The following is a 113,145-nucleotide window of genomic DNA, read 5'->3' on the forward strand; positions in this document are numbered from 1 at the left end:
GGTTAGTACGAAATGTCCGACCGGCCGGTGTTCGTCATCGGGTGCCCGCGCTCCGGCACCACGATGCTCCAGCTCATGCTCAGTTCCCACCCGCGACTGGCGGTGGCGCCTGAGACGAGGTTCGTCCTTCCCGCCTACTACCGCCGCCGCGTGTTCGGTGACCTGCGCGGGGCCTCCCGCCGCCGCTCCCTGGCCGAGTGGATCGCGGGCGACCGCAGCACCAAGTTCCGCGAGCTGAAGATCGACAAGGTGGACTTCGTCCGCCAGGCCGTGGAAGGGCCCGGCTCGCTCGGCTCGGTGATCGGCACCGCCTTCCGCATGTACGCCGACCGCTTCGACAAGCCCCGCTGGGGCGACAAGCGGCCCAGCTACATCAAGCACACCGATCTGCTGCTCAGGCTCTTCCCCGACGCCCAGTTCATCCACCTGATCAGGGACGGGCGCGACTGCGTGGCGTCGCTGAAGGAGATGCCCTGGTACACGTCCGACTCCTTCCACGCGGTGGCCACCTGGGCCGAGGCCATGGACGCGGGGGAGCGGCTGCGCCGCACACTGCCCCAGGACACCTACTTCGAGCTGCGGTACGAGGACCTCACCGACGATCCGGAGACCGAGCTGAAGAAGCTCTGCGTCTTCCTGGAGGAGGACTTCGCGCCCGCCATGGTGTCGCCGCGCGAGGCCGCCAGCGTGACCGTGCCGGCGCACAAGGTCTGGCACAGCAACACCCACGGCGAGGTCACCCGCAGCCGGGTGGGCAGCTGGGCGAACCGGCTGGACTCGTGGGAGATCTCGCTCTGCGAGCAGATCTTCGGCGAGCGCCTGGAGGCCAACGGCTATGAGCTGTCCGGCGCGCCGCGCGCGGCCAAGGAGCACGTGACGGCCTGCCAGAAGACGATGGCCAGGCGCCGGACCAGCCGGCTGCGCAAGGGCTTCCGCGACCGTCTCAACCGGATGCGTGAGCCGAGCCCCGTCGCGGCCCTGCTGACCAGCGGTCAGCGGGTGCTGGCGGGGGTCCCGCAGCAGCGCAACGAGTCGCCCGAGCTGGCCGAGCACGGCTGAGCACGGGTGCGGCGCGGGCGGCGCCGGCCACGGGGGCCCAGCGCTGCCCGCGCGCGAACCCGTGTGAGGCTCAGCGTTCGAGGTGCGCGAACAGGGCCTCCCAGCGGTCCAGCACGCGGTCGAGGCGGAAGGCCTCGGCCCGCTCGCGCGCGGCGGCGCCCAGCCGCCGCCGGTCGCGCTCCGACCGGATGAGCCACCCCAGCCGCTCCGCCAGCGCGTCCACGTCGCCGGGCGGGACCAGCACCGGCCGGGCCGAACGCACCCCGCCCGACACGTCGAACGCCACCGCCGGCACCCCGTGCGCGGCGGCCTCCAGCAGCACGACCGGCAGCCCCTCGTGCTCGCTGCTCAGCGCGACCAGCGAGGCGGCCCGGTACTCGGCCGGCAGGTCGCGGGCGGGCACCCGCCCCCGGAACACCACCCGGTCGGCCACCCCCTCACGCGCCGCGTGAGACCGCAGCCGCTCCAGCTCCGCGCCGTCGCCGATCAGGTGCAGCTCCCACGGCCGCGGCGCGGCCGACCGGGCGAAGGCGCTGATCAGCCGGTCGAACCGCTTGACCCCCTCCAGCCGCCCCACCGCCAGCACGCGCGGCGCGGACAGCTCCGACACCCGGTCCGGCCAGCTCGCCAGCGGGTTCGGCAGCGCCCAGGCGTGGGGCAGCAGCGCCTGCTCGGAGAAGTGCCACGCGTCGTCCTCGCTGAGGAACACCGCCTGGTCCAGCGCCGGGTAGTGCTTCCTGATCGAGCCCAGGTGCCAGCAGCCGCTCGCGTGCTCGTACGAGCCGTGATACTGGCCGATGGCCCGCAGTCGCCCCGGCACCAGCTCCGTCAGCCTGGAGACCACGGCCGGTGAGGTGAGCACCGCGTAGCCGGGAGGCATCCCGCCCAGCAGCTCCCGCAGCCTGCGCCGGGACCGGCGGCGGGCGAGCGCGCTCTCGGGGCCCACCGGCGCGCGGCTTATCAGGTGGCTGCGGTAGTGCGGGCGCTCGACGTAGCGGAAGGGCGCCTCCGCCCGGTGCAGGCCGATCACGTGCACCTCGTGTCCGCGCCGGGCCAGGCCCTGCGCGAGGGTGTGGGTGACCTGCTGGACGCCGCCGAGCGTGTCGGCGTCCAGGCAGGCGAACACGACGTTCACGACCCGCCTCCGAAGAAGGCCGTGACGGTGCGGGCGGCGGCGTCGCCGCGCTCGTCGGCGCACCACAGCTCGCGGAAGGCCCCGTACCGCGCGGCGTGCGCGGCGTGCTGGGCGGGCAGGTCGCGCAGGCGTTCGACGAGCTCCTCCGTGGTGGTCACGCACGGTCCCGGCGCGATGGACAACAGGTCGTGGTAGACGCCCCGCTCGGTGAGCCGGTACTCGTCCCAGTCGTCGACGAAGAACAGCATCGGCTTGCCGGTGATCGCGTAGTCGCACATCACGGACGAGTAGTCCGTCAGCAGCGCGTCCGAGACCAGCATCAGGTCGTTGACCTCCGGGTACGCGTCGGCCATCCGCACGAAGTGCCGCAGGTGCTCGGGCGGCCGATAGCGCTCCACCGGGTGGGTGCGCAGGATCACCACCCACTCGCCGGCCAGTTCCTCGGCCATCAGCTCCAGGTCCGCCCGGACCGAGCGGCCGCTGCTCCTGGCCCGGTCACGGTACGTGGGCGCGTACAGCAGCGCCTTCTTGCCCGCGGGCAGCTCCAGCAGCCTGCGCGGGTCGCCCGCGAGCTCGCCCTTGACCAGCGCGTCGCAGCGCGGCGTGCCGTGCCGGTAGACGGGGCCGGTGTAGCCGTTCGACGGGACGAAGCGGCGGGAGAACTCGGCGCTGGGCGAGATCAGCGCGTCCCATCGGGCGACCGCGGCGCGCCACCGGGCGCGCGGGCCGTCGAAGTCGCCCCGCAGGTCGGGGGCGTCGAAGCCGACGGACTTGATGCCCTGGCCGTGCCAGGTCTGCAGGTAGCGGGTGCCGCGCGGCTTGGGGTAGTCCAGCGGGAAGCCGTGGCTGTCCACCCAGTAGCCGGCCCTGGCCAGCGTCCAGACGTACTTCCAGCCGCCGCGCCGCACCCGGCGGGCCCCGGGCGGGGCCTGCCCGCGCCCGGCCACCGACCAGACCACCTCGACGGGCAGGCCGCGACGGCGCAGCTCCTCGTACACGGCCCGGGGGCTGCCGGTGCAGCCCTTGCCCACGTCGGACTCGAACAGGGCCAGGTCCGCCCGCGGCCGCACCACCTTGATCAGCAGTTTGTACGCGCGCAGCTTCGCCGCCGGCGTGCTCAGTCTCCTGATGAGCAGCCTCCTGACCCGGCCGAGCAGCGCGCGCCACCGGACACGGCGCCGCCGCAGCCGCAGGTAGGCGGTGTGGCCCTCGGGGCCGAGCGTGCCGCCGGGCAGCTCGATCGGCGTCGTCGCCGGGTCCACGATGAGCCGGTCGGTGGTGGTGAGCCCGTCGGAGAGCCGGGTGAAGCCGATCCGCGGCTCGCCGGAGCCCGCCGGGGTGAAGACCACGTCGGTGACGTAGCCGCCGTCGCCGGACGGGCGCGGCCGGATCGGGACGCGCCGCCCGCCGAGGTCCAGGAACGCCTTCCACTCCACCGGCAGCACGCCGAACGGGTCGAAGGTACGCACGGTCATCCGCACCCTGCCGCCTTCTGCGGTCAGCTCGCTGACCTCGTGCCGCAGCCGCGACGCCGTGAACGGCAGCTCGGCCAGGCGCAGCCGGGTGATGTCCAGGCCGGGCGAGACCGTGGTGCCCCAGTAGGTGCGCCCGCCGAGCTGCACGGCGGCGCGCGGCGCGGCCCGCGGCCCGGTCAGGCAGCCGGCCGCGACGCGCAGGTCCTCGACGCGGTCGTCCATGATGAGCCGGCAGCACACCTTGACCAGCGGGTCCACCCGTTCGTACACCTCGGCGGGGATCTCCTCCAGGTACGGGCGGACGACGGCGGCGAACTCCTTGGCCCACACCAGGTCCCTGCCGGGCAGCGGGTTCAGGTAGACGCACAGGTCCTGGCGCAGGAAGCGGTACTGGCGCGCCGGCACCAGGTCGGCGAACCCCTGCCGGCGCAGCGCGTCGTCGCTCAGCCGGGCCGCGGCCACCCGCTGGCGGACGTTGTCCATGTCCTTGATGGACAGGGAGATGGAGGAGTCGCCGCGGGTCCGGTGCCAGTGGTAGACGACCCACGGCACGACCGCGAACCGCCGCGCCCGCGTGTACAGCTCGGCGGCGAAGACGTGGTCCTCGTAGTGGATGTCCTCGGGGAAGCGCACCCCGCTCTCCCGCAGGAATCGCACGTCGTACAGCTTGTTGGTGCTGAAGGAGTCCAGGAACAGCTCCGGCTCGGCCCGGATGCCCTCGACCACGCGCCGGCGTTCGAACAGCTCCGGATAGTACGGGCGCAGCCGCCCGTTCCACTCGTACAGCCGGGAGATCTGGCCGGACACGAAGTCGGTCCCGGTCCGCTCGATCTCGGCCAGCAGGCTCTTGCAGGCGTGCCGGGGCAGCTCGTCGTCGCTGTCGAGGAACATCAGGTACGGGGACGCGGCGGCGTCCAGCCCGGTGTTCCTGGGAGCGCCGCAGCCGCCGCTGTTGCGCTCGCCGCGCAGGTAGCGCACGCGCGGGTCGGACGCCGCCAGTTCGGCCGCGACCCGGGGGGTGTCGTCCGTGCTGGCGTCGTCGGAGATGATCACCTCAAGGTCGCGCAGCGTCTGGCCCAGCACCGAATGGACCGCCCTGGGCAGGCGGCTGGCGTCGTTGTAGGTGATCACGACAACCGTGCAGTCCGGCATGCCAACCCCCGAGTGTCATGACGTGGGAGTAGGCGTTCCCCGACACTTCACGGGGTACGTCCGGATTGCTAGGTTTTTGCTCCCAAAATCACCGAATAAGGCGACGAATCACCCAGACGATGACGACCAGTGCCGCGATCCCGCCCAGAACCGGCGCCAGCCGCTTCAGCAACGGGGCGCCCGCGATGTCGAGCAGGTCGAGCGCCTCCTCGTCGGCCGTGCGGGAGGTGCGCAGGGTGCCCGCCGGCCGGACGTCCTCCTCGGGGGCCGGCACGGCGGCCAGGTGACGCTCCGAGGGCTCCTCGGCGGCGGCCTCGTCCTGCCGCGTCCCACGCGCAGACTCCTGCGCCGTCTCCTGTGTCGTCTCCTGGGCCGGCTCGGCGAGCAGCTCGGCGAGGTTCGCCGCGAACCGGTCGATGAGCTTCCCGCCGACCTCGGCCATCACACCGCGGCCGAACTGCGCGGGCCGTCCCGTCACGTTGAACGAGGTCTCGACGGCCACCGACGTCGTCCCGTCGGCGGCCGGGGTCAGCCGCGCCCTGACCGTGGCGGCGGCGGTGCCGGAGCCCCGCGCCTCCTTGCCCGACGCCTGGATGGCGAGGGTGTGCGCGTCCTTGTCGACGTCCTCGAACGCGGCCGAGCCTCGGTAGGTGACGGTGATGGGACCGACCTTGACCTTCATCCTGCCCGTGAACCGCTGACCCTCGACGGTGTCGAGAGCCGCACCCGGCAGGCAGGGGGCCACTCGCTCGACATCCAGCAGGACCGCCCAGGCCTGCTCGACGGGGACCGGGACCGTGAACTCGTGCTCGAACCGCATCGCCATCGATTCGCTCCTTCCCGCTGCTGCGAAGACTACGTGCCACGGGGACGCCCCGGAAGGGGCGCCCCCGCATCCCTGATCAGGGCGTACCGGCCGCCGTGCGCACCGCGCGGTGCGTCAGCACGCGGGCCAGGTGCCGCCGGTAGTCCGGCTGGGCGTGCAGATCCGCGGGCGGCGAGGTGTCCGCCGCCGCCTCCTCGCACGCCCGCCTGAGCCCGTCACCCAGCTCCACGCCCTGCAGCGCGGTCTCGGCGGCGCGGGCCCGCAGCGGGGTCGGCCCCATGTTGGTCAGCCCGATCCTGGCCTCCTGGATCGAGCCGTTGGAGCGCCGCACGGCCACCGCCACGCCGACCACCGCCCACGCCTGCGCGGTGCGGCGGAACTTCTCGTAGTGGAAGCCCCAGCCGTCGCCCAGCTTCGGGATCTTCGCGCCGGCCAGGATCTCGCCCTCGCGCAGCGCCGTCTCCAGGTAGTCGACGAAGAAGCCGGCCGCCGGGATCTCCCGCTCGCCCTGCGCCGAGCGGGCCACCAGCACGCCCTCCAGCGCCAGCAGCACGGCGGGCAGGTCGCCCGCCGGGTCGGCGTGCGCCAGCGACCCGCCGAACGTGCCCCGGTGCCGCACCGCCCGGTCCGCCACCAGGGCGGTGGCCAGCGCCACCAGCGGGCAGCCCGCGGCCACCACCTCGGAGCGCAGCACCTCGTCGTGCGTGGTCATCGCGCCGATGAACACGTGGTCGCCGCGGTCGTGCACGCCCGCCAGCTCCGGCAGCCGCGCCACGTCGACCAGCTTCGTCGGGTACGCCAGCCGCAGCCGCAGCAGCGGCAGCAGCGACTGCCCGCCCGCGATCACCTTGGCGTCCTCGTCCGCCGCCAGCTCCTGGCACGCCTCCGCCAGCGACCCGGGACGCACGTAGTCGAACGGTGCCGGGATCATGCCCGTCCTCCTTCCAGCGCCCGCCACACCCGCTCGGGGGTGCACGGCATCGGCACGTCCCGTACCCCGTGCGGCCGCAGCGCGTCCACGATGGCGTTGACCACCGCCGGGGTCGAGGCGATGGTGCCCGCCTCGCCGACGCCCTTGGCGCCCAGCGGGTTGCTGGTGGCCGGCGTCTCGGTCCTGTCGGTCACGAAGTCCGGCAGGTCCGCCGCCGACGGCACCAGGTAGTCGGCCAGCGTGGCGGTGAGCAAGTTGCCCTCCGCGTCGTACACGGCCTCCTCGTACAGCGCCTGGCCGATGCCCTGCGCGATGCCGCCGTGCACCTGGCCCTCGACGATCAGCGGGTTGATCACCGTGCCCACGTCGTCGACCGCCACGTACGAGCGGACCCTGACCTGGCCGGTCTCGGTGTCCACCTCCACCGCCGCCAGGTGGGTGCCGTGCGGGAAGGAGTAGTTGACCGGGTCGAACGTGGCGTCCGAGTCCAGCCGGGCCTCCGCCCCTTCGGGCAGGTTGTGCGCGGCGAAGGCGGCCAGCGCCAGCTCCTGGATCGTCGTGCGGGATTCGGTGCCCTTCACCGTGAACGCGCCGCCGGCGAACTCCAGGTCGTCGGGCGCGCACTCCAGCAGGTGCGCGGCCAGCTTGCGGGCCTTCTCGCGCACCTTCTCGCACGCCTGCAGCACCGCGACCCCGCCGACCACCAGCGAACGGGAGCCGTAGGTGTCCATGCCCTTGTGCGAGATCGCGGTGTCGCCGTGCACCACCGTGACGTCCTCGAACGGCACGCCGAGCGCGTCCGCCGCGATCTGGCTCCATGACGTCACATGGCCCTGACCGTGCGGCGACGTGCCGGTGACGACCTCCACCTTGCCGGTCGGCAGCATCCGCACCGACGCGTGCTCCCAGCCGCCCGCGCCGTAGTTGGCCTCGCCGAGCATCCGCGACGGGGCCAGCCCGCACATCTCGGTGAACGTGCTGACGCCGATGCCGAGCTGCAGCGGGTCGCCCCGGTCCCGCCGGTCGGCCTGTTCGGCGCGCAGCTTGTCGTAGCCGAACAGCTGCAGCGCCCTGTCGGTCGCCGCCTCGTAGTTGCCGGAGTCGTAGGTCAGGCCCGAGATGGTCGTGTAGGGGAACTCCTCGTGCTTGATCCAGTTGCGCCGCCGCACCTCGATCGGGTCCAGCCGCAGCTCCGCCGCCAGCTCGTCCATGATCCGCTCGATCGCGAACGTGGCCTCAGGGCGGCCCGCGCCCCGGTAGGCGTCCGTCGGCGTCTTGGTGGTGAACACGCCCTTGCAGGCGAACTCGTACGCGTCCATCTTGTAGATCGCGTTGAACATGGTCGCGCCGAGCATCGGCACGCCGGGGGTGACCAGCATCAGGTACGCGCCCATGTCGGCCAGCAGGTCGACCTGGAGCCCGCGGACGCGGCCGTCGGCCTCGGCCGCGAGCCTGACGTGCTGGAGCTGGCCGCGCCCCTGGTGCACGGCCATGTTGCCCTCGCTGCGCGACTCGGTCCACTTGACGGCCTTGCCCAGCCGTCGGGAGAGCAGTAAGCAGAGCACCTCTTCCGCGGTGACCTGCAGCTTGGTGCCGAAGCCGCCGCCGACGTCCGGCGCGATCACTCGAAGCTGGTGCTCCGGGATGCCGGTGACCATCGCCAGCATCACCCGCAGCACGTGCGGGATCTGCGTGGAGGTCCACAGGGTGTACGAGTCGCCGTCGGTGGCGGCCAGCACGGCCCTGGGCTCCATGGCCGCGCCGATCAGGCGCTGCTGCACGTACGTCCGGTCGATCACCACCGGGGCGTCCCTGAAGGCTCCCTCGATGTCACCCGAGGTGATCTTGACGGAGAACGCCTGGTTGCCCGCCTCGTGCACCTTCGGGCTGTCCGGCGCGAGCGCCGCCTCCAGGTCGAGCACCGGAGGCAGCGGCTCGTAGTCGACCTCGATGGCCTCCAGCGCGTCGGCCGCCCGGTAGCGGTCGGTGGCCACCACGCAGGCGACGATCTCACCGGCGTACCGCACCTCCGAGACCGCCATCGGCGGGTGCTCGGGGATGACGATGTCCTCCGACACGGGCCACGCGCACGGCAGGCTGCCCTGCTCGTCCGCGACGTCCTGACCGGCGAACGCCGCGAACACCCCGGGCAGCTCGCGTGCCCCGGCCACGTCCACCCTGGTGATCCGCGCGTGCGCCATCGGGCTGCGCAGGAAGGCCACGTGCAGCATCCCCGGCTGCCGCAGGTTGTCCGTCCACCGCGTGCGCCCGGTCAGCAGCCGGGCGTCCTCCTTGCGCTTCCTCGCCTTGCCCACCTCGGTCATGACGACTTCACCGCCTGACCCATCTCCTGGGCGCCCCGTTTCACCGCTCTGACGATGTTGCAGTAGCCGGTGCAGCGGCAGAGGTTGCCGTCGAGCCCTTCCCTGATCGCCTCCTCCGACGGGTCCGGTGTGTCTCTCAGCAGGTCGATGGCGGCCATGACCATGCCCGGCGTGCAGTAGCCGCACTGCAGCGCGTGTTCCTCGTGGAAGGCCCGCTGCATCGGGTGCATCGACCCGTTCGCGGCCAGGCCCTCGATGGTGACGATCTCGCAGCCGTCGGCCTGCACCGCGAGCATCGTGCAGCTCTTGACGGTCTTGCCGTCGAGCATCACGGTGCAGGCGCCGCAGTTGCTGGTGTCGCAGCCGACGGGGGTTCCGGTCTTGTCGAGCCGTTCTCGGAGTAGGTGGACGAGAAGAAGCCGCGGCTCGACATCCTCCTCGTAGGCGATTCCGTCAACTTTGACGGAGATTCGGGGCATACGTCCTCCCTCACAGGAGCAGGGAAAAGGCGGACAAGGCCCACCGTACGCCCGGGTTTCTCCCGGTCAAGGGTCACTTACCACGAAAGACCCTGGCAATGATCGCCACGAGCCCCGAGAACCCCAGCCCCGTGACCACCAGAGGCAACAGGACCAGCGGATCCTTGATCGACCGCGTCAGAATCAAGATCCCCAGCACGATGAACAAGATTCCGCTCAGCAACGCCATCCAGTCGGTCCTGTGCAGACGCCGCGGCCGGTCGAGATCACGCCGCACGCCGCACCTCCACGTCGCCGACCCCGCTCCGGATGTTCAGCACGAGCGTCGCCGGCTCGCCCTTGGGCGCCACCTCCGGCTCCAGCACCTTGTCCAGCCGGACCTTCACGCCCCCGCGCAGCACCCGGTCCACCTGGATGTCGCCGACCTGGTTCGTCGCGTGCACCTCCAGCCGCGCCTCGGGCGGCACGATCACCTCCAGGGAGCCCAACGACAACGCGGCGCGCACCTCCACCCTCGACCCCGCCTTCAGCGGCAGCTCCGACAGATCCAGCTCGCCGTCGCCCACGCCCACGTCGAACACCTGGCGCGTCTCCTCCACGCTGGTCGGAAGCCAGACGGACGCCCCCACCTTCGCCGGAAGCCCGCCGAACATCAACCCGACCCCGATCAGCACGGCCACCATCGTGCCCGCGCCCACCAGCCCCGCGCCCCTGCCCCACCAGGCGGCGACCAGCAGCCCCGCCCCGATGGTGACCAGCACCGCGCCGCCGACGATCGTGGGCTGCACGCCCGAAGGCGACGCCGCCTGCACGGCCACGAGGATCCCTCCAATGATCATTGCCAGCAGCATGGTGATGACGCCGATGAACGACCTCGGCCGCTTGCTCCGCCGCGGCCGCCCGTACAGCTCGGGGTCGTACGGCGAGTAACCGCCCGCCCTCTTGGCGGGGTCGAGCGGCTGGTACGGGCCATGCGGCGCGAACGGCTCCCCCCGCGCCCCGAACCCGGACTCCCCATACGAGCCCTGCCATGTCTCCTCGCGCGAGCCGTAACCGGTTTCCCCGTACGAGCCGAGACGTGTTTCTTCGCGTGAGCCGTGTCCGGCGAGCGGCCGGTAGGCCGGGATGCGGCGGGTTCCGTCCGGTGCGGTGCCGGGCTCCTCGTGGGTCCCGTAGGGGCGGACCCGCTCGTCCCCGGCGGTGTCTCCGGCGGTGTCCCCGGCGGTGTCCCCGGCGGTGTCCCCGGCACTGCCGCTCGCGTCCGTGCCGGTCTCAGCGTGGAAGGCCGCGGCCTCCGGCTCCTCGACGGAGTCGCCCCGAGGCGACGCCTGGACGCCAGGAAGGAGCACGGTCTCGCCCCGACCGGCCACGGTCCCTTCGCCCGTCCCCGCCGCGTCGGGAGAGGAAGGCGCGGGCCTCGCCGCGTCCCCAGCGGCCGGCACCGGCGTCTCGTCCCGGACGGCCGGGATAGCCGTGTCCTCCGGGACACCCGGGACACCTGGGGTAGCCGTGTCGTCCCGGACGGCTGGGACAGCCGGATCGTCGTGGACGGCCCGTACTGGCGTCTCGTCCTCAGCGGCCGAGGGCGGCCCGGGAAGGTTCTGGTGCGGGGCGGCGCCCAGGGGCGGCGCGGTGAGACCGTCGTCGCCGGTGCGCTCCCGGAGAGGCTCGCCGACCGGCGGACGGTGGGCGATCGTGGGAGCGGACTGCGCGTACGGGGGGACGCGGGGAGCCTGCCTGTGGGCGGGTTCGTCCAGATCCGCGGGCCGGGGACGCCGGTTGAGACGCTCGGGCATCGAACGCACCAGCCCCAGCAGGTCGACCCCGTGGGCGTGCGCCGCCAGCAGCGCGACGGCCAGGAACAGCCCCGCGACCAGCGTCCCGGTGCCCAGCCACACCGTCGACAGGTTGATGCCCAGTCCCAGCGCCAGCACGGCCGTCAGCAGCGCCATCACCGCGTCGGCGTCGAAGTCGCGCCGGGTCCACTGCTCGATGAGCCCCGGCCGTCCGCTGGGCTCCTTCATCAGCAGGAAAGCCGCGATGTACAGGAACAGCCCGATGCCGGACCCGAACAACAGGATGACGAACCCCACCCGGAACACCACGGGGTCGATGCCGGTGTGCCTGCCGAGCCCGGCGCACACGCCCATGAGGAAGCGTCCTTCGCGGCTGCGGCGCAGCACGTTCGGGGGCGAGGCCGGTTCCCTGGGTGGCGCTTCTGTCATGAGACCATCGTGACCCACCCCGCGGGGGCACGCATCCGGGAGACCCCTGACCCGACCCGGGGGTCGTTCCCTGATGTCAGGCACACGATGACATGTGACGATGACGGTGTTATGGCAGACCAGAAGACAGTCGTCGAGCCCGAGGCCGGCGTGCCGTACCGCCGTATGATGCGTCCTATGGAGGGCCGCCTCGTGGGCGGTGTCGCCCAAGGGCTGGCCGCGCAGCTCAAGCTCGATCCGGTCGTGATCAGGCTCGTGTTCGTGCTGCTCAGCGTGGTCGGCGGGGTCGGCGGCGTGGCGTACGCGGTGCTGTGGATGATCACGCCGCGTGAGCCGTACCGGGGAGAGCCGCCCGCCCGTGACTGGAGCCAGCTGGCCGCGTTCACCGCGATCGGGGTGGCGCTGTTCGCGTTCGGGTTCCTGACCGGCGCCTCGCGGGGCGGCATCGGCATGCTGCCGTTCGCGATCGGCGGCATCGGCGGGCTGATCCTGTGGCAGCAGGCCGACCCGGAGCGCCGCAAGCACTGGGTGAGCGGCGCGACCAAGAGCATCAGGAAGAACCGCGTGCGCACGCTCCTCGGCGTGATGCTCGTGGTCGCGGGCGGCATCGGCTTCCTGGTGGTCGAGGGCCAGCTCCAGGAGGCGGGCCAGGGCCTGCTGCTCACGTCGGTCGTGGTCGGCGGGCTGGCGGTCATCGCCGCACCGTGGCTGGCCGGCCTGTGGAAGGAACTGCAGCTCGAACGGCGCGAGCGCATCCGCCAGGAGGAGCGGGCCGAGGTCGCCGCGATGGTGCACGACTCGGTCCTGCACACGCTCACCCTCATCCAGCGCGTCGCGCACGACCAGCGCGAGGTCACCCGCCTGGCCCGCGCCCAGGAACGGGACCTGCGCAACTGGCTCTACCAGCCCGCCCAGGACGCCGACGCCACCCTTGCCGCCGCCGTGCGCCGGATCGCCGCCGAGGAGGAGGACGCGCACGGCGTCCCGATCGAGGTGGTCTGCGTCGGCGACGTCGGCCTGGACTCCGGCGGCAGGCTCGCGGCCATGCTCAAGGCGGCCCGGCAGGCGATGGTCAACGCGGCCAAATACTCTGAGAGTCAGTCCATCTCCGTGTACGCCGAAGTCGAGGGTGAAGAGGTCACGATTTTCGTGAAGGATCGGGGCAAGGGGTTCGACTTCGACGCGGTGCCGGTGGACAGGATGGGGATCAGGGAGTCCATCATCGGAAGGATGGAACGTCACGGCGGCGCCGCCAGAGTGCGTACCGAGCCTGGTGAGGGCACCGAAGTGATGCTGACGATGAAGGTGGAGAAGCAATGACGCGGGTGCTGATCGTCGACGACCACCGGCTGTTCCGCTCGGGAGTGCGGGCCGAGCTGGGCGACTCGATAGAGGTCGTGGGCGAGGCCGAGGACGTCGACTCGGCCGTCAAGGCCATCGCGGAGCTGCGGCCCGACGTCGTCCTGCTGGACGTGCACATGCCCGGCGGCGGCGGCCAGGAGGTGCTGCGCCGCGTGCTCGGCTCCGGCTCCCAGGTACGCTTCCTCGCCCTGTCGGTGTCGGACGCGGCCGAGGACGTGATCGGCGTCATCCGGGGCGGCGCCCGCGGCTACGTCACCAAGAACATCAGCGGCAGGGAGCTGACCGACGCCATCCGCCGGGTCGCGGACGGCGACGCGGTCTTCTCGCCGCGGCTGGCCGGGTTCGTCCTCGACGCCTTCGCCTCGTCGGAGGCGCCCTCCATCGACCCCGAGCTCGACTCGCTGACCCAGCGCGAGCGGGAGGTGCTGCGGCTGATCGCCCGCGGCTACGCGTACAAGGAGATCGCCAAGGAGCTGTTCATCTCGGTGAAGACGGTGGAGACCCACGTCTCGTCGGTGCTGCGCAAGCTCCAGCTCTCCAACCGCCACGAGCTCTCCCGCTGGGCCACCGCCCGCCGCCTCGTCTGACCCCTGGTGCGATAGACGGGCCCCTTCTTTCCGGTTTTCTCCGGAGATGCTCCTTGCCTCAGTCGAGGGGCGGATGGGGTGGTGAAACCGGGGTTGGCGTGCGACATTGCCAGTTATGGGCAGAGATGTGCCAGTCGTCGTGTTCAGCCGGGACGACCGCCGGAAGTACCGCGAGAAGGTGCACCGGTGCCTCGACGTCTTCGCGCAGTTGCTGCGCGAGTCGAAGTTCGAGGACGACCGGCCGCTCGCCGGCCTGGAGATCGAGCTCAACATCGTCGACGGCGAGGGCGGGGCGTGCATGCGCAACGCCGAGGTGCTCGCCGCCATCGCGCGGCCCGACTGGGCCACGGAGCTGGGCCAGTTCAACATCGAGATCAACGGCCGGCCGCAGGAGCTGAGCGGCGACGGGATGCGCAGGCTGGAGGAGGACGTGCGGGCGCGGCTCAACCACGCCGAGGAGCGCGCCAGGTCGCAGAGCGCCCACCTCATGCTGGTCGGCATCCTGCCCACGCTGCGCGAGGAGGACATCGGCGAGGGCACCCTCTCCGCCAACCCCCGCTACCGGCTGCTCAACGAGCAGATCTTCGCCGCCCGGGGTGAGGACCTGCACCTGGAGATCGAGGGCGTCGAGCGACTGGACACGCACGCCGACAGCATCACCCCTGAAGCCGCCTGCACCAGCGTCCAGCTGCATCTCCAGGTCAGCCCGCAGGCGTTCGCCGCACACTGGAACGCCGCCCAGGCCATCGCCGGCCCCCAGGTCGCCGTCGCCGCGAACTCGCCGTACCTGTTCGGCAAGGAGCTGCACCGCGAGACCAGGATCGCGCTCTTCGAGCAGGCCACGGACACCCGCCCGGCCGAGCTCAAGGCGCAGGGGGTGCGGCCCCGGGTGTGGTTCGGCGAGCGGTGGATCACCAGCGTCTTCGACCTGTTCGAGGAGAACGTCCGCTACTACCCGGCCCTGCTGCCGATCTGCGAGGACGAGGACCCCCGGGCGGAACTGGACCGGGGCCGCGTCCCTGAGCTGCACGAGCTGACCCTGCACAACGGCACCATCTACCGGTGGAACCGTCCCGTGTACGCGGTGGTGAACGGCAAGCCGCACCTGCGCGTGGAGAACCGGGTGCTGCCCGCCGGCCCGTCCGTGCTCGACATCGCGGCCAACGCCGCCTTCTACTACGGGCTGATGAGCGTGCTGCCGCACGCCGAACGGCCGATCTGGAGCCAGATGTCGTTCGCCGCCGCCGAGGAGAACCTCTACGCCGCCGCCCGCCACGGCCTGGAGGCCCGCCTGTACTGGCCGGGGGTCGGCGAGGTGCCGGCCGACGAGCTGATCCTGCGCCGCCTGCTGCCGACGGCGTACGAGGGGCTGGACCGGCTCGGCGTGGACCGTGAGATCTCCGGCCGGCTGCTGGGCGTCATCGAGGGCCGCTGCCTGACCGGGCGTACCGGCGCGACCTGGCAGGTCGAGAAGGTACGGGCGATCGGCGGCGACCGCCACGAGGCGTTGCGGGCGATGACGCTGGAGTACCTCACCCGGATGCACGCGAATGAGCCCGTGCACACCTGGGCAGTCTGACGCACGTGACCCCTTCCCCCTTGGCGCGTCTGCTGCTCGCCTCGCTGCTCCTGTTACCGGTCGCCGCCTGCGGACTGATCTCGTCGCCGTCCAGGGACCGGCGCGGTTCCGACACGTTCGAGGACGACGTGCGGGGGGCCAGGACGCTGTCGGAGGAGTTCTGGAAGCAGTACTTCGCGGCGTCCGGGGCGACCTACCGCCCGATCAACGACTTCGTCCCCTACTCCGGGACGGAAGGGCCGGCCTGCGGCGGGCAGCCGTCCGCGCCGAACAACGCCTTCTACTGCTCGGCGGGCCATTTCATCGCCTACGACGAGGAGTGGATGCGGACGCTGTGGAGCCGGATGGGCGACGGCTCCGTCTACCTGATCATCCCGCACGAGTTCGGCCACGCCGTGCAGGCCCAGCTGGGCGCCGCCTTCGAGCTCAACGTGCAGCTGGAGCTGCAGGCCGACTGCTACGCGGGGGGCACGCTGCGCGCTCTGATCGACTCGGGCGCGCTGACCGCCGAGCCGGGTGACGAGGACGAGCTCCTGCTCAACCTGGCCGCCGCGGGTGACCCGACCGACGACTGGCTCGACCCGGCGGCCCACGGTACGGCCGAGCAACGCCAGCGGTCGTTCGCCGCCGGCTACACGCGCGGGGTCGACGCCTGCTGAGCCGCACTTCCCGTGATGTAGCCGCATGTCAATCCCCAGGATGATGCGACTGATCTTGTGCACGGCATAGCGTTACCCCATGCCTTTGGAGGAGATCGGCTGGCTGCGCAGCGGGGCCTGCAAGTCCAGCGACCCGGAGCTCTTCTTCCCCCTCGCCCCGTCACCCGTCCAGGAGGCGCGGGCCAAGGCCGTCTGCGCGACGTGCCAGGTCCTCACCGAGTGCCGGTCGTACGCGGTGCGGGCAGGTGAGGCCGACGGCATCTGGGGCGGCCTCACCCCGGACGAGCGCCGCCGCTCCCGCCTCCCCGCGAGCCTCCCCGGCTCCGCGGCCTCCTGACCCGGCGGCCCTGATGGATCGTGAGTCCGGCTAGCCTTCAAGGGTGCTGCTTCGTTCGATCGCCGTGCTGACGGCGGCCAACGTGATCAACAACCGGGTCGCGCCCCGGCTGGGCCCGCTCACGTCCGCCGCCGCCACGGCGGCGCTGGTGGCGATGGCCCGCAGGTCCGGGGTGACCTGGGAGGAGCTGGGCTTCGAGCACGGCCGCAGGGGAGCGCTGATCGGCGGGGCGCTGGCGGCCGGCGTGGTGGCGGTCTACACGGCGGGCGTCAGCCTCCCCCGTACCCGTCCCTTCTTCCACGACGAGCGGGCGCTGTCGCTCACCCGCGCCCGCGTCCTGGAGGAGGCCCTGCTCCAGGTCCCGGTCGGCACGGTCCTGCTGGAGGAGGTCGGGTTCCGCGGGGCGCTGCACGCCCTGCTGCGCCGGGACCACGGCCAGGCCACCGCCACGGCGGTGTCGTCGGCGCTGTTCGGGCTCTGGCACATCCTGCCGGCCGCCGACATGGCGCGGGCCAACCCGGCGCTGGGGGCCGCCGTCGCGGGTGAGTCGCCGCAGCGGCTCGACACGGCGCGGGTCGTGGCGGGCAGCGTGCTGGCAACGGCCGCCGCGGGAGTGCTGTTCACCGAGCTGCGGCGCCGGGGCGGGCTGCTGGCGCCGGCGATGCTGCATCTGGCGACGAACTCGCTGGGCTACCTCTTCGCCCGCCTCGCCGCGACCAGGACCGAACCCGTCCAGCAGGAGGTCTCCCTCTGATGACGACCCACGAGCGGGAGATCACCGAGCCGGTGGACCTCTGCCTGCCCGACGGGCGGCTCAACCCCGCCGCCGTGGGCTGGACCCGGCGGCCGTTGCACCGGGCCAACCTGCGCGGCTGGGGCCGCACCAAGCGCTGGGAGTACTGGGGGATCGTCACCCCGTCCCACATCGTCGGCGTCGTGGCGTCCTCGCTCGACTACGCCGGCGTGCACGGCCTCTACGTGCTCGACCGCGCCGCGGGCAAGGAAGTGCGCAAGGACGTGGTGGTGCCGCTCGCCCGCGGCACCGTGATGCCCGACCGCAGCGGCCAGGGCGCCGCCGTCGCCGAGGGCTCCGGTCTCTCCATCCGGATCACCCAGACCGACGCCGGCGCCTCCCTGCGGGCCCGCGCCGAGGGCGTCGAGGTCGACCTGGAGCTCCCGCTCCGCGAAGGCCACGAGTCGCTCGGCGTGGTGGTGCCGTGGAGCCCCCGGCGCTTCCAGTACACGGTCAAGGACCTCGGCCGGCCGGTCCGCGGCAAGCTGGTGCTCGACTCGGTCCCGTACGAAGTGCGGGAGGAGGACTCCTTCGCCGTGCTCGACCACGGGCGGGGGCGCTGGCCGTACTCGATCACCTGGAACTGGGCGGCGGGCTGCGCGCCCGGCAGGGCGATCCAGCTCGGCGGGCGCTGGACGGCGGGCACCGGGAGCACGGAGAACGGCCTGTTCGTCGACGGGCGGCTGCACAAGATCGGCGAAGAGCTGGAGTGGAGCTACGACCGCGGCGACTGGATGCGGCCGTGGCGGATCACCGGCTCTCGGGTGGAGGTGGAGTTCACGCCGTTCTACGAGCGGGTGGCCCGTACCGAGCTGGGGGTGGTGGGCTCGGAGACCCACCAGTGCTTCGGCCACTTCGCCGGCCGGGCCCGCGCCGACGACGGCACCTGGGTGGAGCTCGACGGGCTGACCGGCTGGGCGGAGGAGGCCCGGCAGCGCTGGTGATGTTCTCCCGGTGGTGAGGCTGATCTCCGCCCGGGGATGAGGATCCTTCACCTCGCGGCTCCGGCCTGCGCATCTTCTCTTGACCTCTGCTTTAAGGTCGTCTTCGCGCCTCAACGTGTTCGTGTCGGCACGGAGAGTGCGTATATCAAGATCACAATCCGTGATATACGCTGGAGGTTCGGAGGTGGTGTTCCATGCGAACGGTCATCGACATCGACAAGGAGCTCGTGCAGGCGGTCCAGGAGAAACTGGGCACGGGCAGCATGAAGGAGACGGTCCACTCGGCCCTGCGTTCGGTGCTCGAACGGGACGAGGAGAGGGCGGAAGCGCTCGAGGCGTTCGAGTTCTGGCGGACGGAGGGCAGCCCGGATCTGCTGGATCCGGAGGTCATGAAGCATGCGTGGCGGCGACAGGAGTGATCTACCTGCTCGACACGAGCGCGCTGGCGCGCATCAGGACCAGCGAGGTCGTCGCCAAGGCGCTGCACCCGCTCTACGCGGCTCGTGTCGTGGCCACCTGCGACATCATCGACCTCGAGGTCGGCTACAGCGCGCGTAACCACGCCCACTACAAGCGCGTCATCCGCGCCCAGCACCAGGTGATCAGGCTGTCGGCGGGGCAGGACGTCTGGGCGCGCGCCCGCGAGGTCCAGCGGGAGCTGATCAAGTCCTCCCAGCATCGCGGCGTAAGCCCGCCGGACCTGCTCATCGCCGCCTGCGCCGAGGTGCACGGCGCGACGGTGCTGCACTACCACCGCGACTACGACCGGATCGCCGAGGTCACAGGGCAGCCGTCGCTGTGGGTGGCGCCGCCCGGCTCGGTGCCGTAGCGGGCGAGGTCTATGCCGTGTCGACGACCTGGAAGCCCTCGGCGTAGTGCCCGTCGGGGAGGCCCGCCTGCCGGGCCCAGGTGGCCAGCCGGCCCCTGACCGTCTCCACGAACCCCTCGACGTGACCCACCTGACTGGTGTGCGACTGCAGCGCCGCCAGTTTGCGGTCGAGGACCGGGGTGATGTCCACCCAGTGGTTCCTGGTGGGCCCGCCCATCAGCCACACCTCGCGCACGGTCCACGCCTCCAACCCCTCCTCCAGCAGGTCGGGGAAGGCGTACGGGTTGCGCGCGTCGGGGTAGACGGCGTCGAGCGTGGCGCCGCCGACCGCCCGGTGGTCGGGGTGGCTGGGGGCGATGAACTGGTAGTTGCGCTCCGGGTGATGGGTGATCACCAGCTCGGGCCGTACCTGCCGGATGGTGCGGGCGATCTCCTTGCGCAGGTCCGGCGAGGGCACCACGGTCCCGTCGGGGAGGCCGAGGAAGCGCAGGTCGCTCACGCCGACGCACTTGGCCGCCGCGGCCTGTTCGGCGCGGCGCAGCTCGGCCATGCCGGAGTGGTCCAGGGCACGGTCGTTGCCGCCGGCGTCGCCGTCGGTGACCAGCAGGTAGGTCACCTCCACGCCCCGGTCGGCGAACAGGGCCACGCTGCCCGCGGCGCCGAAGTCGGCGTCGTCGGGGTGCGCGGTCACGACGAGGACCCTGGTGATCTCACTCTCCGGCAGCATGGCTCCCCTTTCCGAGGCGTCTTCGGGCACAACGGGAGTCCGCTCCCCGGCATTCCGGGCGCCGATTGTCGGTGAGGGGTCTTAACCTAGGTACGTGCCCACCCACGTCTCTGTTGACCACCCCTTGCTCGACGGCCTCAACCCGCAGCAGCGCGAGGCCGTGCTCCACCACGGCAGCCCTCTGCTGATCGTCGCCGGGGCCGGGTCCGGCAAGACGCGGGTGCTCACCCACCGCATCGCCTACCTCCTCGCCGAGCGCGACGTCCACCCGGGCGAGATCCTGGCCATCACGTTCACCAACAAGGCCGCGCGCGAGATGAAGGAGCGCATCGACAAGCTCGTCGGCCCGCGCTCGCGGGCCATGTGGGTGATGACCTTCCACAGCGCCTGCATGCGCATCCTGCGCCGCGAGGCCAAGCGGCTCGGCTTCCCGTCCAGCTTCTCGATCTACGACCAGGCCGACTCCCAGCGCCTCATGGCCATGGTCTGCCGCGAGATGGACCTCGACCCCAAGCGCTACCCGCCCCGGTCGTTCTCCGCCCAGGTCAGCAACTTCAAGAACGAGCTGATCGACTACGAGACCGCGATCGAGCGGGCCGGCTCCCATCTGGAGAAGACGCTCGCCCAGGCCTACAAGAGCTACCAGCTCAAGCTCACCGAGGCCGGCGCGATGGACTTCGACGACATCATCATGAACACGGTGACGCTCTTCCAGCTCTTCCCCGAGGTGGCCGAGCATTATCGGATGCGGTTCCGCCACGTCCTCGTGGACGAGTACCAGGACACCAACCACGCGCAATACATCCTGATCCGGGAGCTGGTCGGCTTCCCCGAGCTGCGCACCGCCGACGGCGAGCAGGTGCGCTCCGGCACCGGCCAGTCGGAGCTGTGCGTGGTGGGCGACGCCGACCAGTCGATCTACGCCTTCCGCGGCGCGACGATCCGCAACATCCTGGAGTTCGAGCGCGACTACCCCGACGCCCGCACGATCCTGCTGGAGCAGAACTACCGCTCCACCCAGAACATTCTGGCCGCCGCCAACGCGGTCATCTCCCGCAACGAGTCGCGCAAGCCGAAGAACCTCTGGTCCGACCAGGGCGACGGGCCGAAGATCGTGGGGTACGTCGCCGACAACGAGCACGACGAGGCCGTGTTCGTGGCGCAGGAGGTCGACCGGCTGTCCGACGAGGAGGGCGTCAGGCCGGGCGACGTCGCGGTCTTCTACCGCACCAACGCGGCCTCCCGGGTGTTCGAGGAGATCTTCATCCGCACCGGCCTGCCCTACAAGGTCGTCGGCGGGGTGCGCTTCTACGAGCGCAAGGAGGTCAAGGACCTGCTGGCCTACCTCCGGGTGGTGGCCAACCCGCTCGACGTGGTGTCGCTGCGCCGCATCCTCAACGTGCCCAAGCGCGGCATCGGCGAGCGGGCCGAGGCGATGGTGGAGGCGTTCGCCGCGCGCGAGCGGATCCCGTTCTGGGAGGGGCTGCGGCGGGCCGGCGAGGCGCCGGGCATGGCCACCCGCTCGCTCAACGCGATCAGGGAGTTCGTCGCGATGCTGGAGGAGCTGATCGCCAAGAGCGAGGGGGTGCCGCCGGCCACGCTGGCCGAGGAGGTGCTGGCGGCCACCGGCTACCGCGCCGAGCTGGAGGCGTCCGAGGACCCTCAGGACGAGTCCCGCCTGGAGAACCTCCAGGAGCTGGTCTCGGTGGCGAGCGAGTTCGAGGAGGCCAACCCCGAGGGCACGCTCGTGGAGTTCCTGGAGCAGGTGTCGCTGGTCGCCGACGCCGACCAGATCCCCGAGCAGGACGGCGGCCAGGGCGTTGTGACGCTGATGACGCTCCACACCGCCAAGGGCCTGGAGTTCCCGGTGGTCTTCCTGACCGCCATGGAGGACGGCGTCTTCCCCCACATCCGCTCCATCGGCGAGTCGAAGGAGCTGGAGGAGGAGCGCCGGCTGGCCTACGTCGGCATCACCCGCGCCCAGCAGCGGCTCTACCTGACGCGGGCCGCGGTGCGCAGCTCGTGGGGGGCGCCGTCGTTCAACCCGGCCTCGCGGTTCGTCGGCGAGGTGCCGGCCAAGCTGGTCGAGTGGCGCAGCGACCCCGACAAGTCCGCGTGGAGCGCCGCCACCCGCCGCGAGCCCGCCCCGGCCGCGGCCCCGAAGAAGGCCGGTGGCCGGAGCATGCCGTCGCTGACGCCGGGCGACCGGGTCACCCACGACGCGTTCGGCCTCGGCACCGTGGTGTCGGTCGACGGCGTGGCCGAGAAGACCAAGGTCAAGATCGACTTCGGCTCGGGGGGCGAGAAGACGCTGCTGCTCGCGTACGCGCCGCTGGAGAAGCTCTGACGGTGCGCCGAGAAGCCGGCCGGGTGCTCTGAGAAGCAAACCGGCCGGTGCGGGCCGTGGGCCCGCACCGGAGGGGTCAGCTCTGGGCGGTGCGCAGGGCGCTGCCCTTCTTCCACTGGGTCCAGTTGAGCTGCCAGTAGCTCCAGCCGTTGTTCCACTGGAGCTTGCGCTTGGTGCCGACGATCTTGACGACGTCGCCGCGCTGGGTGATCTGGTAGAACCACTTGGCTCCGGCCGGGGTGGCCCGAACGCAGCCGTGGCTCTGGTTGGACCGGCCGAGATACTGGTAGTCGCCGAAGCTCTGGTGGACGTACTCGCCGCTGTCGGAGATGCGGACCGCCCAGGGGATCTCCTCCTTGTAGTAGCGCGGGTCCTTGGGGTCGGTCACCCCCAGCCACGACGACGTCATGGTCTCCACGGCCTTCTTGCCCATGGTCAGGTGGACGCCGCTGGTGGTCAGGTAGACGTCGACGCCGTTCCTGATCAGGCCGCCCCGCCCGGCGCTGATCGGGATCTTCTTGGCCAGCCTGCCGTTGCGGTAGACCTTCATGACGTGCTTGCGGGTGTCGACCAGCGAGACGTGCTTGGCCCCGACGGCGAAGCGGCGGCTGACGTTCCTGGCCTTGTGGTTGCCGGGGATCTGGCTGAGCTGGGCCTTGAACAGCACCTTCTGGTACGGCTGCCAGTAGGTCTTGGTGCGGTAGATGACCTTGCGGGGCGACACCCACCGCCAGGCGCCCTCGACGGGCTTCTCGGCCTGCACGCTGAGCACGGACTCGACGGCGGCCTTGTCGGGCACGTCGCGGTCGAAGGTGACTATGATGGGGAAGCCGACCCCCACCTTCTCCGTCTTCTCTCCCATGGGCGTGATGTCGGCGATGCCGATCTTGAACTTCTTCTGCGGCTTCGTGACGGGCTGGGTCGCCTGCACCGCCTCAGGCTGGACCGCCTGGGACTGCACCGCCTGAGGCCGCGCCGCCTGCCGCGCGGCGGCCCGCTCCGGGGCGGGGGCGCCCTCGGCCGCGCAGGCCACCGCGGTCGCCAGCGCGGCGGCGGCGAGAATCCGGGGGAAGAGATTCACGGTCGTACTCCTGAGCTATGGTTCTCCGCGTCGAACGCGTCCGTACGTGTGACAACTGGGACACGTGTTTCGACGGCAGATCGGCCGTCACGATGACGTAACGGTCCAAATGCCACAAAGCCGCACCCCCGGGGCAGGGGGTGCGGCCCGCGTGCGGAGGCCGGTCGCCTACAGGCCGACCTTCACGCCGTCCAGCATCTCGATGTGGTCGAGGGTCTCCTCCTGGCCGTCCTTCGGCTTGGCGCTGGCGTCACTCTCGCTCGGCGCCTTGATGGTGACCTTGGTGCCCCAGCCGGTGTAGCGGGTGTCGACGCTCACCGTCTCGCTCTTCTTCGGCGCTCCGTCGAGGACGCCCAGCGGGTACGTGGTCACCAGCCGCGTCGGCAGGCCCTTGGCGTCGACGCTCAGCCGCCAGGTGATCTGGGTCTTGAGCACCTTGGCCGGGAACTTGTCCATCATGAGCGTGTGGCGGAACCACGGCGAGATCTTGCGGACCTCGTTGACGGTGATCTTGCCGGAGTAGCCGTTGCCGGTGACCTTGGCGTTCTTGAGCATGGCCTTGAGCGTGGCCGGCTCGGCGACGTTCAGCGGCTGCCCGTAGACGCCGGTGACGCCGCCGGTCGTGCCCTGCGAGAGCTTGAACCACTTCTTGTCCTCGGGCAGGACATGGGCCCAGATCCCGCCGGACAGGTAGGAGGTGTTGCCCAGCCAGATGGTGCGCTCCGGCTTGACCATCGCCTTGGCCAGCTCGGGCGCCTCGTCACCCAGGTCGCTGGCCCTGACGTTGAGCTTGCCGGTGCTGTCCGACGCGGCCACGCCGTTCTTGCGGAAGGCGATCGTGCCGGTGCGGCGGACGAAGATGTCCCGGAAGATCGGGGTGATCAAGGTGGTGCGCTCGGTGAACTTCACGCCCTTGCCCGGCACGAGCTGCTTCTTCACGGCGACGAGCGGGTTCTTGGGAGCGGCCTGGGCCTGAGCGGGGACGGCCGTCACGAAGGTCGCGGCGGACGCCAGCGCGAGACCGGCGATCAAACGCTTCATTGCGAATCTCGATTCCTGGGGGGAGATGGACGTGGAGCGGCCATGGCATGAGCGATGCGCCGGATTACCTCGTCCAGGCACGCCGGGACGAGGAGATGGCCGTACTCCGCCCCGCCGACGTGAACAGGCGAGGGTCGTGCGTCCCGTGCCGGCCGGGAAGGCGACGCGCCGTTCCCGGCCTCGGGGTTGTTACGCCTCTCGCGTACGGGAGAGGAAGGGGAAAGTCAGCGGCCCTGACCCAGCGAGCTGATCGCGTTGTCCGAGATCTCGGCCGGGATGTCGCTGTCGCGGTCCTGGGAGAGCAGGTCGGAGCTGTCCATCCACTGCGACGCCGAGGGGGCGGTGATCTTCACCTTGGCGCCCCAGCCGGTGTAACGGCTCTCGGTGACGGAGCGGCTGGTGCCCAGCACGCCGAAGTCGAGCGTCCAGTCGCTCACCACGCGGGTCACGAGCCCCTTGCCGTTGGTGTCGATCAGGTAGCCGACCTTGATCTTGCTCAGCGCGCCGGTCAGCTTCTCGCCCTGGAGCGCGGCCAGCTTCTTGAGGGTGATGGTGCCCTTGTAGTCGCCCTTGACGACCTTCGCATTCGCCATCACGCCCTTGAGCACCTTCGGGTTGAAGATGTCGACGAGCTGGCCGGTCTGGTAGGCCGTCACGCCCTCGTAGCGGATCCACTTCTTGCCGTCGGGCAGTTCGTCGCTGAACAGGCCGCCCTGCATGTAGGTGTGGCCGCCCACGCTGATCGTGCGCGTGGCGCCGAGCGAGGCGGTCATCGGAACGTCCTGGCCCTTGACAGGCTTGTAGCGGAAGCTCAGGTCGGAGCCTGTGACGCCGGATTTGCCGAATGCCAGCTTTCCGGTCGTCCGGGTGACGAGTGCGGCTTTTCCGTCGACATAACTACGGGCGGTTTCGGAAACCCGCACTCCGTGTCCGGGAGAGAACTGCTTCTTGAGTGCTTTGACCGGATTGACCGTCGTGGCCTGCGCTGGCGCCACCGTGGCCAGCGTCGCCGCAGCGGCACATACCAATCCGGCAATCATTCTTCTCATCGTGATCCTAGGTCAAAGGGGAGGAGGGAACGTATCTTGCCCATCGAAGATCACAGCGATATCTCAATGCACGGATAAATAGGGATTTATCCGTGCATATTTGGTGCAGGGGCCGCAGCCGGAGTGAGATGACCGTCACATCCGGGCACATGCGCGACCCAGTGACCTGGAAGGGTCTGCGCTGGGGCTAGGCTTCACTGGCGGAAACGCCCGGCACGTACGTACGGGGTGGCCCGGGCCGTCGAACATTCAGTCGGAGAAGCAAGGACGGACCCTCGTGGACCTGTTCGAACATCAGGCGAAGGAACTCTTCGCCGACTACGGCATCCCGGTGCCACGCGGCATCGTCGCCCACACCGTGGAGGAGGCGCGCGCCGCCGCCGAGGAGCTCACCGGTCGCGTCGTCGTCAAGGCGCAGGTGAAGACCGGCGGGCGCGGCAAGGCCGGCGGCGTCAAGGTCGCCGACGACGCGGCCGACGCCGTCGAGAAGGCCCAGGCCATCCTGGGCATGGACATCAAGGGCCACACGGTGCACAAGGTGCTCGTGGAGGAGGCCAGCGCGATCGCGGAGGAGTACTACTTCTCCTTCCTGCTCGACCGCGCCAACCGCACCTTCCTCGCCATCTGCTCCGCCGCGGGCGGCATGGACATCGAAGAGGTCGCCCACTCGACCCCCGAGAAGGTCGCCAAGGTCCCGGTCTCGCCCCTGACCGGCGTCGACCGCGCCAAGGCCCGGGAGATCGCGGCCGCCGGCGGGCTGCCGGAGAAGTCCCTCGACGGCGCCGCCGAGCTCATCGAGAAGCTGTGGTGCGCGTTCGTCGACGAGGACGCCAGCCTGGTCGAGGTCAACCCGATGATCCTGTCCGCCGACGGCCAGGTGAAGGCCCTCGACGGCAAGGTCACGCTCGACGACAACGCCTCCTTCCGCCAGCCGGACCACGTCGCCTTCGTCGACAAGGCCGCCGAGGACCCGCTGGAGGCCGCGGCCAAGGCCAAGGACCTCAACTACGTCAAGCTCGACGGCTCGGTCGGCATCATCGGCAACGGCGCGGGCCTGGTCATGTCCACGCTCGACGTGGTCGCCTACGCCGGCGAGGCGTTCCCGGGCAAGCCCGCCCCGGCCAACTTCCTCGACATCGGCGGCGGCGCGTCCGCCGAGGTCATGGCGGCCGGCCTGGAGATCATCATGTCCGACCCGTCGGTCAAGTCGATCTTCGTGAACGTGTTCGGCGGCATCACCGCCTGCGACGCCGTGGCCAACGGCATCGTCTCGGCGTTCAAGCTGCTGGAGAGCCGCGGCGAGTCGGTCAACCACCCCCTGGTGGTCCGCCTCGACGGCAACAACGCCCAGCTCGGGCGACAGATCCTGGCCGACGCCGCGCTCCCGCGCGTCGAGCTGGTCGACACGATGGACGACGCGGCCAAGCGGGCCGCCGAGCTCGCTGCGGTAGGTGCGTGACACATGGCTATCTGGCTGACCGAGAACAGCAAGATCATCGTTCAGGGCATGACCGGTTCGGAGGGCACCAAGCACACCCGCCGCATGCTCGCCGCCGGCTCCCGCGTCGTGGGCGGCGTCAACGCCCGCAAGGCCGGCACCACCCACGAGGGCCTGCCCGTGTTCGGCACGGTCAAGGAGGCGATGGAGAAGACCCGGGCTGACGTGTCTGTCGTCTTCGTGCCCCCGGCGTTCACCAAGGACGCGGTCAAGGAGGCCATCGACGCCGAGATCCCGCTCTGCGTGGTGATCACCGAGGGCGTGCCGGTCCACGACACCACCGAGTTCTGGGCGTACGCGGTCGAGAAGGGCAACAAGACCCGCATCATCGGCCCCAACTGCCCCGGCATCGCCTCGCCCGGCGCCTCCAACGCCGGCATCATCCCCGCCGACATCACCACCGCGGGCCGCATCGGCCTGGTGTCCAAGTCCGGCACGCTGACCTACCAGCTCATGTACGAGCTGCGCGACTTCGGCTTCTCCACCGCCGTGGGCATCGGCGGCGACCCGGTCATCGGCACCACGCACATCGACTGCCTCCAGGCGTTCCAGGACGACCCCGGCACCGACGCGATCGTGATGATCGGCGAGATCGGCGGCGACGCCGAGGAGCGCGCGGCCGCCTACATCGAGAAGCACGTCACCAAGCCGGTCGTCGCCTACGTCGCGGGCTTCACCGCGCCCGAGGGCAAGACGATGGGCCACGCCGGCGCGATCGTGTCCGGCTCGGCCGGCACCGCGCAGGCCAAGAAGGAGGCCCTGGAGAAGGTCGGCGTCCGCGTCGGCAAGACCCCTTCCGAGACCGCCCGGCTGATGCGGGAGATCATGCAGTCCCGCTGACGGCTCCCGCGCGAAGGCCCCGCGACCATCGCGGGGCCTTCGGCACGCCCGCGACCGCTGACCGCCGTGCCGTCCCGGTGCCGTCCCGGTGCCGTCCCGGTGCCGTCCGGCGCCGGAAACGGCGCATAAACCGGGCGGACGCGGCGCGTCAACCAAGCGCCGGTCGGGAAAGATTGAGAAAATCGCTTGTTGTGACGGCGATACTCGACCAGCTGCGCACCGCCCCCCGGTCGGTGCTCGGCAAGCTCCCCGGGATCTCGAGTGACGACGACGAGTCGCGCCGGCCCCTGCCCGTGTCCGGCATGCTCGCCGCCGCCATCACGCTCGGCGCCGGGCTCGCCGTGCTCACCACGCTCACCCTCGTCGGCTGGATGGCCGCCCCGCGCGGCGCGCTCGGCCAGGGGCTGCCCGGCGTGTTCCGCACGGCCGCGCAGATCTGGCTGGCCGCCCACCACGCCGGCTTCGACATCCCCGGCGGCCGGGTCGGGCTGCTGCCCCTGGGCCTGATGGTGCTGCCCGCCATCCTGCTCTACAAGGCCGGACGGTGGATGGCCCGCGACGCCGACCTGCGGCTCAGGCTGCCCGCCCGGCTGCCGAAGAACAGCCCCAAGGACCAGGCCAACGCGCGGCGGCGGGCCCAGCTCGTGCTGGTCGTGCAGGCCGGCGTCTCGCTGGCGGCTCCGTACGCGATGCTGGCCGGCGGCATCGCGCTGGTCACCACCAACGACATCACCAAGCCGTCCATCGGCGAGGCGCTGGTCAGCCACTTCATCCTCGCGTTCCTGGCCGGCGTGCTCGCCACCGCGCGCACGATCGGGCCGTGGCGGGTGATGCCCCGGCTGCTGCCCGAGCGGGTGCGGGCGGTGACCGCCGGCACGGCCGTGGCCATCGCGATCATGCTCGTGGCCGGGCTGGCGCTGGTGCTGGTCGCCGTGGTGCTCAACTTCGACCAGGTGCGGGCGCTGTCCGACGTGCTCGCGCCGGGGTTCGTGGGCGGCGTGCTGCTCCTGCTGGTGCAGCTCCTCTACCTGTTCAACGCCGTCATCTGGGGGCTCGCCTACATCGCCGGGCCGGGGTTCTCGGTCGGCGCCGACACGCTGGTCGCGCCGACGGGCGTGCAGCTCGGCACGGTGCCGAGCCTGCCGATGCTGGGCGCGCTGCCCGACAGCGGCCCGGCGCCCGCCTGGCTGATGGCGGTGATCGCGCTGCCGTTCGCGGCGGGCGCGGTGGCGGGCGTCGTGGTGGCCAGGATCTCGCCCTCTCCCGCGTACGAGGCCGCGCCGCTCTGGGGGTTCCTCACCGGCGTCACGACCGGGCTGGCGGCGGCGGCGCTGGCCGCGCTGTCCGGCGGGCCGATCGGCGGCGGACGCCTGACGGTGGTGGGGCCGCCGGTGTGGGAGGTGGCCCTGTCGGTCGGGCTGGAGGTGGGGGTGGCCGCCGGCATCTCGGCCGGCGTCACCAACCTGCTGCTCCTCAGCCGCAGGGCCCGCGCGCCGCTCGACAAGGCGGCCGCGCCGGTGCGCAAGGCCGGGGCGGCGATCGCCAGGGCGGCCGGCAAGGTCGGACTGGCCGAGTCGGACACCCGGCCGCTGCCCGGCCACTGGATGGACGCCACCGAGGCCGACACCCAGCCGATCCCGGTCATCAGGGACGACTGGCAGGACGAGCACGCGACGGCCGCCGCCGAGACCCTGGCCCAGGCGCGCCCGCCTGCGCCGCTGGACCAGTCGCGGTCCAGCCGCAAGGACATCGTGGACGAGTCCGACGACAAGGGCGGCCACGTGATCTACGTGGACCCGTACGCCTGGGACCGCGACTAGGGCGCCGCGTCAGAGCGGCGAGGTCAAGGGCGGGCGCAGGCTCAGGGGCGGGCCGCGCCGAGCAGCTCCAGCACGTCGGGGGGCAGTTTCTTCTCCGCCGACTCCCTGAACTGCACGAAGCACTCACCCTGCGCGCGGACCGTGCCGGCGCCCTTCATGCACTCCTGGTAGGCCGAGTTCTCGTCCATCAGGTAGACCTGCATGGAGGTCGCCCCGGCCGAGAGCAGGAGCGCCGCCATCGCGACGGCGATGCCGCCCGACGCCACGCCTGTGGGTTTGCCCGCGCTCTTCAGCAGCGGGAGCGCGCGGATGCCGGCCACGAGCGCGAACACCGCCATGACCAACCCGGCCAGCGGCAGCATGAACGTCATGGCCAGCGCTGCGATGGACAACCAGATCGCTCGGCGGCCCGCGGACTCCGCGGGCTGCTGACCGGCCGGTGCTTGCACCGGTGTCGACACCTGACCTCCTCTGCGTCGCCGCGCGAGGGAACGGATACGCTTGCAGCCCCACCCCGCGATGTCCATTGGAGTGTGCGTGTCTAAGGCTGGGCGGCTCGTCGTCCTCGTCTCCGGCTCTGGAACAAACCTACAGGCCCTGCTGGACGCTTCCGCCGATCCTTCGTACGGGGCCCGCGTGGTGGCCGTCGGCGCCGACCGCGAGGGGATCGAAGGTTTGGCCAGGGCGTCACGCGCAGGCGTACCCATTTTCGTGCGAAATGTGCGTGATTATCCGTCTCGCGAAGATTGGGATGTGGCCATCGCCGCCGCCATCGCGGCCCACCAGCCCGACCTGGTGATCTCGGCGGGCTTCATGAAGATACTCGGCGCTCCGACGCTGGAGTCGTTCCCGGTGGTCAACACCCATCCCGCGCTGCTGCCGGCGTTCCCCGGCGCCCACGGCGTGCGTGACGCGCTGGCCTACGGGGTGACGGTGACGGGCTGCACCGTGATGCTGGCCGACGACGGCATCGACACCGGGCCGATCATCGCCCAGGAGCCCGTGCGCGTGCTGCCCGGCGACGACGAGGCCGGGCTGCACGAACGCATCAAGACCGTCGAGCGCCGCCTGCTCGTCGACACCGTCGGCCGGATGGTCCGCGAGGGCTGGACGGTCAGCGGACGGACCGTCCGCATCGGCAACCACATCGGAGGGGAAAACTCGTGACCCGCATCGCCATCCGGCGCGCCCTGATCGCCGTGTACGACAAGTCAGGGCTGGAAGAGCTGGCCAGGGGCCTGGACGGCGCGGGGGTGGAGATCGTGTCCACGGGCGGCACGGCCGCCGCCATCGCGTCGTACGGCATCCCGGTGACCAAGGTCGAGCAGCTCACCGGGTTCCCTGAGTGTCTCGACGGGCGGGTCAAGACGCTCCACCCGAGGGTCCACGCCGGGCTGCTGGCCGACCTCGGCAAGCCGAGCCACGTGGCGCAGCTGGAGGAGCTGGAGATCGACCCGTTCCAGCTCGTCGTGGTCAACCTCTACCCGTTCGAGCAGACGGTGGCCTCGGGGGCGTCGCCGGAGGAGTGCGTCGAGCAGATCGACATCGGCGGCCCCGCCATGATCCGCGGCGCGGCCAAGAACCACAGCACCTGCGCGGTCGTGGTCGACCCCGGCTTCTACGGCGAGGTGCTGGCGGCGCTGGAGCAGGGCGGGTTCAGCCAGGCCGAGCGCAAGCGGCTGGCGGGCATCGCCTACGCCCACACCGCCGCCTACGACGTGGCCGTGGCCTCCTGGTTCGGCAGCGCGTACGCGGCCGAGGGCGACTGGCCCGCCTTCATGGGCGCGACCTGGCGGCGCAAGGCCGAGCTGCGCTACGGCGAGAACCCGCACCAGGGTGCGGCTCTCTACACCGGCGGCGGCGACGGGCTGGCCAACGCCGAGCAGCTGCACGGCAAGGAGATGTCCTACAACAACTACCTCGACGCCGACGCCGCCTGGCGGGCCGCGTGGGACTTCGCCGAGCCGTGCGTGGCCATCATCAAGCACCAGAACCCGTGCGGCATCGCCGTCGGCGCCGACGTGGCCGAGGCCCATCGCAAGGCCCACGCCTGCGACCCGGTCTCCGCCTTCGGCGGGGTGATCGCCGTCAACGGGCCGGTCACGGCGGCCCTGGCGGGCCAGATCGCCGAGGTGTTCACCGAGGTCGTGATCGCGCCCGCGTTCGAGCCCGAGGCGCTGGAGATCCTCACCCGGAAGAAGAACCTGCGCCTGCTCGCCTGCCCGCGGGGCCCGGAGGGCGCGGCCGAGTTCCGCCGGATCGACGGCGGGCTGCTCGTCCAGCAGGTCGACCGGATCGACGCGCCCGGCGACGACCCGTCCGCCTGGGAGCTCAAGGCGGGTGAGCCGGCCTCCCCGGAGACGCTGGCCGACCTGGTGTTCGCCTGGCGAGCCGTCCGCTCGGTCAAGTCCAACGCGATCCTGCTGGCCGCCGACCGCGCCACCGTGGGCGTGGGCATGGGGCAGGTCAACCGGGTCGACTCCTGCCGTCTCGCGGTCACCCGCGCGGGCGAGCGGGCGGCGGGCTCGGTGGCGGCGTCCGACGCGTTCTTCCCGTTCCCCGACGGGCCGCAGGTGCTCATCGAGGGCGGCGTCAGGGCCATCGTCCAGCCGGGCGGCTCCGTACGCGACCAGGAGGTCATCGACGCGGTGGAGAAGGCGGGCATCACGCTTTACCTGACCGGCACGCGGCACTTCTTCCACTGATCGGCGACTCGGCGGCCCGGCCTCGGGCCGCCGAGTTTGTCGGAAAAGTGCATCAGCACGACTCTTGTCCGGTTAATCTGATGCGCGTCGCGTGTCCCATTCCCCCATGGAGTGCTCCATGACGCTGCTCGACGCATCCCTGCACGCCCTCCTGGCCGTGAATGGATTCGCCACCAGCCCCTTCCTGCTCATCGCGCTGGCCTTCATCGGCGCCTACCTCGGCGGCCGGGCCATGGAGCTCATCCCGTTCACGCGGAGGATCATCGAGCGACGCGAGGCTCAGCTCGCCGACCGCGAGTAGTCCCAGGCCAGCCTGGCCGCCCCGGCGAGACCCGCCCGCACCCCCAGCGTGGTCGGCCGCACCTCGACGGCCCTGACGAACCCCAGCCCGCCGATGTCGTCCAGCGCCGCCTCGAGCGGCCCGAACAGCACCGGCCCCGCCTGGGAGACGCCCCCGCCGATGACCGCCGTCGTCACCTCGACGGCGGCCGCCATGGAGGCGATCATCCCGGCCAGCGCCCTCGCGCCCCGCTCGAACGCGGCCACCGCCACCGGGTCACCGGCCGCGGCGTCCCGCGCCAGCGTCCGCGCATCCGCGGCCGGCCCGGCCGGGGTCACTCCATCGGGAGAGGGCGCGCCCCCGTCCGGAGAGGGCCCGTCCGGTCGCCTGCGGTTCGATGAGGCCAGGCCGGGGGTCCAGCCGTTCTCCAGGGCCCAGCGCGCCAGGTTCGGTCCGCTGGCATACCGCTCGACGCAGCCGCGACCGCCGCACTCGCAGCGCTCCCCGTACGGGTCCACGCTCATGTGGCCGACGTGCCCGGCGTTCCCGGTGGGGCCGAGCACCGGCGTGCCGTCGATCACGAGTCCGCCGCCGATCCCGGTCGACACCACGATGCCGAGCAGCGCCCGGCTGTGCTGACCCGCGCCGACCCAGTGCTCGCCCAGCGCCATGCACTGCGCGTCCCCGGCGAGCACGGTGGGCAGCCCGGTCAGCTCGCGCACCTCGTCCCGGAGCGGGAAGCCGCGCCAGCTCGGCATGTTCACCGGGCTCACGGTGCCGGCGGCCAGGTCCAGCGGCCCCGCGCACCCGATCCCGGCCGCCACCGGCTCCGGCCCGCCTCCGGTCACCTCCTCGATCAGGCCGCCCAACGCGGCCATGACCTGCTGCCGGGGTGTCGGCCGGGTGGCGGAGCGCAGGACGGACCCGCTCGCGTCCACGAGCGCGGCGGCGAGCTTGGTCCCGCCGATGTCGATGGCAAGTATGTGATTCATCAATGCTTGTGGTGGTTGTCGGGCTGGCGAGGATCGCCAGGATGCTCCAGTCCGGGCACGAGCCGCACCATCGCGGCCCGCCGCTCGTCGATCCACCGCGCGAACGCCAGCCGCCGCGCCGCCTCGGGCCGGGCGTCCCCGCGCGCGGGCGGCTCGGCCTCCGCGGGCTCGGCGATGGCGACGTGCCAGCCCAGGGCGTCCCGTACGGGGCCGACGAGCGTTCCCGGCGGCCCCTGGCGCAGGGCGTCGGCCAGGGCACGGGGGAGCGACTCCAGTGTCACCGCGCCCAGCGGTTCGAGGTCGTCAGGCCCCGCCCGCCCGGCGGTCTCCCCGTCGCCGAACAGGCGGTGCCGCACCAGGTGACGGGTCTCCCCACCCGGTCGTACGGGAGAATCTCGTACGGGAGAGGCCCGTACGGGAGAGGGACGCCAGGCCGACGGCGCCACGGCGGTCGCGGCCACGTGCCGGTACACCGCGCGCACCCACGGGCTGCCGTGGTAGGCGGCGGCGTTGATGGACCCGAGCTCCACGGCGGCGAGCCGGTCGAGCGGGGCGTCGTCCACCGGGCCCAGCCCGAGGCGGGCGGCCTCGGCCTCGCAGAGCCTTTCGGTCAGGATCACCTGGGTCAGCCAGCGGGCCAGCTGCCGGTCCTCGGCGCTGCCGGGCACGGGCAGCGCCGAGCGCAGCGGGCCCTCCCGCAGCATGGCGATCCGGCGGTCGAGTTCCGGCCGCCCCACGGGCCCGCCGCCGACGAACCCGATGACCTCCTCCGCGCGCGTCACCGGGTCACCTCCAGGCCGACGGTGGCGGCGTACTGGCAGCGGCCGAACCACATGACCTTGGGCAGCGCCCAGAAGCGCCCGTCCGGCGCGTCCGGCGGCACCTCCACAGGGAACGTCACGTCAAGCGTCCGTCCGGCGGGCACCGAGAAGCCCTGGATCACCGAGGGGAGCAGCTCCCACGTGCCCCAGGGGGCGGCCAGCTGGGCCTCGCCTCGGATCTCGCCGTTGGTGCCGTTCGCGAGCCGTACGGTGAGCGCGGCGCGGTCGCCGGGGCGCAGGGTGAGCGCGTCCGCGAGGGTGGTCACCGACAGGCCCGTGGGGCGGGCCTCGGCGGCGGTCGTGCCCCGGATGGCGTCGCCGGTGGCGGGCGCCGGGCCGGGCACGGGCAGTTCGGGGGCCTCGCCGAGCGCCACCGTGGCGACGTCCTCGATCACCTGCCCGCCGACGCCCGTCCGGACGGCGACGAAGTACAGACCCCGGCCGGGAGCGGGGGTGACGGTGACGGGGAACCGCACGTGGCCGCCCGGCTCGACGCGGAACGGCCGCCGTGACGGCAGCGCCGCCCACCCGTCGGGCGCCCGCACCTCCACGACGCCTTCGTGCGCCGTGTCGGTGAGGTGCGACGCCACGACGACCTCCACCTCGAACGGCCCGTCAGGGGTGACCAGCCCGGGGGTCACGGCGACGGACACCGGCAGGTAGCCGAGCGGGGCAGGACCCTTGTTGTGCAGCCAGTAGCGCGCGTAGACCGGCTGCGCGGCCTCTCGCACGGCTCCCAGCTCGGCCCCGCTCTCCATGGGCCGGGCCGGAACCAGGAAGGTGCCCACCTCGGCCCCGCCGAGCCGCACCCCGCCCGCGGCCGGTGCGGCGAGGGGGCGTTCGAGGAGGTCGGCGGGGGTCAGGGTGGCGGGGAGCAGAGGGGAGTGGACGGCGGCCGTGGCGCCGAGGCCGGTGGCCTCGACCAGGCGCAGGGTGACGGCCGAGTCGGCGTGGCGGGCGCGGCCGTGGGCGTGCGGGTTGCCGGCGGCCTTGAGCGTGCCCAGCAGCACCTCACGGGCCGGCTCGACGCGCAGCAGCGAGTGCGCCTGCGGTAGCGACCCGCCCGCCGGGTCCACCACGCGGGGGAGCGGCGGGGTGTTGAACTCCTGCCCGGCGGCCGGCAGCCGGTGCGCCCGCCAGTCGCCCGGCCCGCCGGTGAGCGCGTACGAGAACTCGTGCGTCCAGTGCTGGAGCTGGAACGCCGACCCGTCGGGCCCGGTGCGGCGCGGCGGGTCGAGCCAGACGCCGGAGGGCCAGCCCGTGCAGGACCGCATCAACGACAGGTGCAACGCCCCCGACGGGTCCACCGCGAAGCCCGGCAGCCCGTACGTGAGCAACGCCACCGTCCGGTCGTCCAGCCGCTCGGCCCCGGCCGGGCAGACCGCCGTGACGACAGCGTCCGCCAGATCCGCCACCAGCCCGCCGACCAACTCATCGAGCGACCCGGCGTCCGGCCCCGCGACGACGAGGGCGGGGAGTGAGCGCAGGTCGCGTAGGTCGGCGCTGGGCCGCCACACCTCGGTGAGCGGGCGCTCGGCGGGCACCCACACGCGCGGCGCCCCCGCCTCGACCGCCTCCAGGAAGGCCGGGTCACAGCGGGACAGCAGTTCGGCGGCGACCGGGTTGACGTCGGGCCCGCCGAGGACGATGCGCACGTCGGGCAGGTTCGAGTCCACGTCCAGCCACCCGTACCGGGTGCCGGAGGCGGTGGACGTGGTGGCGGTGACCCCCACGCGGGCCAGCGCCGCGACGAGCGCGCGGGCGCGCGGCGCGTCCGACGGCCCCGGCACCACGATCTCGGCCACGCCGATCGCCCGCGCCCCCGCCTCACCCAGGTCGACCCGGGCGGTGGACGACAGGCCGAACCAGGTGGCGGCCGGGTTGTCGAGCGTCCACGGGTGCTCGGCGGAGTCCGCGTCCGGCAGCGCGAACCCGCGCCCCACCACCGCCCCCGCCACGTCCGACACGGGCAGCGCGCCCTCGACGCGCGCCGGGAACCGGACCCGGAGCAGACGGTCGGCGCCGCTGTGGGAGAGCACGCGGGTGCTGAAGTCCACCCGGTCCGAACCGGTCAGGAGCGTGATGGTCTGTTCGTACGCGATCTCGCCGCAGCGCCCGGTGACGACGACGCGCTGCCCCACGGGGGAGGTCTCGGCGCGCGCGGAGGTCGCCGGGGCGTCGCCGGACCCGAGGGCGGGGCCGGTGGGCATGAGGTGCCACGGTCCTTCGCCCATGTCCGGATGCTGCGGGTACTCCTCGTACAGGCGCAGCTCGTTGCCCAGGCCGGTGAGCAGCTCGCGGCCGTCGGCCAGGTCGATGACGGAGGTCAGCGCGCCGCCCCTGGCGGGGTCGGCGACGACCCGCCACCGCTCGTTCTCGGCGGCCGTGCCGGGAAGGGGCCGCCACGGCTCGGCCGCGCCCTCGACGATCCGGTAGGCGCGCCAGCCAGTCGCGGGCACGTCGCGGGCCAGGAACGCCAGCGTGCCGTTCTCGGCCACCGCGGGGATCTCCGCGCCCGCCGGGTCCGTCACCCGCAGGCCGGGGCCGAGCCGCACGCGCACGAGGCCGTCGCGGGCGAACGGCAGCGTGTTCGTCACCACCACGCTGCGCCCGTCCACCGACACCTGGCTCATCAGCGCGTCCAGCGCCCGGTCGCGGGCGTCCGCCGCCAGGTCGTACGCCTCGCGCCAGCCGGTCAGCAGGTCGATGTAGACCTGGTCGGACTCGGAACCGGTGATCGCGTCGTGGTGGGCGCCGTAGGCGAGCTGCCGCCACACCTTGTCCAGCGCGGTGTGTGGGTAGCGGCCGAGTCCGAGCAGCGCGGCGAGCGTGGAGAGCCGCTCGGCGTCGAGCGCCGCGACCTCGGCGGCCCGCTGGGCCTGCTTGGTGTCGATGTACGAGACGTCCTTGCCGGTATAGATCGGATTCATGTCCCGTGATTGCGGGCTGAAGACCGACATCTCCGTACGGACGGCGTCGAGGAAGTCCCGCGGTGTCCCGCACACGAACCGCGGCCACACGTACCGCGCGTTCCACTCCCGGTGGATCTCGGTCACCCACTTGTTCGGCGGGGTGTAGTCGGTGCCGACGGGCAGCAGGATGTTCCGGGTGGCCGCGACGGGCTTGAGCGACCTGTACAGCTCGTACACCGCTGCCATGGCGTCCACGGCCGTCGGCGCGGAGTCCATCCACCAGCCGGCCGAGTAGTGCGCCGGCATGTAGTGCGTCAGCACCCCCAGCCCCGACGGCGCGATCCACTCGAACTCGCTGGGGAACTGCATCAGGGCGGCGTCGTCCCTGGCCACCCTGAAGTTCTTGCTGATCGGCCCCCACTGGTGGAACGGCCCGCGCGCCCAGGCGCTGCCGGTCAGCCCGGCCGCCGCCAGGTAGCCGGGGAACTGCGGGTCGTGCCCGAAGGCGTCGAGCTGCCAGGCGGTGCGCGGGTCGCCGCCGAGGATGTCGCGCTGGTAGCCGATGCCGTAGACGAGGTTCCTGATGGTGGTCTCGGCCCCGGTCAGGTTCGTGTTGGGCTCGTTGTACGTGCCGCCGACCAGTTCGGCCCGGCCCTCGGCGAGCAGGGCGCGCAGGTCGGCGCGGCGCTCGGGGTGGGTGTCGAGGAACGGCTTCAGATAGTCCACCTCGGCCAGCACGAACCGGTAGTCCGGGTCCCGCAGCGCCAGCTCGATGTGCGCCTCGACCAGGGCGAACGCGTTGCGTTCCCAGAGCGGCCTGGTGGTCGCGTCGGCCGACAGCAGCTCCCACGGGCTGGTGTACGCGGCCTGCGTGTTCCACCAGACCGGGTCGTAGTGGAAGTGGGAGACCATGAACACGGTCCACCCGGGCGACTCGGCCGTCACGGTCACGTCCAGCGTCTCGCCCTCCAGGGCGACGACGCACGGCACCACCGCGCCCGGTGGCGCCTCGGCGTCGAGCGGCACCTCCAGCGTGACCGGGCCGTCCCCCGCGGGCACGGTCGCGTGGCCGGAAAGGCCGTCGCCGCGCACCTCCAGCACCGCCTCGCGCGGGCCGCGCGTGACGGTGACCTTCAGCACCTGACGGGGACGGTAAGGGGACCCCACGAACAGGTCGGTCGGTTCGGCGGACAGCAGGCGAACAGACAAATCAACCCCTAACACCCGGAAGCGACGGCCACACTATGCCTTCGCGGGGGCGATGACAACGATGTCATGACCAGGAAAAGGCCACGGAAAGGCGCGGGGGAGCGGCATGGAAGGATTGGACGCATGAGCGCAGTGACACTCGACGGCAAGGCCACCGCGGCGAAGATCAAAGCAGACCTGACGACCCGCGTGGCCGCACTCAAGGAGCGCGGCGTCACCCCCGGGCTCGGCACGGTCCTCGTCGGCGACGACCCCGGCAGCCAGATCTACGTCGCAGGCAAGCACCGCGACTGCGCCGAGGTGGGCATCGCCTCCATCCGCGTCGACCTCCCGGCGACCGCGACCCAGGCCGACGTCGAGGCCGCCATCGACGAGCTCAACGCCTCGCCCGCGTGCACCGGCTACATCGTCCAGCTCCCGCTGCCGAAGCACCTCGACACCATGGCCCTGCTGGAGCGGATGGACCCGGCCAAGGACGCCGACGGCCTCCACCCGGTCAACCTCGGCCGCCTGGTCCACATGGTCGACGGCCCGCTGCCCTGCACCCCGCACGGCATCGTGCTGCTCCTCCAGGAGTACGGGGTCCCGATCAAGGGCGCCGAGGTGGCCGTGGTCGGGCGGGGCATCACCGTGGGCCGCTCGCTCGGCCTCCTGCTGACCCGGCGCAGCGAGAACGCCACCGTGACCCTCTGCCACACCGGCACCCAGGACCTGGCCGGCCACGTGCGCCGGGCCGACATCGTGGTGGCGGCGGCCGGCGTGCCGGGCCTGATCACCAAGGACATGGTCAAGCCGGGCGCCGCCGTGCTCGACGTCGGCGTCTCCCGCGTCGACGGCAAGATCGCCGGCGATGTGGCGGCGGACGTGGCCGAGGTGGCGGGCTTCCTCACCCCCAACCCCGGCGGCGTCGGCCCGATGACCCGCGCCCTCCTGCTGGCCAACGTGGTGGAGGCGGCCGAGCGGCTGCACGCCTAGGGGCTCGTACGAGGTCCGGGTTCGGGCAGCGGACGCTAGCTCGCCACCGCGAGGCGTGTTCGGCATACGTACACTTATGCACTGGCCGAACATTCCGGGGAGAGCCGCGCCTCTGCCCGCCGGTGTCAAGGGAACCCCATGGTCGAACACGTGCAGTCGCTGGCCCGCGGCCTGGCCGTGATCCGCGCCTTCAGCGCCACGGCCCCCGAGCTGACGCTGAGCGAGGTGGCTCGTAAGACGGGCCTCACCCGCGCCGCCGCCCGCCGTTTCCTGCTCACCCTCGCCGACCTCGGCTACGTGCGCAACGACGGGCGGCTGTTCGCCCTCACCCCGCGTGTCCTCGAACTGGGCTACGCCTACCTGTCCAGCCTGTCACTGCCCGAGGTCGCCGCCCCCCACCTGGAACGCCTGGCCGCCGAGGTGCACGAGTCCGCCTCCGTCGCGGTGCTGGACGGCGAGGACGTCGTGTACGTGGCCCGCGTCGCCACCGCCCGGATCATGCGCGTGTCGATCAGCATAGGCACCCGTTTCCCCGCCTACTGCACCTCCATGGGCCGTGTCCTGCTCGCCGGCCTCCCCCCGGCGGACCTCGACGTCTACCTGGAGCACGCAGACCTGCGCCGCCTGACCTCCCGCACCATCACCGTCCCGTCGGCGCTGCGCGACGAGCTGGACGGCATCCGCGAGCAGGGCTGGGCCATGGTCGACCAGGAGATGGAAGAGGGCCTCCGCTCGATCGCCGCCCCCGTTCGGGACCGTTCCGGGGCGGTAGTCGCGGCCGTCAACGTCTCCACCCACGCCAGCCGCACCACCCCCCAGCAGGCCAGACGCACACTCCTCCCGCCGTTGCTGGCCACGACCGCCAAGATCGAAGGCGACCTGTCCTCGCTCACCACCGCTCACCCGCCGACGAAAAGCAACGTATGAGCTGGCTCAGTCGAGGACGGCGGTCGCCTCGACCTCGACGAGCAGATCCGGTTCCCCCAGCGCCGCCACCCCCAGCAGCGTGATCGGCTTGACCGGGTCGACGCCCAGCTTCGCGGCAGCCCGGGCGACACCCTCTCCCAGCAGCGGCATCTTGTCGGGAGTCCAGTCGACGACGTAGACGGTCAGCTTCGCCACGTCGTCGAAGCTCCCGCCGATCTCGGCCAGGGCGGTGCCGATGTTGAGGTACGCCTGTTCGACCTGGGCCGCCAGGTCCCCCTCGCCGACCCTCCGCCCTTCGGCGTCGCGAGCCACCTGGCCCGCCATGAACACCAGCTTCGACCCTGTGGCGATCGACAGCTGACGGTAGACCTCGGGCTTGGGCAGCCCGTCGGGGTTGACCAGTGTTACGGCCATGTCCACTCCTCCGCGTCAAGGGCACGTGATCGGTGCCCCTCAAAACATAGCAAAGCTATGTATTGTGGTGCCATGGTCAGGACGAAGGACCCGGCGGTCCGCTCCCTGCTGATCGACCGGGCCGCGCACATGCTCGCCACCCGGCAGCCGGTGACGCTGCGCTCGCTGGTGGACGGCACCGGTGTCTCGACGATGGCCGTCTACACGTACTTCGGGAGCATGGACGGGCTGTGGCGGGCCACGCGGCAGGAGGGCTTCACCCGCCTGGCGGCCAGGCTCGCCGCGGTCACACTGTCCGAGGACCCGGTGCGTGATCTGGCCGCGCTGGGCGCCGCCTACCTGTCCAACGCGCTGGACAACCCGGATCTCTACCGGGTCATGTTCGACGCCGCGGCCGACCTGGAGGACCTCGGGGCCGCTGACCGGACGCTGCACTGCCTGGTCAGCGGCGTCGACCGGGCCAAGGCCGCCGGGCGCTTCCGTGAGGACGTCGACTCGCTGGAGCTGGCCACGCAGAGCTGGACCGTCGGCCACGGACTGGCCTCACTGGTCGCCGGGCCGCTGCCACGCCAGGCGCTCGCCCACGGTGTGCCGCTGCTCACCGCCCTGTTCACCAGCGCCGGCGACGATCCCGATCAGTGCCGCCGATCAGTCGAGGGCGGCTGGCACCCGTGACAGCGCGGTTCGCGGGACCCGGTGACGACGGTCACGTGCGTTGACGGTAGCGGTCGGTGGCCTGGCGGGTGGCGCGGATGGCCGCGTCCGCCTTGTCGTAGGTCCGCTGCGCCAGCCCCACGAAGATGCAGTCCACGATCAGCAGCTGGCTGATCCGGCTGGCCAGCGCGCCGGGGCGGAACGCCGTCTCCCGGCCTGCCGACACCAGCGTGTGGTGCGCGAGTTCGGCCAGGGACGAGCGGGGGTTGTTGGTGATGGCGATCAGCAGCGCCCCCGTGTCGGCGGCGGTCCGGGCCGGGACGAGGACGTCCGGGGTCTCGCCGCTGCAACTGATCGCCACCGCCACGTCGCCGGGCCGCAGCAGCGCGGCGCTGGTCAGCGCCAGGTGCGCGTCGCTGAACGGGTGGCTCGACAGGCCGATCCTGAGCAGCTTCTGCGACATGTCGGTGGCCACCAGGCCGGAGGCGGCGACGCCGTAGACGTCGACGCGGCGGGCGGCCACGATGGCGGTGACGACCTCGTCGAGCCGTTCGGGGTCGAGCTGGGCGGCGGTGTCGGCGAGGGCTTCCGACTCGGCGCGGGCGACCTTGGCGATCACGTCGGTGAGCGGGTCGTCCGGGGCGAGGTCGCCGGGGACGAGCCGCTCGGGCTCCTTGGCGACGGCGGCGGCCAGCGCGAAGCGCAGCTGCGAGTAGCCGGTGAAGCCGAGGGCTCTGGCGGTACGGACGACCGTCGCCTCGCTGGTGCCCGACACCGTGCTGAACTCGGTGATCGTGCTGCGCACGACGAGGCCGGGGTCGTCGAGGATGATGCGGGCGATGGCCTGGGCGGCCGGGGTGAGCGACGGCAGAACGGCGCGCACCGCGGCGACAGGGCTGGCGGGGCTGGCGGGGCTGGCGGGCTCGGGTGGGTCGCCGTTCACGAGACCAGCCATTCGGCCGCGGCCTGGGCGGAGACGCGGGAGACGCCGTGGGTGGCCAGATGCGCGGCGCCGGTGGGCTCGGCCGGGATGCCGGTGTCGATGACGATCACGTCGGGGCGCTCCCGTACGGCCTGGGCGAGGCGCTCGCGGACCCAGGAGTGGCGGGCGGCGTCGTGCACGACGAGGACGGCGGGGCCGGTGCCGAGGGGCGGCAGTGCGCCGCCGGGTTCGAGCGGCACGCGGCGGGTGCCGGGCAGCACGGCGGACAGGGCGGCGGTGACGCCGCTCGGGTTGTCCTGGTCGACGGCCTGGCTGTGGCGGGTGTTGACCTCGACCACGAGCGGCGGGCCGGTGAGCTTGCCGGCGCCGGTCACGGTGAGCGCGGCCCGCGCGGCTTCGAGGCCGGCGGGGTCGTCCGGTTCGGCGAGGGCCCGGTCGCGCAGTGCGGCCTGGCCGGCGTGCCAGGTGGAGACGGCGCGGACGCGGGCGGCGGCCTCGGCGAGGCGCTCCTCCGGGAGCCTGCCATCGCGCACGGCCCGGACGAGGGCGTCGCGCATCGCGTACAGGCCGTCCTCGGTGACGAGTCCCGCGCAGACGGCGTCGGCGCCTGCGGCGAGGGCGCGGACGGCGATCTCGCCGGGGTCGAACAGGGCGGCCACCGCCCGCATCTCGATGGCGTCGGTGACGAGCATGCCGTCGAAGCCGAGCTCGCCGCGCAGGAGGTCGGTGAGCACGGCGCGGCTGAGCGTCGCGGGCAGGTCCGGGTCGAGGGCGGGCACGAGCAGGTGTCCGCACATGACGGCTCGCACCCCGGCCTCGATCGCGGCGCGGAACGGCGGCAGGTCGCGCTCGGCGAGCAGGTCGCGGGAGGCGCGCACGGCCGGCAGCGCCAGGTGGGAGTCGGTGGTGGTGTCGCCGTGGCCGGGGAAGTGCTTGGCGCAGGCGGCGACGCCGGCGCCCTGGACGCCGGCCACGTAGCCGGCGGTGTGGCGGGCGACCAGGGCGGGGTCGGGGCCGAAGGAGCGGACGCCGATGACGGGGTTGGCCGGGTTGGCGTTGACGTCGGCGGTGGGCGCGTAGTTCAGCGTGACGCCGGCGCGGGCGAGCATGCGGCCGAGCTGGCGGCCGACGCGTTCGGTCAGCTTGACGTCGTCGACCACGCCGAGTGCCCGGTTGCCGGGCACCGAGCTGCCGGCCGCCACCTCGAAGCGGGTGATGGTGCCGCCTTCCTCGTCGACGGCGACGATCGCGTCCGGGCGCCGCTCGCGGATCCGCCGGGCGGCGAGGTCGAGCGGGTGGTTGCGCGCGAACAGCACGATGCCGCCCAACCCCTGGTCGAGCGCCCCGCGCATCCAGTCGGGGAGCGAGGCTCCCGCGTAACCCGGCTGGAGCACGGTCATGGCCAGCCTGGACAGGTCTACGGTCATGCGGCATTTTCCTTCACGGTTGTTGATCTGAAGGTAATTTTCTGTCATCGTCGCCCTCGACACAACCGCTTCCGGGAGGCCACCCCCCATGCCCAGCCGAAGGACTCTCCTGAAGGGCCTCGCCCTCGCCGCAGCCGCGACGACCATCCCCCTGCCCGCCTTCGCCTCGACCGAGTACGTTCCCCCGCTGCGCCAGATGCGTGGCATGTGGATCGCGTCCGTGGTGAACATCAACTGGCCCTCCAAGCAGGGGCTCACCGTCGAGCAGCAGAAGGCCGAGTACCTGGCCTGGCTCGACCTGGCCGAACAGCGCAAGCTCAACTCGGTGTTCGTGCAGATCAGGCCGACCGCCGACGCGTTCTGGCCGTCGTCGTACGAGCCGTGGTCCCACTGGATCACCGGCGTGCAGGGGCAGGACCCCGGCTACGACCCGCTCGGGTTCGCCGTCGAGGAGACCCACAAGCGCGGCCTGGCCTTCCACGCCTGGTTCAACCCGTACCGGGTGTCGATGCAGGCGGACCCGAACCAGCTGCACCCCGACCACCCCGGCCGCAGGAACCCCGACTGGATCGTCCCGTACGGCGGCAAGCTCTACTACAACCCCGGCATCCCGGAAGTGCGGACGTTCTGCCAGGACGCGATGCTCGACGCGCTCAAGCGGTACGACATCGACGGCCTGCACTTCGACGACTACTTCTACCCGGTCAACAGCACGGCCTTCGACGACGCCGAGGAGTTCGCCCAGTACGGCGCGGGCTTCCCCGACCTGGCCACCTGGCGCCGCCACAACGTCGACCTGATGGTCTCGGAGATGCAGCAGCGGGTCCGGGAGATCAAGCCGGACGTCGCCTGGGGCATCAGCCCGTCGGGCATCTGGCGCAACAAGGGCACCGACCCGCTCGGCTCCGAGACCAACGGCGGCCAGTCGTACGACAACCTGCACGCCGACACCCGGGGCTGGGTGAAGAAGGGCTGGCTCGACTACATCGCGCCGCAGCTCTACTGGTACATCGGGCAGCCGCCGGCCGACTACTCCAAGCTCGTGCCGTGGTGGTCGGACGTGGCCGACGGCACCGGCACGCTGCTGTGGATCGGGCAGGCCGCGTACAAGGCGGGCGACCCGGCGCAGGCGCCCGAGTGGCAGGACCCGAAGGAGCTGTCCGACCACCTCACGCTCAACCGCGACCACCCCCAGATCAGCGGCGACATCTGGTACAACGCCAACGACCTGCGCCAGGACCGGATCGCCTCGGTGAGCACGGCTGTCAACGACCACTACGTCCGGCCCGCGCTCGCGCCGGTGCTGCCGCGCCTGGCGGACGGGAAGGCGCCGTCGCGTCCCGTGCTCGCCTACGCGCTGCGCAAGCAGGGCGGGGTGGAGGTACGGGCGGTGGCGACCGGCAGGGACGAGCCGTTCCAGTACGCGATCTTCCGCTTCCCCCAGCCGGCGCGTGACTCGGCGTTCGAGGACGCCCGCCATCTGGTCGCGGTCGTCCCCGGCGACCGGCAGGTGCGCTGGCACGACCCCGAGGGCAAGCGCGGCGACCACTACTACGTGGTGGCGGTCGACCGGGTCAACCGGACCAGCAAGCCCAGCAACGGCTTCCGGGTGATCTGAGCGCATGCGGGTTCTCGGCCTGATCTCCGGCACGTCCCACGACGGCATCGACAGCGCCGTCGTGGACTGGACGCTCGACGGCGGCGTGCTCACCGGCGCGATCGCGCACGTCGGCGAGCGGCCGTACGCGCCGGGGCTGAGAGCCCGCATCCTGGCCGCGCTGCCGCCGAACCGGGTGGACCTGGGTGAGGTGTGCGCCCTGGACACGCTGATCGGCCAGGCGTTCGCCGGCGCCGCCGCCGAGGCGCCGCCGTGCGAGCTGATCTGCTCGCACGGCCAGACCCTGTTCCACTGGGTGGAGGACGGCCGGGTGCGCGGCACGCTGCAACTCGGCCAGCCGGCCTGGATCGCCGAGCGCACCGGGGCGCCGGTGGTGTCGGACGTACGGGCGCGCGACGTGGCCGCCGGCGGCCAGGGGGCGCCCCTGGTGTCCTATCTCGACCTGCTGCTCATGGCCGGGCTGCCCGCCGGGCGGGGCCGCGCCGGCGCGCTCAACCTGGGGGGCATCGCCAACCTGACCGTGCGCGAGCCCGCCCTGGCCTACGACACCGGGCCCGGCTGCGCCCTGATCGACGCCGCCGCGCCGCCGTACGACGAGGACGGCGCGCTGGCGGCGGCGGGCACGGTCGACGCCGGGCTGCTGGACCGGCTTCTGGCCGACCCTTACTACCGGCTGGATCCGCCGAAATCCACCGGCAAGGAACTGTTCACCCCCGACTACGTGCGGGCGGAGCTGCCCCTGCCGGATCTGGTGGCGACGCTGACGGCGCTCACCGCCGAGACCGTCGCGGCCGAGATCCGCCGCCACCGGCTCGACACCGTCATCGTGTCAGGCGGCGGCGCGCGCAACCCCACGCTGATGGGCATGCTGCGCGCGCGGGCGGCGCCGGCCGCGTTCGTGACCAGCGACGAACTCGGAGTGCCGGCCGACGGCAAGGAGGCGATCGCCTTCTCGCTCTTCGGCTGGCTCACCGCACACGGTCTGCCGGCCACCGTGCCCAGGTGCACGGGCGCGTCGGGCGCTCGGGTGCTGGGCACGATCACGCCGGGCTCCGGTCCGTTGGCGCTGCCGGAACCCCTCGCCGAAGCCCCGGTCGCGATCCGTCTGTCAGGAAGCCCTGCGGCCGGCCGTTGACGGCTCGGAGGCGGTCCCCGACCGCTGCGGGGGGACCACAGGGGTCGGACGCACCAGGCCGAGCGCGACGACCTCGTTGGCCAGCCGGGTGCGGCGGTTGGTGCCCTCGGGGATCCTGAACTTCTGGTAGAGCCGCAGCAGGTGCTGCTTGACCGCGGCCTCCGTCACGACCAGGTCGTCGGCGATCTCCCGCGCGGTGGCCGGAGCGACGAACGCCTCGTCGGACAGCGCCGGCCGGCAGAGCGAGGTCAGCACGTCGACCTCGCGCCTGGTCAGCTCGGGCGCCGCGGCCCTGCGCAGCTCCACTTCGGGGGCGAAGTCCTCACGGGGGACTCCTCCCACCCGGGCCCGCGCGGCCCCGAAGGAGACGACGTCGCCGTCGTCGAGCACCCTCCGGGCGATCGGCCTGCCGTTCACCCGTGTGCCGTTGCGGGACAGGCCCAGGTCAACGACGTACAGGTAAGGCCCTCGCCTGACGAACTCGGCATGGAGCCGAGAGACGCTGGGATCGGTGAGCCGGATGTCGACACCGCGGCCTCTTCCCACCGTCGTGATCTCGGGGCGCAACGGGATCACCTCGCCAGTGTCCTCGATGCGTATGAACGGCCCCTCCACGGCAGTTCCTCCCCAGGTAGCCCGCCGTAACTCTTACTACAGCTCCGGCTTACCCAAACGCGGGGATGCGGAATCTCCTTTGCCGAAAGCAGAATCGCTCGTGAAATTGGTCTGGACCTCTGCGGACGGTTTTGCCAGCTCACGGGTAGACTTCGTCGGAAGATAAGCGGAGGAAACACTCATGGCGGACAAGCCCACCAAAGGCCTGGCTGACGTCGTCGCCGCGACCACAGCGCTCAGCGACATCGACGGAAAAGCCGGTCGGCTGTTCTACCGGGGATACGACATCCACGACCTGGCCGGCCGCGCGACCTTCGAGGAGACCGCGTACCTGCTGCAACGAGGCAAGCTCCCCACTCGCGCCGATCTCCAGGAGTACGGCGACGAACTGGTGCGCGGCCGCGAGCTCGGCGCGCTCGTCTCGGCGAACATCTCCGAGATCGCCGAGAGGCAGAAACCGATGGAGGCGCTGCGCAGCTACGTGTCGCTGTCCGGCGCCGACGACACCGACAAGGACTCCAACAGCTCTGACGCGAACCTGCGCAAGGCTGCCCGCATGACCGCCCAGCAACCCCTGCTGGTGGCCCGCTACCACGCCGCCCGCTCTGGCGCGACCGCCCCGGACCCGGACCCCTCACTGAGCATCGCGGCGAACTTCCTGTTCCAGATCACCGGGCGCGCCCCCGAGCAGCGCGAGGTGGAGATCTTCGACACCTGCCTGGTGCTGCACGCCGACCACACGATGAACGCCTCCACGTTCGCCGCCCGCGTCTGCGCCGCTACCCTGTCGGACATGCACTCGGCCATCGTCGCGGCGATCGGCACGCTCAAGGGCCCGCTGCACGGCGGCGCGAACGAGCAGGTCATGAAGACCCTGGAGTCGATCGCGCCGACCGGCGTCGCCCAGGCGGTCCGTGACAAGCTCGCCGCCGGCGAGAAGATCATGGGCTTCGGCCACCGCGTCTACAAGACCGAGGACCCCCGCGCCACCCATCTGCGCCGCATGTCGCAGGAGCTGGCCGAGGCGGCCGGCGACGACACCTATTACCGGATGTCCAAGGAGATGGAAGAGGTCGTCTTCGAGGAGAAGGGCCTCTATCCGAACGTCGACTTCTACGCGGCGTCGGTTTACCACTACCTTGGCATCCCGACAGACCTGTTCACTCCCGTGTTCTCGATCAGCCGCATGTCGGGCTGGACGGCGCACGTGATCGAGCAGCACGCCGACAACCGCCTGATCCGTCCGGACAGCGAGTACATCGGCGAGACCGACCAGAAGTGGAAGCCGATCGACGAGCGATGAGCTTGAGCGACGACGTCGAACGCGAGGGCTGGGGGCCGTACCCGCTGATTCTGGCGGGTGCGGCCGTCGCCGTGGGATTGGTCTTCCTGATGGACCCGCGCTGGGGCGGCTTCGCCCTGGGCGGCGTGATCATGGTCGGTGCCGCGCTGCGCTTCTCCGGATTCGGCGGGCCGCTCGCGGTCCGCGGCCGGAGAGCGGACGCGATCATCCTGGGTCTGGGCGGGTTCATGCTGGTGCTGACTTCGCTGCTGCTCTACAACCAGGCGGCGAAGGCCCTGATCGAGTCCCTTTTCTCTCGCTGACGAGGCGTCCGATAGCCTCAACGCATTCATTCATGAAGGGGAACCGTTCGCATGCCCAAGATCAAGGTGGAGGGCCCCGTCGTCGAACTTGACGGCGACGAGATGACCCGGATCATCTGGCAGTTCATCAAGGACCAGCTGATCCTTCCCTACCTCGACATCGACCTGAAGTACTACGACCTCGGCATCGAGCACCGCGACGCCACCGACGACCAGGTCACCATCGACGCCGCGAACGCCATCAGGAAGTACGGCGTGGGCGTCAAGTGTGCCACCATCACCCCGGACGAGGCGCGCGTCGAGGAGTTCGGGCTGAAGCACATGTGGAAGTCCCCGAACGGGACGATCCGCAACATCCTCGGCGGCGTGATCTTCCGTGAGCCGATCATCATGTCCAACGTGCCGCGGCTCGTACCCGGCTGGACCAAGCCGATCGTGGTGGGCCGTCACGCCTTCGGCGACCAGTACCGCGCCACCGACCTGAAGGTGCCGGGCGAGGGCACGCTCACCTTGACCTTCACCCCGAAGGACGGCTCCGAGCCGATCGAGCTCGACGTGTACGACTTCCCCGGCGCGGGCGTCGCGATGGCCATGTACAACCTGGACGAGTCGATCCGCGACTTCGCCCGCGCGTCCATGCGCTACGGCCTGTCCCGCAACTACCCGGTCTACCTGTCGACCAAGAACACGATCATGAAGGCCTACGACGGGCGCTTCAAGGACATCTTCGCCGAGGTGTTCGAGGCCGAGTTCAAGGAGGACTTCGACAAGGCCGGCCTCACCTACGAGCACCGCCTGATCGACGACATGGTGGCCGCCGCGCTCAAGTGGGAGGGCGGCTACGTCTGGGCGTGCAAGAACTACGACGGCGACGTCCAGTCCGACACCGTGGCGCAGGGCTTCGGCTCGCTCGGCCTGATGACGTCCGTGCTCATGACCCCCGACGGCCGCACCGTCGAGGCCGAGGCGGCGCACGGCACCGTGACCCGCCACTACCGCCAGCACCAGCAGGGCAAGCCCACCTCCACCAACCCGATCGCCTCGATCTTCGCGTGGACCCGTGGCCTGGCCCACCGCGGCAAGCTGGACGACACCCCCGAGGTCACCGCGTTCGCCGACACGCTGGAGCGGGTCTGCGTCGAGACCGTCGAGGGCGGCCAGATGACCAAGGACCTGGCGCTGCTGGTCGGCGGCGACGCCGAGTGGCTGACGACCCAGGACTTCCTCGCCGCGCTGGACGAGAACCTGAAGAAGAAGATGGCCTGACCGCCGTCTCCCCACGCGCAAGGGCCGCCTCCGGGCGGCCCTTTCCGCTTCCTGGACGATCTCTTGGTGCGGCGGTGTTGATCAGCAGGGTAAGAGCCCTCCATAACAGTCGTGCGCATCTCGGGGGGTTCGAATGCGACTGCGTTTCGTCAGTGGCGTGGGTGTGGTCGCGGTCGCCGTGATCGTGTCCGGGTGCGGCTCCGAGCCGGTCACCCAGGCGAAGGACGCCAAGGCCGACTCCGCGGCCAAGCAGCAGCAGTCCACGGCCGCCAAGATGAAGGCGGCGGCCGCCGTCAAGGCCAACGAACTGGGCCAGGTCCCGGTTCTCATGTACCACCGCATCGTCGACAAGCCGCAGACCACCGACGACCGCACGCCCAAGCAGTTCCGCACCGAGCTCGAACGGCTGGCCAAAGAGGACTACGTGCCGATCACGGCGGCCGAGTTCGTCACCGGGAAGATCGACATCCCGGCCGGCAAGCACCCGGTGGTGCTCACCTTCGACGACTCCTCGCCCTCCCAGCTCACGCTGGACGAGATGGGCACGCCCAAGGCGAACACCGCTGTCGCCATCATGCGCGAGGTGGCCGCCAGGTACTCCGGCTTCCGGCCGGTCGGGACCTTCTACATCACCCGCGACATGTTCGGCAAGCACGTGCGGGAGGAGCAGGCGCAGACCCTGCTGTGGCTCAAGTCGAACGGCTTCGACCTGGGCAACCACACCCGCGACCACCACAACCTGCGCACCCGCACGCACGCGCAGGTCGAGGAGCAGATCGGCTCGATCGGCAAGCAGATCAACGAGCTGGCCGCGGTCAAGCCGGTGACGATCGCTCTTCCGTACGGGGTGCAGCCGCGCAAGAAGGAGTGGGCGGCGCGTGGCAAGGCGTACCACCACCAGGGCGTCTTCCTGGCCGGGTACACCCCGTCGGCGTCCCCGTTCAGCAAGTCGTACGACCCGCTGGGCATCCCGCGCATCAGGGCGATGGACAAGAAGGGCGACTGCGCGCAGTTCTGCTCGACGGCCTGGCTCGACTGGCTCAAGGCCAACCCGGACATGCGCTACACCTCGGACGGTGACCCGTCGACGATCGCGTACCCGAAGTTCAAGAACCCGTTCCTGCGCGCCTCGTACAAGGCGAAGGCGCTGGCCTACTAGCGGGCGGAGCCGATCAGGACCGAGAGCTCCGCCGGGCGTTCTCGGCCTCCCAGCGGACGAGCTCGGCGGCTCGCCGGCCGTCCGGCCGGCGACCCGCCCGCCCTCAGGCAGCCGGCGCACGGTGCCGCGCTCGACGTCGACCAGCGCTGGGCGCTCCGCTTGAGCACGCCGGAAGAGCAGGTGCCGGCCGTCGGGGGAGAGCAGCAGGTCCGCGCCGGGCCCGAGGCCCTCGGCGGGCAGTTTCGTGACCGTGCCGGTCCTCAGGTGCCTGGCGACGAGCCGACCGGGGCGGGTGGGGTCGAAGGGCGCCCGGCTGCGCACCCGGCCGCCGAGGTCCAGGGTGAGCAGCTCGGGCGCGCCGGGCAGGGCGCGGTGCCCGGTGGTGCCGATCACGCCGTACGGGCCGAGGCCGAGCACCCGCCTGACCCCCGGCAGCGCGGGTGGTTCACGGTCAGGATGACGGCGAGCGTGAACACCACCCAGCCATGCTCGGCGAGATCCACCTCCGCCTGGAACGAACGCAGCACGGAGGCGGGCGCGATCGCGCCGGACGCCATGGCGGCGAACACCCACAGCGCGCTCGTCCGGGCCGGCGCCAGCCGCACGCGGAGCGGAGGGCCGGCCGCCTCGACGGGCGGCGAGCGTCTCGGCCGCTGCCATTCCGCAGAACCATCCGATCATCGGCCAGATAGGGCTGATGGCGAACGATTCCCCGTCGGCCCGCGCGACCATGACGGCGAGCCCGGCGACCGTTCCGATACGCATGGAACTCGTCGTGACATGCAGATAACGGAGAATGGCCGAGCCGTTGTCCGGAGTGACCTCTACCTGGTAAAAGCGGGAGAACCGGTGCATACTGCTGCGCGGCACGGCCTCGGATTGGGTCCGGTACACGAAAGGAACCGCGACCGCGAGGAATGCCAGAAAAAGAATCAATGTCACGAAATGTCCCTCGTCCCCGGGAGAAAGTAACAGAATGCTGGTCAAAGGGGCAGGGGCGTGGAGTGATACCCGATAACGTGTGGGAACGGCTGGACCACGGCGCCGGAATGGCGACCCCGAGCGAGCTCCGGCGGATGCGCGGCGCCCTCGTGGCCGTGGTGCTGCTCGTGCTTGGCGCGTCGGCGAGCGGGCTCGCCGTCCCCCGGCTGGCGGTCGACGGGGGCAGCCCCGATGTCCTGACCTTCGGTGACGACGCCGGCCGGGTACGGAACACGGTCGTGCGGCTTCGGCACAGGATCGTCGACGACGGTTGGTTCCCCGTCACCGTCTCGGGCGTGGGCCTGCGCGCGGACGGGGTCCGGCTCACCGAGGTCCGTGAGGACGGCGGTCGCGCCTTCGCCTGACGATCCGCCCCCGCGGGCTGATCGAGGTACGGCTCTTCCTGGAGATCGTCGACTGTGAGCGCGCCCTGGCCGCGGCGCCCGAGCTGTCACTGCGGGCCGAGCGCTGGTGGGGACCCCAGAGCACGAGCCCGGGGCGGCAAGATGACGGCGGCTGGGAGTTCGGCATCGAGTCCGCGTGCGACCGGTGAACGCGGCTTCTGTCCGCGAACGGTGACGTCACGAACGGTTAACAGCTCTCTGGGAAGTTCTCCAACGTCGTAAAGTTTGCCTCGTCGGGCTTCGTTAGGACACGTGGGGAAGTCGAATGCCGCACATCTCGCCGCTAGTCGCCGGCGACCCCTCCCAGCTGGGGTCGTTCCGGCTGACCGGAAGAATCGGCGAGGGCGGGCAGGGCATCGTCTTTCTCGGGGTGAACCAGCACGGTGAGCGGGCCGCCGTCAAATTGCTGCACGTCAAATTCACCGGTGACAAGAGCGCCCGATCCCGCTTCGCCCGCGAGCTGAAGGCGGCCGAGCGGGTGGCGTCCTTCTGCACCGCCCGGGTGATGGAGGCCGACCTCGACGGCGACACCCCGTACATCGCCAGCGAGTACATCGACGGGCGGGCGCTGCGCGACCTCGTCGACACCGACGGACCGCTCACCGGCACCGCGCTGGACCGGCTGGCCATCGGCACCGCCACCGCGCTGACCGCCATCCACCACGCCTCGATCATCCACCGCGACCTCAAGCCCGACAACGTGCTCATCGCCGCCGACGGGCCGCGCGTGGTCGACTTCGGCATCGCCCGCATCATCGACTCGACCGGCACGATCACCAGCCGGGCCATCGGGACTCCCGCCTACATGGCGCCCGAGCAGATCGCCGGCGAGGAGATCGGGCCGTACACCGACGTGTTCGCGTGGGGGGCGACGATCGCGTTCGCCGCCACCGGCACCGCCGTGTTCGAGGGCAACTCGATCGCGACCGTGCTCAACCGGATCCTCACCCACGAGGTGGACGTGGAGATGATGCCGGAGCCGTTGCGCGGCGTGGTGCGGGCGGCGCTGTCCAAGTCGGCCGCCGACCGGCCCTCCGCCGACCAGATCCTGCTGCGGCTGCTCGGGCAGCCCGAGACGGTCGGCGCGTCCACGGCGCTGCTGACGCGGGGCGTGCAGGCGGCCGGCGACGACACCACCCCGTTCAGCCGCGTCTCGGTCACCGACCACCCCGCCCCGGACGGGCCGGCCGTCACGGCCTTCCCGGCCCTCTCCGGCCGCACGTCCACGCCCGGCGGTCCCGGCGGTACGGGCGCGCACGGCGGTCCCGGTGGTACGGGCGCGCACGGGGGTCCCGGTGGTACGGGCGCGCACGGGGGTCCTGGCGGTACGGGCGCGCACGGGACCGAGGGGGTTCTTCCGGTCGGCGGACCGCGGCCGCCCGCGCCGTCCCGGAGGCGGAGACGGGTCACGTGGTGGGTGGCGTCGGCCGTCGTGCTGTGCATGCTCGCGGCGCTCGCCGCGGTGGCCTTCCGCAACGGCTGGACGCTCGCCCTCGGCCAGGATTCCGGGTCCAGTGCGAGCGTCCAGCCGCTGCCCTCCTACACCGGCGTCGCCGAGAAGGCCGCCGGGACCGGCAAGCTCGTGATCGGGGTCAAGGGCGACCTGCCGGGGGTCGGCCTCCGGCGCGGCGGCACGTTCGAGGGCTTCGACGTCGACGTGGCCCGCCACATTGCCGAGGGGCTGGGCGCCCGCGAGGTCGAGTTCGTCGCCGTCTCCCCGGCCGGCCGGGCCCGCGCCCTGGCGGAGGGCAAGGTCGACCTGGTCGTGGCGACGTACTCCATCGTCGAGGACCCCCAGGTCGCCTTCGCCGGCCCTTACTACCTGGCCCACCAGGACGTGCTGGTGCACAAGGGCCCCATCGACTCCATCCGCGACCTGAAGGGCAAGCGGATCTGCGGCGTCAACAGCCCGTCGGTGGGCGCGGTGCAGGACCGCGTGGACGTTCACCCGGTGCCCGCGAGCAACTACGCCGAATGCATGAACATGCTGCTCAACGGCACCGTGGACGCGGTGCCCGGCGACGACGTCATCCTGGCCGGGTTCGCCGGTCGGGAGAACGTGCGCTTCCGCGTGCTCGGCGCCGAGCTCACCGACGAGCGCTACGGCGTCGGCCTGCGCGCCGGCGACGTGCGGACGTGCAAGGCGATCTCCGGCGTGGTGGCCGACCTCTACCGCACGGGTGTGATCAAGAAGCTGCTGGCGAAGCACTTCGGCAACGTGGAGTTCAAGCCGGAGGTGAAGGTGCCCGCGATGGAAGCCTGCGAATGACGACCGGGTAACATCCGAACGTCAACAGACCAGCTTGCGAGTTAGGGGAAAGGCCATGGCCACGCCCGTAAAGGTGACCGTCACCGGCGCTGCCGGACAGATCGGCTACGCGCTGCTGTTCCGCATCGCGTCGGGCCAGCTGCTCGGGCCCGACGTCCCGGTGAAGCTGAGCCTGCTGGAGATCCCGCAGGCGGTCAAGGCCGCCGAGGGCACCGCCATGGAGCTCGACGACTGCGCGTTCCCGCTGCTGTCCGGCATCGAGATCACCGATGACCCGGCCGTCGCGTTCAACGGCACCAGCGTCGCCCTCCTGGTCGGCGCCATGCCGCGCAAGGCCGGCATGGAGCGCGGCGACCTGCTCGGCGCCAACGGCGGCATCTTCGGCCCGCAGGGCAAGGCCATCAACGACCACGCCGCCGACGACATCCGGGTGCTCGTCGTGGGCAACCCCGCCAACACCAACGCGCTCATCGCCCAGCAGCACGCCCCCGACGTGCCGGCCGAGCGGTTCACCGCGATGACCCGCCTCGACCACAACCGCGCGATCTCGCAGCTCGCCGCCAAGCTCCAGGTGCCGGTGACCGAGATCAAGAACATGACGATCTGGGGCAACCACTCCGCCACCCAGTACCCCGACCTGTTCCACACCGAGGTGGGCGGCAAGTCCGCCGCCGAGCAGGTGGACCAGGAGTGGCTGCGCGAGACGTTCATCCCGACGGTCGCCAAGCGCGGCGCCGCGATCATCGAGGCCCGCGGCGCCTCGTCGGCCGCCTCGGCCGCCAACGCCGCCATCGACCACGTCTACGACTGGGTCAACGGCACCGACTGGACCTCCGCCGCGGTCGTCTCCGACGGCTCCTACGGGGTGCCGGAGGGCCTGGTGTCGTCGTTCCCGGTGCGCGCGGTCGACGGCAGGTTCGAGATCATCCAGGGCCTGGAGCTCGACGCGTTCTCCCGTGAGCGCGTCGACGCCTCGGTGCGGGAGCTCGCCGAGGAGCGCGACGCGGTCAGGTCGCTGGGCCTGATCTGAGCCGTACGCACGGGGCAGGCGCGCGTCCGCGAGGGCGCGCGCCTCGTCATCTCCCCGGTGCGCGCCCCGTCATTTTCCGGTGGCCGCCGGGCAGCTCGACGACGCCGGAACGGTCGTCAGCGGAGCCGGAGTGGCGAACACCACTCCGGCCGCGGCCATCGCGCAACCGGTCACGATGACGGCGCCGAAGAGCGCCTTCGTCACCCTTGGTGAAAAGGTCCTCACATTTCGATATCACAGCACATCTTCACCCGTCACAGGGGTCAAATCCCGGAAAGCGCCTCCCAGGCGTCCGAGACGATGTCCCGCAGCTCCGTGCGCTCCGGCTTCCAGCCCAGCTCGCGCTGGATCCGCTCTGAGGAGGCGACCAGCACGGCCGGATCCCCCGGGCGGCGCGGGCCGACCACGGCGGGGATCTCGTGGCCGGTGACCGCGCGGCAGACCTCGATCACCTCCCGCACGGAGAAGCCGGTGCCGTTGCCCAGGTTGAAGATCTGGTGCTCGCCCTCCCGGCACGCGCCCAGCGCCAGCAGGTGGGCCGTGGCCAGGTCGGCGACGTGGATGTAGTCGCGCACACATGTGCCGTCGGGCGTCGGGTAGTCGGTGCCGAACACGCTGACCGACTCGCGCTCGCCGGTGGCCACCTTGAGCACGTTGGGGATGAGGTGGGTCTCGACCGTGTGGCGCTCGCGGTAGCGGCCGTACGCGCCGGCGACGTTGAAGTAACGCAGGCTGACCGCCCCCAGCCCGCGCAGCCCGGCGAAGGCCGTCAGCGCGGTGTCGACGGCCAGCTTGGAGGCGCCGTAGGGGTTGGTCGGCCGGGTGGGGGCGCTCTCCGGGATGGGGGAGCTCTCCGGCTCGCCGTACGTGGCCGCGGTCGAGGAGAACACGATCTTGCGTACGCCGCGCTCGTGCATCGCCTCCAGCAGCGCCAGCGTGCCGCCGAGGTTGTTGGCCCAGTAGCGGCCCGGCTTCTCCACCGACTCGCCGACCAGGGACTTGGCGGCGAAGTGGAGCACCGCGTCGACGCCGTCGAGCGCCTGGCCGGCGTCCTCGATCGAGGCCTCCACGAACGTCGCACCGTCCGGCACCGCGTCCGCGTGGCCGGTGGACAGGTCGTCGAGCACGATGACCTCGTGGTCCGCCGCCACGAGCTGCGCCGCGACGACGCTGCCGACGTACCCCGCGCCTCCGGTGACCAGCAGCCTCATGTTGACTCCCGTTCGAATCTGTTTGATTTTGTACGGCTTGCGGTTCAGCATACGCGGGAACGGCCCCGTATACGCTGCCAACCACCATGTTTGACACCGTCGCGGCCAACATCGTCGTGGTTCTGCTGTTCATCCTGGTCGGCGGATTCTTCGCCGCCGCCGAGATCGCCATGGTCTCGCTGCGGGAGAGCCAGGTGCGCAAGCTCGCCCAGAAGGGCCGCCGCGGCGAGCGCGTGGCCAAACTCGCCCGCGACCCGAACCGCTTCCTGTCGGCGGTGCAGATCGGCGTCACCGTCGCGACCATGCTCTCGGCGGCGTTCGGCGCCGACCGGCTCAGCGTGCAGCTCCTGCCGGTGCTCGAAGGCTGGGGCGTGCCCGCCGCCCTCGCGTCCGTGCTCGCGCTGGTGCTGGTCACCCTGGCCATCTCGTACGTCTCCCTCGTGCTCGGGGAGCTGGCGCCCAAACGCCTCGCGCTCCAGCGGGCCGAGGGCCTGTCGCTGATCGTCGCCCCCTTCCTGGACCGCCTCGCCGGGCTGTCGCGGCCGGTCATCTGGGCGCTGTCCAAGTCCACCGACGGCGTCGTCCGGCTGCTCGGGGGCAACCCGCAGGCCGACCGCGAGGAGGTCACCACCGAGGAACTGCGCGACATGGTCGTCGGCCACGCCGAGCTGACCCCCGACGAGCGCAACCTGATCGCCGAGGTGTTCGCCGCCGGCAAGCGGCAGCTCCGCGAGCTCATGCTGCCGCGCACCGAGGTCGAGTTCATGGAGGCCGACACGCCCCTGGCCGAGGCCGCGGTGCTGGCCGCCGCGCTGCCCCACTCGCGCTTCCCCGTCTACCGCGAGTCCTACGACGAGGTCATCGGCTTCGTGCACGTCAGGGACCTGCTCGACCCCGTGCTCACGGGCCGCACCGAGCCGCTCAGCGAGCTGGTGCCGATCCGCCCCGCCAAGTTCGTGCCCGCCTCCAAGCGGCTGCTCACCACGCTGTCCGAGATGCGCGACGAGGGCCAGCACATGTGCATCGTCATCGACGAGTACGGCGGCACCGCGGGCATCGTCACCATGGAGGACCTGGTCGAGGAGCTCATCGGCGACATCAGGGACGAGTACGACGTCGTGGACGAGTCCGTCATCCTGCCCACGGGCGCGATGGAGATCGACGGCCTCACCAACCTCAACGACTTCGCCGACGAGACCGGCATCCGCCTGCCGGACGGCCCGTACGAGACGCTGGCCGGCTTCGTCATGGCGATGCTCGGCCGCGTGCCCGAGGTGAACGACTCCGTCGACGTGGACGGCTTCGAGCTGACCGTCATCGAGCTCGACGGCCGCAGGATCGCCAGGGTGAGGGTGAAACGCCGCCCCGTCGCCGAGTCGCCGCCCGAAGCTGATTCCTGACACAATGGAGGGCTATGGCCAGACCTCGTGTTCTCTCCGGCATCCAGCCCACCGCGGACTCCTTCCACCTGGGCAACTATCTGGGTGCGGTCCGTCAGTGGGTCACGCTGCAGGAGACCCACGACGCGTTCTACTGCGTGGTCGACCTGCACGCGATCACCGTGCCCACCGAGCCGGCCGCGCTGCGCCGCCGCACCCGCGTGGCCGCCGCCCAGCTCTTCGCCGCCGGGCTCGACCCGGAGCGCTCGACGGTGTTCGTGCAGTCCCACGTCCGCGAGCACGCCGAGCTGGCCTGGATCCTCACCTGCCAGACCGGCATGGGCGAGGCCGCGCGGATGACGCAGTTCAAGGACAAGTCGGCCCGCTACGGGGAGAGCGCGGCCAGCGTCGGCCTGTTCACCTACCCGATCCTGCAGGCCGCCGACATCCTGCTCTACCAGGCCGACAGCGTGCCCGTCGGCGCCGACCAGAAGCAGCACCTGGAGCTCACCCGCGACCTCGGCCAGCGCTTCAACCACCGCTTCGGTGACACCTTCACGATCCCTGAGCCGTACATCCTGAAGGAGGTCGAGAAGATCACCGACCTGCAGGACCCGTCGGCGAAGATGTCCAAGTCCTCCTCCAGCCCCGCGGGCATCCTGGACGTCCTGGAGCAGCCGGGGCCGCTGCGCAAGAAGATCATGCGGGCCGTCACCGACACCGAGACCGAGATCCGCTTCGACGAGGAGAACAAGCCGGGCATCTCCAACCTGCTGCGCATCCAGTCCGCGCTGACCGGCACGCCCATCCCCGACCTGGTGGCCCGATACGCGGGACAGGGTTACGGGACCTTCAAGAAGGAAGTGGCCGAGGCGGTCGTCGACGCCTTCGCGCCGATCCGCGAGCGCACCGAGAAGCTGCTGGGCGACGAGGCGGAGCTGGACCGGATGCTGGCGGTGGGGGCCGAGCGCGCCCGCGCGGTGGCCGGGAGGACCATGGCCGAGGTCCGCGACCGGGTGGGCTTCCTGCCGACCTTCTGACCGCGCGGACGGCCTGCCTCGTCGGAAGCGGTGTTCCTTGTCATCGACCGTCGATACCGAGGCCCGGCTTGCCGATCACCGGGGCAGGCGTGCCGGTCGTGGGGCACGTGCCGCGCGGCACGGCGCGGATGAGCGAAGAGCGGGAAGGGGGCAGGTGATGTCGCCTGCGGACGTCGAGGGACACGCCATCGCCGTCCACCTGGACCGGCTGCTCGCCGAGCGCGGCATGACGCTGACCGAGCTGGCCGAGCGGGTGGGGGTGACGCTGGTCAACCTGTCCATCCTCAAGAACGGGCGGGCCAGGGCGGTCCGGTTCTCCACGCTGACCAAGCTCTGCGAGGTGCTCGGCTGCCAGCCCGGCGATCTGCTCGCGTACGAGCCCGACCGCGCCCGCGACTGACCGGGGCCCCGCCGTCTCCAGGAGCCGGCGGCCCTCGGGGGCGCTGATGGGCGGAGAGCCATAGTGCGGCTTTCAATCTGCCGAAGCTCGCCCTGGCAATCTGCCGAAGATCACTGAAGGCTTGAGCGGCCCGTCGAGCGGGAATCCCCCGGCGCGGAATGATCGCCGAGGGGATATGAACGTCGCCTCCAGGGCAGGTCTGGGGCGTGAGCACGAGCCTGGCCGGGCGGATCCGGTCCGCGAAGAACCGGGGCGGGCGGCTGGTGGAGGGCTGGCGCGTGCGCAGGCCGTCCGTCGACCACCTCATGAAGACGGTCCGGCGTTACCAGGCGCAGTCGGGCGACCGGCTGGCGGGCGCGGTGACGTACTTCGCCTTCCTGTCCTTCTTCCCGCTGATCGCGCTGGCGTTCGCCCTGCTGGGATACGTGGTGACGGCCAGCGAGGCGGTGGCGGAGGCGCTGGAGACGGCGATCGTGCAGCGGCTGCCCGGCCTGGCGGGGGCGATCGACCTGAACGCGATCAAGGACGCCAAGGCGACCGCGGGCGTCATCGGCCTGCTGGGCCTGCTCTACGCGGGGCTGGGCGCGGTGGACGCGCTGCGCGGGGCGCTGCGGGAGATGTCCATGACCACCTCGCCGCCGCTCTCGTTCGCCCTCGGCAAGCTACGCGACCTGGTCTCGCTGATCCTGCTGGGCCTGACGCTCATCGTGTCGGTGCTGGTCGGCGGGCTGGCGACGCAGGCCACCAAGGTCGTGGCCGACTTCCTGTTCGGCGGCGCGTCGCCGCTGGCGACGGCCGCGACCGGGCTCGTCGGCGTGGTGGGCAGCGTCGGCGCCGACTGGCTGCTGTTCATGATCGCGTTCGGCTGGGTGGCCAGGCCGGCCCAGCCGTTCCGGGTGCTGGCGCAGGGCGCGCTGCTCGGCGCGATCGGGTTCGGCCTGCTCAAGCAGCTCGCCTCGCTGCTGCTCGCCTCGACGCTGTCCAACCCGGTCTACGGCGCGTTCGCGGTGGTGGTCGGCCTGCTGCTGTGGATCAACCTCTCCGCCCGGCTCATCCTGTACGTGGCCGCGTGGACCGCCACGGCCGGAGGCGCGCCGCCACCGGCCCCCTCACCCGTGCCCTCGACGGACGCGCCGGAGCCCGCCGACGCGTCATAGCCTCCTGTGCCTGCGGTACATGCCGTAGCCGAGCCAGGCCAGCCCGAACAGCAGGGCGCCGCCGATCACCAGCGAGCCCGTGGTGCGGGTGCTGTCCGTCTGCTCGGACGCCGCGGTGTCCATCATCGGCTCGCGGGTGGGCGCCGGGGTCGCGTCGGGCGTGACGGCCGGCGCCGCCTGCTGGACCGGCTCGTCGGGCAGCGGGTCGACGAGCTGCCCGACGGGCGTCACCTTGCCCCGGGCGGCGAAGCCCCAGTCGAGCAGGTCGGCCACCTCGTCCCAGAAGTAGCCCTCGTGCTTCATGATCGACACGATGATCGTCTGGCCGTTCCTGGTGGCCGCGCCGACGAACGTGCTGTGCGCCTTCGACGTCCAGCCGTTCTTGACCCCGATCATGCCCGGGTAGCGCCAGAGCAGCTTGTTGTGGTTGCTGATCTCGTACCACTTCTTCGGCGCCGGGAACCTGGCCGTCTTCGTGCTCACGTACCGCCGGAAGTCCGGGTTGGACAGGCCCGCCCTGGCGATGAGCGCCAGGTCGTACGCGGAGCTGCTCTGGCCCGGCTTGTCGAGGCCGCTGGGGGTCTTGGCCACGGTGTCGTTGGCCTGGAGCCGTTTCGCCTCGGCGTTCATGTCGCTCATGGTCTTCGCCAGGCCGCCGTTCGCCTCGGCCAGCGCCATGGCGGCGTCGTTGCCGGAGGACATCATCAGGGCTCTGAACAGGTCCTCGACCTTGTAGATCGGTCTGGACTGCAGTCCGACCGCGCTACCCTCCTGGTTGACGGCGTTGCGGCTCGGCTTGACCTTGAGGTTCTTGTCGAGCTTGGTGATCAGCGTGGCCGCGGTGAGCATCTTGAGCGTGCTCGCCGGGCGGTAGCGGCCGTGCGGGTCCTTCGCCGCCAGCACCTGCCCCGTCTCGTGGTCGGCGATCACGTACGAGGTCGCCTTGGTCTTCGGCGGCGCCTTGAACCCGCCGGGCTTGACCAGGCCGCGGACGGCCATCAGGTCGCCGCCGACAGGCGGCGGGGTCGGGGTGGCCTGTGCCGCCCCGGTGAACGTCACCGCCGCAAAGAGTGCCGTGATAGGCACCAGTTTCATCCACATCGCGAACTCAGCGTAGCTTCGTGTCGTCGCCCATGTGCCGACACATCCCCCGAAGATCCGCTTCAGATACTAGAGAGATGGTCATGTCACGAAAGATCGCCGGATTCCTCATCGCGCTGGGCGCGTTCATGGTGGTCGAGTGGATCAACCTGGGATTCAACCTCGCCGACGGGCACGCCACCGGCTTCTACGTGGTGCACGGGATCCTCATCGTCGTCAACGTCGTGCTGGGGATCGCGCTGGGCCTGATCGGCTGGCGCGGCCTGCGCGCCCGAGGCCGTGACGGGTCAGCCGGCCTTGGCCAGCAGTAACGCGATGTCGTCCCGCTTCTCCGCCGGGCGCTGCGCGGTGACGATCATGTCGCAGATCCGCTCGATGCCCCGGGGAGGGCCGCTCAGCAGCGAGCACAGGCTGTCCAGCCCCTCGTCGATGCCCTGGTGCCGGCTCTCCACCAGGCCGTCGGTGTAGAGGGCGAGCATGCCGCCCGGCGGCAGGTCGACGGTGCGGGTCTCCCACTCCCCGACGTCGACGCCGAGCGGCAGGCCGGGCACGACGGACACGGCGGCGGCCCTGCCCGCGGGCTCGACCAGCACCGGCGGCACGTGGCCCGCGCTGGCCATGGCGATCTTGCCGGACGTGCGGTCGTACGTCGCGTACAGGCAGGTCGCGATCTGGTCGGAGCTGAGCTGGTGGGCCACGCGGTTGAGCCGGAACAGCAGCTCGGCCGGGTCGAGGTCGAGGCTGGCCAGCGTCTGGGTGGCGGTGCGGAGCTGGCCCATCGTCGCCGCGGCGCGGATGCCGTGCCCCATGACGTCGCCGACCACGAGCGCCGTGCGGTCCTCGGCCAGCGGGATCACGTCGAACCAGTCGCCGCCCACCTCGGCCAGGTCACTGGCCGGCAGGTAGCGGTAGGCGATCTCCAGGCCGGGAGGCCGCTGCAGCCCGGTCGGCAGGAGGGAGCGCTGGAGCATGAGCGCGGTGCGCCGCTCGCGCTCGTACAGCCGGGCGTTGTCGATGCAGATCGCGGTCCGCGCGGCCAACTCCTCGGCCAGCGGGATGTCCGTCTCCTCGAAGGGCTCGCTGCAGTCGCGGCGCAGCAGCACCAGGAACCCGAGCACGTTGCCCCTGGCCAGCAGCGGTGTGACGAGGAAGGAGCACCCGGGGAGCAGGCGGGCGATGACCGGCCGCTGGAACGCCTGCGCGTTCTCCTCGCCGACGGCGCGGTCCAGCCGGGGCACCAGCACGGTCTCGGCCGTGGCCATGGCCTGCCCCTGCGGGAGGTACGGGGGATAGACGCACACCTCGTCGACCGGGAACGCGTCGTCCCACTCCCACGGGTCGTGCGTCGCCGCCGCCGTGGCCACGCGCCGCACGAGAGCCGAGCCGTCCTTCTTGCGGGCCGGGAACTCCCCTTCGGTGATGAGCCGCTCCTGCACCATGATGCCGCCGGTGTCGGCCAGCCGGGGGACCGCGACGTCCATCACCTCGCGGCAGGTCTCCTTGATGTCGAGGGTGCTGCCGATGCGGCTGCTCGCCTCGTTCAGGAAGGCCAGCCGCTCGTGGGAGGCGGCGGACGCGCTCATGCGCAGACGCGCGCGGCTGCGCGGGTCCTTGATCAGGAAGTACGGCTCCACCGGAGCGCCTCCTCCAGCCCATACGTGACTCCGCTATTAACGCACAGTTCCGTGGCGGAATCAGCCGCAGAGGGCGCGACGGGTCCGGAGGTGCAACTCGTCCGCCTGCTCACGGGAGTCGGCGATCGAGGTGAAGCCGAACTTGCCGTGCTCGGGGATGGCGCCGAGCAGGTGGAAGACGTTGCCGGTGCGGGTGTCGTGGTCGAAGCCGAGGCCGAGCCGGTCGGCCTCGCGCAGGACGTGCTCCGGGGTGCGGCCGCGCAGGCACTCGGCCGAGCAGTTGTCGGTGGCCGTGTAGTACTTGGGCCGGCCGTCGGCCATCAGCAGGCCGGTGCCGGGGTCGTAGACGCCGCCGGTGGTGAGCAGCGCGGCACCGTACGGGTGGGTGGTGCCGCCGATGCGCAGGTTGATCTCGCACAGCAGCGCCGCGTAGCCGGCGTCGGTCTTCATGGCGAAGAAGTCCATCCCGAACAGCCCGATCACGCCTTTGGCGGCCAGGGCGCGGGCGATGCGGGCGGCGCAGTCGCCGACCTCGGCGCGGTACTCCGGCGCGGCCGGGAAGGTGCAGCCCTGGTAGACGTGGTTGTTCGCGCCGCCGAGCACCTGGTCGTGGGTGGCGAGCACGTCGTAGTGCCCGCCGGGGGTGATGCGGGCCAGCGCGCTCGGGTGGTAGAGGGGCCGGTGCTCGATGAACTCCTCGACGACCGCGCCGCGCTCGCGGACCTTCTCGGCGAAGGTGGCCCAGGTCTCGCCCTCGGCGGCGAAGCTGGTGCCCGGCAGGTCGCCCCTGGGCACGATGGCGTTGCCGAGACCGGAGTAGGCGTCGTTCACCTTGACGATCAGGCGCTCGCCGGGCAGCGACTCGATCGCGTCCTGGATGTCGGCGATCGTGTAGAGGTCGCGGAAGCCGCGCGCCATCGGCACGCCGGCCTCGACGCCGATCTCCCGCGAGCCGCTCTTGGAGCCGTAGTAGGCGAACGACGTGGCCGGGCCGTAGAGAGGCACGCTGAGTAACGAGGCGAGTTCCTCCTCCAGTTCGCTCAGCACGAAGGGGACCAGCCAGGCGTCGCCGTCGATCGCCGCCTTCACCTGCTCCACGACGTCGGGACGGGAGAGTAGCGTCCGGGTGAGGGGCTGCGCGTCGGGGGTGTCGAGACTGATCAGGGTCAGCCTCTTGGCGGCCTCCTCGGGGTCGGGCAGGAAGCCGACGTAGTAGTCGACGATGGCGGGGTCGATCGGCGCCGACGACAGGTAGATCACTTTCACGCCGGGTTCGCGGAGCGTCATCAGGAGGAAGAGCAGGCGTTCCTCGTAGCATCGCGCGCCCGTGATGCTGCGGAGCTCATCCTGGGGGAGGGAGAGCGAGGGTACGACCACCAGGGTCCCCTCGCCCGGCTCGAAGATGCTCAACCCAGCATACTTCTCCCCGAACGGGATGTTAGTGATCATAATGCGAGTGAAACACGCATTTCCCCCAAATGCAGCCATCGCGGTAGTGTGATGACCATGGCCGAAAGTGACACGATTCGGAATCGGTCACCACGTTTGGGAGTCGCGGCCCCGGGTGACGATCTAATGATCCCTTGTGACCGTTTTCGAGTCACGTGATCTGTCACTCTCGGTGACCATCGATGGTTACGGGCATGTCGTCGGCTAACTTTTGGTGTAGTCGTCAGCAAGAAGCCCCATGAGAGCGATAAGGTCGGAGCATCGCCAGGTTCCACGGCCGACCGCTGTGATCCGGGCTGTAGCGGTTGTCCTCAACAGGCGACCGAGAGTCGTGCCCCGCGCTGACGATCCCCGATGACCTCCGGGTGTGCGGCAATCGTGACTGGCCGGACGGCTGCTCCGACAGAACAGTCGACCACAGTGGGACAAGTACGAATACGGCGCTATTTGCCGTGCGATATGGGCAGTAGACGACGCACGGCACGGGACGGGATGGTGACTGATGCAGGGGCGTGAGCTTCGAGGGGAACTCGACGCGTTCCTGGCGGAGACCGAGCAGGATCTCGTGGCGTTCCGCCGCGACCTCCACATGCATCCAGAGCTGGCCTTCGCTGAATACCGCACGACCCAGCGGATCGCCGAGCGGCTCGTAGCCGCGGGGCTGACCCCGACGGTGCTCCCGCGCGGCACCGGCATCATCTGCGACGTGGGCAGCGGCGACGGTCCCACCATCGCGCTGCGCGCCGACATCGACGCACTGCCGCTCCAGGACGAGAAGGACGCGCCCTACCGCTCCACCGTCCCCGGCTCCTGCCACGCGTGCGGACACGACGTGCACACCACGATCCTGCTCGGCACCTCGCTCTTCCTCGCCCAGCAGGCCGCCGCCGGGCTGCTGCCCGGCCGGGTGCGCCTGATCTTCCAGCCCGCCGAGGAACTGCCGGGCGGCGCGCTGGAGGTCATGGCCCACGGCGGCATCAGCGGCGTCGACCGCATCTTCGGCCTCCACTGCGACCCCCGGGTCGACGTGGGCCAGCTCGGACTGAAGAGCGGCCCGATCACCTCCGCCTGCGACAAGGTCGTCATCCGGGTGTCCGGCCCCGGCGGTCACACCGCCCGCCCGCACCTCACCGCCGACCTGGTCTTCGCGCTGGCCAAGGTGCTCACCGAGCTGCCCGCCGCGCTGTCCCGCAGGATCGACCCGCGCTCCTCGCTCAGCCTCGTCTGGGGCCGGGTCGAGGCCGGCACCGCCGCCAACGCCATCCCCGACGACGGCGTGGCCGAGGGCACGGTCCGCTGCCTCGACGAGGAGGCCTGGCACGCCGCGCCCGACCTGATCAAGGCGCTGCTGGAGTCGGTCGCGGGCGCGTACGGCATCGAGGCCACGATGGACTACACCCGCGGCGTGCCGCCGGTGGTCAACGACGAGGACTGCGTGCAGATGCTGGGGGAGGCCGCGGAGCGCGCCCTGGGCGCGGGCGCCGTGGTGTCCACGTCGCAGTCGCTCGGCGGCGAGGACTTCGCCTGGTACCTGGAGTCGATCCCCGGCGCGTTCGCCCGGCTCGGCACCCGCTCGCCGGAGACCGGGGTCACCTACGACATCCACCAGGGCACGTTCGACATCGACGAGCGGGCGATCGCGATGGGCGTGCGGGTCATGGCGACGACCGCGCTGACCGCCCTGTTCGAGAGCACCCGCGTGCCGGCGGCGGACGAGATCACCTCCGCGCTGGCCTGACGAGCGCCGGACGGCGGCGGGAGACTCCGGTCTCCCGCCGCCGTCGCATGTCAGGAGATCCTGCCGAAGACCACCGGCAGCCGCACCGACGAGTGGCCGGGCGACAGCGTCACCTCGGTGCCCGCCGGGTAGCGCAGGGTGTAGTCGTGGTCGGTCGAGATGATCACGACGCCGATCCTGTGCCCCTTCTTGAACAGGTAGTCCTGGGGCTGGAAGTCCCAGGTGAACGTGTACTCCTTGCCCGCCCGGATCGGCTCGGTCCGGTCGGCGGCCTTCCGGTTGCGCACGTCGAGCCAGCCCCGGCTGACGATCTTGTACGGGGTCTCGGCCGTGCCCAGCCGGCGCAGCACCGTGCAGCCGGTGTCACCCGGCACGCCCTGGCCGTAGCAGTACTCCTGGCCCGTCGACACCAGCCTGCCGTCCGGCCGCGTGTCGGTGCCGTAGTCCACGAGCAGCGCGGTCAGGAACGGCGAGGCGCCGTTCCGCATCGAGGCCCGCACGCTGACCGTCGGCGTGCCGGAGATCCGCACGTCCGTCGGCAGCGCGCCGGTGAGGTACGCCAGCCGGTTCGGGTCGGCGGCCGGGGCGTTCTCCACCAGTTCCTCCGCCGTGCGGGTCTTCTGGTCCACGAACGACTCGCGCGCCGAGAGGGGACGCGGCAGCAGGCCGAGCTTCGAGCCCGAGCCCATCCACAGCCGCACCGGCGCGGCGCCCGGCAGCGGCCACGACCGGTGCTGACCCCACACGCCCGCCTCGATCTCCACGTCCGCCTGCGGCTCACGCATGATCCCGCTGTCGATCCCGTACAGCCAGTGGTCGAACCAGCCGTGCAGCTGGCGCAGCCACTCGACGGTGCGCAGGCTGAACGGGTTCATGTGGGTGCCCTGGTGCAGCCAGATCTTGCGCGGCACGTTCCGCTGGGCCAGCGCGTACCACCACTGGGCGGCCTGCTTGGTCTTGACGTTCCAGTCGTTGAGCCCGTGCACCAGGAAGACGCTGGCCCGGACCTTGCGCACGTCGTTGAGGTAGTTGCGGTCGTCCCAGAAGTCGTTGTAGTCGCCGGTGATCCTGTCCTGGGCGGAGGTCAGGTGGTCCATGACCGGCCCGCACACCTCCTGGCCGTTCTCCCGGGTGAGCACGTACTTGGCCAGCACGTCGGCGTCCTCGCCCTGGAACCCGCCGGGCGCGACCACGCCGCCGTTGGCCCGGTAGTAGTCGTACCAGGAGGAGATCGCGGCGATCGGCACGATCGTCTCCAGGCCCTTCACGCCGGTCGCGGCCACCGCGTTCGGCAGGGTCCCGTTGTACGAGACGCCGATCATGCCGACCTTGCCGGTGGACCAGGTGGCCTCGACCGGCCGGCCGTCGGCGTCGAAGCCCTTGGCGCGGCCGTTCAGCCAGTCGATGGCGGCCTTGGGCCCGGCCGTCTCGTTGCGGTCGCCGGTGGTGGGGCAGCCGGTGGCGCGTCCGCTGCCGAGGTTCTCGACCAGGGCGACGGCGTAGCCGCGGGGCACGAAGTAGTTGTCGTAGTAGGAGTCGAACGGCTCGCTCGACAGCTTGCTCCGCCCTCGCAACGTGCTGGGCAGCGGGTTGCCGTGCTCGTCGACGTCCACGACGTGGTTGGCGACGTCGTTGCCGCCCGCGTAGTAGGGGCTGGCCTCCATGATGACCGGGACCTTCAGCCCCTGGTCGGTCTCCTTGGGCCGGAGGATGTCGACGGCGACCCGGTCGGGGCTGCCGTCGCTGTCGCTGTCGGTTCCTGCGACCTCGACGAAGACGGTCTGCTTGATCGCGTCGGCGCGGGAGAAGACCGGTTGGGTCGCGCCTCCCTCGATCTTGATGGCGGGGGTGTCCGCCGATGCCGCGGGGGTCGCGGACGCCATGGTGAGCACCATGGCCGCGGCCAGCGGCACGGCGATTGCCTTCCAGGGGTGCATGGCTGGACTCCTGAGTGGTGGCCCCGGTTGGGGAATGCCCTGCCATGATCGATCCCCCCGGACCGGATGGCGAGGCCCAAAATTGGGCAAAGCTTCGTAGGGCAGGTGGGGACGCATCCAGGTCACAGTCCCGCTTGAGGTCGATAACGGAGCGGTTGCGACCCTGTGTGCCGGTTTGGTATGGCCTGGTCAACCAACTATCTTCCGTGCAGGGTTGCCGTGCATTTCTTCGCGCCTGCGATGAAGTTTGACGGCGGGGAAATGGAAGGAGTCGCCTTGCTCAGCAAGCGATTCGGCAGGTTGGCGACCGGCACGCTGGCCGGTGCCATGCTCATGGCGGCCGCGGCTTGTGGCGGCAGTGGCAGTGGTGGGGACACGACGGCGAGCACCGCGCCCTCCGCGGACACCAGCGCTCCGGCGGGCGGTCCGCTCAAGGTCGGGCTCGCGTTCGACATCGGCGGACGCGGCGACAAGTCGTTCAACGACGCCGCCTACGCGGGCCTGGAGAAGGCCAAGACGGAGCTGGGCGCGGAGATCAAGGAGCTCAGCCCGGCCTCCGACGGCTCCAACCGCGGTGAGCTGCTGACCCAGCTGGCCGACGCGGGCTACAACCCGATCATCGGCGTCGGGTTCGCCTACGGCGAGGACATCAAGAAGGCCGCCGAGGAGTACCCGGAGATCCAGTTCGCGGTCGTCGACTCGGGCTCCAACGCCCCCAACGTGACCGGTCTGCTCTTCGCCGAGGAGCAGGGCTCCTACCTGGCGGGCGTCGCGGCCGCGCACAAGGCCGAGAGCGGCCACGTGGGCTTCGTCGGCGGTGTCGAGAACGATCTGATCAAGAAGTTCCAGGCGGGCTTCGAGGCCGGCGTGAAGTCGGTCAAGAGCGACGCCAAGATCGACGTCAAGTACCTCACCCCTGACGGTGACTTCACCGGCTTCCGCGCCCCCGACAAGGGCAAGGTCGCGGCCGAGAAGATGTACCAGGACGGCGCCGAGATCGTCTACCACGCCTCCGGCGACTCCGGCCTCGGCGTGTTCCAGGCGGCGGCCGCGGCCAAGAAGAAGGCCATCGGCGTCGACTCCGACCAGCGCCAGACGGTCAAGGAGACCAACCTCCAGGAGGTCATCATGACCTCCATGCTCAAGCGCGTCGACGTCGGCGTGTTCGAGTTCATCAAGGCCTTCCAGGGCGGCGCCAAGGGCGGCAGCGACGTGATCTACGACCTGAAGGTGGACGGCGTCGGCCTGTCCACCACCGGCGGTGAGATCGACGACCTCGCCGACAAGATCGAAGCTGCCAAGAAGGACATCGTCGACGGCAAGATCACGGTCCCGACCACCCCGTGATCTGAGGAACGCCTCTCCGAGGGCCCGGCGTCCCGTGACCCGGGCCTTCGGCCTGTATCTGCCCAAGGAGAGATCGAATGAGCGGCCGATGAACCCTCAGATCGCCGCCGCGGTGCCGCCCGCCGTCCAGCTGGAGGGCATCACCAAGCGCTTCCCCGGTGTCGTGGCCAACCACGACATCAGCCTCACCGTCGAAGCCGGGACGGTGCACGCGATCGTCGGGGAGAACGGCGCCGGCAAGTCGACGCTGATGAAGATCCTCTACGGCATGCAGAAGCCGGACGAGGGCACGATCAAGGTGGACGGCCAAGAGGTCTCCTTCCGCACGCCGAGCGACGCCATCCACGCCGGCATCGGCATGGTCCACCAGCACTTCATGCTCGCCGACTACTTCACGGTGCTGGAGAACATCGTGCTGGGCGCCGAGCCGAGCACCGCGGGCGTGCTCGACAAGGCCGGCGCCCGCCGCCGCATCAACGAGCTGGCCGAGCGCCACGGCCTGCGGGTCGACCCCGACCGGCTTGTGGAGGACCTCGGCGTCGGCGACCGCCAGCGGGTGGAGATCCTCAAGGTCCTCTACCGCGGCGCGCGCATCCTCATCCTGGACGAGCCGACCGCCGTGCTCGTCCCGCAGGAGGTCGACGAGCTCTTCCAGAACCTGCGCGAGCTCAAGGCCGGCGGCCTCACCGTCATCTTCATCTCGCACAAGCTCGACGAGGTGCTCAGCATCGCCGACGCGATCACCGTGATCCGGCGCGGCACCACGGTCGCCGGCGTCGACCCCGCGGGCACCACCGCCCGCCATCTCGCCGAGCTCATGGTCGGCAGCGAGCTGCCCACCCCCGAGACCCGCGAGTCCACGGTCACCGACACCGTCATGTTCCAGGCGTCCGGCCTGACCATGGAGGCCGAGGGCGGCCGGCGACTGCTGGACGACGTGTCGTTCCAGATCCACCAGGGCGAGATCGTCGGCATCGCGGGCGTCGAGGGCAACGGGCAGTCCGAGCTGATCGAGGCCATCATGGGCATCCGCCCGGTGGGCGGCGAGCTCAGCCTCGGCGGCGAGGACATCGCCGCCTGGCCCACGCGCCGCCGCCGCGAGGCGGGCATCGCCTACATCCCCGAGGACCGCCACCGTCAGGGCCTGCTGCTGGAGGCCAGCCTCTGGGAGAACCGCGTGCTCGGCCACCAGACCAGGCCCCCGGCCCGCCGCGGCATCTGGATCGACCGGCGCGCGTCCAGGGCCGACACCCAGCGCATCGTCGAGGAGTACGACGTGCGCACCCCCGGCGTCGACACCCTGGCCCTGGCCCTGTCGGGCGGCAACCAGCAGAAGCTCATCGTCGGCCGCGAGATGAGCGGCGACCCCAAGGTGCTCATCGCCGCCCACCCCACCCGGGGCGTCGACGTGGGCGCGCAGGCCGCCATCTGGGAACACCTGCGCAACGCCCGCGCCGCCGGGCTGGCCGTGCTGCTCATCTCGGCGGACCTCGACGAGCTGATCGGCCTGTCCGACACGCTGTACGTGATCTATAGAGGGCGGTTCGCCGCCCGGCTCGACCCGTCCGGCGTCACGCCGGAGCGGCTCGGCGGCTACATGACCGGTGCCATCACCGGCACTGAGGAGGCGTGATGCCCGCGGGGCTCTTCAGGGCGCTGCTCACCGTCGCGGGCGCCGCCGCGGCCATCGTGCTGGCCATCGGCATCTCCAGTGTGGCGATCGTCGCCGCGGGCGCCAGCCCGGCGGCCGCGTTCGCCGCGTTCTTCGACTTCGGCGCCACCGAGAAGGCCGTGTCGACCAGCATCGCCGACATGCTCAACCGGGCGGTGACGCTGTTCATCGCCGGCCTGGCCGTGGCCATCGGCTTCCGGATGAACCTCTTCAACATCGGCGTCGAGGGCCAGTACCGCATCGCGGCCATCTGCGCCGCCTTCGTCGGCTCGACGTTCGTCGCGCCCGCGCCGATCCAGATCGCCGTGATCATCATCGTGGCGGCGGCCGCCGGCGGCCTGTACGCGCTGATCCCGGCCGTGATGAAGGTGACCCGGGGCGTCAACGAGGTCATCTCCACGATCATGCTCAACTACATCGCGATCAACCTGGCCGCGTACCTGGTCCGCGGCCCGTTCGCCGGCGAGCGGGCGGAGGGGCAGCTCACCACGAGCACGCCCGCGCTGCCCGAGTCGGCGTGGTTCCCGAACGTGAACGTGCTGCTGGAGATGTTCGGCCTGCCCGCGCCGCGCGGCGACGGCCTGTGGGGCTTCCTGATCGTCGCCGTCCTGCTCGGCGTCGGGATCTGGCTGGTGCTGGAGCGCACCAGGTTCGGCTTCGAGGTCAAGGCCAGCGGACTCAACGCGCCGGCCGCGCTCGCCTCCGGCGTCGACCCCAAGAAGATGGTCATCTCCGCGATGGTGCTCTCAGGAGCGGTCGCGGGCCTCATCGGCCTGCCCGAGCTCCTCGGCGACGAGCACGCCTTCGGCTCCAACTTCACCCCCGGCCTGGGCTTCCTCGGCATCGCCGTGGCCCTGCTGGGCCGCAACAAGCCCGCGGGCATCGCGGTGGCCGCGCTGCTGTTCGGCTTCCTGGACCGGGCGCAGGGTCCGCTGCAGTTCGCGGACGTGCCGCCCTCGGTCATCACGATCATGCAGGGCACCATCGTCCTCCTGGTGGTCATCGCCAACGAGGTCACCAGCAGGGTCGCGCTGCGGCGCGAGGAACGGCGGGCCGCCCAGGCGCTCGGCAGGAACACTCCCGTTGAGGTGGCAGGATGACCAGGACCCGCAAGTACCATCTGGCGCTCATCGGCGTCGCCGCGGCGATCCTGCTGGTGTCGCTGATCCGCCTGATCACCGGGGCCAACGAGATCACCTCGTCCGGCACGTTCGCGGCCGCGCTCATGCTGGCGGTGCCGATCGGGCTGGCCGGGCTCGGCGGCCTGTGGGCCGAGCGGGCCGGCGTGGTCAACATCGGCCTCGAAGGCATGATGGTGCTCGGCACGTGGTTCGCCGGCTGGGCGGGCTACCAGTGGGGCCCCTACGCGGCGCTCGTCGCCGGGCTGCTCGCGGGCGCGATCGGCGGCCTCATCCACGCCATCGCCACCGTCACCTTCGGCGTCGACCACATCATCAGCGGCGTGGCCATCAACCTGCTCGGCCCCGGCGTCACCCGGTTCCTGTCCGAGGTGCTCTACAAGGAGGGCAGCCACGCCAACCAGGCGGGAGCGGGCATCACCACCTCGCCCGCGCTGTCGTCCGCGGCGCCCGAGCTGAGCCTGCCGCTGCTGTCCGACGGGCCCGACTGGCTGGGCAGCCTGGAGAGCACCAGGTGGTTCCTGCTCGGCGACCTGGCGGGCATCCTGCGCGGGCTCACGCACAACGTGAACGTGCTGGTCATCCTGGCCGTGCTGATGCTGCCGCTGACGTTCTTCGTGCTCTGGCACACCTCGTTCGGGCTGCGGCTGCGCTCGGCGGGCGAGAACCCGTGGGCGGCCGAGTCGCTGGGCGTGAACGTCTACCGGATCAAGTACATCGCGGTGGTCATCTCCGGCGCGTTCGCCGGACTGGGCGGCGTGTTCCTGGTCTTCGTCAGCACCAAGTACGTCGAGGGCCAGACGGCCGGGCGCGGCTTCATCGGACTCGCCGCCATGATCTTCGGCAACTGGCGGCCCGGCGGGCTCGCGGCCGGCGCCGCGCTCTTCGGGTACGCCGACGGCCTGCAGCTGCGCAGCCAGGGGGCGATCACGTCCTTCCTGCTCCTGGGCGCGATCCTGCTGCTGGTCTACCTCGGCGTCAGGCTCCGTAAGGCGGACGGGCTGTCGGCGCTCGGCGCCAGGGACTACACGGTCATGGGCGGCGCCGTGGTGGGCGCGGCCGGGCTCTTCTGGCTCTGGCTGACCGTCGACCGGCTGCCGAACGAGTTCGTCTTCATCACGCCGCACGTGCTCACGCTGCTGGTGCTCCTCGTCGCGTCGCAGCGGCTGCGGATGCCCAAGGCCGACGGCGTACGCTACCGACGGGGGGAACAGCATTGATCATCGATTGGGACTCTCTGCGCGCCAAGGCCGCGGAGGCCATGCACCACGCCTACGCTCCGTACTCGAAGTTCCCGGTCGGCGCCGCCGCGCTGGTCGACGACGGGCGCGTGGTCACCGGCTGCAACGTGGAGAACGCCTCCTACGGCGTGGGGCTGTGCGCCGAGTGCGGGCTGGTGTCCGCGCTGCAGGCGTCCGGCGGCGGCCGGCTGCTGGCCTTCACCTGCGTCGACGGCCATGGTGAGCTGCTCATGCCGTGCGGCCGCTGCCGGCAGCTGCTGTTCGAGTTCGGCGGTGCCGACCTGCTGGTCGAGACCGTCGACGGGCCCAAGCGGATGGCCGAGATCCTGCCGTACGCGTTCGGCCCCGACGACCTGTCCCGGGTGTCGTGATGGACGTCATCGAGGTCATCGTCGCCAAGCGCGACGGCGGGGAGCTGACCGGCGCCCAGATCGACTGGGTGATCGACGCCTACACGCGCGGCGAGGTCGCCGACGAGCAGATGGCCGCGCTGGCGATGGCGATCCTGCTCAACGGCATGAACCGGCGTGAGATCGCCGGCTGGACCCGGGCGATGATCGACTCCGGCGAGCGGATGGACTGGTCGGCGCTCGACCGGCCCACCGCCGACAAGCACTCCACCGGCGGCGTCGGCGACAAGATCACGCTGCCGCTGGCGCCGCTGGTCGCCGCCTGCGGCGCCTACGTGCCGCAGCTCTCCGGCCGCGGCCTCGGCCACACCGGCGGCACGCTCGACAAGCTGGAGTCGATCCCCGGCTGGCGGGCCTCGCTCTCCAACGACGAGATGCTCGGCGTGCTGCGCGAGGCGGGCGCGGTCGTCTGCGCCGCCGGGTCCGGGCTGGCCCCCGCCGACAAGAAGCTGTACGCGCTGCGCGACGTCACCGGAACCGTCGAGTCCATCCCGCTCATCGCCTCGTCGATCATGTCCAAGAAGATCGCGGAAGGCACCGGGGCGCTGGTGCTGGACGTGAAGGTGGGCTCGGGGGCGTTCATGAAGACCCCGGAGCGGGCCCGCGAACTGGCCGAGACCATGGTCGCGCTCGGCGCCGACGCGGGCGTGCGCACGGTCGCGCTGCTCACCGCCATGGACCGGCCGCTCGGCCTGGCCGTGGGCAACGCCCTGGAGGTCGAGGAGTCGGTCGACGTCCTCGCGGGCGGCGGGCCGTCCGACGTGGTGGAGCTGACCGTACGGCTCGCGCGGGAGATGCTGGAGGCCGCCGGGGTGTCCGGCAAGGACCCGGCCGACGCGCTGCGCGACGGGTCGGCGATGGACGCCTGGCGGCGGATGATCGCCGCCCAGGGCGGCGACCCGGACGCGCCGCTGCCCCGCGCGGGCGAGACGCTGACGGTCGAGGCGCCGTCGTCCGGCGTGCTGACCCGGCTGGACGCCTACGCGGTGGGCCTGGCCGCCTGGCGGCTCGGCGCGGGCCGGGCCCGCAAGGAGGACCCGGTCTCGGCGGGCGCCGGCGTTACCCTGCACGCCAAGCCCGGAGACCGGGTCACCCGGGGCGAGCCGCTGCTGACCCTGCACGCCGACGACGCCGCCCGGTTCGAGCGGGCGCTGGCGGCGCTGGACGGCGGCTACGAGGTCGGCGAGACGGCCGGCGACGCGCTGCCGCTGGTCATCGAGCGGATCACACCGTGATGAACGCGTACAGCGCCCGGTGGTTCGACTTCGTGCTGTTCACCGTGTGGTCGACCGGCGACGGCCGCACGGCGCCCTTGACGAACAGGTAGTCGATCTTCCTGGAGCCCAACGTGGGCTTCGCGCCGTAGCCGGTCATGCCGTAGCCGCCGAGCGTGGTCCTGGCGATGCCCGTGCGGTTCGCGTCGACGCCGACGACGCGGATCGTCGAGGCGTTCATCAGCCTCCTGGCGTCCGCGCCGAGCCGGATGCCGGAGCCCGCCAGGCCCGTGTCGCCCGGCCCGGCGCAGGCGTTCCTGCGGTTCTCCTGGGGCAGGTGCATGGAGGCCGCGAACACCGGCGTCCCCGTCGCCCGCATCGTGAACCTCGCCGCGATGGCGCTGGTGCGCTTCCACTTGTAGGCGTACGCGGCGCCGTCGTCGTTGCTGGGCGGCTTGTACAGGGTGCACCCGGCCCCGCCGGCGTACGAGGTGCCCGGCTTCAGCCAGCCCGCGCTCCAGTACTTGGAGGTCTCGGCCAGCTTCAGCGTCCTGGTGTTGTAGATGATCCCGTTGGTCTGACGCTTCTTCAGGTCGCCGAGCGACTGCCGGTCGCAGTGGTGGGATCCGCCCCACGGCTGCGGGTCGTCCCAGGCGACGATCGCCTTGAAGGTGCCCGCCGGGTAGCCGAACTTGGCGGAGAGCTGGTCGGCGTAGGCCCTGGCCTGCCCGATGCCGCGCACCTGCTGGACGATCAGCAGGTCGGGCGCCCGCACGCCGGACGTGCCCGTCCTGCCGCTGTCGTCGACCAGCATCGAGGTGAGGTGGGCCGGGCCCGAGATCCGGGTGCACGACCCGTCGGCGTTGTTCATCACCAGGTTCTCGATGTTGTCGTTGTAGACCCGGAGGACCTGGTCCGTCTCCCGCGCGTGCGCCGCGGGCGTCGTGACCGCGGCGGTGAGCACGGCGGTCGCCGCGACCGTCTTGACTGAGCGGTGTAAGAAGAACATCGCCGCAGCGTACCGGCGAAAGGTCCGGAAGGTCACCGGGCGAGGAGCGGCGCGGCGTCCTCTGCGAAGATCGCGCACAGCACGGCGCGCTGCGTGGGCAGGGCGGCCGCGTGGCGGGCGCGGCCCTCGTCGGTGATGCGCACGAACACGCCCCGCCGGTCGGAGTCGCAGGCCCGGCGCGTGACCAGCGCGGCCCTCTCCAGGCGGGCCACCACCCGCGACAGCGCGCTCTGGCTCAGGTGGACCTCCTCGCAGAGCTCCTGGATGCGCAGCTTCCTGTCGTGGTGGACGATCCGGTCGAGGACCTCGAACTCGCTGGGCCCCAGCCCGTGCTTGGCACCCAGCTCGCGCTCCAGCGCGCACATGGCCCTGGCGTGCCTGGCCAGGACGTAGTGCCAGGTGTCGACCGCGAACTGATCGTCCATGCGCGGAGGTTACCACGCCGTAAAGATCTCTGTAAGACGCCGCCGCGCGGGCGCCGGACCTGTCGCGCCGGGCCGCTCCGCCTCCCCTCCTGATGCCGATCGGGTCACCGGCGCATCGCCGGCGCGGTCACCGGGCATCCAGGTCACATGACCCCGTTCGTACGGGCCGCCGTCGCCTTTCTCGCGTGCGGCGCGGCCCTGATCTCCTGCGGCACGGCGCCCCCCGGCGCGACCTCGGCGGGCAGCACAACGTCCTCCGCCCCCGGGTCGCCCGCCACCGGGACACCCACCGCCGCACCCGCCCCGAGCCCCACCGGCACCGCCCCCGTCCAGGTCGAACGCGACGGCATCGAGCCGGCGACGGTCACCGGGGTGCGGGTCGGCCGGCATCCCGCGTACGACCGGGTGGTCGTCGACCTCGACGGCGACGTCCCCGGCTACACCGTGCGGTGGGTCCGCGAGCTGGAACAGGACGGGTCCGGCCGGCCCATCGACCTGAACGGCGGCCACGCCCTGCACCTGCGGCTCACCCCCGCCGACGCCCACGACGAGGACGGCGTGCCCACCTGGACCGGCACCGCCGTGCCCCCGTCGGGGACCGTCACCGCCATCGCCAAGACCGGCGACTTCGAGGGCGTCGTCGGCATCGCCCTGCTGACCGGCGCGGTCAAGGGCTTCGAGGTCCGTGAGCTCAGCGACCCGCCCCGCCTGGTGGTCGACGTGGCACACTGATCGTGTGGTGAGAAAGATCGAAGGACCTTCGCGCGTCCCGGTGCCGGGCGGCAAGCTCATCGACGAGCACGTGGGCCGGGTCAACAGCGGCGACGAGGCGGTCTCCATCGCCCACATGGTCGCCCCGCCCGGCTGGGAGGAGCCCGCCCAGACCCCGGAGTTCGCCGAGTACACCCTCGTGCTGCGCGGCGCCGTCCTGGTCGAGCACGCGGGCGGCACCACCGAGGTGCTCGCCGGCCAGACCCTCGTCACCGAGCCGGGCGAGAGGATCCGCTACCGCACCGGCGACGAGGGCGCCGAGTACATCGCGGTGTGCCTGCCCGCCTTCAGCCCCGATTCCGCCCGTCGCGACGAGTGACGCGGCCCTGGTGGCTCGTATCATGGGCGGATGAGTCCCACGATTGACGAGATCCGGCGCGCGCCCAAGGTTCTGCTGCACGACCATCTCGACGGTGGTCTTCGCGCCGAGACCATCGTGGACCTGGCCCGCGACTCCGGCTACGACCGGCTGCCCACCACCGACCCCGGCAACCTGCGCCAGTGGTTCGAGGAGGCGGCCGACTCCGGTTCGCTGGAGCGCTACCTCGAGACCTTCCAGCACACCGTCGGCGTCATGCAGACCCGCGAGTCGCTCGCCCGCGTCGCCGCCGAGTGCGCCGAGGACCTCGCCGCCGACGGCGTCGTCTACGCCGAGGTGCGCTTCGCCCCCGAGCAGCACACCGCCGACGGGCTCACCCTCGACCAGGTGGTGCAGGCCGTGCTGGAGGGCTTCCGCCAGGGCTCCGAAGGGCGCGGCATCCGCGTCGGCACGCTGCTCACCGCCATGCGCCATCAGGCCCGCTCGATGGAGATCGCCGAGCTGGCCGTGCGCTACCGCGACGTCGGCGTCGTCGGCTTCGACATCGCCGGCGCCGAGGCCGGCTACCCTCCCACCCGCCACCTCGACGCGTTCGAGTATCTCCAGCGGGAGAACGCCCACTTCACCATCCACGCCGGCGAGGGGTTCGGCCTGCCGTCCATCTGGCAGGCCATCCAGTGGTGCGGCGCCGACCGGCTCGGCCACGGCGTGCGCATCATCGACGACATCTCCGTCGCCGACGACGGCTCCGCCAAGCTCGGCCGGCTGGCCGCGTACGTGCGCGACAAGCGCATCCCGCTGGAGATGTGCCCCACCTCCAACCTCCAGACCGGCGCCGCCGCGTCGATCGCCGAGCATCCGATCGGGCTGCTGCGCCGCCTCTACTTCCGGGTCACGGTCAACACCGACAACCGGCTGATGAGCTCCACCAGCGTGTCGCAGGAGTTCGCCCAGCTGGTCGAGGCGTTCGGCTACGGCTGGGACGACCTGCAGTGGTTCACGGTCAACGCGATGAAGTCGGCCTTCCTGCCGTTCGACGAACGTCTCGCGCTGATCAACGGCGTGATCAAGCCCGGATTCGCCCAGCTCAAGTGGCAGCCGTGAAACAGGTCTTCCGTTCCAAGACCGCCTACGTCTTCGGCTGGGTCTGGGTCGTGTTCGCCGCCGCCAATGTGGTCGACCTGATCGTCCGCTACAGCGGGAAGCCGTCCCTGGTGGCGCTGGCCGTGCTGGGCGCGCTCACCGCCGTCGTGTACGTCGTCGCCCTGCGCCCGGCCACCGTCCTCACCGAGCCCGGACTGCTGGGCCGCACGCCGTTGCGGTCCACGTTCGTGCCCTGGGCCTCGGTCGACGACGTGACCGTCTCCCACTCGATCAACGTCACCCACTCCGGCGGGCGGTTGCTGCGCCTGTGGACCCCGATGACCTCGGCCAGGGAGCGCGCCAAGGCCCAGCGCCGCGGCGCCGCCCCCGTACGGCGCGGCCGCTACCAGACCGAGCCCACGCTGACCAAGGGCGAGCAGGCGGCGGCGGAGGTCTTCGCGGGCAGGACCCACGCCGACTGGGTGGCCGACCAGATCACCGGCCGCGCCGAGCAGGCCAGGTTCCGCAAGGAGGAGCCGGGGCCGGCGCGGACGAACTGGGCCTACGACTCCGTCGCGGCCGCCGTGGTGGCGCTGGCCCTGATCGTCGCCGCCGTCGTGGCCGGCTAGCGTCCGGCCTGCCCGGCCTGGTGGGCCAGGATGCGCAGCGCGTCGGCGGAGCCCGGGTCGTTCGGCGTGTAGATCTCCAGCCGATGGTCGGGGCTGTCGGGCTGGAGCCACACCTGGTAGTCGACGCTCACGGCGCCGACGGTCGGGTGGCGCAGGAGCATCGTGCCCACCGTGCAGTCGGAGACGTCGCCCGTCGCCCACAGCGCCGCGAAGGCGTCGCTGCGCATCGTGAGCTCGCCGACGAGCCCGGCCAGCCGGGCGTCCATGGGGTAGCGGCCCGCGGTGAGCCGCAGGTAGGCGACGTGGACGCGGGCGAGCTCCGGCCAGTTGCGGTGCAGGTCGCGGGTGAGCGGGTCGAGGAAGAACATCCGCGGCACCGACGGCCGCCGGGCGGGGTCCGCCGGCGCGTCGAAGGCGGCGTGCCCGGCCATGAGCGCGTGGCCGGCGCGGTTCCACGCGAGCACGTCGCCGCGCCGGCCGAGCACGAGGGCGGGCACGGCCGCGCCGAGACTCTCCAGGAGTGCGAGGACCCTCGGGTGCGGCGTCTCGGGGCCCGGGTCGGCCGGGCGCGCCACGGGGCGCTGCCGGGCCAGGTTGTGCAGGTGGACGGTCTCGACCGGGTCGAGCTTGAGCGCCCGCGCGAGCGCGTCGAGAACCTGCTCCGAGGCCGTCTCGGCCTGGCCCTGTTCGAGCCGCGTGTAGTAGCCGGCGCTCACCCCTGCGAGCCGGGCGAGCTCCTCGCGCCGCAGGCCCGGCACGCGGCGGAAGGAGCCGTAGGTGCGCAGGCCGAGCTCCGCCGGGGTCACCCGGTCACGGCGGCTCTTCAGGAACGTGCCGAGGCTGTCCACGATCCGAGCCTAGAAGAGCGGCCCGGCCGGTGGGTGCACCTGTCGTGGGTACCCACGACAGGGGAGTGGCCCCGGCGGGCGCGGGTGCCGCACCGTCGAGGCCATGACTCGACAGCGATCTCACGGCCTGCGGGCCTGGCTCGGCCTCCTGGTGATCCTCTGCCCGGTGCTCCTGGTCTCGATGGACGGGTCGATCCTGTTCCTGGCGATGCCCCGGATCAGCGCCGCCCTCTCGCCGACGGCCGACCAGGCGCTCTGGCTCCTGGACGTCTACGGATTCGCCGTCGGGTCCCTGCTGATCGCGTTCGGCAACCTCGGAGACCGGTACGGCCGGCTGCGGCTGCTGATGATCGGCGCCGCGGTCTTCGGCGCCGGTTCCGCCGGCGCGGCGTTCGCGCCGAACGTGGAGCTGCTCATCGCCTTCCGCGCCCTCATGGGGGTGGCGGGGGCCACGCTGCTGCCGTCGGCGCTGGCGGTGCTGAGCGAGCTGTTCCCCGACCCGCGACGGCGGGCGCGCGCCATCGGGATCTTCGCGGCCACGTTCGCCGCCGGGTTCGCGATCGGGCCGGTCGTCGGCGGCGTCCTGCTGGAACGGTTCTGGTGGGGTTCGGTCTTCCTGATCAACCTGCCCGTCATCGCCCTGTTCCTGCTGCTCGGGCCCGTCCTGCTGCGTGAGGCGCGCGCCACCCGGCCCGGCCGGGTCGACGCGCTCAGCGTGCTGAGCTCGGCCGGGGGGCTGCTCCTGGCCAGTTACGGGATCAAGCACGCCGCCGCGGACGGACTGTCGGCGGTCCCGGTGGCGGCGGTCGTCGCCGGGGCGTGTCTGCTGGTGTGGTTCGCCCGCCGCCAGCGGGAGCTGGAACACCCGTTGATCGACTTCTCCCTGTTCCGCGACCGCGTCTTCGCGCTGGCGATCCTCACCGGGCTGCTGCCCCTGGCGGCTTGGTCGGCGGCGGCCTATCTCGCCGGGATGTACCTGCAGTCCGTCCTGGACGTGCCGGTCCTGCGGGCGGCGCTTCTCGCGCTCCCGGGGGCGGCGGTCCTGACGGTCGTGTGCGTCGTCACGCCGGCCGTGATCGACCGCGTCGGCAAGAGGACGGCGCTCGCCGCCTGCCACCTGTGCGTCGCCGCCGGACTCCTCCTGCTGCTCCTGACCGGCGTCTCGGGCGGGATCGGCTGGTACGTCGCCTCGACGGTGGTCGCGGGCGTCGGCTACGGCATCTCGTTCAGCGTCGTCGCCGACACGGCCGTGGCCGCCGTGCCCGTGGAGCGGGCGGGGTCGGCGAGCGCGATCGCCGAGACCTCCAACGAGCTCGGCAACGCTCTCGGCATCGCGCTGCTGGGCTCGCTCGCCGCCCTGGTGTTCCGGCTCCAGGGGCCGGATCTCGCCCCGACCCTCGACGAGACCCGCCGGCTCGCCGAGGTGGCCCCGGCGGCCGTCGCCGAGGCGAAGGCGGCTTTCGTCACCGGCCTGCACGTCGCCGCGGCGGTCGCCGCCGCGCTGCACGCCGTGCTCGGCGTTCTGGTCCTGCGCCTCCTCGCCCGGCCGTCCGCACCGGGGGACGGATCGGCGCGCGCCGGTCGCCGGCGTGCCAGGGTGGAGGGATGACGACCGCGGCCCAGCTTCGCAAGACCGCCCTCTCTCACCCCCAGGCGGCCGAAGGCGGCGGCCCGGTGTTCACCGTGGGCGGCGAGGAGTTCGCCGCCCTGGACCCGGACGCCCACGTGCGGCTGCGGCTGCCCGCCGCCGACGCTGAGGACCTGGTCTCCCAGCACGCGACGGCCGCGCGGTCGGGCGACTGGGTGCGGCTGCCGATCGCCGACATCAACGGCCAGGCGCTCGACCACTGGGTGCGGCGGGCCTGGCTCTCGTGCGCCCCGCCGGAGCTCGCCGCCCTGGCGTCGGCGGCGGAGAGGGCCGACGGGGCCGGCGACCTGCCGAAGGCGATCGGGCGCCCCGCGACCCGGGCGCTGGTGGGCGCCGGCATCACCACGCTCGACCAGGTCGCCCGCCTCTCGGACGCGGAGCTCGGCGCGCTGCACGGGGTCGGGCCGAAGGCGGTGAGGATCCTGAGGGAGGCGCTTGACGCCCGCTGACCTCACCCGCCCGGGGTCCGCCAGGCGTCGAGGTGGGCGTCGATGAACGCGCCCAGCGACGTGGGCTCGCGTCCGGTGATCAGCTTCACGGTGGGGGAGAGCTCGGCGAAGCCGCCCTCCCGGACGCGGCGGTAGAGGTCGTCGAGGATGCCCGCCGTCCAGGGGTCCAGGCCGTCGGCGGCCTCCTGCGGTACGGGGTCCTCGGCGCGGATCTCGTGACCGAGGCGCGCGGAGAGCTCCTTGGCCACGGCCTCGACCGTGAGCGCCTCGGGGCCGGTGATCGTGTACGCCCGGCCGCGGTGGTCGTCCGGCGCGCGGAGCGCGGCCACGGCGACCTCGGCGATGCCGCGCGCGTCGACCCACGCCAGCGGCGCGCCGCCCGAGGACAGGCTCAGGACGCGGTCGTCCCGTACGGCGGCCAGGTGGAACCGGGGGTCGGTCAGGATCTGGTGGAACCAGGACGGGCGGAGCAGGGTCCAGGAGGCGGCCCGGGTGACGACCGCGTCCTCGACCCGGCGCGTCCAGTGGTCCGGCGCGAGGGTCTCGGCTCCCTGCTCGGACAGCAGGACGACGTGCGCGTCCGGGTTGGCCTCGACCACGCCGGCCACGAGGTCCGGGGCGGCGGGAAGGTCCGGGCGCATGAGGTAGACCGCGTCCACGCCCGCGGCCGCCTCGCGCCAGGTCGCCGGGTCGTCCCAGTCGAAGCGGACCTGATCGGTGCCGGCGGGCCGGGACGATCCGGCGCGGACGGGGAGTCCGGCGCGGCGCAGCCGGGTGACCACCTCGCGTCCCGTCTTGCCGCGAGCACCGGTCACCAGGATCGTGTGGGTCATGTCGTGGGCGCCCTTCGTAGATGCTTGAGTGAATCAAGCATTACCTTGGCACACATACTTGAGTACATCAAGTTCTTGGTAGAGTGATGCCATGGCCGTATCCTCGGGACCCGTCACCGCGTCGACCGACGCCGAACGCGCCATGTTCGACTTCGTCGACGCCTACGACCGCGCCTTCGAGACCGCCGCCCTGGAGCACGGCCTGAGCGTGGCCCAGGCCTGCGTGCTCGGACGGCTCACCCGGCGGATCGGGATGCGCGAGCTGGCCGACGAGATCGGCTGCGACGCCTCCAACGTCACCCAGATCATCCGCAGGCTGGAGGCGCGCGACCTGGTCCGCCGCCAGCCGCACCCCGACGACCGCCGCTCCCGCCACATCGTCAGGACCGCCGACGGGACCGCCCTGTACGCCGCCTTCGAGGAGTCCTTCGCGTTCGCCCGGTCCGCCATCGCCAACCTGGACGCCCGCGAACAGGACCAGCTGGCCACCCTCCTCCGCAAGGCCCTCAACGGCGGCCAGGCCCACTCCAGCCGATGACGCGCCTCAGCGGTCGCGGTTGACGAAGCGGTCCATGCCGGCCTGGGCGATTCCCGAGTCCTCCACTTCCTTGGCGGCCTCCGTCTCCACGGCGAAGGCGGCCTCCACCTCCTCCAGTGACGGGCGCAGGAGGCGCAGGTGGACGCCGGTGGCCGTGCCCGGCAGGGTCCAGCGGTGGACGAGGCCGATCGCCATGTCCAGGAGGGCGTCCGGGGTCACGATCTCGTCCAGGATGCCGAGCCGCTGCGCCTCCTCGGCGCCGATCCGGGCCGAGTCCAGCACGAGCCGCAGCGCCCGGCCGCCGATGAGGCGGCGCAGCAGGAGGCTGGAGGCGTTGGAGATCGACAGGCCGATGTGGTTCTCGGGCAGGAAGTACTCGGCGGCGGGGGTGCCGAGGCGGGCGTCGAAGCAGAGGGTCCACTCGGCGGCGCCGCCGACGCACAGGCCGTTGACGGCGGCCACCACGGGCACCCGGGTCTGCAGGACGGCCCTGGTCAGGTCATGGAAGAGCGCGACCTCGTCCAGCAGGGACCGGCCGACCGCCTCGTTGATGTCCTCGCCCGCCGAGAACGCCCGCCCGGTGCCCGTCACCACGATGCCTCTGACCGGGCCGTCGCCGTGGTCGCGGACGGCCTGCGCGAGGTCCCTGCGCATGCCGGCGGTGAGCGCGTTGAGCTTCTCCGGACGGTTCAGGGTGATGACGGCCACCTCGTCGCGGACCGTGATGTCGATCATGACCTCTCCTCTGCGAAGGCGAACGCCCCGGCCCGCTGGTCGGGCCGGAGCAGGTGACGCTTCTCGATACGGGCGGACGGGGTGAGCCGGAAACCGTCCACGAACTCCACGTACGCCGGGACCTTGAAGCGGGCCAGACGCTCGGCGGCGTGCGCGACCAGGCTCGCGGCCGTCTCCCTGTCGGCCGCATGGCCCGGCCTGAGCTGGACGAACGCCTTCGGCAGCTCGCCCCACAGCTCGTCGGGCACCGGGACGACGGCGGAGTTGAGCACGGCCGGGTGCTCGCCGAGGACGCGCTCGACCTCGGCGCAGGAGATGTTCTCGCCGCCCCTGCGCACCATGTCCTTCAGCCGCCCGCGGTGGTGGATGTAGCCGTGCTCGTCCTGGAAGCCCAGGTCGCCGGTGTGGTACCAGCCGCCGCGAAAAGCCGCGGCGGTGGCTTCCGGGTGGTTCCAGTAGCCCTTCATCATCGGCGTGCCGCGGACCAGGATCTCGCCAGTCTCCTCGTCGACCCTGACCTCCTTGCCCGCCGGGGGCCGGCCCATGGCGCCGGTGCCGACGGTGTCCACGGCCTCCGGGCCGGCGAGCAGGTCGGGGCCGCTCTCGGTCGACCCGTACAGCTCCCGCCACGGCGCGCCCCAGCGCTCCTCGAACGCGCGGTGCAGGTTCGGCGCGATGCCGGAGCACAGCACCAGCCGCATGCGGTTGTCCCGGTCGAGGTCGTGCGGCGGCTGCTTGTACAGGAGCAGCGGCATCGTGCCGAGCACGTACGTGAGCGTCGCGCCGTGCTCGCGGACGGCGGGCCAGAAGCCGGAGGCGGAGAAGCGGGGGAGCACCACGTGCGGGATGCCGCCCATCAGGCACATGAGGGTGGTCCACTGCGGATCCATGTACGAGTGCGCCTGCGCGATGATCATGACATCGTCGTCGCGGAGTCGCACGCTGTCGGCGACGATGCGCGCGCAGCGGATCCAGTAGTCGTGGGTGAGCAGGCAGGCCTTGGGGAAGCCGGTCGTGCCCGAGGTGTACTGAAAATTCGCAATATCATCCGCGTCAGGCAAGATGTCGGGCGGCGACGCGGGCCCGGACAGCGCGTCCAGCGTGTAGACGCGGCCGGGCAGGTGCGGGACGTGCTCCGGCGTCGTCAGCGTGGCCACCGCGCCCGAGTCGCGCAGCACGTGCTCCAGGTCGGCGGCCCGGTACCGGACGTTGACCGGCACCGTGATCGCCCCGGCCTTGAGCACGGCCAGCCAGCTCAGCGGCCAGCCGGCGACGTTCTCCATCATGATCGCCACCCGGTCGCCGGGCCGGACGCCCTCGGCGGCGAGCGCCCCGGCCAGCCGGTCGGACTCGGCGTCCGCCCCGGCGAAGCTCAGCGACGCCTCGGGGAAGCGCAGGAACTCGCGTCCGCCGTACCGCTGCGCGGCGTGGCGGACCAACTCGGGAATCGTTCGGTACGGGTCAGTCACGAGGCGGCTCCCAGGGCAGGTCGGGCAGCAGGGAGAGGTCGGCGATCGGCAGCGGGCGGGCCGGTGCCCGGACGGCCGCCAGCCCGATGGCCACGAACTCCGCGCACACCTGCTCCAGCGTCGAGTCGCCGTCCGGGCGGTACCACTCGCTGGTGCCGGTGCACATGGTCATGAGGGCGAGCCGGGTCAGCTTCTGGTCGGCGACGTGGAAGACGCCCTCCCTTACCCCGTCGGCCACCGCCTGCCGCCAGCGGTCCTCGTACGCGTCGCGCAGCGCGATGACCTCGGCGAGGGCTGCGGAGCCGGGGGTGAGCGCGCGCAGCTCGCCGTCCATGACCCGGGTGGTCAGCGGGTTCAGCGCGTGGGTGGCGGTGAGCGAGCTGATCAGCAGGGCCAGCCGCTCGGCGGCGCCGGCCACGCCGTCGACCACGGTCGCGGTGGCCTCGACGAGACCCCGGTGCCCCGAGATGAGCAGGTCGGCGAGGAGGGCTTCCTTGCTGGGGACGTGGTGGTAGATGCCGGCGTTCGTCATGCCGACGGTACGGGCGAGATCGCGGATGGTCGTGGCCGCGTACCCCTGACGGGCGAAGAGCAGCACCGCCGCGGTCCTGATGCGCAGACCGGCGTCGGCGTCGCGGTCGGTGAGGTACGTGGCGAGGGGAGTCATCGGCCTACCGAACGTTCGGTTACTCGGATATGTCGCACGATAAACCACAAAAGGGGCATCGCCTAGAGGGAAGGTTCGGTGAGACCAACGGACACTTCGGTCTCACGTGGCGAACCAGTGAGACCATCCCGGACGTTTGGTCTCACGGGTGAGACCAAACGTCCGTGACGGGTCAGCGCCAGGCTTCGAGGAGCTCGCCCGGGGTGACGTGGCGGATCCCGTCGACGGCGCATCCGGCCCGGGAGACGGCGTAGAGGGGGGTGCCGGCGTCGGCGCCGGGCATCTTCGACCGGTGCGTCCTCGGGCAGTGCGCGGGCCAGGAGAACGAGGGCGTCATGCCAGGACCGCGGCTCGCGCTCCTGGAAGGGGCGTCCGGTCCTGCTGGCGCGGCACTTGTCCAGCGCACGTCCCAGGACCACCAATTGTGGACCGTCCACAAATGGTGGTCTCAGCGGTGGAGTCAGAGTCCCAGGGCGGCGCTCAGGTCGGTTTTCAGGGCGGCCAGGTCTTCGGCCGCGCGGGCGCGGGCCGGGGCGACGTCGTCCGCCACCGGGACCACGACCTCCAGGTAGCACTTGAGCTTCGGCTCGGTGCCCGAGGGCCGGACCACCACCCGGGCGTCGCCCGACAGCGTGAAGCGCAGGCCGTCCGTCGGCGGCAGCCCGCCGTCACCGCGGCTCAGGTCGTCGATCCGCACCACCTCGTGGCCGCCGAGCCGGTCCGGCGGGGTGGCGCGCAGGCGGGTCATGGCGTCCTTGATGAGGGACAGGTCGGCGACCCGGAAGGACAGCTGGGTCGTGGCGTGCAGGCCGTAGCGCCGGGCCTGGTCGTCGAGGAGGTCCAGCAGCGTGCGGCCGTCGCGCTTGGCGCCGGCGGCGATGGCCGTCACCGTCAGGGCGGCGCCGATGCCGTCCTTGTCGCGGACCGGCAGCTCCGGGGAGCCGCCGCGGGTGGTGCCGACGCTGTAGCCGATGGCCTCCTCGTAGCCGAAGACCAGGCCGGGGCCGGCCTTGATGATCCACTTGAAGCCGGTCAGGGTCTCGCCGTAGCCGACGCCGTGGGCGCGGGCGATCTTGCCGAGCAGGGTCGAGGAGACGATCGTGGTGGCCACCATGCGCTCGCCCGACGTGTGCGTGATGACGTGCTCCGCCAGCAGGCCGCCCACCTCGTCGCCGGTGAGCATGCGGCAGCCGCCGCCCGGCAGCGGGACGCCCACCGCGCACCGGTCTGCGTCGGGGTCGTTGGCCAGCACCAGGTCGGCGCCCGCCGTCGCGGCCAGGGCGACGGCCAGGTCCATCGCGCCCGGCTCCTCCGGGTTGGGGAAGGCCACGGTCGGGAAGTCGGGGTCGGGGTCGCGCTGCTCCGCCACCGGCAGCGGCGGCTCGAAGCCGGCCGCCGCGAAGGCCCGCGCGAGCGTGTCCGCGCCCACGCCGTGCAGCGGCGTGTAGGCCACCCGCAGGTCGCGGGCCTCGCCCAGCGGCAGCGTGGTGACCGCGTCGAGGTAGGCGGCCACGACGGAGTCGTCCAGGAGCGTGCCGGGGCCGCCGAGCGGCAGGTCGCCGACCGGGCCCACCGCGTCGATCGCGGCCGAGATCTCGGCGTCGATCGGCGGCGTGATCTGGGAGCCGTCGCCCCAGTAGACCTTGTAGCCGTTGTCGCGGGGCGGGTTGTGGCTGGCGGTGACCGTCACGCCCGCGTCGGCCCCCAGGTGGCGGACGGCGAAGGCGAGCACCGGCGTCGGCAGCGGGCCCGGCAGCACCGAGGCGCGCAGCCCGGCGCCCTCCAGCACCGCCGCCGTGTCGCGGGCGAACACGTCGGACTTGTGGCGGGCGTCGTAACCGATGACGACGTGCCTGCCGGGGCCGAGCACCCGGGCCAGCCCGGCGGCGGCGCGCATGACGGTGACCCGGTTCATCCGGTTGGGCCCGGCGCCCAGCTCACCCCGGAGCCCGGCGGTGCCGAACTCCAGCTTGGCCCCGAACCGGTCGAGCAGCCCTTCGGCGTCGCCGCGTTCCAGCAGGCCGGCCAGCTCGGCGCGGGTGTCGGGGTCGGGGTCCTGCGCCAGCCACGCCCGCGCCCGGTCCTGCACGCTGGTCACAGCCGGTCGACCGCCTTCGCGAGCAGCACGCCCATGCGGGCGGCGGTGGCGCGGCCGACCTGGAGGACCTCCTCGTGGTCGAGCGGGTCGCCCGCCAGCCCGGCGGCCGGGTTGGTGACCAGAGAGACGCCGAGCACGTCCAGCCCCGCCTCGCGGGCGGCGATGGCCTCCAGGACGGTGGACATGCCGATCAGGTCGCCGCCGAGCGTGCGCAGCATCCGGATCTCGGCGGGCGTCTCGTAGGTCGGGCCGCGGAAGGCGACGTAGACGCCCTCGGTGAGGCTGGGGTCGATCTCCCGTACGAGGTCGCGCAGGCGCTTGGAGTAGACCTCGGTCAGGTCGAGGAAGGTGGTGCCGGTGATCGGGTTGGCGCCGGTCAGGTTGATGTGGTCGCTGATCAGCACCGGGTCGCCGACCTGCTGGGTCTCGGGCCGCAGCCCGCCGGCCGCGTTGGTGAGCACGACCGTGCGGACCCCGGCCGCCGCGGCGGTGCGCACGCCGTGGACCACCGCGTCGACGCCGCGCCCCTCGTACAGGTGGCTGCGTCCGAGGAAGATCAGCGCATGGCGGCCCGCGTCGGTGCGGACGGCGCGGATGCGGCCGCCGTGGCCGGCGACGGCGGGGGCGGCGAAGCCCGGCAGGTCGGTGAACGGGACCTCCGCCACCACCTGCCCGATCGCGTCGGCGGCCGGAACCCAGCCGGACCCCATCACGAGGGCCACGTCGAAGGTGTCGAGACCGGCGGCGGCCTTCAGCGCGGCGGCCGCCTCTCGGGCGAGGACATAGGGGTCATTACTCACCTCAGTAGTTTAGGAGCAGGCGGTCGAGCACCCGCACCCCGAACTGGAGCGCCTCGACCGGCACCCGCTCGTCCACGCCGTGGAACATCGCCGCGAAGTCGAGGTCGGCCGGCAGCCGCAGCGGCACGAACCCGAACCCGCGCACGTTCAGGTCGGCGAAGAACGTCTTGTTGTCGGTGCCGCCCGACATGCAGTACGGGATCGCCCGCGCGGCCGGGTCCTCGGCCTTCAGCGCCGCGATCATCGACTCGACCAGGGCGCCGTCGAACGTCGTCTCCAGCGCGATGTCGTGGTGGACGAACTCGCGGCGCACCTTCGGCCCCATCAGCGAGTCGATCGTGGCGAAGAACTCGTCCTCGTAGCCCGGCAGGTACCGGCCGTCGACGACGGCGGAGGCCTGGCCGGGGATGACGTTCGCCTTGTAGCCGGCGTCGAGCTGGGTCGGGTTGGCGGTGTGGCGCAGGGTGGCGCCGACGAACCGGACCAGCGGGCCGAGCCGGTCGAGCAGCGGCCCGGGGTCGGCCTCGTCGAACTCCAGCCCGTACGCGTCGGCCATCTCGGTGAGGAAGCGGCGCACCGTCGGGGTGTAGGTGAGCGGCCAGTCGTGGGCGCCGATCCGGGCCACCGCCTTGGCGACCTCGGTGACGGCGTTGTCGGGGTGCAGCATGGAGCCGTGGCCGGCGGTGCCGTCGGCCATCAGTCTCATCCAGGACAGCCCCTTCTGGGCCGTCTCGATGAGGTAGAGCCGCAGCGACGGGTCGATCTCCAGCGAGTAGCCGCCGACCTCGCTGATCGCCTCGGTCACGCCCTCGAACAGGCCGGGGTGGTGCTTGGTGAGGTACTTGGCGCCGAGGTTGCCGCCCGCCTCCTCGTCGGCCAGCCAGGCGAAGACCAGGTCGCGGCGCGGCCGGCGGCCGTCGCGGGTGAGCTGGCGGAGCACGGCCAGCATCATCGCGTCCATGTCCTTCATGTCGACCGCGCCGCGGCCCCAGACGTAGCCGTCGCGGACCTCGCCCGCGAACGGGTCCACCGACCAGTCGGCGGCGTTGGCCGGGACCACGTCCAGGTGGCCGTGGACGAGCAGGGCGGGCAGCGACGGGTCGGAGCCCTCGACCCGGGTGATCACGTTGCCCCGGCCGGGCGCGCTCTCCAGGTAGGTGGCCTCGATGCCGACCTCGGCCAGCCGGGCCATGACGACCTCGGCGGCGGCCCGCTCCCCGGGGCCGCTGTCGTCGCCGTAGTTGCTGCTGTCGACCTTGATCAGCTCCACGCACAGGTCGGCGACTTCGTTCTCGGCAGGCGTCATGATCTGTTCTCCATGGTGAGCAGGCCGGACTTGCGCAGGTGTCCCCGCTTGTAGGCCCGGGTGATGAGTGTGACATCGAGGTCGGTGACCTCGTCGAGCGGGCCGACGACGTCCGACAGGAACCCGTGCAGCGCGGACTCGTGGGCCACCGCCACCTGGACGACGAGCCGGTGGGTGCCGGTCGTGGCGGCGCAGTAGCGCACGTGCGGATGGGCGGCGAGCGTCCGGCCGGTCCGGTCCAGGCCGTTCGGCCGGACCTTGAGCCAGAGCTGGGCCTCCACCGCCAGGCCGAGCAGCGCCGGCTCCGCCTCGGCGCGGAGCAGCAGCAGGCGGCGCTCCAGCAGGGAGACGATCCGCCTGCGCGCGGTCGGCTGCGACAGCCCGAGCCGTTCGGCGACGGCCGCGACCGGGATCCGGCCGTCGGTTACCAGCAGGCGGGCGATCTTCTTCTCCAGAGGTGAAAGCCCGTCCACATCGGGCAGGGGAGCCGCCGGCGTCGCCCGGCGCAGCCTGGCGACCTCCTCGTCGGTGAGAAGCGGCGCGTGCCAGTCGGCCACGGTCCTGAACGTGTGGAGGACGACCTGGGTCTGGGTCTGCACCACCCCGTCGATGGCGGAGATCTGCGCGGACACGAGGTCGTGCAGGTGCTCCCGGGACGGCGGGACCAGCTCGCAGCCCAGGTCCAGTGCCCCGGTCAGCGCGAAGACCGCGCGGATGTCGGACCGCTCGGACAGCGCCCGCGCCACGGTCTGCGCGGTGCCGGGCCGGACCTGGACGTGCAGATGGGCGGGGAGGCCGCCGCCGGTGCGCGCGTCGTCGTGGATCGCGGTGACCCGCACCACGCCCTCGGCCATCAGCCGCAGCAGCCTGCGCGCGACCGTCCGCTCGTGCTCGCCGAGCGCCCGGCCGAGCTCACCCCACGACGCCCGGGGGCTGACCTGGAGCGCGGCGACGAGGCGGCGGTCGAGAACGTCCACGCTGAGCCGTTTCTGTGTCGGGTTCCGTCATCCGGGACGGGCTGCCTGACCGGTTCGGCCAATTCCTCGCAGATTACGGCATTACGCACTGTTGAGCAAAGGAGCCGCCCGTGGCGACCTCACCCGTTGCCCCGTCCCCCCTCGGCATCCCCAAGAGCCGCATGCGCCAGCTCTTCGCCGCCAGCGTCGGCAACGTCGTCGAGTGGTACGACTGGTACGCCTACAGCTTCCTGACCGTCTACTTCTCCCACCAGATCTTCCCCGAGACGGACAACCCGTTCGTGCCGGTGCTGAGCGCCTTCGGCGTCTTCGCCGTGGGCTTCTTCATGCGGCCGCTGGGCGGGCTGCTGGTGGGCGTCTTCGCCGACCGGTTCGGCCGCAAGGCCGCGATGACGTTCACCATCATCCTGATGGGCGTGGGCTCGCTGATGATCGCGGTCACGCCCACGTACGCGGCCGCGGGCGTGCTCGCGCCGATCATCCTGACCCTGGCCCGGCTCGTGCAGGGGCTCTCGGTGGGCGGCGAGTTCGCCGCCGCGACCACGTTCCTCGTGGAGTCCGCGCCGCCCGGACGGCGCGGCCTGTTCTCCAGCTTCCAGTACGTGAGCACCACGATCGGCCAGTTGCTCGCCTCCGGACTGGCCGCGCTGCTGGCCACCATGCTCGCCGAGCCCGACATGAACGCCTGGGGCTGGCGGGTCCCGTTCGTCGTGGGCGCGCTGATCAGCCTGGTCGGCCTGTGGATCCGCCGCGGCGCCGAGGAGACCAGCACGCTCGCCGAGGACATCCGGCAGGGCAGGGCCGAGCGGCCCGGTATGTTCGACTTCCTGCGCCACCACCCCGGCAAGGCCGCGCTCATCGTCGGCATCACCCTCGCCGGCACGGTCGCGTACTACACCTGGACCACGTTCCTGCCCACGTACGCCCAGCAGACCGTGGACTTCGACAAGGCCGACTCGCTCACCGTGAGCACGATCGCGCTGGTGTTCTTCATGATCCTGCAGCCGCTGCTGGGCATGGTCTCGGACCGGGTGGGGCGCAGGCCGATGCTGCTGACGTTCGGGCTCGGGTTCACGATCCTGCCGGTGCCGCTGCTGGGCATGCTGACCGACTCGTTCGCCAGCCTCCTGGTCATCCAGTGTGTCGGCATGGTGTTCCTCGGGTGCTTCACCTCGATCTCGGCCGCGGTGAACTCCGAGCTGTTCCCGACCCGGGTGCGCGCCGCCGGCGCCGGCTTCCCGTACTCGCTGACCGTCGCCCTGTTCGGCGGGACCGCGCCGTTCATCGGCACGGCGATGGCGAACGCCGGCGCGTCCTACCTGTTCCCGTGGTACATGTCGGGGCTGGCGCTGGTCTCCACCTGCGTGTACGCGTTCGCGCTGAAGGAGACCAGGCACCTGCCGCTGAGCTGAGTCAGTCGCCGAGCGACTTGCAGGGGCGTCCCCGCAGCTCCTTGACGTAGTCGTCGGGGGCGCCCGCCCGCTCGGCGGCGTCGGCCAGGATGCCGAGATAGCGGGCCGATGGCAGCCCGCCCTCGTAGCCGTCGAGCACGTAGAACCAGGCCACGACCTCGCCTTCGAGCGTCTGCACCCGCAGCCGGACCTTGTGGTAGAGGCCGCGGGCGGCGCCCTCCCACTGGTCGAGGGAGTGTTCGTCGAACTCCGGCACGTCGTAGAGGGCGACGAACACGTGCTCGTCGGGATCCTCGACGATCGTGGCGAGCGCGCCCTCCCACCCCAGGGTCTCCCCGCCGAAGGTCAGGCGCCAGCCAGTCAGCCATCCCACGTCCCGCAGGGGGGAGTGAGGGGCCCGCATGGCCATCTGCTCCGGGTCCATGTTGCTGCCGTAGGCGGCGTAAACAGGCACAGCATGAAAGCGTAGCGCGACCGTGGCCGCCCCGTTCGTCGGCAGCTCAGAGTATGCGGGACAATAGGGATGTGACGAGGATCGTGATCATCGGTGGCGGACCCGGCGGCTACGAGGCGGCGCTGGTCGCGGCGCAGCTAGGCGCGCAGACCACGCTGGTCGAACGCGACGGTCCCGGCGGGGCGTGCGTGCTGACCGACTGCGTGCCGTCCAAGACGCTGATCGCCACCTCCGTCCGCAAGCAGGCGCTGCTCGACGCGCCGTCGCTGGGCGTCGCCTTCGACGGCGGGCTCGACGGCGACGTCGGCGTGGCGAGCGTCGACCTGCCCCTCGTCAACAAGCGGGTCAAAGAACTGGCCCAGGCGCAGTCCGCCGACATCGCCGCGCGCGTCGAGGCCGAGGGCGTCGAGATCGTCAAGGCTCAGGGCCGGCTCGTCGACCCGCAGGTGGTCAAGGCCGGCGACCGGACGATCCGGGCCGACGTGGTGCTGGTGGCCACCGGCGCCACCCCGCGCATCCTGCCCGGCGCCGAGCCCGACGGCGAGCGCATCCTCACCTGGCGGCAGCTCTACGACCTCGACAAGCTGCCCGAGCACCTCATCGTGGTCGGCTCCGGCGTCACCGGCGCCGAGTTCGCCGGCGCCTACCGCTCGCTGGGCGCCGAGGTCACGCTGGTCTCCAGCCGCGACCGCATGATGCCCAACGAGGACGCCGACGGCGCCGAGGTCCTCGAAGAGGTCTACCGCCGCCGCGGCATGAACGTCATGGGCCGCAGCCGCGCCGCCTCCGTCAAGCGCACCGCCGACGGCGTGGTGGTGACCCTCGAGGACGGCCGCACCGCCGAGGGCTCCCACGCGCTGATGACGGTCGGCATGATACCCAACACCGGCGGCATCGGCCTGGAGGAGGCCGGGGTCCAGCTCGACCCGCACGGGTTCATCAAGGTCGACAAGGTCTCGCGCACGTCCGCGCCCGGTGTCTACGCGGCCGGCGACTGCACCGGCGTGCTCATGCTGGCCTCCGTCGCCGCCATGCAGGGCCGCATCGCCGTCTGGCACGCCCTCGGCGAGGCGGTGCAGCCGCTGCGGCTGGCCACCGTGGCGTCCAACATCTTCACCGACCCGGAGATCGCCGCCGTCGGCGTGGCCCAGCGGGTCATCGAGGCGGGCGAGATCGACGCCAAGGTGGTCAAGCTGCCGCTGGCCACCAACGCGCGGGCCAAGATGCAGGGCTTCAACGACGGCTTCGTCAAGCTGTTCTGCCGGCCCAACACGCAGATCGTGCTCGGCGGCGTGGTGGTGGCGCCGCGGGCGTCGGAGCTGATCCTCGCGGTGTCGGTGGCGGTGCAGCAGCGGCTCACGGTCGACCAGCTCGCCCACACGTTCGCCGTCTACCCCTCGCTGTCGGGCTCCATCACCGAGGCCGCCCGCCGCCTCATGCAGCCCGAGACGGCCCTCGACATCTGACCGATGAGTTGGATCGGCTGGTCCAGTCTGATCACACGTGCGCGAACTCATCATCCAAGAGCTCGTCTCGGCCGACGGCTACGTGGCCGGGCCCGACGGGGAACTCGACTTCTTCGAGTCCGTGACCGACTACGGCCAGGTGGACCAGGACAACCTCCGGATCCTGGCGAACGTGGACACCGTCCTGCTGGGGGCGGAGACGTACCGGATGTTCGTGCGGTACTGGCCCACCGCCGACGAGACGGTCGCCAAGACCGTGAACACCCTGCCCAAGGTGGTCTTCTCCGCCACCCTGGACAAGGCGCCGTGGGGTGACTGGGAGGCGGCGCGCGTGGTGCGCGGCGACGCGGCCGAGGAGGTCGCCGCGCTCAAGCGGCTGCCGGGCAAGGACATGATGCTCTGGGGCAGCCTGTCTCTCGCCCGCTCGCTGATTGGAGCCGGCCTGCTCGACGAACTCCAGCGCCCGCCCTCGGACTGAGCGTCGCCAGGTCGCCGTCCAGCGCCGCGGCCGCCGCCGTCAGGTAGGGGTTGGGCGGGCCGGGCGCGGCCGGGGCATGACCGTCGTGGTGCTCGTCCCAGTACGCCTTGTCGAAGGTTTCGGACACAGTCGTTCCTTTCGGTGTCAGCGGGACCCGGCCGAGGTGAGCTCGCGGTGGGCCGCGACCGCCTCGCGGGTCTCCTCGGCGACGAGGTCGGCGTTGATCTGGGCCGCCGCGCCGGCGCCCGCCGCCGCCGCGGTGCCGACCTGGGCGACCAGGTCGGTGACGTTGCCCGCGACCCACACTCCCGGCACCTCGGTGCGGCCGGTCGCGTCGGCGGGGATGTGCTCACCGGCGCCGCCCGGGTGCTCGACCGGCCGCAGCCCGAGCGTGGCCAGGAAACCGGCCCGCGCCTCCATGCGCGACGCCACCGCCAGGACCTCACGGCTGACCAGGGTGCGGTCGCTCAGCCGTACTCCCACCAGGCGGTCCTCGACGATCTCCAGGGACGCGACCTCGCCGGCCACCACCCTGATGCCGCGGGCGGCCAGGCGCTCCGCGTCCTCGCCTGTGGGGGCGGGCATGGTGTGCGTGAAGTACGTGACGTCGTCGCTCCACTGCCGGAACAGCAACGCCTGGTGCACGGACATCGGTCCGCCGGCCAGGACGCCGATGGCCCGGTCGCGGACCTCCCAGCCGTGGCAGTACGGGCAGTGCACGACGTCCCGGCCCCATCTGGCCCGCAGCCCCGCCACGTCGGGCAGTTCGTCCACCAGCCCCGTGGTGACCAGCAGCCGGCGCGCCCGGACCGCCCGGCCGTCGGTCAGCCTCACCCCGAACCCGTCGTCGTCGCGGGCCGCGGCCTCGACCTCGCCGGTCACCACCTGGCCGCCGTAGCGGCGGACCTCCGCCCGGCCGCGCTCCAGCAGCTCACCCGGCGGCATGCCGTCGCGGCCCAGCAGCCCGTGCACGCCTTCGGCGGGGGCGTTGCGCGGTGTGCCCGCGTCGATCACCAGCACGGTCCGCCTGGCCCGCGCCAGCATGAGCGCCCCGCTCAGCCCCGCGGCGCCGCCGCCGACCACCACCACGTCATAGCCGTTGTCCGGTTGCTCGGTCATCTCGACCACCTCCGCGCACACTATGCGGATCGGCACGCCGAAAAGGCAAACATGTTTGCTGAAACAGCAACACGGGCGGCCCGGTGGGCCGTGTGCCGGGGCTACTCTGGCGGACATGCCACGCAACGCCATGGCCGACTGGCTCGCCACGCGCGCTCCGGAGCAGCTCCAGCTGATCGCCGACCGCGCGGCACTGCGCCGCCACGGAGGCGAGCTGTCGCCGGCCGATCTGGCCCGCCTGCTCGGCCAGGACTACGTGGCAGCCGAGCTGGTGAAGTTCTGCACGCTCCCGGACATCCAGGCCCTGGGCGCCGTCTCCTGGCTGGCCGACCAGCGGCACGGCCCGTTCCCCGAGGAACGCTGGCGCGCACCCGACCCGCTGAGCCGCGCGGTCCCCCGGAGCGAGGTGGTCGGCCTGCTGGCCGGTGACGACCCCCGCCTGAGGGCCGAGGCGGAGGCGACGCTGGACCGGCTGGCGGACCAGGCGCTCCTGCTGCCGCCGCACGGCGAGCAGGTGGTGGCGCACAACTACGTCCACCGCGCCCTGGCGGACGGCATGGCCCTGGGCCGGCCCGCCGGGCAGCTCATCTCCCGCCACTTCAACGCGCCCGAGGTGCACCGCGTGGCCGCCGCGCTGGGGCTGGAGAAGGCGGCGACCCGGGCGGCCGCCGAACAGGACGTCCTGGCCGTCCTCACCGACCCCGCGCGGCTGCGCGCGATGCTCGACGCGGCGCCCGAGGAGGCCAAGGAGCTCCTGCAGCCGTTGGCGTACGAGGGACCCCTGGTCGAGACCCGCTGTTTCCACCCCGCGGGCCCCTACGGCTACAGCTCCACCGGCAAGTACACCTTCTTTCCCGGGGGGTCCGGGCACCGCGGGGTCGACTGGCTGGCCGCCAGAGGGCTGCTGCTGCCCTCCGGCCTGCCGAACGTCGCCGAGCTGCCGATGGAGGTCGCCCTGGCGGTGCGCGGCGAGACGCGGTCCTCCTTCCATCCCCGGCCGCCGTCCCCTCCCGAGCTGCCGGGCGCGGAGCGCGCCGAGGCGGGTTCCCAGGGCGCCCTGGTCGCCGTGGCCTGGCAGATCGAGCGGCTCCTGGCCGCCTGCGCCGAGCAGCCGCTCGCCGTGCGCAAGGCGGGCGGGGTCGCGGTGCGCGACACCAAGCGCCTGGTCAAGCTGCTGCGGCTGCCGGAGGAGACCGTCCGCTTCCTGCTGGAGCTGTGCGTCCGGGCCGACCTGCTGGGCGCGCTGGCCGAGCCGGTCGAGCGCCCCGCCAACCGCCGGGCCAAGGCTCCCGACCCCACGTACGTGGTACTGCCCACCACGCGCTACGACCGGTGGCTGTCGCTCCCGCCCGCCGAACGGCTGGTGCCGGTGCTCGCCGCCTGGGCCGTCTGCCGCGACATCCCGCTGTGGTGGCCCGATCCCGACCAGACGCCGGTCGCCCTGGCCGCCGCGGACGACCCCGACGCTGTCGGCCTGCGCTACGCCCTGCTGGAGGCGCTCGCCGCCGCTCCCGGCCGCCGCGCCGCTGGCGCGCCCGAGTATCTCGTGGCCGCCACGACCTGGCACCGGCCCATGCGCGTCGCCGAAGGCGCGGACGGGGCCCAGCGGATCGCCGCCACCATCCGCGAGGCCGCACTCCTCGGCGTCGTCGCCGACGACGCCCTGACCGCACTCGGCCACGCCCTGCTCGGCCTGCTCCGCACCGGCCAGGCCTGGCGCGCGCCCGGTCCGGTGCTCGGCCCCGTTCTCGCCGGCCTGCTGCCGCCGCCGCAGACCACCGCCCGCTTCCAGACCGACCTGACCGCCGTGGTGAGCGGCACTCCTGAGGCCCGCCTGGCCGCCCTGCTCAACGCGGTGGGCACGCGTGAGTCCGAAGGTCACGCCGTGGTGTGGCGGATCTCCCCGGCGTCCGTACGGCGCGCGCTCGACACCGGCCACGAGGCCGAGGACCTGCTCAGGCAGTTGCGGGCAGTGGCCCAGGGCGACTTCCCCCAGCCGCTGGAGTACCTGATCAAGGACGTCGGCCGGACCCACGGCCGGATGCGGGTGGTCCGCTCCGGCTGCTGCGTCCGGTCCGAGGACGAGGCGCTCCTGGCGGAGCTCGCCGGGGCCAAGGCGCTGCGCAAGCTCGGCCTGCGCCTGATCGCGCCGACCGTGCTGATCAGCGCGAGCTCCGAGCGGGAGACGATGGACGCCCTGCGGGCCGCCGGCTACGCCCCGGCGCTGGAGGCCGAGACCGGTGTCACGCTGGTCGAGGAGCCGGCGGCGCGCCGGGCGAAGGCCCGCAAGAGCTGAGGTCCACGGCGCCGCCGTGCCGGGCGTCCGGGCGTGCGGGAGGTCCGCGCGTCAGAGGCCCCGGTAATAGTCCGCGACGGCGGTGAAGGCGGCCTTGGGCTCCCAGGGCAGGCCGGGGTAGGCGGCGCCGTCGCCGTTTTCCAGGACCTTCACCACGCCCCAGCTCCCGAGGTCGAGGTCCTCGCGGGGGTCGGGGCGGTGGACCAGGCCGTAGCAGGCGAAGGTGCACACGAACGCGGCGTCGACGCCCTCGGCGGTGAACACGTCGAGGAGCTCGCGGAGGTAGGTGGCCTGCTCCTGCTCGTCGCGGACGTAGTGGCCGGTGAGCCGTAGCGGGAGGCCGCCGTCGTAGTCGACGATCTCCCCGCTGCGGGCGCCGTCGTCGGCCGCGCCGCGGTGGGTGGTGCAGCCGAACTCGGTGATCGCGACCGGCTTGTCCTGCGCGACCAGGGTGCGGATGCCCTCCTGGTAGAGGTGGGCGACCTCCTTCGAGCGGTGGGCGTCCACGGACACGATGTCGAACGGCGTCCAGTCGACGTTCTCCAGCGGGACCGCCGCGTAGGTGACCTTGCCGCCGAACCGTCCGCGCACCGCGGTGACGACCTCGGCGAGGAAGGCGTTGACGCGGGCGGACAGCGCGGTCAGTCGCTCGCGGGTATCGGGGCCCGCCGCCAGCAGGGCGCCGACGCGCTCCCGGAGGGTCCGGCCGGGCAGGAACCCGTGGTTGAACAGGCTCAGCTCGGCACCGGCGACGAAGACGACGTCGGCTCCCCGGCGGCGGATCCGCTCGGCGCGCTCGGCCCCGTCGAGAAGCAGCTCGACGATCCGATCCGGCTCCAGTTGCTGGGGGAACGGCGAGAACCAGACCTCCAGGCCGAGGTCGGCCGCGTGGCCGGCGGCGAACTCGATGCGGTCCAGGTCGTTGCCGATCAGCCGCACCGCGGTGCAGTGCAGGTCGTCGCGGATGATCCGCAGCTCGCGTTCCATGATCGTGCGGTCGAACGGCCTGTTCTCGACGCCGTCGAGGATGAAGCCGGTGTCGTAGCCGATGCCCTTGGCTCGCATGGAGGGGTGTCCTCTCGTCTCTATAAGGTACGTCTCGTACCTTATGCACAGGGCAAGCTATCAGACGGACAACCTGAATAAGGTACGTGATGTACCCTTCTGTGGTGAGTGAAGAGGCGGCGGCGAAGCCGGGCAGGCGGCGGGGGGCCGAGCTGGAGAGCGCCATCCTGCGCGCCGCCCAGGAGGAGCTCGCCGAGTCCGGGTATGCCGGGCTGACCATGGACCGGGTGGCCCGCCGGGCCGGCACCAACAAGAACGCGATCTACCGCCGCTGGCCCAACCGCGCCGCGCTCGCCGTCGCCGCCTACCGGCGGCTGGCCACGGACAGGCTGCCGCCGCCCGACACCGGCGAACTGCGCGAGGACGTGCTGACGTTGCTGCGCGGGATCAACCGCGGGCCGTCCTCGCCGCAGGCGGAGATCCTCCGCGGCCTGCTGGCCGGCATCGGCGACGAGCCGGAGCTGCTGGCGCAACTGCACGAGCTGGCCGCCGAGGGCGGCGCGGGCGTCTGGCTGACGGTCGTGGGCCGCGCCGTCGCCCGGGGCGAGGCGCCGCCGGAGGCGCTCCACCCGAGGGTCGTCACCGTGGCTGTCGCGTTGCTGCGCAACGAGTACGTCACGCGCGGGCTCTCGACCGTGCCCGACGGCGTCCTGGTCGAGATCGTCGACGAGGTCTACCTGCCGCTGCTGCGCGGCCGCGCTCCGGCTAGATGAAGGCGGTGACGCCGTCGTACTCGGCTCGGGGCGCTCGGCCTGTCGTCTCGTATTCGAGGAGCAGCAGGCCGTTCGGCGTCGCCTCGTGATGGGTCAGGCGGAGGCCGGACGTGTCGCCCGAGGTGGTCAGGAGGCGGCGGCCGGTCCTGAGCACCGTGGGTGCGACCACGAGGCGGAGCGTGTCGACGAGGCCCGCCGACAGGAGCGCGTCGCCCAGGCGGGCGCTGCCGTGGATCTGGAGTTCCCGTCCCGGGCGTGACTTGAGCGCGGCGACCGACCGGACCGGGTCGCCGACGAGCACGGTCGTGGGGTCCCAGGCGCCCTCGGTGAGGGTGTTCGAGACGACGTACTTCGGCAGCGTGTTCATCCGCTCGGCGAACGGGTCGGCGGGGTCGGTGATCTTCGGCCAGTCGCGCGCGAACGCCTCGTAGGTGCGCCGGCCGAGCAGCAGGCCGTCGGCCAGGTCGAGCCAGTCGGAGGCGCGCCGGACGAACGTCCCGTCGATGTGGGGCACGAGCCAGCCGCCGTGGGTGAAGCCGTCGCTGGTGTCCTCGTCGGGCGAGCCGGGGCCCTGGCTGACGCCGTCGAGCGTGACGAACTCGGTGAGGGTGATCTTCATTGCGTTGCCTCCGTGAAAGCGGCCAGCTGGCCGGCGACGGTGCCCCAGCCGGTGGCGAAGCCGATCTTCTCGTGATGGGCGCGGGACGCCGGGTCGCCGTGCCGGACGAGCGTCCGGTAGCGGGTCCCGTCAGGGTGGTCGTCCAGCGCGATCGTGGCCGTCATCGCGACCGGGTCGGGGTTCGCGGGACGCCACGCGCTGGTGATCGCGTTGGTGAACACGATCCGCTCCAGGTCGTCCACGGCGAGGAAGCAGGCGTCCATATGCGGTACGAAAACGGCGCCGTCGTCGCTGAGCCGTGTCACGAACGCCCCGCCGGGTCGCAGGTCCAGGCGGTCCACGCGGCAGCGGGACGGAGCCGGGACCCACCAGCGGGCGAGCTTGGCCGGGTCGGTCCAGGCGCTCCACACGGTCGCGCGCGGGGCCCGGATGATCCGTTCCAGGGCGAAGTCGAGATCGGGGTTCACCGGTCGTCCTCCGTGACGAACCGTTCGAGGCGGTCGGTGCGCTCTTCCCAGATGCGGCGCTGCTCGGCGAGCCAGTCGTCGACGAGGGCGAGCCGCTCGCGGTTGAGCGCGCACGTGCGCACCCGGCCGGACTTGACCGTGCGGATGAGCCCGTTCGACTCGAGCGTCCGCACGTGCTTCATGAACGAGGGGAGGGTCATCGGGAACTCGCGGGCGAGGTCGCCGACGCTCATGGGCCCGTGGCCGAGGCGCCGGACGACGGCACGCCTGGTCGGGTCGGCCAGGGCGACGAACACGCCGTCCAGTTGCGCCGAATGCTGTGCCATGCGGCTAAGTATTGCGGGAACCTGATAGTTAGCGCAAGGGCTAAGTGTTCACCGGGGGAGCACCGTTGACGTTTGTTGGTATGGGCACCAAACTAATTCACGAGTTCCGCGCTGTTCGGAAAAGGAGCGCCCATGCCCTACCGCCCCCCGCTCGTCGCGCACGAGTACTTCGTCGCCGATCCGCCCGAGCTGCCGGTGCGTGCGCGCGGCGAGGGTGGTCTGTCCGCGCTGACCGCCGCCGAACTGGTCGCCGCCGACGGTGCCGCGGTGATGCTGAAGGCCGTCACCACCGCGGAGGAGACCCTGGTCGTGCAGGTGGGGGCGGCGGGCGAGGGCGTGATCCGGGTCAGGCTGAGCGCGGACGCCGACACCCGGCCCCGGTCGGAGCTGGCCCTCGCGCTGGTGACGCCGGGCTCGTACGCGGGGGCGAGGGCCGAGGTGACGCCGGGGGAGCCGATCGTGATCGACGCGGGCTCCCTGCGCGCGGAGATCACGCTCGCGCCGTGGCACCTGCGCTTCACCGACGCCACCGGCGCTCCGCTGGTCGAGCAGGACCGGGGACACGTCGACATCAGCGGCCGGCTGCGCACGCTGCCGTTCGGCCGGTCCTCGGCAGGGGGCGCGCACGTGGCCTTCCACGAGAGCTTCGCCGCCGCGCCCGACGAGGCGTTCGCCGGGTTCGGGGAGTCGTTCGCGCCGCTCGACAAGCGCGGCCAGCGCCCGCTGATGTGGAACTTCGACGCCTTCGGCGCCGAGTCGCAGCGCGCGTACAAGAACATCCCGCTCTACGTGTCGAGCCGGGGGTACGGGGTGCTGGTCGACAGCGGCGGGCCCACCGAGTTCGACGTGTGCCAGTCGACCCACAGCGCGGTGCAGATCGTGGTGCCCGACGACGTCCTGGACTACTACGTGCTGGCCGGGCCGACGCCGGTCGAGATGCTTGAACGGTACAACGGGCTGACCGGGCGGCCGGCGCTGCCGCCCAAGTGGGCGTTCGGCACCTGGATCTCCTCCGGCTTCTGCGTCGACAGCCAGGAGCGGGTGCTGGCCAGGGCGCGCACGATCAGGGAGCGCGGCATCCCGTGCGACGTGCTGCACCTGGACACCTACTGGCAGACCGACGGCCACTGGTCGGACCTGCGCTGGGACCCGGTCACCTTCCCCGAGCCGGAGGCGATGCTGGCGGAGCTGGACGGGATGGGGTTCAAGGTCTGCCTGTGGATGAACCCGTACATCTCCCATCAGAGCCCGGCGTTCCAGGAAGCAGCCGATGCCGGATATTTCCTGAAAAAGCCGGACGGGGAGCCGTACGTGGCCGACACCTGGCACGGCTCATACCCCGCCTGCGGCATCCTCGACCTCACCGACCCCGACGCCGTCCGCTGGTTCCAGGAGCGGCTGCGGGCGCTGCTGCGCCAGGGCGTGCAGGCGTTCAAGACCGACTTCGCCGAGGGCGTGCCGCACGACGCCGTGGCCGCCAACGGCATGACCGGCACCGACCTGCACAACGTCTACACGCTGCTGTTCAACGACGCCGTCGCCGAGGTCACCCGGGAGGTGCACGGGCACGGCCTGGTGTGGGCGCGCTCGTCGTTCCTCGGCGGGCAGCGGCACAGCGCCCAGTGGAGCGGCGACACGTACACCAGCTACGCCGCGATGGGCAGCACGATCCGGGGCGGGCTGGCGCACGGCCTGTCCGGGGTGCCGTACTGGAGTCACGACGCCGGCGGCTTCACCGGCAGGCCCAGCGACGACCTGTTCGTCCGATGGACCCAGTTCGGCGCGCTGTCGCCGCTGGTGCGGCTGCACGGCACCACCAGCAGGGAGCCGTGGGAGTTCCCGGCCGTGGAGGAGCACGCGGTGGCCGCGCTCCGGCTGCGCTACCGGCTGATGCCCTACATCTACTCGGCCGCCGTGGACGCCGCCAGGACGGGCGCGCCGATGATGCGGGCGCTCTGCGTCGACCACCCCGGCGACCCGGTCGCCTGGCAGGCGGACCTGCAGTACCTGTTCGGCCGCGACCTGCTGGTCGCGCCGATGACCTCGCCGGACGGCGTGCGCGAGGTCTACCTGCCGGAGGGCCGGTGGGTGGACTGGTGGACGGGCGAGGTGCACGCCGGGCCCCGCTACGTGCGCGTGGCCAAGCCGCTGGCGGAGCTTCCGCTGTTCGTCCGGCACGGCGCGCTGATCCCGGTCGCCGAGCCCGGCGCGACCGTCTCGACGCCCGGCGAACTCACGCTGGTCGCCTTCGGGAGCGGCGACCGCCGCATGCGGATCAACGACACCGACGGGGAGACCGCCGTCACGGCCGTACGGGACGGCGACACGCTGCGCGTGACCGTCAGCGGCCCGAAACGGGTCGCCGCCGTCGAGTTCGCCCCGGTGCCGGGCGCCCCCGGCCGGGCCGTCATCACCCAGGAGGAAACATGATCGGAAAGTCTGGCGTGGCGGCGCTGGCGGCCATGGTGCTGGCCCTCTCGGCCTGCGGTTCCGGCGCGGAGAGCCCGCCGGGCGACGGGCCCCGCGTGCTCAGGCTCTGGCACTACGAGTCCGCCGAGTCCGCCATGGGCAAGGCCTGGGCCGAGGCGATCAAGACGTTCGAGTCCACCCACCCGAACGTCAAGGTGGAGTTCGAGGAGAAGAGCTTCGAGCAGATCCAGAAGACGGCGAGCATGGTGCTCAACTCCGACGAGGCGCCCGACCTCATGGAGTACAACAAGGGCAACGCCACCGCCGGCCTGCTGTCCAAGCAGGGCCTGCTCACCGACCTGAGCGCCGAGGTCACCGGGCGCGGCTGGGACAAGCTGCTGCCGGGCGGGCTGCAGACCACCGCCAGGTACGACGAGCGCGGCGTCATGGGCTCCGGCAAGTGGTACGGCATCCCGAACTACGGCGAGTTCGTGATGGTCTACTACAACAAGGACCTGTTCGAGAAGCACAAGGTCGAGGTGCCGACGACCTTCGAGGAGTTCACCGCCGCGCTCGACGCCTTCGTCGAGGCCGGGGTGACCCCGATCGGCACGGCCGGGGCCGAGTACCCGGCCCAGCAGATCCTCTACCAGCTCGCGCTCAGCAAGGCCGACCGCGCCTGGGTGGACAGGTTCCAGGCGTACCAGGGCAAGGTCGACTTCCACGGCCCCGAGTTCACCTACGGCGCGCAGACGTTCGCCGACTGGGTGGCCAAGGGCTACCTGGACAAGAAGTCCGCCGGGGTCAAGGCCGAGGACATGGGCGTCGCGTTCATGAAGGGCGAGCACCCGATGATGGTCAGCGGGAGCTGGTGGTACGGCCGGTTCGCCTCGGAGATCAAGGACTTCGCGTGGGGCCACTTCCTGTGGCCGGGCGCGACGATGGCCCCCGGCTCCAGCGGCAACCTCTGGGTGGTGCCGGAGAAGTCGGAGAACAAGGACCTGGCCTACGACTTCATCGACATCACGATGAGCAAGGAGGTCCAGAACCTGCTGGGCAACTCCGGCGGCGTGCCCGTCGCGGCCGACCCGGCGGCGATCACGGACGCCAAGAGCAAGGAGCTGATCGAGAGCTTCAACACGCTGACCGGCCGCGACGGGCTGGCGTTCTACCCCGACTGGCCGGCGCCCGGCTACTACGACGTCATGGTCGCCGCGACGCAGAACCTCATCAACGGCAGCAAGCAGCCGGCCGCGATGCTGGACGAGCTGGCGCGGCCGTACGAGGACAACCTCGCCGATCTCGGTAACTAGATGCGCGTCCGGAAGAAGGGCTACTGGCCCTACCTGGTGCCGAGCCTGGTGCTGTTCCTGGCCGTCATCGTGGTGCCCTTCCTGATGAACCTGGGCGTGAGCCTCACCCGCTGGTCGGGGGTGGGCACGCCCAGGTGGGTCGGGCTGGAGAACTACGCCCGGTTGCTGGAGGACGAGCGGTTCTGGCTGTCGTTCCAGAACAACGTGGCGCTGATCTTCGCGATGGCGATCGTGCCCACGGTGCTCGGCCTGCTCCTGGCGGCGGCGCTGTTCGACTACGTCGCCAAGCGGTTCGGCCCGCGCACCGCCTCGACCCTGCGCGCCCTGTACTACCTGCCGCAGGTGCTGCCGGTGGCGGTGGCCGGGGTGGTGTGGGGCTGGCTGCTGCACCCGTCCTACGGCGCGGTCAACCAGGCGTTCGGCCTGGAGCTCGACTGGCTGGGCGACCCGGACCTGGCGCTGGCCACGGTGATGGCGGTGATGGTCTGGTTCCAGCTCGGCTACCCGGTGGTCATCTTCATGGCCGGGTTGCAGCGGGTGGACCCGGCCTACTACGAGGCGGCCGAGCTGGACGGGGCGTCGTGGTGGCGCAAGGTGTGGCACATCACGGTCCCGCAGATCCGGCCGGAGATCTTCGTGGTGCTGCTCACCTGCACGATCGCCGCGCTCAAGGTGTTCGGGCCGATCTTCGTGCTCACCCGGGGCGGGCCCGGCAACGCCACGCTGGTGCCGTCGTACTTCTCGTACCTGAACTTCTTCCAGAAGAGCAACGTCGGGTACGGGTCCGCGATCGCGACCGTGCTGGCCCTGGTCATCGTCGTGGTGACGTTCCTGTTCCTGCGGGTGCAGGAGCGTGAGCCGTGAGGGGGCCGGGGCGCTGGGCCGTGCTGGCGTCGCTGACGGTGGCGGCGCTGGTGATGGTGTTCCCGTTCGCCCTCGTGGCGCTCAACGCGGTCAAGACGCCCGAGGAGTACGCGTCGGAGGGGCCGCTCGGGTTGCCCGGCGGGCTCCACCTCCAGGGGATCGTGGACTTCTGGAACCGGGTGGACTTCGGCGAGAAGCTCTGGAACAGCCTGCTCATCAGCGGCTCGGTCGCGGTGCTGGCGGTCGTGCTGTCGGTGCTCAACGCGTACGCGCTGGGCATCGGGCGGGTGCGCGGCCGGCTGTCGATCCTGGTGCTGTTCCTGGTGGCCAACACGCTGCCGCAGGAGGCGCTGGCCTACCCGCTGTACTACCTGGCCAAGGAGGCCGGGCTGTACGACACCCGGCTGTCGATGATCATCATATTCACGGTGATCCAGGCGGCGTTCGGCACGTACCTGCTCAGCGCGGTGCTCGGCCGGTTCCCGAAGGAGATCCTGGAGGCGGCCGAGATCGACGGCGCGGGACGGTTCCTGGCGCTGGTCCGGGTCGTGGTGCCGATCAGCCGGCCGACGCTGAGCGTCCTGCTGATCTTCTTCTTCATCTGGACCTGGAACGAGTTCTTCCTGCCGTTGATCTTCCTCATCTCCAACGACAACCAGACCGTGCCGGTCGCCCTGGGCGTGCTGCAGGGCGAGCGGTACATGGACGCGACCATGTCCAGCGCCTCCGCCCTGCTCGGCATCGTCCCGGCGGTGGCGTTCTTCCTGATCTTCCAGCGCACGCTCACCCGAGGCATCACGGTCGGGGCCGTGAAGTGAGCCACCCCCTCCCGAGGAGACTCCATGAAGAAACGGTTACGCATCCCGATCCTGCTCGCGCTCACCCTGGTCGCGGCGCTGCTCACGGCTCCGGCCGGGGCCGCCGCCGACTTCCCGTTCCGCGACCCGTCGCTGCCGGTGGAGCGGCGGGTGGCCGACCTGCTGGGCCGGCTGACGCTGACGGAGAAGCTGGGCCTGCTGCACCAGTCGCAGGCGGCCATCCCGCGGCTCGGCGTGCCCTACCACAAGAACGGCACCGAGGCGCTGCACGGCGTCGCCTGGACCAACGACCTGAACGACAACTGGAACCAGAAGCTCGCCTCCGGCACCGTGTTCCCGCAGGCCGTCGGCCTGGCCAGCACCTGGGACCCGGAGCTGGTCAAGCGGGTCGGCTCGGCCGTCGGCGACGAGGTCCGGGGACACAACACGATCAACCCGACGCTGTGGGGGCTCCAGGTGTGGGCGCCGGTGGTCGACCCGCTGCGCGACCCCAGGGCCGGCCGGAACGAGGAAGGCTACTCCGAGGACCCGCTGCTGACCGGCGCCATCGCCACCGCGTACGGCAAGGGGATGCGGGGCGACGACCCGTTCTACCTCAAGGCCGCGCCGGTGCTGAAGCACTACCTGGCCTACAACAACGAGGTGAACCGGAGCCTCACCTCCTCCAACCTGACCCCCAAGCTCAGGCACGAGTACTACGAGCGGCCGTTCAGGGACGCGATCTCGGCGAAGGCCGCGACCGGGGTGATGGCCTCGTACAACCTGGTGAACGGGCGGCCCAGCCACGTCAACGCCGATCTGCAGGACGTCGTGAGGTCGTGGACGGACGAGACGCTCTACAACGTCAGCGACGCCTGGGGCCCGCACGCGCTCACCGACCTGGAGCGCTACTTCGACGACAAGCCCGAGGCGTTCGCCGCGGTGCTCAAGTCGGGCCAGGACAGCTTCACCATCGACGGCAGTGACACCGGACCGCTGGTCACGCACCTCACCGCCGCCCTGGAGCGGGGCCTGATCACCGAGGCCGACGTGGACCGGGGCGTCAGCCGGGCGCTGACCATCCGGTTCCGCCTGGGTCACTTCGACCCGGACGGGGGCCCGTACAGGAGCATCGGCGCGGACGTGATCGACAGCCCCGCGCACCGCGCGCTCAACCGCGAGGCCGCCGGCAAGGCGGCGGTGCTGCTGAGGAACTCCGGCACGCTCCCGTTCGCCTCGCCGAAGTCGGCGGCCGTGGTCGGGCCGCTGGCGGACCGGCTCTACAGCGACTGGTACGCGGGCCGGATGCCGTACCAGGTCACCCCGCTGGACGGGATCAAGGAGCGGGTGCCCGGCGTGACCACCGGCGAGGGCCTGGAGCGGATCGCGCTCAGGCACGTCGGGTCCGGCAAGTACGTCACCGCCACCGGCACCGGCCCGGACGACAACGCCGCGCTGACCGACACCGCCCCGACGCCCGCCTCGCAATGGGACGTGACCGACTGGGTGAGTGACGTCTCGACGCTGCGCAACGTGGGCAACGGCAAGCTGCTCGGCGGCGACTGGCGCTCGCTGGACACCGACGACGACGACCCCCACGGCTGGTACGTGCAGCAGCAGTTCTCGCTGGAGAGGCAGGGCGACGGGACCTACCTGATCCGGTACGCGGGCTTCGAGAGCGTCGAGGGCTGGTACGCGCTGCCCGACCCGTACGTGACCGTGACCGCAGACGGCGCGCTCGCGCTGGCCCCGAAGGCGCAGGCGGCGCGGTTCGCCAAGGAGGTCGTCTCCGACGGCATCGCGGCGGCGGCCGAGCAGGCCCGCGCGGCCGAGGTGGCGGTCGTGGTCGTCGGCAGTCACCCGTGGGTGCACGGCCGCGAGTTCCACGACCGCGACGACCTGCGGCTCGGCGACGGGCAGAAGCGGCTGATCGAGGCGGTGCGCAAGGCGAACCCGAGGACCGTGGTGGTGCTGGAGACCAGCTATCCCGTCGTCGTGGACGCGCCGGCGCTGCTGTGGACCACCCATGCGGGCGCGGAGACCGGGCACGCGGTCGCCGACGTGCTCTTCGGCGACGTCAACCCGGCCGGGCGGCTCACCCAGACCTGGCCGGCCGGCGACGACCTGCCCAGCATCCTGGACTACGACCTGGTCAAGACCGGGATGACCTACCTGTACGACCGGGACAGGCCGCTGTTCGCCTTCGGCCACGGGCTCAGCTACACCACCTTCGGCTACCAGGGGCTCAAGGCGCAGGGCGAGCAGGTGAGCGTCAAGGTCACCAACACCGGCCGGGTCGCGGGCGAGGAGGTCGTCCAGCTCTACACCCACCAGCGGCAGTCCCGCTTCGCCCAGCCGGTCAAGCAGCTGCGCGGCTTCCAGCGGATCGCGCTGGCGCCGGGCGAGTCGAGGACCGTGACGTTCCCGCTGAGGAAGGCCGACCTGGCGGTGTGGGACCACACGCGGGACAAGGAGGTGGTCGAGACGGCCACGCACGACGTGCTCGTGGGCTCGGCCGCCGACCGGATCAGGCAGCGCACGACGCTGAGGGTGAGCGGGGAGCGGGTGCCGCCGCGCGACCTGACCAGGACGACCAGGGCGATTAACTTCGACGACTACGCGGGCGTCACGTTCGCCGACGAGAACAAGGTGCGCGGCGACGTGGTGGCCGGGTCGGACGGCGGCTGGATCTCCTTCACCGACACCGTCCACGGCGGCCGGCTCAGCGCCGGGGTGGCGTCGGCCGAGGGCGGCTCGATCGAGCTGCGGCGCGGCTCTCCGCGGGGCGCGCTGCTGGCCACCGCGCGGGTGCCGGCCACGGGCGGGGTGTACGCCTACGAGACGGTCACGGCCCGGCTCCGGCCAGGCACCGGTGATTTGTACGTGGTCTTCAGGGGCGACGTGCGGCTCAGGGACCTGACCCTGGCCCGCTGAGAACCGCCGGCCCGGCGCGGGGGCATGGGCCCGCGCCGGGCCGACTTATTTCGTTGTCCGTCCAAACTATTGACGCCCAGTCGAGGCGTGTGTGAGCCTCATATCGTTCATGCGCGAAGGCGCGGCGACGGTCAGGGTCCCTGCAACCTGGTCGTGCATGGCGGTCATCTGTTCGTCCTCGGGCACGCCTTCTCCCGGCGTGCCGGGAAAAGGGAGAGCCGCTCATGCGAAAGGCATTGCTCAGCCTGCTCGCGATCACCGCCGTCCTGCTGGTCACAGCGGTCGTGCGGATGACCCCGGTGTCCGCCGTCGCGGCGGACCCGTACAACTTCAAGAACGTGCGGATCGACGGCGGCGGGTTCGTGCCCGGCATCGTCTTCAACCCCACCGAGCGCGACCTGATCTACGCCCGCACCGACATCGGCGGCGCGTACCGGTGGAACGAGTCGTCGAAGTCCTGGACCCCGCTGCTCGACTGGGTGGGCTGGGACAAGTGGGGCTGGAACGGCGTCATCAGCCTCGCCACCGACCCCGTCCAGACCAACCGGCTGTACGCCGCCGTCGGCATGTACACCAACGACTGGGACCCGAACAACGGCGCCATCCTGCGCTCCACCGACAAGGGCGACACCTGGCAGGCCACCGAGCTGCCGTTCAAGCTCGGCGGCAACATGCCCGGCCGGGGCATGGGCGAGGCGCTCGCCGTCGACCCCAACCGCAACAGCGTCCTCTACCTCGGCGCCCCCAACGGCAACGGCCTGTGGCGCAGCACCGACCACGGCGCCACCTGGGCGAAGGTGACGAGCTTCCCCAACCCCGGCGACCACGCCGACGACCCGGGCGACCCCAACGGCTACCAGAGCCACCGCCCCGGCGTCGTCTGGGTGACCTACGACCCGCGCTCGTCCTCCTCGGGCACCGCGACCAGGACCATCTACGTGGGCGTCGCCGACAAGCAGAACACCGTCTACCGCACCACCGACGCCGGGGCCACCTGGCAGCGGGTGGCGGGCCAGCCGACCGGCTACATCGCGCACAAGGGCGTGCTGGACGCCGAGAACGGCCACCTGTTCATCGCCACCAGCGACACCAGCGGCCCGTACGACGGCGCCAAGGGCGACGTGTGGCGGCTCGACACCGCGACCGGCACGTGGACCCAGGTCAGCCCGGTGCCGTCGTCCAGCTCGGACGACTACTTCGGCTACAGCGGCCTCACTCTCGACCGGCAGAACCCCGGCACGCTGATGGTCGCCACCCAGATCTCCTGGTGGCCCGACGTGATCTTCTTCAGGTCGACCGACTCCGGCGCCACCTGGACCCGGGTCTGGGACTGGACCTCGTACCCGAACCGCGGCTTCCGCTACGAGATGGACATCTCCGAGGTGCCCTGGCTGACCTTCGGCACCAACCCGCAGCCGCCCGAGGTCACGCCCAAGCTCGGCTGGATGACCGAGTCGCTGGAGATCGACCCGTTCGACTCCGACCGGATGATGTACGGGACCGGCGCCACGATCTACGGCACCGAGAACCTCACCCAGTGGGACGCGGGCGGCCGGTTCACGATCAGACCCATGGTCAAGGGCCTGGAGGAGACCGCGGTGCTCGACCTGATCAGCCCGCCCAGCGGCGCCCCGCTGATCAGCGGCCTGGGCGACATCGCCGGGTTCCGGCACACGAACCTGGACGCGGTGCCGCCGATGATGTTCACCTCGCCGAACTTCACCTCCACCACCAGCCTCGACTACGCCGAGCGGAACCCGGCCGTGATGGTGCGGGCCGGCAACTTCACCGACGCCGACCGGCCGAACGACAGCCACGTGGCCTTCTCCACCGACGGCGGCGCCAACTGGTTCCAGGGCAGCGAGCCCGGCGGGATCAACGAGGGCGGCACGGTCGCGGCGGCGGCCGACGGCTCCCGCTTCGTGTGGGCGCCGCGCGGCGTCACCCCGCACTACTCGGTCGGCTTCGGCACCTCCTGGACCCAGGTGCAGGGCCTGCCCACGGGCGCGATCGTCGAGTCCGACCGGGTCAACGCCGCGAAGTTCTACGGGTTCGCCGGCGGCCGGTTCTACGCCAGCACGAACGGCGGCGCGTCGTTCACCGCCACCGCCGCCTCCGGGCTGCCCACGACCGGCAAGTTCAAGGCCGTGCCCGGCGTCGAGGGCCACATCTGGCTGGCGGGCGAGGGCGGCCTGTGGCGCTCGACCAACAGCGGCGCGTCCTTCACCAAGGTCTCCGGGATCACCGGCTCGGTGAACGTCGGCTTCGGCAAGGCCGCGCCGGGCGCGACCTACATGGCG

At 71.7% G+C, this 113,145-nt stretch carries 104 protein-coding genes (1 of these 104 cut by a window edge); 59 read left to right on the plus strand and 45 right to left on the minus strand.

Features of this window, described 5'->3' with window-relative positions; translation table 11 throughout:
• The first annotated feature begins 12 nt into the window (after positions 1 to 12).
• The gene (locus tag ACQEUU_RS07875; RefSeq protein WP_433062244.1) at positions 13 to 1,059 is read left to right on the plus strand and encodes a sulfotransferase family protein; all 1,047 of its coding nucleotides are present in this window, start codon (positions 13 to 15) and stop codon (positions 1,057 to 1,059) included.
• Positions 1,060 to 1,129: 70 nt separating this feature from the next.
• On the opposite strand, the gene ACQEUU_RS07880 is transcribed toward ACQEUU_RS07875, so the two are convergent.
• From ACQEUU_RS07880 to ACQEUU_RS07915, 8 genes are all read right to left on the minus strand, one after another.
• Positions 1,130 to 2,194 (minus strand): glycosyltransferase, encoded by a 1,065-nt coding sequence (locus ACQEUU_RS07880; protein WP_433062247.1) that lies wholly within the window; start codon positions 2,192 to 2,194, stop codon positions 1,130 to 1,132.
• Positions 2,191 to 4,821 carry a bifunctional glycosyltransferase/CDP-glycerol:glycerophosphate glycerophosphotransferase gene (locus ACQEUU_RS07885; RefSeq protein ID WP_433062250.1) on the minus strand — a complete coding sequence of 877 codons (2,631 nt, stop codon included), beginning with the start codon at positions 4,819 to 4,821 and terminating at the stop codon, positions 2,191 to 2,193. The genes ACQEUU_RS07880 and ACQEUU_RS07885 overlap by 4 nt, the downstream gene beginning before the upstream one ends.
• A gap of 88 nt (positions 4,822 to 4,909) precedes the next feature.
• On the minus strand, positions 4,910 to 5,647 hold the full coding sequence (locus tag ACQEUU_RS07890) for an SRPBCC family protein (protein ID WP_433062252.1): 738 nt from the start codon (positions 5,645 to 5,647) through the stop codon (positions 4,910 to 4,912).
• A 76-nt stretch (positions 5,648 to 5,723) separates the two neighbouring features.
• Complete coding sequence (locus tag ACQEUU_RS07895) at positions 5,724 to 6,578, minus strand: FAD binding domain-containing protein (protein WP_433062254.1); 855 nt, start codon at positions 6,576 to 6,578, stop codon at positions 5,724 to 5,726.
• Positions 6,575 to 8,902 (minus strand): xanthine dehydrogenase family protein molybdopterin-binding subunit, encoded by a 2,328-nt coding sequence (locus tag ACQEUU_RS07900; RefSeq protein WP_433062256.1) that lies wholly within the window; start codon positions 8,900 to 8,902, stop codon positions 6,575 to 6,577. Before ACQEUU_RS07900 ends, ACQEUU_RS07895 begins: the two co-directional genes overlap by 4 nt.
• The gene (locus ACQEUU_RS07905; RefSeq protein ID WP_433062258.1) at positions 8,899 to 9,381 is read right to left on the minus strand and encodes a (2Fe-2S)-binding protein; all 483 of its coding nucleotides are present in this window, start codon (positions 9,379 to 9,381) and stop codon (positions 8,899 to 8,901) included. The genes ACQEUU_RS07900 and ACQEUU_RS07905 overlap by 4 nt, the downstream gene beginning before the upstream one ends.
• A 73-nt stretch (positions 9,382 to 9,454) precedes the next feature.
• Positions 9,455 to 9,658 carry a hypothetical protein gene (locus ACQEUU_RS07910; protein ID WP_433062261.1) on the minus strand — a complete coding sequence of 68 codons (204 nt, stop codon included), beginning with the start codon at positions 9,656 to 9,658 and terminating at the stop codon, positions 9,455 to 9,457.
• A complete protein-coding gene (locus ACQEUU_RS07915) occupies positions 9,648 to 11,606 on the minus strand; it encodes a PspC domain-containing protein (RefSeq protein WP_433062263.1) in 1,959 nt (652 codons plus the stop codon). Before ACQEUU_RS07915 ends, ACQEUU_RS07910 begins: the two co-directional genes overlap by 11 nt.
• 111 nt (positions 11,607 to 11,717) lie before the next feature.
• Between ACQEUU_RS07915 and ACQEUU_RS07920 the strand changes: the two genes are divergently transcribed.
• From ACQEUU_RS07920 to ACQEUU_RS07960, 9 genes are all read left to right on the plus strand, one after another.
• Positions 11,718 to 12,926, plus strand: a complete 1,209-nt coding sequence (locus tag ACQEUU_RS07920) for an ATP-binding protein (RefSeq protein ID WP_433062265.1) — start codon at positions 11,718 to 11,720, stop codon at positions 12,924 to 12,926.
• A complete protein-coding gene (locus ACQEUU_RS07925) occupies positions 12,923 to 13,555 on the plus strand; it encodes a response regulator (RefSeq protein WP_433062267.1) in 633 nt (210 codons plus the stop codon). Before ACQEUU_RS07920 ends, ACQEUU_RS07925 begins: the two co-directional genes overlap by 4 nt.
• 127 nt (positions 13,556 to 13,682) lie before the next feature.
• On the plus strand, positions 13,683 to 15,134 hold the full coding sequence (locus ACQEUU_RS07930; RefSeq protein WP_433062270.1) for a glutamate--cysteine ligase: 1,452 nt from the start codon (positions 13,683 to 13,685) through the stop codon (positions 15,132 to 15,134).
• A gap of 5 nt (positions 15,135 to 15,139) precedes the next feature.
• A complete protein-coding gene (locus tag ACQEUU_RS07935) occupies positions 15,140 to 15,793 on the plus strand; it encodes a neutral zinc metallopeptidase (protein WP_433062273.1) in 654 nt (217 codons plus the stop codon).
• A gap of 79 nt (positions 15,794 to 15,872) precedes the next feature.
• A complete protein-coding gene (locus ACQEUU_RS07940) occupies positions 15,873 to 16,130 on the plus strand; it encodes a WhiB family transcriptional regulator (protein WP_433062276.1) in 258 nt (85 codons plus the stop codon).
• A gap of 43 nt (positions 16,131 to 16,173) precedes the next feature.
• Positions 16,174 to 16,884 (plus strand): lysostaphin resistance A-like protein, encoded by a 711-nt coding sequence (locus ACQEUU_RS07945; protein ID WP_433062279.1) that lies wholly within the window; start codon positions 16,174 to 16,176, stop codon positions 16,882 to 16,884.
• Positions 16,884 to 17,867: a DUF2804 domain-containing protein gene (locus ACQEUU_RS07950; protein ID WP_433062282.1), complete on the plus strand. Its 984-nt coding sequence runs from the start codon at positions 16,884 to 16,886 to the stop codon at positions 17,865 to 17,867. The genes ACQEUU_RS07945 and ACQEUU_RS07950 overlap by 1 nt, the downstream gene beginning before the upstream one ends.
• A 194-nt stretch (positions 17,868 to 18,061) precedes the next feature.
• Complete coding sequence (locus ACQEUU_RS07955; RefSeq protein ID WP_433062285.1) at positions 18,062 to 18,286, plus strand: type II toxin-antitoxin system VapB family antitoxin; 225 nt, start codon at positions 18,062 to 18,064, stop codon at positions 18,284 to 18,286.
• Positions 18,268 to 18,696, plus strand: a complete 429-nt coding sequence (locus ACQEUU_RS07960) for a PIN domain nuclease (RefSeq protein WP_433062287.1) — start codon at positions 18,268 to 18,270, stop codon at positions 18,694 to 18,696. Before ACQEUU_RS07955 ends, ACQEUU_RS07960 begins: the two co-directional genes overlap by 19 nt.
• Positions 18,697 to 18,706: 10 nt before the next feature.
• Here ACQEUU_RS07960 and ACQEUU_RS07965 read toward each other — a convergent pair whose 3' ends face one another.
• A complete protein-coding gene (locus tag ACQEUU_RS07965; protein ID WP_433062290.1) occupies positions 18,707 to 19,423 on the minus strand; it encodes a PIG-L deacetylase family protein in 717 nt (238 codons plus the stop codon).
• Positions 19,424 to 19,517: 94 nt separating this feature from the next.
• Here ACQEUU_RS07965 and pcrA point away from each other — a divergent pair, with 94 nt between their 5' ends.
• Positions 19,518 to 21,770, plus strand: coding sequence for a DNA helicase PcrA (pcrA, locus tag ACQEUU_RS07970; RefSeq protein ID WP_433062292.1), 2,253 nt, complete (start codon positions 19,518 to 19,520; stop codon positions 21,768 to 21,770).
• A 76-nt stretch (positions 21,771 to 21,846) separates the two neighbouring features.
• On the opposite strand, the gene ACQEUU_RS07975 is transcribed toward pcrA, so the two are convergent.
• From ACQEUU_RS07975 to ACQEUU_RS07985, 3 genes are all read right to left on the minus strand, one after another.
• A complete protein-coding gene (locus ACQEUU_RS07975; RefSeq protein ID WP_433062294.1) occupies positions 21,847 to 22,851 on the minus strand; it encodes a L,D-transpeptidase in 1,005 nt (334 codons plus the stop codon).
• Between the two features lie 168 nt (positions 22,852 to 23,019).
• Positions 23,020 to 23,892: a hypothetical protein gene (locus tag ACQEUU_RS07980; RefSeq protein WP_433062297.1), complete on the minus strand. Its 873-nt coding sequence runs from the start codon at positions 23,890 to 23,892 to the stop codon at positions 23,020 to 23,022.
• 224 nt (positions 23,893 to 24,116) lie between these two features.
• Positions 24,117 to 24,932: a hypothetical protein gene (locus ACQEUU_RS07985; RefSeq protein ID WP_433062300.1), complete on the minus strand. Its 816-nt coding sequence runs from the start codon at positions 24,930 to 24,932 to the stop codon at positions 24,117 to 24,119.
• A gap of 286 nt (positions 24,933 to 25,218) precedes the next feature.
• On the opposite strand from ACQEUU_RS07985, the gene sucC reads away from it, so the two are divergent.
• The 3 genes from sucC (at position 25,219) to ACQEUU_RS08000 (ending at position 29,099) form a co-directional block, all read left to right on the plus strand.
• Positions 25,219 to 26,400 carry an ADP-forming succinate--CoA ligase subunit beta gene (sucC, locus tag ACQEUU_RS07990; protein ID WP_433062302.1) on the plus strand — a complete coding sequence of 394 codons (1,182 nt, stop codon included), beginning with the start codon at positions 25,219 to 25,221 and terminating at the stop codon, positions 26,398 to 26,400.
• A gap of 3 nt (positions 26,401 to 26,403) precedes the next feature.
• Positions 26,404 to 27,279, plus strand: coding sequence for a succinate--CoA ligase subunit alpha (gene sucD / locus ACQEUU_RS07995; RefSeq protein WP_433062305.1), 876 nt, complete (start codon positions 26,404 to 26,406; stop codon positions 27,277 to 27,279).
• A gap of 191 nt (positions 27,280 to 27,470) precedes the next feature.
• Positions 27,471 to 29,099: a cell division protein PerM gene (locus ACQEUU_RS08000; RefSeq protein WP_433062308.1), complete on the plus strand. Its 1,629-nt coding sequence runs from the start codon at positions 27,471 to 27,473 to the stop codon at positions 29,097 to 29,099.
• A 41-nt stretch (positions 29,100 to 29,140) separates the two neighbouring features.
• Here ACQEUU_RS08000 and ACQEUU_RS08005 read toward each other — a convergent pair whose 3' ends face one another.
• On the minus strand, positions 29,141 to 29,560 hold the full coding sequence (locus tag ACQEUU_RS08005; protein WP_433062311.1) for a hypothetical protein: 420 nt from the start codon (positions 29,558 to 29,560) through the stop codon (positions 29,141 to 29,143).
• Between the two features lie 58 nt (positions 29,561 to 29,618).
• On the opposite strand from ACQEUU_RS08005, the gene purN reads away from it, so the two are divergent.
• The 3 genes from purN to ACQEUU_RS08020 all read left to right on the plus strand — a co-directional run bounded on the left by purN (position 29,619) and on the right by ACQEUU_RS08020 (position 32,105).
• Positions 29,619 to 30,266, plus strand: coding sequence for a phosphoribosylglycinamide formyltransferase (purN, locus tag ACQEUU_RS08010; protein ID WP_433071777.1), 648 nt, complete (start codon positions 29,619 to 29,621; stop codon positions 30,264 to 30,266).
• Positions 30,263 to 31,804, plus strand: a complete 1,542-nt coding sequence (purH, locus tag ACQEUU_RS08015) for a bifunctional phosphoribosylaminoimidazolecarboxamide formyltransferase/IMP cyclohydrolase (protein WP_433062314.1) — start codon at positions 30,263 to 30,265, stop codon at positions 31,802 to 31,804. Before purN ends, purH begins: the two co-directional genes overlap by 4 nt.
• Before the next feature lie 118 nt (positions 31,805 to 31,922).
• A complete protein-coding gene (locus ACQEUU_RS08020) occupies positions 31,923 to 32,105 on the plus strand; it encodes a hypothetical protein (protein ID WP_270156871.1) in 183 nt (60 codons plus the stop codon).
• Here ACQEUU_RS08020 and ACQEUU_RS08025 read toward each other — a convergent pair.
• From ACQEUU_RS08025 to ACQEUU_RS08035, 3 genes are read right to left on the minus strand one after another with little or no spacing between them, the layout of a single operon-like run.
• Positions 32,084 to 33,076, minus strand: coding sequence for an ROK family protein (locus ACQEUU_RS08025; protein ID WP_433062316.1), 993 nt, complete (start codon positions 33,074 to 33,076; stop codon positions 32,084 to 32,086). The two genes, ACQEUU_RS08020 and ACQEUU_RS08025, sit on opposite strands and share 22 nt — an antisense overlap.
• The gene (locus ACQEUU_RS08030; protein WP_433062319.1) at positions 33,076 to 33,858 is read right to left on the minus strand and encodes a DUF7158 domain-containing protein; all 783 of its coding nucleotides are present in this window, start codon (positions 33,856 to 33,858) and stop codon (positions 33,076 to 33,078) included. Before ACQEUU_RS08030 ends, ACQEUU_RS08025 begins: the two co-directional genes overlap by 1 nt.
• Complete coding sequence (locus ACQEUU_RS08035; protein ID WP_433062321.1) at positions 33,855 to 38,018, minus strand: NEW3 domain-containing protein; 4,164 nt, start codon at positions 38,016 to 38,018, stop codon at positions 33,855 to 33,857. Before ACQEUU_RS08035 ends, ACQEUU_RS08030 begins: the two co-directional genes overlap by 4 nt.
• Positions 38,019 to 38,141: 123 nt before the next feature.
• Between ACQEUU_RS08035 and ACQEUU_RS08040 the strand changes: the two genes are divergently transcribed.
• Positions 38,142 to 38,993: a bifunctional methylenetetrahydrofolate dehydrogenase/methenyltetrahydrofolate cyclohydrolase gene (locus ACQEUU_RS08040; protein ID WP_433062323.1), complete on the plus strand. Its 852-nt coding sequence runs from the start codon at positions 38,142 to 38,144 to the stop codon at positions 38,991 to 38,993.
• A 138-nt stretch (positions 38,994 to 39,131) separates the two neighbouring features.
• Positions 39,132 to 39,920, plus strand: a complete 789-nt coding sequence (locus ACQEUU_RS08045; protein WP_433062325.1) for an IclR family transcriptional regulator — start codon at positions 39,132 to 39,134, stop codon at positions 39,918 to 39,920.
• 6 nt (positions 39,921 to 39,926) lie between these two features.
• Here the strand turns inward: ACQEUU_RS08045 and ACQEUU_RS08050 are convergent, their stop codons facing one another.
• Positions 39,927 to 40,334 (minus strand): RidA family protein, encoded by a 408-nt coding sequence (locus ACQEUU_RS08050; protein ID WP_433062328.1) that lies wholly within the window; start codon positions 40,332 to 40,334, stop codon positions 39,927 to 39,929.
• Between the two features lie 72 nt (positions 40,335 to 40,406).
• Here ACQEUU_RS08050 and ACQEUU_RS08055 point away from each other — a divergent pair, with 72 nt between their 5' ends.
• The gene (locus ACQEUU_RS08055) at positions 40,407 to 41,009 is read left to right on the plus strand and encodes a TetR/AcrR family transcriptional regulator (RefSeq protein WP_433062331.1); all 603 of its coding nucleotides are present in this window, start codon (positions 40,407 to 40,409) and stop codon (positions 41,007 to 41,009) included.
• Between the two features lie 31 nt (positions 41,010 to 41,040).
• Here the strand turns inward: ACQEUU_RS08055 and ACQEUU_RS08060 are convergent, their stop codons facing one another.
• Both ACQEUU_RS08060 and ACQEUU_RS08065 read right to left on the minus strand, forming a co-directional pair.
• Positions 41,041 to 41,931 carry a MurR/RpiR family transcriptional regulator gene (locus tag ACQEUU_RS08060; RefSeq protein WP_433062334.1) on the minus strand — a complete coding sequence of 297 codons (891 nt, stop codon included), beginning with the start codon at positions 41,929 to 41,931 and terminating at the stop codon, positions 41,041 to 41,043.
• Positions 41,928 to 43,358 carry a glycoside hydrolase family 3 protein gene (locus tag ACQEUU_RS08065; RefSeq protein WP_433062337.1) on the minus strand — a complete coding sequence of 477 codons (1,431 nt, stop codon included), beginning with the start codon at positions 43,356 to 43,358 and terminating at the stop codon, positions 41,928 to 41,930. The genes ACQEUU_RS08060 and ACQEUU_RS08065 overlap by 4 nt, the downstream gene beginning before the upstream one ends.
• An 88-nt stretch (positions 43,359 to 43,446) precedes the next feature.
• Here ACQEUU_RS08065 and ACQEUU_RS08070 point away from each other — a divergent pair, with 88 nt between their 5' ends.
• Together ACQEUU_RS08070 and ACQEUU_RS08075 are read left to right on the plus strand one after the other, a co-directional pair.
• Positions 43,447 to 44,976, plus strand: a complete 1,530-nt coding sequence (locus ACQEUU_RS08070; protein ID WP_433062340.1) for a glycoside hydrolase family 10 protein — start codon at positions 43,447 to 43,449, stop codon at positions 44,974 to 44,976.
• Between the two features lie 4 nt (positions 44,977 to 44,980).
• Positions 44,981 to 46,111, plus strand: coding sequence for an anhydro-N-acetylmuramic acid kinase (locus ACQEUU_RS08075; RefSeq protein WP_433062342.1), 1,131 nt, complete (start codon positions 44,981 to 44,983; stop codon positions 46,109 to 46,111).
• On the opposite strand, the gene ACQEUU_RS08080 is transcribed toward ACQEUU_RS08075, so the two are convergent.
• A complete protein-coding gene (locus ACQEUU_RS08080) occupies positions 46,085 to 46,726 on the minus strand; it encodes an FHA domain-containing protein (RefSeq protein WP_433062345.1) in 642 nt (213 codons plus the stop codon). The genes ACQEUU_RS08075 and ACQEUU_RS08080 overlap by 27 nt on opposite strands.
• A 181-nt stretch (positions 46,727 to 46,907) precedes the next feature.
• On the opposite strand from ACQEUU_RS08080, the gene ACQEUU_RS08085 reads away from it, so the two are divergent.
• The 4 genes from ACQEUU_RS08085 to ACQEUU_RS08100 all read left to right on the plus strand — a co-directional run bounded on the left by ACQEUU_RS08085 (position 46,908) and on the right by ACQEUU_RS08100 (position 50,756).
• Positions 46,908 to 48,029 carry a citrate/2-methylcitrate synthase gene (locus ACQEUU_RS08085; protein ID WP_433062348.1) on the plus strand — a complete coding sequence of 374 codons (1,122 nt, stop codon included), beginning with the start codon at positions 46,908 to 46,910 and terminating at the stop codon, positions 48,027 to 48,029.
• A gap of 2 nt (positions 48,030 to 48,031) precedes the next feature.
• Positions 48,032 to 48,331, plus strand: a complete 300-nt coding sequence (locus tag ACQEUU_RS08090; protein ID WP_433062351.1) for a DUF3017 domain-containing protein — start codon at positions 48,032 to 48,034, stop codon at positions 48,329 to 48,331.
• 51 nt (positions 48,332 to 48,382) lie between these two features.
• On the plus strand, positions 48,383 to 49,597 hold the full coding sequence (locus ACQEUU_RS08095) for an NADP-dependent isocitrate dehydrogenase (RefSeq protein ID WP_433062353.1): 1,215 nt from the start codon (positions 48,383 to 48,385) through the stop codon (positions 49,595 to 49,597).
• Positions 49,598 to 49,754: 157 nt separating this feature from the next.
• Positions 49,755 to 50,756 carry a polysaccharide deacetylase family protein gene (locus ACQEUU_RS08100; protein WP_433062355.1) on the plus strand — a complete coding sequence of 334 codons (1,002 nt, stop codon included), beginning with the start codon at positions 49,755 to 49,757 and terminating at the stop codon, positions 50,754 to 50,756.
• 389 nt (positions 50,757 to 51,145) lie between these two features.
• Here ACQEUU_RS08100 and ACQEUU_RS08105 read toward each other — a convergent pair whose 3' ends face one another.
• Positions 51,146 to 51,361 (minus strand): hypothetical protein, encoded by a 216-nt coding sequence (locus ACQEUU_RS08105; protein WP_433062358.1) that lies wholly within the window; start codon positions 51,359 to 51,361, stop codon positions 51,146 to 51,148.
• 414 nt (positions 51,362 to 51,775) lie between these two features.
• On the opposite strand from ACQEUU_RS08105, the gene ACQEUU_RS08110 reads away from it, so the two are divergent.
• The 3 genes from ACQEUU_RS08110 (at position 51,776) to ACQEUU_RS08120 (ending at position 55,440) form a co-directional block, all read left to right on the plus strand.
• Entirely contained in the window at positions 51,776 to 52,102 is a 327-nt protein-coding gene (locus ACQEUU_RS08110; protein ID WP_433062361.1) for a hypothetical protein, read from the plus strand.
• 304 nt (positions 52,103 to 52,406) lie between these two features.
• Entirely contained in the window at positions 52,407 to 54,410 is a 2,004-nt protein-coding gene (locus ACQEUU_RS08115) for a serine/threonine-protein kinase (protein WP_433062364.1), read from the plus strand.
• A gap of 55 nt (positions 54,411 to 54,465) precedes the next feature.
• The gene (locus tag ACQEUU_RS08120; protein ID WP_433062367.1) at positions 54,466 to 55,440 is read left to right on the plus strand and encodes a malate dehydrogenase; all 975 of its coding nucleotides are present in this window, start codon (positions 54,466 to 54,468) and stop codon (positions 55,438 to 55,440) included.
• A gap of 69 nt (positions 55,441 to 55,509) precedes the next feature.
• Here the strand turns inward: ACQEUU_RS08120 and ACQEUU_RS08125 are convergent, their stop codons facing one another.
• Positions 55,510 to 55,644, minus strand: a complete 135-nt coding sequence (locus ACQEUU_RS08125; RefSeq protein ID WP_433062369.1) for a hypothetical protein — start codon at positions 55,642 to 55,644, stop codon at positions 55,510 to 55,512.
• A gap of 59 nt (positions 55,645 to 55,703) precedes the next feature.
• Positions 55,704 to 56,651, minus strand: coding sequence for a UDP-glucose 4-epimerase GalE (gene galE, locus ACQEUU_RS08130; RefSeq protein ID WP_433062371.1), 948 nt, complete (start codon positions 56,649 to 56,651; stop codon positions 55,704 to 55,706).
• Between the two features lie 86 nt (positions 56,652 to 56,737).
• On the opposite strand from galE, the gene ACQEUU_RS08135 reads away from it, so the two are divergent.
• The 4 genes from ACQEUU_RS08135 (at position 56,738) to ACQEUU_RS08150 (ending at position 60,627) form a co-directional block, all read left to right on the plus strand.
• Positions 56,738 to 58,051, plus strand: coding sequence for a hemolysin family protein (locus tag ACQEUU_RS08135; RefSeq protein ID WP_270153792.1), 1,314 nt, complete (start codon positions 56,738 to 56,740; stop codon positions 58,049 to 58,051).
• Between the two features lie 14 nt (positions 58,052 to 58,065).
• On the plus strand, positions 58,066 to 59,070 hold the full coding sequence (trpS, locus tag ACQEUU_RS08140; RefSeq protein WP_433062373.1) for a tryptophan--tRNA ligase: 1,005 nt from the start codon (positions 58,066 to 58,068) through the stop codon (positions 59,068 to 59,070).
• A 157-nt stretch (positions 59,071 to 59,227) separates the two neighbouring features.
• Positions 59,228 to 59,470 carry a helix-turn-helix domain-containing protein gene (locus tag ACQEUU_RS08145; protein ID WP_433062375.1) on the plus strand — a complete coding sequence of 81 codons (243 nt, stop codon included), beginning with the start codon at positions 59,228 to 59,230 and terminating at the stop codon, positions 59,468 to 59,470.
• A gap of 206 nt (positions 59,471 to 59,676) precedes the next feature.
• Complete coding sequence (locus ACQEUU_RS08150) at positions 59,677 to 60,627, plus strand: YihY/virulence factor BrkB family protein (RefSeq protein ID WP_433062377.1); 951 nt, start codon at positions 59,677 to 59,679, stop codon at positions 60,625 to 60,627.
• Here the strand turns inward: ACQEUU_RS08150 and ACQEUU_RS08155 are convergent.
• Complete coding sequence (locus ACQEUU_RS08155) at positions 60,622 to 61,686, minus strand: D-alanyl-D-alanine carboxypeptidase family protein (protein ID WP_433062379.1); 1,065 nt, start codon at positions 61,684 to 61,686, stop codon at positions 60,622 to 60,624. The genes ACQEUU_RS08150 and ACQEUU_RS08155 overlap by 6 nt on opposite strands.
• Before the next feature lie 125 nt (positions 61,687 to 61,811).
• Between ACQEUU_RS08155 and ACQEUU_RS08160 the strand changes: the two genes are divergently transcribed.
• Positions 61,812 to 62,039: an SCO4848 family membrane protein gene (locus ACQEUU_RS08160; protein ID WP_433062381.1), complete on the plus strand. Its 228-nt coding sequence runs from the start codon at positions 61,812 to 61,814 to the stop codon at positions 62,037 to 62,039.
• Here the strand turns inward: ACQEUU_RS08160 and ACQEUU_RS08165 are convergent.
• Entirely contained in the window at positions 62,016 to 63,362 is a 1,347-nt protein-coding gene (locus ACQEUU_RS08165) for a PP2C family protein-serine/threonine phosphatase (protein ID WP_433062384.1), read from the minus strand. The genes ACQEUU_RS08160 and ACQEUU_RS08165 overlap by 24 nt on opposite strands.
• Positions 63,363 to 63,422: 60 nt before the next feature.
• The gene (locus ACQEUU_RS08170; protein ID WP_433062387.1) at positions 63,423 to 64,811 is read right to left on the minus strand and encodes a peptide ligase PGM1-related protein; all 1,389 of its coding nucleotides are present in this window, start codon (positions 64,809 to 64,811) and stop codon (positions 63,423 to 63,425) included.
• A 502-nt stretch (positions 64,812 to 65,313) separates the two neighbouring features.
• On the opposite strand from ACQEUU_RS08170, the gene ACQEUU_RS08175 reads away from it, so the two are divergent.
• Positions 65,314 to 66,549, plus strand: coding sequence for a M20 family metallopeptidase (locus ACQEUU_RS08175; protein ID WP_433062390.1), 1,236 nt, complete (start codon positions 65,314 to 65,316; stop codon positions 66,547 to 66,549).
• 50 nt (positions 66,550 to 66,599) lie between these two features.
• Here ACQEUU_RS08175 and ACQEUU_RS08180 read toward each other — a convergent pair whose 3' ends face one another.
• Positions 66,600 to 68,486: a Xaa-Pro dipeptidyl-peptidase gene (locus tag ACQEUU_RS08180; RefSeq protein ID WP_433062393.1), complete on the minus strand. Its 1,887-nt coding sequence runs from the start codon at positions 68,484 to 68,486 to the stop codon at positions 66,600 to 66,602.
• 276 nt (positions 68,487 to 68,762) lie between these two features.
• On the opposite strand from ACQEUU_RS08180, the gene ACQEUU_RS08185 reads away from it, so the two are divergent.
• The 6 genes from ACQEUU_RS08185 to ACQEUU_RS08210 all read left to right on the plus strand — a co-directional run bounded on the left by ACQEUU_RS08185 (position 68,763) and on the right by ACQEUU_RS08210 (position 75,530).
• A complete protein-coding gene (locus ACQEUU_RS08185; protein ID WP_433062396.1) occupies positions 68,763 to 69,833 on the plus strand; it encodes a BMP family lipoprotein in 1,071 nt (356 codons plus the stop codon).
• An 88-nt stretch (positions 69,834 to 69,921) separates the two neighbouring features.
• On the plus strand, positions 69,922 to 71,466 hold the full coding sequence (locus tag ACQEUU_RS08190) for an ABC transporter ATP-binding protein (protein WP_433062399.1): 1,545 nt from the start codon (positions 69,922 to 69,924) through the stop codon (positions 71,464 to 71,466).
• On the plus strand, positions 71,466 to 72,605 hold the full coding sequence (locus tag ACQEUU_RS08195) for an ABC transporter permease (RefSeq protein WP_433062402.1): 1,140 nt from the start codon (positions 71,466 to 71,468) through the stop codon (positions 72,603 to 72,605). Before ACQEUU_RS08190 ends, ACQEUU_RS08195 begins: the two co-directional genes overlap by 1 nt.
• Positions 72,602 to 73,864 (plus strand): ABC transporter permease, encoded by a 1,263-nt coding sequence (locus ACQEUU_RS08200; protein ID WP_433062405.1) that lies wholly within the window; start codon positions 72,602 to 72,604, stop codon positions 73,862 to 73,864. The genes ACQEUU_RS08195 and ACQEUU_RS08200 overlap by 4 nt, the downstream gene beginning before the upstream one ends.
• Positions 73,861 to 74,256 (plus strand): cytidine deaminase, encoded by a 396-nt coding sequence (locus tag ACQEUU_RS08205; protein ID WP_433062408.1) that lies wholly within the window; start codon positions 73,861 to 73,863, stop codon positions 74,254 to 74,256. The genes ACQEUU_RS08200 and ACQEUU_RS08205 overlap by 4 nt, the downstream gene beginning before the upstream one ends.
• Positions 74,256 to 75,530 carry a thymidine phosphorylase gene (locus ACQEUU_RS08210; RefSeq protein WP_433062411.1) on the plus strand — a complete coding sequence of 425 codons (1,275 nt, stop codon included), beginning with the start codon at positions 74,256 to 74,258 and terminating at the stop codon, positions 75,528 to 75,530. The genes ACQEUU_RS08205 and ACQEUU_RS08210 overlap by 1 nt, the downstream gene beginning before the upstream one ends.
• On the opposite strand, the gene ACQEUU_RS08215 is transcribed toward ACQEUU_RS08210, so the two are convergent.
• Complete coding sequence (locus ACQEUU_RS08215; protein ID WP_433062414.1) at positions 75,520 to 76,518, minus strand: hypothetical protein; 999 nt, start codon at positions 76,516 to 76,518, stop codon at positions 75,520 to 75,522. The two genes, ACQEUU_RS08210 and ACQEUU_RS08215, sit on opposite strands and share 11 nt — an antisense overlap.
• Positions 76,519 to 76,550: 32 nt before the next feature.
• Positions 76,551 to 76,943 carry a MarR family winged helix-turn-helix transcriptional regulator gene (locus tag ACQEUU_RS08220; protein ID WP_270153775.1) on the minus strand — a complete coding sequence of 131 codons (393 nt, stop codon included), beginning with the start codon at positions 76,941 to 76,943 and terminating at the stop codon, positions 76,551 to 76,553.
• 147 nt (positions 76,944 to 77,090) lie between these two features.
• Here ACQEUU_RS08220 and ACQEUU_RS08225 point away from each other — a divergent pair, with 147 nt between their 5' ends.
• From ACQEUU_RS08225 to ACQEUU_RS08240, 4 genes are read left to right on the plus strand one after another with little or no spacing between them, the layout of a single operon-like run.
• Positions 77,091 to 77,675: an AMIN-like domain-containing (lipo)protein gene (locus ACQEUU_RS08225; protein ID WP_433062416.1), complete on the plus strand. Its 585-nt coding sequence runs from the start codon at positions 77,091 to 77,093 to the stop codon at positions 77,673 to 77,675.
• Positions 77,676 to 77,679: 4 nt separating this feature from the next.
• The gene (locus tag ACQEUU_RS08230) at positions 77,680 to 78,033 is read left to right on the plus strand and encodes a cupin domain-containing protein (protein WP_433062418.1); all 354 of its coding nucleotides are present in this window, start codon (positions 77,680 to 77,682) and stop codon (positions 78,031 to 78,033) included.
• A gap of 30 nt (positions 78,034 to 78,063) precedes the next feature.
• Positions 78,064 to 79,137, plus strand: a complete 1,074-nt coding sequence (locus tag ACQEUU_RS08235) for an adenosine deaminase (RefSeq protein ID WP_270153772.1) — start codon at positions 78,064 to 78,066, stop codon at positions 79,135 to 79,137.
• Complete coding sequence (locus ACQEUU_RS08240) at positions 79,134 to 79,745, plus strand: hypothetical protein (RefSeq protein WP_433062421.1); 612 nt, start codon at positions 79,134 to 79,136, stop codon at positions 79,743 to 79,745. Before ACQEUU_RS08235 ends, ACQEUU_RS08240 begins: the two co-directional genes overlap by 4 nt.
• Here ACQEUU_RS08240 and ACQEUU_RS08245 read toward each other — a convergent pair.
• A complete protein-coding gene (locus ACQEUU_RS08245) occupies positions 79,742 to 80,593 on the minus strand; it encodes a helix-turn-helix domain-containing protein (protein WP_433062423.1) in 852 nt (283 codons plus the stop codon). The two genes, ACQEUU_RS08240 and ACQEUU_RS08245, sit on opposite strands and share 4 nt — an antisense overlap.
• A gap of 103 nt (positions 80,594 to 80,696) precedes the next feature.
• Between ACQEUU_RS08245 and ACQEUU_RS08250 the strand changes: the two genes are divergently transcribed.
• Together ACQEUU_RS08250 and ACQEUU_RS08255 are read left to right on the plus strand one after the other, a co-directional pair.
• Positions 80,697 to 82,202: an MFS transporter gene (locus ACQEUU_RS08250; protein ID WP_433062425.1), complete on the plus strand. Its 1,506-nt coding sequence runs from the start codon at positions 80,697 to 80,699 to the stop codon at positions 82,200 to 82,202.
• Entirely contained in the window at positions 82,199 to 82,690 is a 492-nt protein-coding gene (locus ACQEUU_RS08255) for a hypothetical protein (RefSeq protein ID WP_433062427.1), read from the plus strand. The genes ACQEUU_RS08250 and ACQEUU_RS08255 overlap by 4 nt, the downstream gene beginning before the upstream one ends.
• Positions 82,691 to 82,692: 2 nt before the next feature.
• Here ACQEUU_RS08255 and ACQEUU_RS08260 read toward each other — a convergent pair whose 3' ends face one another.
• Positions 82,693 to 83,523 (minus strand): NAD(P)H-binding protein, encoded by an 831-nt coding sequence (locus ACQEUU_RS08260; RefSeq protein WP_433062429.1) that lies wholly within the window; start codon positions 83,521 to 83,523, stop codon positions 82,693 to 82,695.
• Between the two features lie 91 nt (positions 83,524 to 83,614).
• On the opposite strand from ACQEUU_RS08260, the gene ACQEUU_RS08265 reads away from it, so the two are divergent.
• On the plus strand, positions 83,615 to 84,061 hold the full coding sequence (locus ACQEUU_RS08265) for a MarR family winged helix-turn-helix transcriptional regulator (RefSeq protein WP_433062431.1): 447 nt from the start codon (positions 83,615 to 83,617) through the stop codon (positions 84,059 to 84,061).
• A gap of 6 nt (positions 84,062 to 84,067) precedes the next feature.
• On the opposite strand, the gene ACQEUU_RS08270 is transcribed toward ACQEUU_RS08265, so the two are convergent.
• The 8 genes from ACQEUU_RS08270 to ACQEUU_RS08305 form a co-directional block, all read right to left on the minus strand.
• Positions 84,068 to 84,796, minus strand: a complete 729-nt coding sequence (locus ACQEUU_RS08270; RefSeq protein WP_433062434.1) for an enoyl-CoA hydratase/isomerase family protein — start codon at positions 84,794 to 84,796, stop codon at positions 84,068 to 84,070.
• Positions 84,793 to 86,265, minus strand: a complete 1,473-nt coding sequence (locus ACQEUU_RS08275; protein ID WP_433062437.1) for a class I adenylate-forming enzyme family protein — start codon at positions 86,263 to 86,265, stop codon at positions 84,793 to 84,795. Before ACQEUU_RS08275 ends, ACQEUU_RS08270 begins: the two co-directional genes overlap by 4 nt.
• Complete coding sequence (locus tag ACQEUU_RS08280) at positions 86,258 to 86,932, minus strand: TetR/AcrR family transcriptional regulator (protein WP_433062439.1); 675 nt, start codon at positions 86,930 to 86,932, stop codon at positions 86,258 to 86,260. Before ACQEUU_RS08280 ends, ACQEUU_RS08275 begins: the two co-directional genes overlap by 8 nt.
• A 172-nt stretch (positions 86,933 to 87,104) precedes the next feature.
• Positions 87,105 to 87,269 carry a hypothetical protein gene (locus ACQEUU_RS08285; protein WP_433062441.1) on the minus strand — a complete coding sequence of 55 codons (165 nt, stop codon included), beginning with the start codon at positions 87,267 to 87,269 and terminating at the stop codon, positions 87,105 to 87,107.
• A 123-nt stretch (positions 87,270 to 87,392) separates the two neighbouring features.
• Entirely contained in the window at positions 87,393 to 89,030 is a 1,638-nt protein-coding gene (locus ACQEUU_RS08290; protein WP_433062444.1) for a phospho-sugar mutase, read from the minus strand.
• Positions 89,027 to 89,830: a purine-nucleoside phosphorylase gene (locus ACQEUU_RS08295; protein ID WP_433062446.1), complete on the minus strand. Its 804-nt coding sequence runs from the start codon at positions 89,828 to 89,830 to the stop codon at positions 89,027 to 89,029. The genes ACQEUU_RS08290 and ACQEUU_RS08295 overlap by 4 nt, the downstream gene beginning before the upstream one ends.
• Before the next feature lies 1 nt (position 89,831).
• A complete protein-coding gene (locus ACQEUU_RS08300) occupies positions 89,832 to 91,136 on the minus strand; it encodes a M20/M25/M40 family metallo-hydrolase (RefSeq protein ID WP_433062449.1) in 1,305 nt (434 codons plus the stop codon).
• Positions 91,133 to 92,113 (minus strand): Lrp/AsnC family transcriptional regulator, encoded by a 981-nt coding sequence (locus tag ACQEUU_RS08305; protein ID WP_433062452.1) that lies wholly within the window; start codon positions 92,111 to 92,113, stop codon positions 91,133 to 91,135. The genes ACQEUU_RS08300 and ACQEUU_RS08305 overlap by 4 nt, the downstream gene beginning before the upstream one ends.
• Positions 92,114 to 92,223: 110 nt before the next feature.
• On the opposite strand from ACQEUU_RS08305, the gene ACQEUU_RS08310 reads away from it, so the two are divergent.
• On the plus strand, positions 92,224 to 93,525 hold the full coding sequence (locus ACQEUU_RS08310) for an MFS transporter (RefSeq protein ID WP_433062454.1): 1,302 nt from the start codon (positions 92,224 to 92,226) through the stop codon (positions 93,523 to 93,525).
• 1 nt (position 93,526) lies between these two features.
• On the opposite strand, the gene ACQEUU_RS08315 is transcribed toward ACQEUU_RS08310, so the two are convergent.
• Positions 93,527 to 93,979, minus strand: a complete 453-nt coding sequence (locus ACQEUU_RS08315) for a gamma-glutamylcyclotransferase (RefSeq protein ID WP_433062457.1) — start codon at positions 93,977 to 93,979, stop codon at positions 93,527 to 93,529.
• Between the two features lie 71 nt (positions 93,980 to 94,050).
• Between ACQEUU_RS08315 and ACQEUU_RS08320 the strand changes: the two genes are divergently transcribed.
• Together ACQEUU_RS08320 and ACQEUU_RS08325 are read left to right on the plus strand one after the other, a co-directional pair.
• Positions 94,051 to 95,445 (plus strand): NAD(P)H-quinone dehydrogenase, encoded by a 1,395-nt coding sequence (locus tag ACQEUU_RS08320; protein WP_433062460.1) that lies wholly within the window; start codon positions 94,051 to 94,053, stop codon positions 95,443 to 95,445.
• A 37-nt stretch (positions 95,446 to 95,482) separates the two neighbouring features.
• A complete protein-coding gene (locus ACQEUU_RS08325) occupies positions 95,483 to 95,923 on the plus strand; it encodes a dihydrofolate reductase family protein (RefSeq protein ID WP_433062463.1) in 441 nt (146 codons plus the stop codon).
• Between the two features lie 144 nt (positions 95,924 to 96,067).
• Here ACQEUU_RS08325 and ACQEUU_RS08330 read toward each other — a convergent pair whose 3' ends face one another.
• The gene (locus ACQEUU_RS08330) at positions 96,068 to 97,042 is read right to left on the minus strand and encodes an NAD(P)/FAD-dependent oxidoreductase (RefSeq protein ID WP_433062465.1); all 975 of its coding nucleotides are present in this window, start codon (positions 97,040 to 97,042) and stop codon (positions 96,068 to 96,070) included.
• Positions 97,043 to 97,157: 115 nt separating this feature from the next.
• Between ACQEUU_RS08330 and ACQEUU_RS08335 the strand changes: the two genes are divergently transcribed.
• Entirely contained in the window at positions 97,158 to 99,338 is a 2,181-nt protein-coding gene (locus ACQEUU_RS08335; RefSeq protein WP_433062468.1) for a helicase-associated domain-containing protein, read from the plus strand.
• A 51-nt stretch (positions 99,339 to 99,389) separates the two neighbouring features.
• On the opposite strand, the gene ACQEUU_RS08340 is transcribed toward ACQEUU_RS08335, so the two are convergent.
• Complete coding sequence (locus ACQEUU_RS08340) at positions 99,390 to 100,403, minus strand: hypothetical protein (protein ID WP_433062471.1); 1,014 nt, start codon at positions 100,401 to 100,403, stop codon at positions 99,390 to 99,392.
• Positions 100,404 to 100,507: 104 nt separating this feature from the next.
• Between ACQEUU_RS08340 and ACQEUU_RS08345 the strand changes: the two genes are divergently transcribed.
• Positions 100,508 to 101,116, plus strand: coding sequence for a TetR/AcrR family transcriptional regulator (locus ACQEUU_RS08345; RefSeq protein WP_433062473.1), 609 nt, complete (start codon positions 100,508 to 100,510; stop codon positions 101,114 to 101,116).
• Here the strand turns inward: ACQEUU_RS08345 and ACQEUU_RS08350 are convergent.
• The 3 genes from ACQEUU_RS08350 to ACQEUU_RS08360 are packed head-to-tail and all read right to left on the minus strand — an operon-like array spanning position 101,109 to position 102,528.
• A complete protein-coding gene (locus tag ACQEUU_RS08350; RefSeq protein ID WP_433062476.1) occupies positions 101,109 to 101,735 on the minus strand; it encodes a dihydrofolate reductase family protein in 627 nt (208 codons plus the stop codon). The genes ACQEUU_RS08345 and ACQEUU_RS08350 overlap by 8 nt on opposite strands.
• The gene (locus tag ACQEUU_RS08355) at positions 101,732 to 102,202 is read right to left on the minus strand and encodes an SRPBCC domain-containing protein (RefSeq protein ID WP_433062478.1); all 471 of its coding nucleotides are present in this window, start codon (positions 102,200 to 102,202) and stop codon (positions 101,732 to 101,734) included. The genes ACQEUU_RS08350 and ACQEUU_RS08355 overlap by 4 nt, the downstream gene beginning before the upstream one ends.
• Positions 102,199 to 102,528: an ArsR/SmtB family transcription factor gene (locus ACQEUU_RS08360; protein ID WP_433062481.1), complete on the minus strand. Its 330-nt coding sequence runs from the start codon at positions 102,526 to 102,528 to the stop codon at positions 102,199 to 102,201. The genes ACQEUU_RS08355 and ACQEUU_RS08360 overlap by 4 nt, the downstream gene beginning before the upstream one ends.
• Positions 102,529 to 102,660: 132 nt before the next feature.
• On the opposite strand from ACQEUU_RS08360, the gene ACQEUU_RS08365 reads away from it, so the two are divergent.
• From ACQEUU_RS08365 to ACQEUU_RS08390, 6 genes are all read left to right on the plus strand, one after another.
• Positions 102,661 to 104,958, plus strand: coding sequence for a TIM-barrel domain-containing protein (locus tag ACQEUU_RS08365; protein WP_433062483.1), 2,298 nt, complete (start codon positions 102,661 to 102,663; stop codon positions 104,956 to 104,958).
• Complete coding sequence (locus tag ACQEUU_RS08370) at positions 104,955 to 106,250, plus strand: ABC transporter substrate-binding protein (RefSeq protein WP_433062486.1); 1,296 nt, start codon at positions 104,955 to 104,957, stop codon at positions 106,248 to 106,250. The genes ACQEUU_RS08365 and ACQEUU_RS08370 overlap by 4 nt, the downstream gene beginning before the upstream one ends.
• Entirely contained in the window at positions 106,251 to 107,114 is an 864-nt protein-coding gene (locus tag ACQEUU_RS08375) for a carbohydrate ABC transporter permease (protein ID WP_433062489.1), read from the plus strand.
• Positions 107,111 to 107,932 (plus strand): carbohydrate ABC transporter permease, encoded by an 822-nt coding sequence (locus ACQEUU_RS08380; protein WP_433062492.1) that lies wholly within the window; start codon positions 107,111 to 107,113, stop codon positions 107,930 to 107,932. Before ACQEUU_RS08375 ends, ACQEUU_RS08380 begins: the two co-directional genes overlap by 4 nt.
• Positions 107,933 to 107,956: 24 nt before the next feature.
• Positions 107,957 to 110,845 (plus strand): glycoside hydrolase family 3 C-terminal domain-containing protein, encoded by a 2,889-nt coding sequence (locus ACQEUU_RS08385; RefSeq protein ID WP_433062494.1) that lies wholly within the window; start codon positions 107,957 to 107,959, stop codon positions 110,843 to 110,845.
• Positions 110,846 to 111,069: 224 nt separating this feature from the next.
• Positions 111,070 to 113,145, plus strand: the 5' portion of a protein-coding gene (locus tag ACQEUU_RS08390; protein ID WP_433062497.1) for a cellulose binding domain-containing protein. Its footprint extends 573 nt past the window's final position; 2,076 of the gene's 2,649 nt are visible here — the first part of the coding sequence; it begins with the start codon at positions 111,070 to 111,072; its stop codon lies beyond the right edge, outside the window.

The organism is Nonomuraea sp. CA-218870, assembly GCF_050936535.1.
GTDB classification, from domain to species: domain Bacteria; phylum Actinomycetota; class Actinomycetes; order Streptosporangiales; family Streptosporangiaceae; genus Nonomuraea; species Nonomuraea corallina.

Coding starts and splice junctions, on each gene's coding strand:
- ACQEUU_RS07875 (WP_433062244.1), top strand. CDS start 13: ATGTCCGACCGGCCGGTGTTCGTCATCGGGTGCCCGCGCTCCGGCACC.
- ACQEUU_RS07885 (WP_433062250.1), bottom strand. CDS start 4,821: ATGCCGGACTGCACGGTTGTCGTGATCACCTACAACGACGCCAGCCGC.
- ACQEUU_RS07890 (WP_433062252.1), bottom strand. CDS start 5,647: ATGGCGATGCGGTTCGAGCACGAGTTCACGGTCCCGGTCCCCGTCGAG.
- ACQEUU_RS07895 (WP_433062254.1), bottom strand. CDS start 6,578: ATGATCCCGGCACCGTTCGACTACGTGCGTCCCGGGTCGCTGGCGGAG.
- ACQEUU_RS07900 (WP_433062256.1), bottom strand. CDS start 8,902: ATGACCGAGGTGGGCAAGGCGAGGAAGCGCAAGGAGGACGCCCGGCTG.
- ACQEUU_RS07905 (WP_433062258.1), bottom strand. CDS start 9,381: ATGCCCCGAATCTCCGTCAAAGTTGACGGAATCGCCTACGAGGAGGAT.
- ACQEUU_RS07915 (WP_433062263.1), bottom strand. CDS start 11,606: ATGACAGAAGCGCCACCCAGGGAACCGGCCTCGCCCCCGAACGTGCTG.
- ACQEUU_RS07920 (WP_433062265.1), top strand. CDS start 11,718: ATGGCAGACCAGAAGACAGTCGTCGAGCCCGAGGCCGGCGTGCCGTAC.
- ACQEUU_RS07925 (WP_433062267.1), top strand. CDS start 12,923: ATGACGCGGGTGCTGATCGTCGACGACCACCGGCTGTTCCGCTCGGGA.
- ACQEUU_RS07940 (WP_433062276.1), top strand. CDS start 15,873: ATGCCTTTGGAGGAGATCGGCTGGCTGCGCAGCGGGGCCTGCAAGTCC.
- ACQEUU_RS07950 (WP_433062282.1), top strand. CDS start 16,884: ATGACGACCCACGAGCGGGAGATCACCGAGCCGGTGGACCTCTGCCTG.
- ACQEUU_RS07955 (WP_433062285.1), top strand. CDS start 18,062: ATGCGAACGGTCATCGACATCGACAAGGAGCTCGTGCAGGCGGTCCAG.
- ACQEUU_RS07965 (WP_433062290.1), bottom strand. CDS start 19,423: ATGCTGCCGGAGAGTGAGATCACCAGGGTCCTCGTCGTGACCGCGCAC.
- ACQEUU_RS07980 (WP_433062297.1), bottom strand. CDS start 23,892: ATGAAGCGTTTGATCGCCGGTCTCGCGCTGGCGTCCGCCGCGACCTTC.
- ACQEUU_RS07985 (WP_433062300.1), bottom strand. CDS start 24,932: ATGATTGCCGGATTGGTATGTGCCGCTGCGGCGACGCTGGCCACGGTG.
- sucD (WP_433062305.1), top strand. CDS start 26,404: ATGGCTATCTGGCTGACCGAGAACAGCAAGATCATCGTTCAGGGCATG.
- purN (WP_433071777.1), top strand. CDS start 29,619: ATGTCCATTGGAGTGTGCGTGTCTAAGGCTGGGCGGCTCGTCGTCCTC.
- ACQEUU_RS08020 (WP_270156871.1), top strand. CDS start 31,923: ATGACGCTGCTCGACGCATCCCTGCACGCCCTCCTGGCCGTGAATGGA.
- ACQEUU_RS08025 (WP_433062316.1), bottom strand. CDS start 33,076: ATGAATCACATACTTGCCATCGACATCGGCGGGACCAAGCTCGCCGCC.
- ACQEUU_RS08040 (WP_433062323.1), top strand. CDS start 38,142: ATGAGCGCAGTGACACTCGACGGCAAGGCCACCGCGGCGAAGATCAAA.
- ACQEUU_RS08045 (WP_433062325.1), top strand. CDS start 39,132: ATGGTCGAACACGTGCAGTCGCTGGCCCGCGGCCTGGCCGTGATCCGC.
- ACQEUU_RS08050 (WP_433062328.1), bottom strand. CDS start 40,334: ATGGCCGTAACACTGGTCAACCCCGACGGGCTGCCCAAGCCCGAGGTC.
- ACQEUU_RS08055 (WP_433062331.1), top strand. CDS start 40,407: ATGGTCAGGACGAAGGACCCGGCGGTCCGCTCCCTGCTGATCGACCGG.
- ACQEUU_RS08065 (WP_433062337.1), bottom strand. CDS start 43,358: ATGACCGTAGACCTGTCCAGGCTGGCCATGACCGTGCTCCAGCCGGGT.
- ACQEUU_RS08070 (WP_433062340.1), top strand. CDS start 43,447: ATGCCCAGCCGAAGGACTCTCCTGAAGGGCCTCGCCCTCGCCGCAGCC.
- ACQEUU_RS08075 (WP_433062342.1), top strand. CDS start 44,981: ATGCGGGTTCTCGGCCTGATCTCCGGCACGTCCCACGACGGCATCGAC.
- ACQEUU_RS08085 (WP_433062348.1), top strand. CDS start 46,908: ATGGCGGACAAGCCCACCAAAGGCCTGGCTGACGTCGTCGCCGCGACC.
- ACQEUU_RS08095 (WP_433062353.1), top strand. CDS start 48,383: ATGCCCAAGATCAAGGTGGAGGGCCCCGTCGTCGAACTTGACGGCGAC.
- ACQEUU_RS08115 (WP_433062364.1), top strand. CDS start 52,407: ATGCCGCACATCTCGCCGCTAGTCGCCGGCGACCCCTCCCAGCTGGGG.
- ACQEUU_RS08120 (WP_433062367.1), top strand. CDS start 54,466: ATGGCCACGCCCGTAAAGGTGACCGTCACCGGCGCTGCCGGACAGATC.
- galE (WP_433062371.1), bottom strand. CDS start 56,651: ATGAGGCTGCTGGTCACCGGAGGCGCGGGGTACGTCGGCAGCGTCGTC.
- ACQEUU_RS08135 (WP_270153792.1), top strand. CDS start 56,738: ATGTTTGACACCGTCGCGGCCAACATCGTCGTGGTTCTGCTGTTCATC.
- trpS (WP_433062373.1), top strand. CDS start 58,066: ATGGCCAGACCTCGTGTTCTCTCCGGCATCCAGCCCACCGCGGACTCC.
- ACQEUU_RS08145 (WP_433062375.1), top strand. CDS start 59,228: ATGTCGCCTGCGGACGTCGAGGGACACGCCATCGCCGTCCACCTGGAC.
- ACQEUU_RS08160 (WP_433062381.1), top strand. CDS start 61,812: ATGTCACGAAAGATCGCCGGATTCCTCATCGCGCTGGGCGCGTTCATG.
- ACQEUU_RS08170 (WP_433062387.1), bottom strand. CDS start 64,811: ATGATCACTAACATCCCGTTCGGGGAGAAGTATGCTGGGTTGAGCATC.
- ACQEUU_RS08175 (WP_433062390.1), top strand. CDS start 65,314: ATGCAGGGGCGTGAGCTTCGAGGGGAACTCGACGCGTTCCTGGCGGAG.
- ACQEUU_RS08180 (WP_433062393.1), bottom strand. CDS start 68,486: ATGCACCCCTGGAAGGCAATCGCCGTGCCGCTGGCCGCGGCCATGGTG.
- ACQEUU_RS08190 (WP_433062399.1), top strand. CDS start 69,922: ATGAACCCTCAGATCGCCGCCGCGGTGCCGCCCGCCGTCCAGCTGGAG.
- ACQEUU_RS08195 (WP_433062402.1), top strand. CDS start 71,466: ATGCCCGCGGGGCTCTTCAGGGCGCTGCTCACCGTCGCGGGCGCCGCC.
- ACQEUU_RS08200 (WP_433062405.1), top strand. CDS start 72,602: ATGACCAGGACCCGCAAGTACCATCTGGCGCTCATCGGCGTCGCCGCG.
- ACQEUU_RS08210 (WP_433062411.1), top strand. CDS start 74,256: ATGGACGTCATCGAGGTCATCGTCGCCAAGCGCGACGGCGGGGAGCTG.
- ACQEUU_RS08215 (WP_433062414.1), bottom strand. CDS start 76,518: ATGTTCTTCTTACACCGCTCAGTCAAGACGGTCGCGGCGACCGCCGTG.
- ACQEUU_RS08220 (WP_270153775.1), bottom strand. CDS start 76,943: ATGGACGATCAGTTCGCGGTCGACACCTGGCACTACGTCCTGGCCAGG.
- ACQEUU_RS08225 (WP_433062416.1), top strand. CDS start 77,091: ATGACCCCGTTCGTACGGGCCGCCGTCGCCTTTCTCGCGTGCGGCGCG.
- ACQEUU_RS08235 (WP_270153772.1), top strand. CDS start 78,064: ATGAGTCCCACGATTGACGAGATCCGGCGCGCGCCCAAGGTTCTGCTG.
- ACQEUU_RS08250 (WP_433062425.1), top strand. CDS start 80,697: ATGACTCGACAGCGATCTCACGGCCTGCGGGCCTGGCTCGGCCTCCTG.
- ACQEUU_RS08255 (WP_433062427.1), top strand. CDS start 82,199: ATGACGACCGCGGCCCAGCTTCGCAAGACCGCCCTCTCTCACCCCCAG.
- ACQEUU_RS08260 (WP_433062429.1), bottom strand. CDS start 83,523: ATGACCCACACGATCCTGGTGACCGGTGCTCGCGGCAAGACGGGACGC.
- ACQEUU_RS08265 (WP_433062431.1), top strand. CDS start 83,615: ATGGCCGTATCCTCGGGACCCGTCACCGCGTCGACCGACGCCGAACGC.
- ACQEUU_RS08270 (WP_433062434.1), bottom strand. CDS start 84,796: ATGATCGACATCACGGTCCGCGACGAGGTGGCCGTCATCACCCTGAAC.
- ACQEUU_RS08280 (WP_433062439.1), bottom strand. CDS start 86,932: ATGACTCCCCTCGCCACGTACCTCACCGACCGCGACGCCGACGCCGGT.
- ACQEUU_RS08285 (WP_433062441.1), bottom strand. CDS start 87,269: ATGACGCCCTCGTTCTCCTGGCCCGCGCACTGCCCGAGGACGCACCGG.
- ACQEUU_RS08300 (WP_433062449.1), bottom strand. CDS start 91,136: ATGACGCCTGCCGAGAACGAAGTCGCCGACCTGTGCGTGGAGCTGATC.
- ACQEUU_RS08330 (WP_433062465.1), bottom strand. CDS start 97,042: ATGACCGAGCAACCGGACAACGGCTATGACGTGGTGGTGGTCGGCGGC.
- ACQEUU_RS08335 (WP_433062468.1), top strand. CDS start 97,158: ATGCCACGCAACGCCATGGCCGACTGGCTCGCCACGCGCGCTCCGGAG.
- ACQEUU_RS08340 (WP_433062471.1), bottom strand. CDS start 100,403: ATGCGAGCCAAGGGCATCGGCTACGACACCGGCTTCATCCTCGACGGC.
- ACQEUU_RS08350 (WP_433062476.1), bottom strand. CDS start 101,735: ATGAAGATCACCCTCACCGAGTTCGTCACGCTCGACGGCGTCAGCCAG.
- ACQEUU_RS08360 (WP_433062481.1), bottom strand. CDS start 102,528: ATGGCACAGCATTCGGCGCAACTGGACGGCGTGTTCGTCGCCCTGGCC.
- ACQEUU_RS08365 (WP_433062483.1), top strand. CDS start 102,661: ATGCCCTACCGCCCCCCGCTCGTCGCGCACGAGTACTTCGTCGCCGAT.
- ACQEUU_RS08370 (WP_433062486.1), top strand. CDS start 104,955: ATGATCGGAAAGTCTGGCGTGGCGGCGCTGGCGGCCATGGTGCTGGCC.
- ACQEUU_RS08375 (WP_433062489.1), top strand. CDS start 106,251: ATGCGCGTCCGGAAGAAGGGCTACTGGCCCTACCTGGTGCCGAGCCTG.
- ACQEUU_RS08385 (WP_433062494.1), top strand. CDS start 107,957: ATGAAGAAACGGTTACGCATCCCGATCCTGCTCGCGCTCACCCTGGTC.